The sequence below is a fragment of the Marixanthomonas ophiurae genome (assembly GCF_003413745.1).
In the GTDB taxonomy this organism is placed as follows: Bacteria; Bacteroidota; Bacteroidia; order Flavobacteriales; family Flavobacteriaceae; genus Marixanthomonas; species Marixanthomonas ophiurae.
On sequence record NZ_QVID01000002.1, the window covers coordinates 173,015 to 288,357 of the forward strand.

Genomic DNA, 115,343 nt, shown 5'->3' on the forward strand with positions numbered 1-115,343 from the left:
GTCCAGCAGCTAAATTTCTACGGTAAAAAGCATTGCTTTCTTCCGCAGTGGAAAAACCAGCATATTGGCGGATAGTCCAAGGTCTGCGAACGTACATAGTAGAGTAGGGACCTCGCAGATATGGTGAAATACCAGCTGCAAACTCTAAATGATTTAAATTCTTTAAATCTTCAGCCGAATACCGATTTTTCACGTCAATCTTTTCAGCAGTGGTATACGTTTTATTCGCTACGCTTGGTTTCGGAGTTTTACCTTCCGTTTTGTTTAAGCTAATATGTTGAATATCTTTTCTACTCATAACTATTAAAACTTCTAAATCCTAAATACACCGCAAATGCTACAAACATTATGGCGGCAACAATCATTATAACTCTATAATATTTCGACTTGCTTAACGTCTCCCTTTTTAAAAATAAAGCAAGACCTAAAATGGCAAATCCGATTCCTAAAATCATTTCTAAAGCCTCTCTACTCATTACTCTTTTTTTAAGCGTTCCTGTTCCGTTTGCTCTGACAATCTTCTTTCTATGATTGGTTCAATTATTGTTTTTCTTGGCTTTGTTTTTACAAAAGGATATAAATCTAAATCATCTTTCATACGGTCTTCAGGATTGGTATGATAATTTGTACCTAATAATTTTACGTTTCCATCGTTGTAAAGCTGTTGTTCTTTTTCGGCACTTTCTTTAATTTTTTGCTGAACTTTCCCTTCTTTCAACTGTTGGAGAAATCCGCCGCCTTTTTCAATGGTTTTAAATAACTCTAACGCTTTTTCGGCTAATTCATCGGTTAAACTTTCTATATAGTAAGTTCCATCGGCTGCGTTACTAACTGTATCGAAATAGCTTTCTTCTTTTAACACCAATAATTGATTACGACTTATGCGTTCACCAAATTCATTGCTTTTATGGAATAATGCATCGTACGGTAAATTACAAATAGTATTTGCCCCACCCAATACAGCACTCATGCACTCGGTAGTGGTTCGTAACATATTTACGTTATAATCATACAACGTTTTATTTCGTTTTGAAGGTGTAGCTATAATATGGCAGGTTTCAGAAATGTTATATTCTGAAGCTAATGCAGCGTATAATTTACGAAGCGCCCTGATCTTTGCGATTTCAAAAAAGTAGTTGGAACCCACGCCAACTTTAAAAGTAATTGGTGTTTTTAATTTTTCTGAAGAAAAATGATTCAAGTATTCATTAACGTGTGCAAGAGCATACGCTAATTGCTGTACGATGGTCGCTCCCGAATTTTGATAGCCAGTTGTATCAATACTTATAATTGCTTCGGAAGGGTTTTTATAAACAATTTTGTCTATAATTTTATGGTCCTCTTTTAAATTATGAAACCAATTTCCGGAGTGAGTAAGGTTCCCAATTAAATCAATATTATAGTAAACTGTGGCATTTTTTTCAGAAAAGAGCTGTTTCAATTTACCTAAAAATTCTTCTGAAAGAAATGTTAGGTAGAAATAGATAGGAGTTTCTTCAAAAGGAAAGTTATTGAATACTTTATAAATATCAAATTCACTTTCTGCTGAAAAAATAATCGCTTCCGCACCTCTTTTAATGGCATCGATTGCTAAATTATTGGCAATAGCTTCGTCATCGATAAAAATGTGCTGTGCAATATTCCAGGTAGTAGGTTGCCCAGGAATAGGAGTAAAGGCTTCTTCAAAATCATCAGGATGGTAAAAAGGTTTTACATGAATACCTTCACGACTTTGCCAAATGAGCGTTTCATTGTAATCGGCTCCTTTTAAATCGGCGTGTATTTTTTGTTTCCACTCTTTGGCGGAAACAGAATCAAAATCTTTAAATAAATCACTCATCGTCTTCCTTGTTTTTAAGGCTGTCTTCGTGTTCTATAATATAAATATCTTCGTTTTCTCTTTTAAGATAGTATTTTTCGCGCGCAAACTTCTCTACTTCGTCACTATCTTTCATTTTTTCGATAAAGGCTTTGTCATGTTCTATTTCAGATTGATAAAACTCGGCGTTTTCTTGTAAACCTTCTATATCTTCATCTAGTTCTTGATGAATAAACCATGAATTGGTATCAAAAAAAACCATCCATGCCAGAAATACCAACACAATGAGCATGTATTTGTTGCTCAATATTTTGAACCATTTTTTCTGTTTTATTTTTGAAAATTTCACGATTCGGTTTTTGCTAATTTTTGATTGATAATGTTGCGTATTAAATTAACAGCCACTGTGTTGTATCGATTAGTCGGTATAATAATATCAGCAAATTCTTTTGTTGGTTCAATAAACTGCTGATGCATGGGTTTCAAGGTGGTTTGATAGCGGTTTAATACTTCGTCCAAGTCTCTTCCACGTTCTGCAATATCTCGTTTTAATCTCCGTATCAAGCGTTCGTCACTATCAGCGTGAACAAATATTTTTATGTCGAACAATTCCCGAATATCGGGATGCGTCAAGATTAGAATCCCTTCAACAATAACTACTTTTCGAGGATGTGTAGTAAGCGTTTCACCAGTTCGGTTATGATCTACAAAACTATAGACTGGTTGTTCAAAACTCTTTCCTTTTTTCAGTTCTTTTAAGTGATTCACTAACAAGTCGAAATCGATGGCTTGTGGATGGTCAAAATTAATTTTCACCCGTTCATCTAACGATAAATGAGATGTATCTTTGTAATACGAATCTTGTGAGATGATGCAAACTTCATCTGCTGGTAATTCTTCAACAATTTGTTGCACAACAGTTGTTTTACCGCTTCCGGTACCGCCGGCAATGCCAATTATAAGCATGTTTTTTTAGTTTTTACAAAAGTAGGGATTAAAAAAGAATATAGGATATAGCAGATAGAATAAAGAAATGTCTTAATCTACTTTTCAATATTTGCCACTTCTTCTTCAGTTACGGGTTCTTCTTGTGTATTCCCCCAAGAGGTCATTACGTAGTTTAAAACATCGGCAACTTCTTTGTCGCTTAATCCCATAGGTACCATTACACCATCGTATTTTTTACCGTTAACTTCAATTTCTCCACGTTGTCCGAATTTTACGGCATGAATGCTTTCATCTCTTTTATCGCTTAACCAATTAGAGCCTGCCAACGGGGGGAATGTATTAGGAACACCTTTGCCATTTGCTAAATGACATTGCATACAGAAATCTGTGTAAATTAACGCTCCTCGTTCTTTGCTGGATTGCTGAGGGTTTTGTTTTTGCTGGGATGATTCGGCTGTGTAATCTCCAATTTTAATAGAATCTTTTTCTTTCTTTTTTGAATCGCTACAAGCTGTTAGTAATACAAGAGTGAATAAAATTACAGCAATTTTTTGCATAGTTTAAATTATAAAATATTGATTAATACTTGTTTTAATTGAAAAGAATTATTGCGGAACAACTTTGAATATTCCTTGACCTTCTACTGCGATGTAAATATAACCATCTGGACCCATTTTTACATTACGAACCCTGCCAATATCTTGGGCAATTTTTTCGCGACCTGTTACTTTATCACCATCTAATTTTACTAATTCAACATAATTAAATTTTAAGGAACCTACTAACAAATGTCCTTTCCAGGCGGGATATTTATCTCCGGTAACAAAGTCCATCCCGCAAGGTGCTATGGAAGGTACCCAATAATATTCGGGTTGTTTCATCCCGGGTTTTGAAGTACTATCGGTAAATTTTGTGCCGCTGTAATTTATACCATATGAAACTACTGGCCAGCCGTAATTAGCTCCTTTTTCTACAATATTAATTTCGTCTCCACCTTTAGGACCGTGTTCGTGAATCCAAATTTTTCCAGTTGTAGGGTTTTTTGCCATTCCTTGCGGATTTCTATTTCCGTAGGTGAAAATTGCTTTTTTTGCACCGGTTTCATATACAAAAGGGTTGTCGTCAGGAATACTACCATCGTCATTGAGGCGGTAAATTTTACCCCCATCTCGAGTAATGTCTTGCGGATTTATATCGCGATTTCCCCGTTCGCCAATTGAAAAATATAGATAACCGTCGTTATCAAACTCAATGCGCGAACCAAAGTGTTGCCCTCTTGTAGAATTAGGACCTGCTTTATACAGTTCTTCAATATTAATTAATGCACCATTTTCAAGTTTACATCGAATAAGCTTCGTGTTTCCACCATCACCTTCACCTTCGGTAGAAGCGTAGGTAATATAAATCCAGCCATTTTCAGCATACTTTGGGTGTAGTTCTATATCTAACAAACCGCCTTGTCCGCGATTATAAACTTCAGGAACATTCTTTATTTCTGTTTTGTTTCCATCTTTAAAGTGAATGAGCTGTCCAGCTTTTTCGGTAATTAGCATGCTACCATCGGGTAGCCACGTCATTCCCCAAGGGTTATCAAGGTTGTTTACTACTTTTTCTGTAGAATAATTTCGGGTGTTTTGTGTTTTTAAAGCGACATCATTTTCTTTTTTACGCTGTGCACAAGAAGTAATTACAGTAAATGAAAGCAGTAGGACTAGGAGTTTTTTCATAGTAGATTTCTTTCTGAAAAGATACTAAAATAGCGTGGAATGTAAAAGTCCCTCTAGTTAATTAACCAAAGGGACTCTGCGGGGGGCATTATTTTAAAAGTCTAACCATGCTAAATTGAAGGATCTCTGACTTCAATATATTTACGGAAAAAAAATAAAGTCGGTTTTATCTTACAGAATGTTTTTTAATCCTCCTCTAAGCTGGCTTCTAACTCATCGGTCATCTCCAAGTTATGAAACACATCTTGTACATCATCATCGTCTTCAAAAGCATCGATTAAATTAATAATCTGTTTGGCATCTTCTAACGGAAGTGTTTCTGTATTTAAGGGAATGCGCTGCAACTCGGCATTGTGGGTTTCTATTTTTAACGACTCTAACTTTTCTGACATCCTCCCGAAGTCTGTAAAATTGGTATAGATCACAAAGAAGTCTTCCTCATTTTCAAATTTAGTCGCACCAGCTTCAATGAGTTCTAATTGTAATTCTTCTAAATCCCAGTCTAGTCCTTCTTTTTTCAACGTAAAAACACCTTTTCGATCGAATAAAAATTCCAACGAACCATTGGTGCCTAAACTTCCATCGTGTTTAGTGAAAATAGAACGAACCGATGCTACGGTACGGTTGGTATTATCGGTGGTGCATTCTACATAAAAAGCAATTCCGTGAGGGCCGTAGCCTTCAAAAGTCATTTTTTCATAACTGTCGGCATCGGCACCCGAAGCTTTTTTAATGGCACGTTCAATGGTGTCTTTGGGCATATTCACACCTTTTGCATTTTGTATCGCGTTACGCAAAGCGGGATTGGTTTCCGGATCACCATTTTGATTGTTTTCCTTTATTGCGACGGTAATCTCTTTAATTACGCGTGTAAATTGCTTGGCGCGCTTTTTATCTTGTGCTCCTTTTCGATGCTTAATATTTGCCCATTTACTGTGTCCTGCCATATTATTTTGAAATTTTAACGCTAAAATCTACTATTTTTTATCAAAATAGTGAAAATATAGTTTCTTAAAGTTTTCTGAAAAGATGAATTTTTCAACATGCGTTTTTTACATTTTGTGGTAACCTTTTTTCAAAACCGTATCTTTGCGGAAAATTCTTTTCTATGAGTGCAACTTATAAAGCCGTGGTTAACGACTCGTTTGAGTTTTCGATGCCTAGCGATGCTATAAAAACGTTAGATAGCGTTTCTAAAACTACAAACAAAATACATTTACTTCAAAAAAATAAATCGGTCACTGCAGAAGTGATTTCCAAAGATCTTCTCAATAGAACGTATACGATTAAAGTAAACGGAAATCGATATACTGTAAAAATTGAAAACGAGCTCGATGCCCTTATTGCTGAAATGGGGCTTTCGCTGGGGAATGATTCCGTAGAAAATGAAATTCACGCTCCGATGCCGGGATTAATTTTAGAAGTAAACGTAAAAGAAGGCGATACGGTGATTGAAGGCGATTCCCTTTGTGTGCTGGAAGCGATGAAGATGGAAAACGCGCTAGGCGCACCTAGAGATGGTGTGGTAAAAGCCGTACACATTGCCACCGGAGAAACGGTAGATAAAAATGCATTGTTAATTGAATTAGAAGACTAAATGGATATTAAAAAAATATTGGTTGCCAACCGAGGGGAAATTGCCCTTCGTGTGATGAAAACCGCTCGAAATATGGGATTGAAAACGGTTGCTGTTTTTTCGGAAGCAGACCGAAATGCCCCACACGTTAAATTTGCAGATGAAGCCGTATGTATTGGTCCGCCACCTTCCTCAGAATCGTATTTAAAAGGTGATTTGATCATTAAAACAGCAAAAGAACTAAATGTTGACGCAATTCATCCTGGTTATGGATTTTTAAGTGAAAATGCAGGTTTTGCCGAAGCAGTAGAAAAAGCAGGTTTAATTTTCGTGGGTCCAAAATCGCATGCTATTAAAGTAATGGGGGACAAGTTGGCCGCTAAAGATGCTGTGAAGGATTACGATATCCCAATGGTTCCTGGAATCGATGAAGCGATTACCGATGTGAACAAAGCGACAAAAATTGCTAAGGATATTGGCTTTCCTATTTTAATTAAAGCAGCTGCAGGTGGTGGCGGAAAAGGGATGCGTGTAGTAGAAAAAGAAGAAGAGTTAGCCGAACAAATGAAACGAGCCATTAGTGAAGCTGAAAATGCCTTTGGTAATGGTGCGGTTTTTATAGAAAAGTACGTAGCCTCCCCAAGACACATAGAGATACAAATATTAGCCGACACACACGGCAATGTATTGCATTTGTTTGAACGCGAGTGCAGCGTACAACGAAGACACCAAAAAGTAGTGGAGGAAGCACCTTCAGCGGTTTTAACGCCTCAATTACGTGAAAAAATGGGCGAAGCAGCTATAAAAGTCGCTAAAGCGTGTGATTATGTGGGTGCCGGAACGGTTGAGTTTTTGCTCGATGAAAACCACAACTTCTATTTCTTGGAAATGAATACGCGTTTACAAGTTGAGCATCCGGTAACGGAGTTTATCACCGGAATTGATTTGGTTGAAGAACAGATTAAAATAGCCGACGGACAGGAATTGTCATTTGCACAAGATGATTTAAAAATTAAGGGTCATGCGCTTGAATTACGAGTGTATGCAGAAGATTCCCTCGATAATTTTATGCCGAGTGTGGGTAGGTTAGATGTGTATCAACCACCAAAAGGAGAACACATTAGAATGGATGATGGTTTTGAAGAAGGAATGGAAGTTCCTATTCAATATGACCCGATGTTGGCTAAGCTTATTACCTATGGAAAAACCCGTAACGAAGCTATTCAGCATATGATTGAGGCCATTGCAGCATACGAAGTAGAAGGTGTGAGTACTACACTTCCTTTCGGAAAATTTGTATGTGAGCATGAAGCCTTCAGAAGTGGAAATTTTGACACGCATTTTGTAAAGAAATTTTATTCTGAAGATTTACTGAAAGAAGAAATAAAGGAAGAAGCCGAAATAGCCGCTAAAATTGCTTTGAAAACCTACTTGAAAGAAGTGGAGCAATTACGAGTACCAAAACATTAATATCGAAAGAGTTTATGAGCGATACGAATAAAGAATTACAGAAAAAAATAGCTGAAGCAAAATTGGGCGGAGGCGAAAAAAGAATAGCAAAACAACACGAGAAAAAGAAACTCACCGCCCGCGAGCGTATTGATTACCTATTGGACGAAGGCTCTTTTGAAGAAATGGGTATTCTCGTTACGCACCGTACCACCGATTTTGACATGGATAAGCAAAAATACTATGGTGATGGTGTGGTAACTGGTTATGGAACTATCGATAACCGACTTATTTACGTGTTTGCACAAGATTTTACTGTTTTTGGCGGAGCGTTATCTGAAACTCACGCTGAGAAAATCTGTAAAATTATGGATCACGCCTTACGGGTAGGAGCACCGGTTATTGGCTTAAACGATTCAGGCGGGGCTCGAATTCAAGAAGGGGTTCGTTCACTGGGTGGATATGCCGATATTTTTTACCGAAACGTGCAGTCTTCCGGAGTAATTCCGCAGATTTCTGCTATTATGGGTCCTTGTGCCGGTGGAGCCGTTTATTCCCCAGCGATGACCGATTTTACAATGATGGTGCAAGACAGTAGTTATATGTTCGTAACGGGACCTAATGTGGTAAAAACCGTAACGAATGAAAATGTAACTTCAGAAGAATTAGGAGGCGCCCACACACACGCTACAAAAAGTGGTGTTACGCACTTTACAGCCAGTAACGATATAGTTTGTTTAGAGCAGATAAAACAATTGTTAAGTTATTTACCACAAAACAATCAAACGCCGCCAAAATCACTTCCTTATGAACTGGAAGATGAAGTGCGAGAAGAATTGGAAAGCATTGTACCAGATTCTTCTAACAAACCGTACGATATGCACACGGTTATCGGTGGTATAATCGATAAAGATTCCTTTTTTGAAGTACATAAAGACTACGCCGATAATATTATCGTCGGCTTTGCTCGATTAGGGGGGCGTAGCATTGGTATTGTAGCCAATCAGCCAATGAGCCTTGCCGGAGTTCTTGATGTGGATAGCAGTAAAAAAAGAGCACGTTTTACCCGTTTTTGCGATGCTTTTAATATTCCGTTATTAGTATTGGTTGATGTACCAGGATTTTTACCAGGAACCGATCAAGAATGGAACGGTATTATTTTAAACGGAGCTAAACTATTATATGCATTAAGCGAAGCAACTGTGCCAAGAGTTACCGTAATTACAAGAAAAGCTTACGGAGGCGCTTACGATGTGATGAACAGTAAACACATTGGTGCCGATATGAATTATGCTTGGCCTACGGCCGAAATCGCCGTAATGGGAGCAAAAGGAGCTAGTGAAATTATTTTCAGAAAAGAAATTGCTGCTGCCGATGATCCTGAGTTGAAGCTTTCAGAAAAAGAAGCTGAATATGCAGAAACATTCGCTAACCCATTTAAAGCTGCACAACGTGGATTTATAGATGAGGTAATTCAACCTAAAGAAACAAGAAGAAAGCTGTTGAAGGCCTTTTCAATGCTGGAAACCAAAACGGTAGAAAGACCAAAACGCAAGCACGGTAATATTCCATTATAAAATAGTTTAGTTTGTAGTTAATTTTATTAGTAAATAGCTAGTAATAGCGACTTGTTTTGTTAAATATTTTTTAAAAACAGATAGATAGACTATTCATTATTTTTAATTCGGAATATGTTTGGTTACCATTGTGCTTTATACATTAATTATAAATTAAAAAACGAAATAATGTCAAGATTTAAAGCAACAACATTAGTATTATTTGTAACTCTATTAGGCGGTTTGTCTTTCGCACAAGCTCAAGATACAATGCAGCCACAGCAGCAATCAAAAGTAACTGATGCTGAACTAGGGAAGTTTGCTAAAGCTTTTCAGGTAGTGCAGATGGAAAACCAAAAGGCGCAACAAAAAATGGCAACTGTAATTTCTGATAATGGAATGGAAGTAGAACGTTTTTCTACTATCCAGCAAGCGACAGCTAATCCAAATCAAAATGTAGATGCAACCGATGCAGAAATGAAGAAGCACGATGCAATTATGGCTGAAATTAAAAAAATGCAGCCTGCTATTGAAGCTAAAATGGAAAAAGCAGTAGCAGATTCTGGAATTTCTATTGAACGATACCAAGCTATTGGTACCGCGTTGCAACAAGATAAAAGTTTACAGCAGCGTTTTCAAAAGATGATGATGGCTAATACTACACAAAAGCAGTAGTTTTTACATAAAATATTTAGAAGGGATATGTAACAGTATCCCTTTTTTTATGCAATAAAGCCATTGTTTGATTTGCGCAGGTATAGGAATTACTTATTTTTGCACTTCATTTCGGGATGTAGCTTAGTCCGGTTAAAGTGCACGGCTGGGGGCCGTGAGATCGGAGGTTCGAATCCTCTCATCCCGACCAGAGAGATTGTCTAAAAAAGACAATCTCTTTTTTTATCGCCATACTTGAGGTGAAGAAAAAGCAGGGAACCTACTAAAAGTCTTTTGTGCTTTGCTTTTTTCCATTGAAAGGTTTGAATACTTTCCCCCGAAATAAAAGCTAACGATATGAGCTGCTTTTTAATTGTTTATTCTAAATAGAAAGCGCAGTAAGTTATATGGCAATGAATTAAGGAGATGATTTGATAAAAAATATAAAATACTAACTTTAAAGAACTGAACTAGTACTTTTCATAGGACACGGTGTTGTATAGAGTTTTTTATTTTTTGTTTAATGATTTAATCACATCTGAAATAAATTCTTCAGGTAAATAATGTCCTGATTCGTAGAATTTCAGTGTTTTGGCTTTAATCTCGATAGTATCATAAAAATCTTGTGCCTCCTTTTCGGTATACCAACTATCTTTTGTTCCCATAAGTAAAGTAATAGGCGCCTTTTGTAATGGCGCATATATTTCACTTGAAAAGCGTTCCTCCATCTTTTTAGCGTTCACCTCATTGAGTCCTAAACTCATACTAGCCTTTATAACACTGCCCAAAGGTGCAACACAAGCAACTATGCGATTCAATCTGTCATCAACTGAGTTTAAATAAATAGCCATTGATGCACCCATACTGTAGCCAACTACATCAAAAGTATGCTGTTTCTCATTTGGAAGTGATTGCATATAGTCCATAATGATTCTGACATCTTTAACCGAAGTTGAATAAAGGTTGACTATTTTTTGTAAATTTTGTGTTGCGAAAAATGAAACTGGAGATGCAAAGTCGGCTTCATAACTTCTTTCTCCGTGATATTTAGCATCAGGTATAATAACGTTATAGCCGATAGATACTAGTGAATCTTTTAATTTCACATATTTTGTAGAAAGGCTTGATGTTGGATTAATCCAATTTTCTTTACTTCCAGTTAGGCCGTGAAGTAGAAAAACGAACTTGTTTGTTTTATTAATTCCTGGTCTTATAACATAAAACGGAACTCTTGAATCAAATCCGTCGATAACAATTTTTTCAAAAGTAGTACCATCATTTGAAGTATCACTAGCAGCTATTTTAGCATTGTATTCTGTTTTAAGATCATAATCTAAATATGGAGTTGCATCCTGTGAAAATGAAGCGGTACTAATAAAAATTAGTCCAAAAAGTATTAGTAAAGATCTGATTTTTATCATAATATGTTTTTTCTTTAAACGGTTTTGTGTATGATTAGTGGCGTGTTTTAAGCACCTAATTTAGCAAATAAAAAACGAATAGAAAATCCGCTAGGATTTTCGTAAGCAAGCTTGAACCAGCCATTAATTATACACGTTGTTGCCATTTCGTTTTTATTTTCGTCCGAGTGAAATCCGATGTAATTAATTTTGTCGAGTAAAATAATTTTCGATTTTAGTTACATTCGTTTGCGGATTATCAATTATTTCCGTCCAAATCATTTTGTTGCTTTCAAATGTTACATTTTCAATATCAACTTCTTCTGGTTCGTTCGGATTTTTTGAAACAATTCTATATTTTCCGTCCTCGACTTTACTCCAATTAAAATACTTAAAATTTACAGTTTCAACTTCACATCCATTATTGTTGTCAGGAACTAAACTTATTAATTCGATAGTGTTATCTGGAAGAAAAGTATAACTCGATTGTAAATCACACGAAGTTGGTTCATTGGTGTTTTGAGTTCCGTCATCGTAAGTATAAATTACTTTTCCAAATTGCCATTTCGCAACAATTGGGTCGGTTTGGGTTTCTTCGGGTTCATTGTCATCAGACGAACTACAGGAAAAAGACAGAAATGCGATTAAAATCAGTAGTGAAAGTTTTTTCATATTTTGAAGTCGTTTATTGTTCATTGAACGTTTTAATTAATCCATTTATTTGGTCAATTATTCTGTCAATATCGTTGTCAATATTTTCAAATTTTGCAATAAATTTTTTGGTTAGGCTTGTGTTGTCTTTTATGAATTGTTCAAAGACCTTAATTGTTTCAAGTTGAGTTTCATTTGTTTTCATCAAAACTTGAACTGTATCTTCTAATTCTTTTATTCTTTCTTCCATAATTTTAATTAAATGTTCTAAATTTTCAATTTGTGCGGTTTTTCCAAAATTAACGGGTTTGTATATGGCTCGTAGCGTATAAATTAGCGATTATTTTTCGGTTAAGCACGAGCCGAATTTTTTAATTTTCTTATTATCTTTTCTTTTCAATAAGCCAAATTAAAAAATTTGGCGGACTTGCAAATATGCCTTAACTTCGGCTAATCAACTAATTAGCTATGAGCTATATACGTTGTTATGCTTTGTTAATTTCGCCGTTTTCTTATAGTTTTAGTATATTCTTCCAAAATAGTTAAGTCAGCAAGAAATTCATCAGAATCAGGCATTTCTTCAATTAATGTTCCTGCTGTATCGTGTCCAGTAAAATACGTAGAACATTTACTCATATTGGTATCAACAAGATTGTAGTCATCATCTGTCAAATCTATAATTTTTGATAAACGTTGAGTTTGTATTGCTCTACCAAACCTTTGTATTGCTCCATTTAAGAATACTTCTTCAATAAAGCGTTCCCAAGTTTCTCGAAGTTTGCCATATAAAATTTTAGCTCGTTCTTTATATACTTCTTCAGTTTCGGTTCTTTCGATTTTTTCTAATCTTTGATATGCGTTTTTTAGTAAACCAATTCGTTTGCCAACAGGTAAAGCATCCCAAGGTGGATAGCTTGCAATCAATCCTGTTTCTTTTTTCTTTCGTGTAAGGCTCTTTATGTCTAAATCACAATTTAATTTATCAGAATGTTCTTGAATCATTAGTAAAAAAGTAATATCGTGAGTAAAAACGATTACTTGTCTCTCTAAAGCTTCTTCTGTAATTCTTTTTGATATTTTATTTCTCCATTTGTGGTCGAGAGATGAAACTGGGTCGTCAAAAATTATAGCACTGTTATGCTCTGAAATGGATAATTCAGATAAGAATGTTGCTAAAGAAATACATCTGTGTTCTCCTTCGCTTAAAATATCTTTTAATGCTATTCCGTTTGCATTTTGTTCATCAAGTCTCAAATAATGATATTGCTTTCCTCTTTGACCTTTGGTTTCGGTCTCTATTTTAATGTTCTTAAATCCTAGTTTAGTCAGTTCGGTTTTGAAATTTTGTTTAAGGTTTTGACTTATGTAATTTGTAGCTAACTCGTTACTATGTGTTGTTATGGTTCGAGTATTACATTTACTAATACATTGATTTAGTAATTTTATTTTCTTTTGTCTATAAATTTCACGACCTAATTTTGGTTTAAAATCAAAAATCTTTTTTTCTCCCTTTAATTGATTCAGTTCTTTATTAAGCGGTTTTAAATCTTCCTCAATTGATTGGACTTTTAATTTCTCATTTGTTTCCTTCAAGTTTTTAATAAGTTCTTGAATTTGTGTTTTTGGTGTTTCCTCAATTTCAATTTTATTAAAATCTTCAATAGTTTTTTTAGCATTAAAAAGAGTTGTAAAATTCTCTTTCTGTTTAAAAAGTAATTTTAAATATTGTTCTTGATTTTGAGAATAATCATCAATCAATTCATTTAATTCTATTGTTGTTGGTTCCTGCTCCTCAAAAGAGAATTCCAGACTATTCAAATTTTCAATTGCTAAATCAAACTTATTAGATGCTTCATCAAAAGTTTTTTGAATATCATTTTTTATAAATTCCTCAAAAGAAGTAAATCTATTCTTTGCATCCTCATTTAAATCTTGAAGACAAAGAGGACAACTACTATCATAATTTATTTCTGGAAAGTTCTCTGTATCCGTACTTTCATTATAGAATTTACGTGCACTTTCCCAAAGTAATTTCCACGAACTATTACCAACTCCATCAATTGGTAAATCAGAAAATGCTTTTTCAGAAGACTCTTCCAAAGCTTTACTTGTTGTTACAAAGTTATTTAACGTTTGCTTTAAACCGTCTAAAATTTGACCTGTTAAATTATCTTCGAGCGTTTGAAATTTCTTTTGCAAAATTTCAAAACGTTTTATCTTTTCTTCATTTTCTTTTAAGTTTTTTTTTGGGTCTGTTGCATTTAATTTCTCTATTTCTTTAGTTAGCTGTTCAATTCTAGAACTTTTAGTTGAATTCCAAATAGATTCAGCTCTTAACTCATCTAGATTTGTTTCTGCACTTAACTTATCAAGAAAAGTTTTAGCCGTTGAACATTCGGAAACATCTAAAAGGGAATAGTCAAACTCTCTTAAAGCTGGATTTGATAATTCTAAATTTAGTTTGTTCTCAACTTTTTTTATGTCAATTGCCAATTTTTCTACAATTGACAACCCTTGAGGAATAAACGCAATTTCATCTTCTCCTTCGATATAATGATTTGCACTAGATGTGTCGAAAACATCTACACTTTTTAAAATAGAATTATTTACTTCTTCGTTAACAAGATTTACAGTATAAAAGTTTGTGCTATCAGTTGTATATTCAATGTCCGCTTTTTTATCGTTTCCAAAACAAGTTGGGTCGTATAAATTATCGTTTATTTTTGGCTTATGTCCTCTTGTGTTACAAGCGTGTTTTAAAATACTAACATAGCTTGATTTTCCAGCACCATTATCGCCATAAACAATTGTTAGTCCTTTTGGGGCGAATTCTAATTCACAAACTTTTGAGAGTGCATTTATATTATCAATATTGGAAATTTTAGAAAGTATAACATCATCATTACTAGTCGTGTTATTTGCAAAGTCTCTTAAATCGTCAAAATCCACATTATCAAATTCAAATTTCGATAATCCAAAATCTACTTTACAGATTTCCGTTAGTTCTGTTATGTCATTTTCGGTAAGTTCATTATTCCTAATTAAGCGGTCAACTGCTACTTGCCAGAAAGTTGGTTTGTTTTCAACCCAGTCAATTATATCATTAAGTATTGGCATTTTGTATCATTTATCGGGTTGTTTTTTAATAAAGCATAACGGTTTTGTATATGATACGTTGCGTGGTTTAGCACGTAATTTAGCAAATATAAACCGAATAGAAAATCCGCGAGGATTTTCGTAAGTAAACCTTCACTAGCAATGGATTATATACGTTGTTGTAAGCAGTTATTTATTGTTCAATTTTATATTCTTTCGGTTCGTAATCCACCCATTTAAAACTTGAGTTTAAAGGTCCAAATTCCGTAACGTGTTTAATTGGCGAAATAAGTGAATTTTCTCCGTTTTTAGTAATTCTAAACATAGCAGCTATTTCTAATTCCAAAAATTGTTCAACTGCTGCTGGTGTGAGAACAATATTATGTCCAACATAATCACTTTTTACGCTCGGATATTTTAATCCAGGTAATCCTTTCCAATTTATCACGAAATCAGCGAATGCTGCCGAAATCATATAGTCCGTATTTTTTTCAATTTCTTTTTTTGCGAATTGGTTTGAAAAAAACTCTAATATCAAACGGAATTGCTCTAAATTTTCTGGATGTTCTTTCGCTAAATTCTCTTGATGATATTTAAACGACTTTTCCACATCTTTTGAGTTTTTTATTGAGTCTTGGTTAAAGACCATTTCTGCAACTTCAATGTCTTCTTTTATTCTCCATTTCCCGACTGTCATAACAAAATCTGCTTTGTCAACTTTTATCTTATCCAAATTCCTAAATATTTGACTTGTTTCGAGCAAATTAATTAATCTTGGATGCTTGATAACATCTGATTCAATCGCACCATAAAATAGTGATTGATGTTTCATATTAGCTCGACCATAAGATTTTATATTTTCATAATCGTTTCTGTATGAAATATCAGTTTCCGAGTAAAATATTTCGTCGGGTTTATTTATTCTTGCTCGCTCAATATGGTATCCTTTGTTAAGTTTAGCTGTTAGTATTGGAATCCATTTAAGTTTTCTTAACTCCACAGATAATTTATTGAAAGAAACTTTTTCCAAATCAGCCGTTTCATATTCAGCTATTAGTTTTTTAATCTCTTCAATACTTGGTAATTCTGGAAATTTCGGTTGTTCGTTCATAATTGCTTACAACGGCTCCGTATATGAAAAGTAGCGCTGAAAATAAGCGATAACTTTTCGGTTTAAACACAAGCCGAATTTTTAAATTTTACTATTTATCTTTTTTACTTGAAAATCGTCAAATTTAAAAATTTGGCGACTTTCCAAAAATACCCAAACCTTAGTGTTAGTAAAGACTTGCGCTATTTTTTATATACATTGTTGCCATCTGGCTTTATCCACGCTTTGTATTCAGATATTTTTCAATTTTATTGTGTAAATTTTCCTTAATCCACGCATTCATTTCCACTCCATCTTTATTTCCAGACGCACTCCAAGGACTTACCTCATTCAATATTACTTCTTTAGTTTTAAGGTCATAAAGTGAATGATATAAATTTCCTCGTTCCATAACCAAATAATCATTTTTTATAAAAATCTGAATGTTTTCGTCGTTCTTATCTGCCTCATCATAATTCCAGAGTATTTTCTCAATATCATTATTATTTTCAAGTTCTTCACGGCTTAATCGTTCCTCAGCTTTCCAATTATCTTTATTCCATTTTATAATGTTCCATTCCATATCGTCAAATCCAGCCATTGAAAAGTAGAGTACATAAATGTCGTTATCATATTCTACTTTTTGTTGGTATAGATAATCTCTGAAATATGACATATAAATGTCCGCTTTCAATTCTGCATATTTTTGAAATCCTTCACTATTAATTTGGTTGGTTATAGTGTCCATATACTTTTTCGCAACCGTTACGCTATCAATTAGGATTTTGTTTTCCAATAACGCTTTCAATTCCAAATCAGCAACTTCCTCAAAATAATAATCGATTGTTCTATTTTCAATATCGGTTGTTTGAGATTTACAGCTGATAGAAAATGTAGTTAGAAATATTAATATGATAATTTTGAAATTCATTCGCGATGTTTTTTTTAGCTTGATGGCAACTTTTTTATATGAGCACTTTTTATGCTCTTATCTAACCAATTTGGCATACTATGAGCAGGTTTTGTGTTTTTACTACTTATTATCAATAATTTAAAAGGGGAGACCACTAAAGTACTATAACCCTTGGTAATACACAAATCTACTCTTTGGTTTTAAGTGGTTTCCACTTTATTTCAAGAAAAATAGACGGTACATTTTAAAATTTTTGCTCTGGTTTATATAAAGTTATGGATATCGCTATTTCATGAAAATGGGTTGACTTTTCTTAAAATACCCTTAAATTATCATGAGCTGGTTTGTTAAAGATTGGTTATTTAAGAAATGCCCTTGTTTTTTATGATAACTTTTATACTAAGCAGAGCCCTTTATTAATAAGGGGAAGGGCTGGAGCTATTTTTTTAAAAAGGGTTAAAAGTATACCGTTCCGGTATAAAAAAGCATATTAGCGGCTACAGGTGTTATAGTAGTCTGTAAAACAAATAAATAGAGGGTTTTTCACTTCGGTTGGCTCTTAAAGTATCGTTAAACTCATTTTTCCAGCATTGTAATTTACCCTACACTTGCCACGGTTCTTTTAAAAAGATATTGCTCGTATTGAAGCAATACTTATAAAAGAACATAATAAACCTAACAAATACTTAAAAATGAAAACTATGAAAACAAAAGCAATTTTTATTTCAACAATGACAGCCATAATGGCTTTTTTATACGTCTCATGTTCTGAAGATGATGATACATCAGTAGATGTAGATGCAGAAAACTACAATACGGAAGTTTATATTACCGATGCCCCAATCGATAATGCCGAAGTAGATGCCGTATTTATTACCGTAGCCGATGTGCAAATTGATGGGCAAAGCCTTTCTGGTTTCGAAAAGACTACGATAGAGCTTAGTGCCTTAACCGATGGCGAAACACAACTATTGGGAGATTTAGATTTAGAGGCCAAAGAATATGATGATATTGATTTAATTTTGGCGACCGATAGTGATGTAAACGGCGATAGCCCTGCTAACTATGTGGTAGTTGATGGTAGTACAAAAGTGGCTTTAGAAGCTCCTAACGCTACAATTAATATTGATAGTGATGTAGATGTTGCAGCACAGGACACGAACCAAATAGTGCTGGATGTCGATTTACGTAAAGCTATTGTTGCCGATGAGGCGAACGGTGGGTACAACTTTTCATCTGAAAGCCAGTTGAACAGTAGTGTACGTGTAGTAAACACAATTAGTACTGGAATGATCTCTGGAACAGTAACCAATGAAACCGAAACACAAGATGGTGTGATGGTTGCTTATGTATATGAATTAGAAGATTATACTGTAGCAGAATCTGAAGAAAACACAGACGGCGTACGGTTTGCTAATTCAGTAAGCAGTAGTGTTGTTGCCGAAGGAACTCAGGACTTTACCTTACACTTTTTAGAAGCTGACACGTACGAAGTACATTTTGCCAGCTATACAGATTCTAATAACGATGGCATGTTAGCGTTTGAGGGAATGGTAGATACCGAAGTTGATGGTTCTATTGCACTAGACAACATTGAAGTAAATGCAGGTGCTGAAGTAACATTGGATATTATCCTACAATCTATCTTGTTTTTATAAACAAAACATAGACTGTAAATAGAAAGAGCCTCCCTTATCGGGAGGTTTTTTTTGTTTGGGGCGCTTTAAAGCATGATGTTGTTTATCTTCTCATTCGCAGTTTTATTACTTTTATCAATTGCAGACAATAGGTTTTTGCTCCTTTATGCTATCATAATTAAAGCCTTATTCTTGAAATTAGAAAAACTGACATAAATTTTATAGCTTAAGAATCTAAAATGACGAAATTGTAAATCCTATTAAAAATGAAAGATTATGAAATTTGTCGGTAGCCAGTTAGCTTATTATTTGAAGGATAGGGAGTTTAAAAAAAATTCCAAAGTATTACTAAAATATTTGGCACTATTAGGAATTGTCATCGTAGTATACTCTATTCTTTTCCATTTTATAATGGAGCTCGAAGGACAAGACCATTCTTGGGTTACAGGTTTTTACTGGACTCTTACCGTAATGAGCACCCTTGGTTTCGGAGATATCACATTTGCGTCAGATATTGGTCGTGCTTTCAGTATAGTGGTATTGCTTTCCGGAATTCTCATGCTATTAATCGTTTTACCGTTTGCCTTTATTAGGCACTTTTATGTACCTCTTTTAGAATCAAAAAAGAAAAACAAAGTTCCTCGTCAAGTTCCTGCCGGAACAAAAGATCACGTATTGATATGCTCATATGATGTTATAGCGAGAGACCTTATGGAGCGATTGAAACAGGAAAACACCCCCTATTACGTCATTGAGAATAATCTAGAAAAAGCACTAGAGATTCACGATGACCACGTTCCTGAACTATATGGAGAGTTAGATGATGAGGATACATTTGCTCGTGCTAATGTTAAAGATGCGAAACTGGTTTTGGTAAATAGAGATGATATTATAAATACCAAGATTATTCTCACTATACGGAATATTGCCCCCACAGTCCCTATTGTTGCCATAGCCACAGATATTGAATCGGTAGATGTACAACAACTTAGTGGAGCAGACCACGTGCTGCCCATAAGAAAATGGCTTGGAGAACAATTAGCCAACAGGGTAAATGCACAACATGCAAAATCTCAACCCATAGGGCAGTATGAAGACTTATTAATTGCAGAACTGCCTGTACATAATACGCCTCTAGTATCTAAAACCATTAAGGAGGCAGGATTAAGGCAAAAATTTGGAGTTAGTGTTGTGGGTATTTGGGAACGGGGTAGATTACAAACAATAACTGGTGATGAAAATTTAGAAAACGATAGTGTTCTAGTTATAATTGGAAATAAAGAACAGCTACAAAGCGTTGATGAGATTTTCCTAGATTACAATGTAAACCCGAATCCAGTATTATTAATTGGTGGAGGTCGAGTAGGCTCGGCTGCTGCCGAATCTTTACATAAAAATGGTATTTTAGTAAATGTAGTAGACGTAGATCCAGAGATTTGCGAAAAAGTTCGTCCTTTTTGTAATCAAGTATTCGCTGGAAAGGCTTCAGATTACGAACTACTAAAAAAGGCTGGAATTCTGGAAGCCCCTTCGGTATTGCTTACTACCCATGACGACACCATGAATATTTTTCTCGCCTCTTACTGCCGTCAATTAAACAAAAAGGTAAGAATAGTGAGCCGAATATCTGAAGCTCGAAACATTGATGTAATTCATAGAGCAGGAGCTAATTTTGTGTTGAGCTATTCTACATTAGGCTCTGAAGCAGTTTTATCTATTTCTAAAGGGCAGGAACTAACCGTTCTTGGGGAAGGTATTAACTTGTTTATTATCCCGATACCAACATCATTAGAAGGAAAGTCTCTAGCGGAATCTGGTATAGGTGCTAAAACAGGACTTTCTGTTATTGCTATAAAAGAAAACTCCGAAGTTATTACGCTATTATCGGCTAATACCTTGCTTCCTCATGGCGCTGAAATAGTCTTGCTTGGAAACATTGAAATGAAAAATAAATTCAATGAAATATATGACACAGTCGTTTAATTAGATTTTATTATTCGTAAAACCCTACTCTCTAATACTCCATATTTCGTGGATGGGGTCTCCTTTACTAGACAAACCTGAGTGGTGCCAATCACCATCAATAAGTTCATAATTAAATTGCAAGCTAAGCCCCGCTTTTGAATCGTCTCTGGAAAAGAACTCAATATTCTCAGTATATTCACCATTTTTAGTAGTGTATGTTCCTCCACCCGTTCCCATAAACTGTTTAGTTTCTGTATTGTAAGCTATCCATTGAAATCGAGTTCCTGATAAAATTTTCATTGTTTTTCTTGGTCTACTTGTGTCACGTAACTGTGTTTCACCATCTCTAATTCTACCAGACATTAACCAAGCACCATTTAATTTACCTGGTGCACCTTTATCTATTATGCTTAATTTAATGTCTTTGTTAACAAGGTCAATTTCATCATCGGTAATTACTACTTTAAAACTTTCTTCAGTTCCTACACGTTCAGTGTTTTTAGTATCAAACTCTACTTTCTTTGTCATCACATCACCATTTAACTCCCAAGTGCCGCCTTTTGTTTGAATAAAGTCGCCAGTAGTAGCATTATATGTGGTTGATGTTTGATAACCATCTGCAAAAATAACAACGGTTTTTAATTGGTCTCCATTTTCAGAGGTAGTGAGTGTTTCCCAAGCGCCGATAATACTTTGTGCTTCAACTCCAAAGGATAGGAAAGTACAAATAAGTAGAATAATTATATTTTTCATGACTCTATATTTTTATTAATGGTTGCCTTTTTGAGGGGTAACGTGTTCCTATACGATTAGTTATATAACCTTGCTAAAAATCGATAGATTACTAATATAATATAATGCCTTAAGAAATACAAATGTACCTTAGTTTACGGTGCTTTTGGCCAATATTTACGGTCATACAAAATTATAATGGTTTAAATCAGCTCGCTTTTTAACGGTAATTAATTATTATCGTTTAAACATATTTTTCTTGTTTCTTAAACTCTGAAGGTTTTATATTTTCCAATTTCTTAAAGCTACTGCAAAAATATTCGTAAGAATTAAAGCCACTTTTAAAAGCGATTTCTTGTAAATTTAACCGTCCCTTTTGTATCATTATTTTTGCTTGCCTAATTCTTTCCTGTAGAATATATTCAATAGGAGTAGCGCCTGTTGACTCCTTAAAAAGCTTAAAAAAAGTTGTTTGTCCCATTCCTGCCATATTGGTCAAGGATTCAATAGTCAATTTTTGCCCTATATTATGTCTAATGTAAGATGTTACTTTACGGATATTGGCATCAGGAATACTTTTTTCAAAACTATTTTTAAGCAACTCTATACCTTGTGTATTAAACAGTCTGTATAGAATTTCTTTAATGATGAGATCTTCTACCAAGGGCTTGCAATCAGAATGGTCTTGAGATTGAATATCGTATAACCTCATAAAAGCTTGAATCAACAATTGATCGTTAGAAATAAAATAGTCCGTCGTTTCAGCACTAGAAGGTGACTTATGGAGTATTGTTTCGTTTGCTTCAGAATATAAAATTTCTTCATACGCCTTTTTTAAGAAGGAAGGGTTTAACTCTAACACCAAACATTTTGTTGGATTGTATATAGAAGCATTAGGAATAGAAACGTGATTAATTACTTCTTTCTCTGGAATAAAAAGCATTCCAGGAAAAAACTCAAGCTTTAAATTGTCACTAACAATCGTTTTGTGGCCCGATAGCATTACAGTCAATACATATTGATTGAAATGAAATTGAATATCCTTACAGGAACAATTTGTCTCATAAATAGAAAGCTTTCCATTTTTTAGAGGGTAATCAGTTCCTCTCTCTATGAACTTACCTTGCATAATATTAAATATTTTTCACTTTAATTAAGTATAATTCAAAAATAAGGGTTAAAAATGATATTTTACAATAAAACGAAGAAAATTTAAGCATAAATGAATTATAATGTAAAAATATTATTAGATCCTTCAATAAATTGCGGTAGAATAAATAATATAAAACTTGACTCATGAAGAATTACTCATTTACCATAAACGGCGAAGCAATTTCAACCGAAAACGTTTTTGATGTGAAGAATCCCGCTACAGGTACATTACTAGGATACGCATCTAACGCTACTAAAGATCATGTTGAAGCTGCAATTGATGCAGCAAAAGTTGCGCAACCAGCCTGGGCTGCTAAAAGTGATACAGAACGTAAAAATGTATTAATGCAAGTAGCACAAGTGTTAACAGACAATACCGATTATTTGGCAAAATGGATTACTCAAGAGCAAGGAAAGCCACTTGCAGGTCCTGGCTCTATGTTTGAGATGGAAGCTTGTGTAGGTTGGACACAAGTACCCGCATCGCTCGATTTACCGGTAGAAGTAGTTTTTGAGGATGATTCTCGGCGTGACGAAATGCATCGTAAACCCGTGGGAGTTGTTGGCGCCATAACCCCTTGGAACTGGCCATTAATGATTGCAATATGGCAGATTATTCCCGCACTAAGAGCAGGAAACACGGTAGTATTGAAGCCTTCAGAATACACTACAATTGGAACTCTGGAAATGATACGTTTGATGAATACTGTACTACCGGCAGGCGTTTTAAATACTATCTCTGGTGGTGGTGAAGTGGGGGCTATGTTGGTAGAACACAAAGATGTAGATAAAATAATGTTTACGGGGAGTGCTTCTACCGCACGTAAAATAATTGAAGCTTCTAGTGGTAATATGGCTCGTCTTACACTGGAATGTGGTGGAAACGATGCGGCGATAATTCTTCCAGGTACAGATATACAATCAAAAGTTGGTGACCTATTTTGGGGGGCCTTTATTAATATGGGGCAAACCTGTGCTTGTGCTAAGCGATTATATGTTCACGAAGATGATTATGATAATGTAGTTGAAGCGTTGGATGCTGTAGCTGCTCAAATGCCAATGGGTAATGGAATGGATGAGGGTATTCTACTAGGGCCTATTCAAAATAAGATGCAATACGATAAAGTAAATGATTTGGTGGAAGATGCTAAAGCCAATGGCGCAAGTGTTATTAGAGGTGGCAAGTCCATGGGTGGTCCGGGTTATTTCTACCCAATCACTCTCTTAGGAAATGTAGATAACGGAATTAGAATTGTAGACGAAGAGCAATTTGGTCCCGTATTACCAATTATTAAATATAAAACCGTAGACGAAGCCATTCAGAAAGCTAACGATACTAAAACAGGTTTGGGAGGTTCAGTTTGGGGAGACGATCTATCTCTTGCGGCAAAAATAGCTTCTCGAATTGAAGCCGGTACAGTATGGATTAATCAACACGGTGCTATTCATCCTATGGTTCCTTTTGGAGGCGTGAAGGACTCTGGTTACGGTGTGGAGTTTGGAGTTGAAGGCTTAAAAGCTGTTACGCAACCTCAAATTATTAGCATAAAAAAAACCACTTTGGCGGAAGCATAGAATTTTAAAACAATTTTTTCACTCTAAAAAACTTACATATGAATTTTGACTATATAATTATCGGAGCGGGGTCTGCAGGTTGTGTAATAGCAAATAGGTTATCTGCTAATCCCAATACTAACGTTTTATTGCTAGAAGCAGGTAGCCCAGATAATGATCCAAACATTCACGCACCAGCCAATTGGCCAGCTGTTTGGAATACAGAAAGAGATTGGGCATATATGACTGCCCCTCAAAAAAATGCAGGGAATACACCTAGATATTGGCCTAGGGGTAAAACTTTAGGAGGTAGTAGTAGTCTTAATGCGATGATTTATGTTCGTGGGCATCATTCAGATTATGATAATTGGGCATATCAAGGTTGCCAAGGGTGGGATTATGAAAGCGTTTTACCGTATTTTAAAAAATCAGAAAATTTTGAAAAAGGTGCAGATGAAGTTCACGGCGGTGATGGCCCTTTGTATGTTACTTCTATTAAAAATCCTAATCCAATTTCTAATGTAGCCATCGCTGCTTGTGAAGAAATGGGTATTCCAAAAACAAATGATTTTAGTAAAGATATTTGGGGAGCAGGAATGATAGACCTCACCGTAACTCCTGAAGGGGAGCGATGTTCTACAGCAAAGGCGTTTTTAGTTCCAATTTTAGATAGGCCAAATTTGACAATCGTTACGAATGCAAACGCCCAAAGATTAACTTTTGAAGAAAAGAGGTGTACCGGTGTTGTATATAAAAAAGATAATGAAATAATTACTGCAAAGGCTTCTTCTGAAGTTATTGTTTCTGCAGGCGCTATTGGTTCTCCTCAGTTGTTAATGCTTTCTGGTCTTGGAAATACAAAAGACTTAGCTGAGCATGGAATTGAAAGTATTGCTAATATTCCAGGTGTTGGGCAAAACTTACACGATCATCTTCTAGTAAGTGTCATTTTTGAAGCAAAACAACCTATTCCTGCCGCACAAGCCAATCATTTGGAAGCACAATTATTCTGGAAAAGTAGACCAGATATGTTTGTTCCAGACTTACAACCATTGTTCATGGGACTACCTTATTATAGTCCGGGGTATGAAGGGCCTGAAAATGCCTTTACATTTTGTGCAGGTTTAATTAGACCAGTTAGTAGAGGAGAAGTGAAGCTAAACTCGGCTAATCCTGATGATACTCCTTATTTAGATCCAAATTATTTGGGGGAGCAAGCCGATTATGATGCATTATATGAAGCCGTTAAATTATGTCAAAAGATGGGGTATACTAATGCAATGAAAGATTGGATGAAAAAAGAAGTGTATCCAGGTAAAAATGCTTCGGAAAAAGAAATAGAAGACTACATTAGAAAATCATGCGCAACATATCATCATATGGTAGGAACTTGTAAAATGGGGATTGATAGTATGGCGGTAGTAGATCCTGAACTGAAGGTCCATGGGATTGAAGGGCTTAGAGTAGCAGATGCTTCTATAATGCCGAGTATTACTTCAGGAAATACTAATGCACCATCGATTATGATAGGAGAAAAAGCAGCAGATATGATTTTAAATAATTAACTTAGAAAATTTGAAAGTTTGATAAACAAGGCAACTTGCCTTAATACATTCAATTAAACTTTGGTTTATTTTAAAAACGGCTTTACTTTAAAAGCAAATCACTTAATTCAGCTAAAATAATGTATGAAGTATTATAATTCAGAAATAGAAACTATGCCAATTGAAGAATTGCGAGCATTACAGAATACGCGTCTTTCTTCTTTGGTAAAACGAGTTTACAATAACGTTCCTTTTTATAAAAATCAATTTGATTCTATTGGGTTGAATCCTAATGATATTCAGTCTGTAGAAGATTTACATAAAATTCCGTTTACAAAAAAAACAGATTTAAGAGATAACTATCCTTATAAAATGTTCGCCACACCAATGGAAGATATTAGACGTATCCATGCTTCCAGTGGAACAACGGGTAAACCTACCGTAGTAGGCTATACTCAAAATGACCTCAATGTTTTTGATGAAGTGATAGCACGTTCTTTGGTTTGCGCTGGTGCTCAACCTGAAATGAAATTGCATAATGCCTACGGGTATGGTTTATTTACAGGCGGATTAGGTATTCATGGTGGAGCAACCAAATTGGGAATGGCAGTGATTCCTGTTTCAGGAGGCATGACCGAAAGACAGTTAACAATTTTAGAAGATTTTGCCCCAGAAGTTATTTGTTGTACGCCATCGTACGCCCAAACTCTTTCCGAAGCATTTGCAAAAAGAGGTTTTGATACTAAAAAATTATCGTTAAAATACGCCATTCTTGGAGCAGAACCATGGACAGATGCTATTCGGGAACAAGTAGAAACAGGGCTTAATGTTACGGCTACTAATATTTATGGATTAAGTGAAATTATTGGTCCGGGTGTTTCGCAAGAAGATTTTGAAGAGAAAGGAACCGGCTGTTATATTTGGGAAGATCATTTTTACCCTGAAGTAGTAGACAGAGAAACCGGAAAACCACTGCCATATGGTGAGGAAGGTGTGTTGGTACTTACTACATTAAAAAAAGAAGCCTTCCCAGTGTTGCGGTACTGGACCAATGATATTTGTTCGATTAATTATGATAAAAACGCAAAGCGAACTCACATAAAAATGTCACCAATTAAGGGCAGAGCGGATGATATGTTAATAATAAGGGGAGTTAATTTATTTCATACCCAGGTAGAAGAAGTTATTCACCAAATAGACTCATTAAGCCCCAATTATAGGCTTATTGTAGAGAAAAAAGGAGTGATGGATACGGTTACTGTTGAGGTAGAAACTATAAAGGGTATACTTCTAGAAAATCCAGACTTGATAAAAGATATAACCAAAAGAATAAAAAATAGTATTGGTTTATCAATGAAGGTCGATTTAAAAATGCCGAACTCTATGCCTATGAGCGAAGGGGGTAAATTTAAACGTATTATAGATAAGCGGAAATTATAAGCATACTTTCTATCCTTTAGTTTTTTTGTATTGAGGTATTTACAATTTTAATGCTTGCTCCGATTGTTTTAATTGGGTATTAAAGCTAGTTTCATCTACTTGGGTGTTCCAAGTAGGGACCATTTTCTGTAATAATTCTTTTCCTTTATTGGAATGGATTACTTCAGGAAAGGCTTTCTCCAATACATCGAGCATAATTTTTACAGCTGTGGAAGCACCAGCCGAAGCGCCTAATAAACATGTAATGCTACCGTCTTTACTGCTTACTACTTCGGTACCAAATTGTAAACGACCGCCTTCATATTCGTCTCGTTTAATTATCTGTACGCGTTGTCCAGCAATTACAACATGCCAGTCTTCATTTTTGGCGTCTTTTACAAACTTTCGAAGATCATCCATACGATCATCAAAAGACATGGTTACTTGTTCTATTAAATATTTGGTTAAAGGTAAATTATGCCAAAAACCACCTAGCATAGATGGGATGTTTTTAAAATTAATAGACTTAAACAAATCAAGATTAGAGCCTTCTTTTAAAAACTTAGGGCTAAAGCCTGCAAAAGGACCAAACAACAATTCGCGTTTGCCATCGATATAACGTGTGTCAAGATGAGGTACGGACATGGGCGGATCGCCTAACCCTGCTTTGCTGTACACTTTGGCATGGTGTTGATTAATAACATCTTCATTTTTACAAACCAGCCATTGTCCGCTTACAGGAAACCCGCCATAGCCGTCTTTTTCATCAATTTCTACTTTTTCTAATAAAAGTAGACTGCCACCGCCAGCACCGATAAAAACATGTTCGGCATCTAAGTGTTGTATATTTCCGGTCTGGGTGTTTTTAACTTTAACAGACCATTCTACACCTTTATCTGGATCTATGTCTAACACTTCTTCACTACATTGAACAGGGGTGTTGTAATCTTTCTCTAGAATATCAAAAAGCTTTTTGGTCAATACACCGTAATTTACTTCGGTACCTCGGTCTATTCGGGAGGCAGCCATTGGTTCATCATCCTTTCGATTGTGCATTATAAGCGGAAACCATTTCTTCATAATTTCTTGGTCTTTTGTAAACTCAATATGTTGAAACATATAATGGTCTTTCATTGCGTGGTATCGTTTCTCCAAATAATCTGCATTGGCTTTTCCTGTCACCCAACTATGGTGTGGAACGTTGTGAATAAACGACTTCGGATCCGTAATATGTCCCGTATTTACTAAATACGACCAAAATTGCTTTGATATTTCAAACTGATTACAAATAGAGATGGCTTTGCTTATATCGATGGAGCCGTCTTTGTTTTCAGGCGTATAATTAAGTTCACACAGTGCTGAGTGACCAGTGCCGGCATTGTTCCATGCAGCAGAACTTTCTTGGGCTACTTTACTTAATTTTTCAAGTATTAATACTTTTAATTCAGGCTTTAATATTTTAGCCATTAGTGCAAGAGTAGCACTCATAATGCCGCCACCTACACATATTAAATCGTAATCCTTGTTTATTTTTGCTGAATCCATAGCTCTTTTTCTATAAAAATACATAAGTATTGCTGAAAACGAAACCCAATACAAACTGTAATAAAAATTACAGTTATTTAATTTGAATATTAGTTAACCTATTGTGGGAATTGCTACATCAGTTTTAAATAAAACGGCATTGTCTTAACAAAAAGTTAAAGTTGTTTAAGTATGATGCTTTTCAAAGGAGCGTAAGCAGAAAAAATAAGGGAATCCGCTTATATTTACCAATTGATGCATTTTAAGGCTTTCAAGCTTTTATGTGTCATATGTAATACTAATAAAAACTCTCTTTTTAAATGAAAAAATTAATTATTTGCTTTCTCCTTGCCACATTTATAATGCCTTTACATGCTAATGAAGGTATGTGGTTTTTAATGCACATAGAACGATTAAACTATCGTGATATGCAAAAAATGGGCCTTCAATTAACGCCCGAAGAAATATATAGTATAAACAACTCTAGTCTTAAAGATGCAATTGTACAATTTAACCGCGGTTGTACTGCAGAGATTATTTCAGATAGCGGATTAGTACTTACTAATCACCACTGTGGGTATAGTAAAATAGCTGAACTTTCTACTTCTGAAAATGATTATCTAACTGACGGCTATTGGGCTAAGAATAATCAAGAAGAACTAAAGCCTAAAAGTCTATCGGTACGTTTCTTTGTAAGAATGGACGATGTTTCAAAAAGAATTTTGGGACAGGTAAATGATTCAATGACTGAAGCTGAACGCGAAGCTGCTATTAATCGCGAGATAGCTAAAATTGAAAAAGAAAATAACGAAGGTGGAAAATATACTGTCTCAGTTAAATCTTTTTACCAAGGAAATGAGTTTTACTATTTTGTTTATCAAGATTATAACGATGTACGTTTAGTAGGAACTCCACCAGCAAGCATTGGGAAATTTGGAGGTGATACAGACAACTGGGAATGGCCAAGACATACAGGAGATTTTTCTCTTTTTAGAGTGTATGCCGATAAAGACGGAAATCCTGCTGAATATTCAACGGACAATGTGCCTCTTAAGCCAAAGCATCACTTAACCACAAATATAAAAGGTTTTGAAGAAGATGACTTTGCTATGATTATGGGATACCCCGGTAGAACCAATCGTTGGATGCCTGCTGGAGGAATTGAACAGAATGTAGAATATGCATATCCAGCTTGGGTTGAGGCTTCAAAAACATCGATGGATGTTATGAAGGAATATATGGATAAGGATCAACAAGTGAACCTTGATTACGCTTCAAGTTATGCTTCTATCGCAAATTATTGGAAAAACCGCCAAGGAATGATTGATGCGCTAAAACAACACAAAACCGCAAAAACAAAACGAAAAGGTGAGAAGGCATTTAAAAGATGGGCTTCAAAAAAAGGCAATGAAAAGTATGCAGATGTAATTTCAGTAATCAACAATTATTACAAAAACACGAATGAAATAAGCCGTCATAACAACTATTTAAGTTTGTTACTTAGAACTAAAGTGGCGACACTTCCATATCGTTTGGGAAAAACAATAGATTTCTATTTACAACAAAATGAAGCCAAACAAGCAGAGTTAAAACCTGAATTGGATGCTCAAATAAATGATCTATACGAAGGGCTTCACCTTCCTTTAGAGAAAGATGTTCTAGCTGCACAATTAAAACTATACTCAACCAAGGCAGAAAATATTGCGCCAATGGTAGCTAAAGTTGCAAAAGCAAATAATAAAAGTGAAGCGGGGTGGAATGACTATGTAAATACTGCTTTTGAGAATAGTATTTTTGAAACTAAAGAAAAGTTAGAAGCATTTTTAGAAAATCCAGATGCTGAGGTTTTTAAAAACGATCCTTTATTTCAACTTTCCACAGATTTATTGAATCGTTACCGCGCCAAAACGGAAGAAGAAAAGCAATTAGATGATGATTTTGAGCGTGCTTATAGAATGATGGTTCAAGGAATGCGTTTGCAGAATCCTGACGAAAAATACTATCCAGACGCTAACAGTACATTGCGATTAACGTACGGAAAAGTGATAGCACTTCCTGCCGATGAGCGCAACGATGCCGATAAAAATTATTATACTACTTTAAAAGGAACTGTTGCCAAATATCAACCTGGTGATGATGAGTTTGATATGCCAAAGGAGCTTATTAAACTTTACGAAGAAAAAGATTTTGGTCAGTATGCTGATGAGGATGGTTACTTACCGGTAAACTTTTTAACTGATAATGACATAACAGGAGGAAACTCAGGTTCGCCTGTATTGAATGGAAAAGGAGAATTAATTGGTTTAGCTTTTGATGGAAATATAGAAGCTATGGCTGGTGATGTAATTTTTGATGACCAACTACAACGTACCATAAATGTAGATATAAGATATGTACTTTTCTTAATAGATAAATTTGCTGGAGCAACGCATATTATAGATGAGTTAACTTTATCAAAATAATGCAATAGTAGCATTACTATCTTTTTAATAACCACGAATCTTATATTAATAAGTTCGTGGTTTTTCTATTCATATTAGGAAACAAAAACAAAACAGGCTGCGAAAATAATTCGACAGCCTGTTTTTAACTAAATTAATAAATATGGAGTGTTACTTTTTCATAGCAATAGAATTCCTGAAAAATAGGAAGTCATTTTAATTTATTAATAAAAAAAGGGGGATGTTGTAGGTTTAATAAAGAATAAAAGTAATTTTTTTTTAAGGGTTAACCCCCCTAAATGTTGAGAATATTTTCCTACATACAAGAAATAAACTAATGTAATGGTTTTTTATAGACGTTTTATAAAGTATATCTATTCATAAAACCGATAACTTTTTTACTACTTTTAGCTTTTTAAGAAAAAAGGTTAAAAATAAATGTTTACACCCGCACGTCTCCTCGTAGTGCTTATTTTATTATTGTTTTCAATAAATTGTTTTGCACAAGTAGAAACATCTACACAGGCAGACGACCATATTGAAGAAGGTGTTGAGCTTATGTTTCAAAAAAAACATACACAATCGTTAGCGTTACTAGTAGAAACAGAGGCGATTGCACAAAAAAATAAATGGTATGAGCAAGCCTTTAGAGCTACATTAAACATAGGCTCTAACTATTATTTACTTTCCGATTATGGCGAAGCACTTCAGTATTACTTACAAGCGTATGAAATAGCTATAGAGCATTTAGATTCTCGACAAGAAATGACGGTGCTTAACAACATTGGTATTCTTTACTTTCAAGAAGAGGAGCGGTCTCAGGCAAAAAAATATTTCTTTAAAGCCTATCAAAAGGCAAAGCAAGTTAAAGATGAAGTTAAAGTAGGGTATTACGCAGTAAACCTAGCGTTGGTTTCTAATAAAATGAAGGAGGTAGATTCGGCTCAATTCTATATACAAGAAGCTCTTCCGTTATTAAAAGATACTCCTAATGTACTGATACAGGGAAAAATGGCACAGGCTGAAATGTTTCTTTTAAAAGAACAATATAGCAAGTCTGAACAAATTGCCTTAAGTCTATTGCCTGAACTTCAAGGCGTATCACAAATAGAAAATAAAGTATTCATCTTATTGGTATTGGCTCAAATTAACGAAGCACGAAATGAAGTAAACAAAGCACTAGACTACACCACAGAAGCACGTGACGCTCAAAGTGGGTTTGAAAACCGAACAGAAGTGTATGATTATCTATCTGAACTCTACGGCAAAACGGGTGATTTTGAAAAAGCAATAGCTTATAAAGATTCTGTAATTATCGCTACAGATTCTTTAAATACAATTAGAAACAGAAAGTTGTTTGAAAATGAAAAAGTGAAATTTCAACTTCAAAACTATCAACACGAGCTTTCTGAAAGTAAAGAAATATTAAAACAAGAACGTCGTTTCTTTTATAGTATAATTGGGATAGCTGTTCTATGCATGGGTTTTATAATATGGGTGTACAGGAGTAATTTAGTAAAACACAAACAACGTAAAAAAATTGTAGAGTTAGAGTTAGCGAAAGAAAAAAGCGACCACTTACTTATTGAAAAGCAATTACGGGAAAAAGAAGCGTTAGCATCGTTAGAGCAAGAACGCCTTAAAAATGAATTGGAAGTGAAAAACCGAAAACTTACTGCCAAAGCATTATACCTATCTAGCAAAAATGACCTTATAGAAGAAGTGGTTGAGTCGTTATCTCTTCATACCGAAATAGCCGACAATCCACAGTTGAAAAAACAAATTACCGAATTAAAAAAACACCTTAAAAAAGATACACAATGGGATAGCTTTTTTACCCATTTTGAAGAAATCAATCAAGGCTTTCTTGATAGGCTACGAAGTAAACACCCAAAACTTACCCCAAGCGACATTCGGTTTATCACGTATTTGTATATGAATTTAAGCAATAAAGAAATTGCATCGCTCTTAAACATCACTCCTCAGTCCTGTAGAAAAAGAAAGGAACGAATTTCAAAGAAAATAGATTTACCAAATAATACAACACTTCACGCTTATTTATCAAGGGTTTAAGTAATGTGTCACGCTATTACATTAAACATGTCACGAAATGTCACGCCCTAATTAGGCTGCAAGCCGCCTCTTGTATCTATATTTATCCCATAATCCAAAATAGATACCATGAAAAAACTAACTACCCTATTATTACTTTTTTTTTACATATTAATTGTACAAAAAATCACAGCTCAAGTTGAATTGGAAGGAGCAAAAGACTACGGACAATTATTTAATGTAACCTATAGTGAAACAGAAGAAGATGTTATCTACGCACGTACGGTTACAAACCACATTGTTACTTCAACAGATGGTGGTGATAACTGGAGTGTTTTATATGCAGAACCTTTAGATAAATATGCAACGCTGAAGGATCTTAAGCTTATAAATGATGGAACTAGCTTAAGTTTTATAGTTTCTGCAGAAGGAACGGACTACAACGCTATTGTTTTGTTTGATCTTGCAACCGAAACAATTACACGCACTTATTCACCGCCCAACTCTTTTGAAACTGATATTTTAATAGAGTCCTACGATATCCTTGAATCTAATAATGATATTGCATTAATGCATACCACGTACTCTTTAGGGGGAGCATACACTCATGAGGTTTTCTATACCGGCGATGGAGGTGCTAATTGGTTTCCGGTATATTACAGCCCAATAAATGATAATGTAGCTATTAATAATGTAGCTATTTCACCAGCAGAAGGTGAAACCTTATTTTTAATGCGAGGTGGATCTACTTCACGAGTTATAGGAGGTTTATTTGTATCTACCGATGCTGGCCAAACTTGGGAAGAGAAAATTCCAGGAAATATGTACGACCCTATTAGCTTTAATCCTAACAATGCAGATGATATTTTATTAGGGACAGGATATGGTTATGATACCCATGTAGAAAACCTATACCGCTCAACTAATGGTGGTGATACTTGGAATATAGTTCCTATTACTTGGACAACTATGTCTCAAGATAATATAAATGAAATAGCATTTAACCCTACCAATACAAACGAAATTATGGTATTGGAAGAAAATGAAATAGTAGTTTCTTCAGATAATGGAACTACTTGGCAAAATTATGTGTACAACGATATAGATCCAGAAACCTATTACTATGGTTTAACAGCTTCATATAACCCATTTGTATCTCGTGAAGTATTAATTAGTACAAATTATTATCCTTTTTTATCTGAAGATGGAGGGGCTACATTATCTAAGTTAGAAAATCCTTTCATTAACTCCTCAGGGACGGTAGCCTCTTTCACTTCAGAAGATGAAAATCACGTATATTATGGTTTACGCTCAGGATACATTCATAAAGACCTTCAAACAGAAACTGAAGAAGGTTATGGATTACAGTCTCTAGAACAAGGCTTTGGTTCTCCTTTAAAAGTTTATGCCGACCCAGTAGTTTCCGGACGTGTATTTACTAATAATAGAGTAGTGAATACCTCCTATTTAAGCGTAAGTGCTGAGCACGGAGCCGATTCAAAACTAATTGCTAGTTCTATGTTCTTTTTGATCCTTGAAGATGTTTCTACTTCCGTTACCAACCCGAACATAAGCTGGTTGTCAACCGGTATTGAAGCACACAAAGTAGATCTTACCGATATGGAGAACATTATAGATACTAATATTCCGGTACCCCAAACAGGAGAAGTAGTTACAGCCGTGCAGGTTGATCGTGAGGATGAAGCGACTATCTACATAACACAAGATGTTAGTTTTTATAAATCATCTAATGATGGTGCTATTTGGGAGCTGGCGGTTACTGGTTTGGAAGAATTAGTTTCTAGAGACGATTTAATTTTAGACATAGAGCAAAACCCATTAAACGCTAACCAGTTAATGTTAGCAACAACAAATGGTATCTATTTATCGGAAAACAAAGGGGATTCTTGGAGTCTTATTTCTTCGGAATTTACAAACGATGTTGCCTTTTCAACAGTAACGGAAGATGCTATTGTGGCCGTTACTCATTATTCTGATGGATTTAATATTCCATTACCCGAAGCAAAAGCAAAAATTATCTTCAGTAAAGATATGGGGGAAACGTGGGAAGAAATAACCCCTGAAATGCTAAACTATTCAGTTACTGAAACATCGGCCTTCACTTTTACAGAAGATGCTGTAGATGTCTATTTAGGCGTACAGGATTTAGGTTTGGTAAAGTATAACATAGATCTTACCACACTGTCAATAACTTCTGAAATTGTAGAAAATAAAATAATTGCATTGTATCCTAACCCAGCGAAAGACAGTTTCTCAATAAATAGTTATGATAGAATTGAAGCGGTAACTATTTACAATATGGCAGGACAAGAGGTAAAGAAAGTAAGTGAAACTAATCAAGAAATAAATATAAGTGATTTAGCTAACGGATTATATATTGTGAAAGTGAAAACCTCTGAAGGAACTCTATCTAAGCGTATCATAAAAGCAAACTAGATAGGGAATAATGAAAAAAACTACTAATTAAAATCAATATAGAATTATGAAAACAACAACGATAACAAAAACGTTTTTTACAGCTGCTTGTTTATTAGGTTCTGTTACAAGCTCACTAGCTCAATTTACACAAACAGGAAAAGTTGTAAGTCAAGACAGAGAAAGTCGAGCAGAATATGGAACTTCAGTAGATATTAAAGAGAATTACGCTATTGTTGGTGCCTCTAGAGAAACCATTGCGGCAGGAGCAGCTTATATTTATGAACAAAATAGAGATGGGGAGTGGCAAAATCTACAAAAATTAACAGCCTTCGATGCCCAAGATATGGCCGAATTTGGAGGTGCCTCTAAATTTGGAGAAGACTACTTAGTGGTAGCTTCCGGTAGAGGAGATGTAGATGGAATAATAAGGGCAGGAGCATTATATGTGTATAACCTTAATAGCAGTAATGGTACTTGGGATTTTGATGTAAAATTACATGCCGCAGATTATAGTGGAGATGCTAAATTAGGTATGAACCCTACTTCATTAGATGTAGATGGAAGTACCATTTTAGGTGGTGCTCCCGGAGAAAATGGATGGACCGGAGCTGCGTATGTATTTGAAAAGGAGTCAGGAAACTGGGTCGAAAAGCAGAAACTGGTAAGTCCTAACACACAAACTAATGAAACATTTGGTATTGGGGTTTCTATTTCAGGTGACGTTGTGGCCATAGGAGCTAATGAAACTGATAACCGTAAAGGTTCTGTATATATTTTTCAGAAGGATGCATCGGGAACTTGGGAATATTTTCAGCAGGTAATGGCATCAGATGCTGCTGCTGATGCTTTTTTTGGAAGTTCAGTAAGTTTACACGAAGATCAATTGGTCGTTGGAGCTTATGGAGCAAATGGAGAAGCAGGTGCCGCCTACATATTTGAAAAGGATAGCTCTGGAGATTGGCAAGAGATGCAAAAGCTAACAGGAGCAACTGCATCAGAGAGTGCACAGTTTGGTTGGAGTGCTGAAATAAAAGAAAAACATCTAGTAGTTAGTGCGCCTCACGCTTACGGTTTTGATTCGGGCGAACTTTACTTCTACAAAAAAGATGCTAATGGAGTATGGCAAGAAGAAGAAATTATACAGGGAGAAGACACGGTAGGTGAAGATTTCTATGGATGGAGTGTAGCTTTATATGGCGATCAAATAATCACTGGTGCTCCGTGGGAAGATCACGATGCTACTGGTGATAATGAAGTAGATCGTGCTGGTTCTGCCTATATTTTTAGAGATGAATTATTGTTAGGTAATGAACCTGGCAATGATCAATTAGAAAATAGAATAGGGGTATATCCTGTTCCAGCTGTAGATGAAATAACCATTCAAAGTAAGGAGAGTTCAATTAGCAATATAGTCTTGATAAATCAATTAGGGATGATGGTAAAAGAACAAAAGGTTTCTGAAAAAAAAGAAAGTACACTTACTATTTCAGATATTTCTGAAGGAGTCTACTTTCTAAATATTATTGATACAGAAGGAAAGATAACAACAAAAAAGATAGTGAAGAGTAAGTAAGATTAGATTTAAGTTAATAGTTAATATGTAGGAAGGCCACCGTGTAAGGGTGGTCTTTTTACTTTAAAAACAGTACATAACCTTCTTGCGAACACAAAAACAAACAAAGTAATAGGGAAGTGGCATTGATTATTTTATACTTTAGAATAATAATTTTTTTAAACGATTCTTTAAATATTAGAAAAATAAATTTGTAAAAATCTTTAAATTTATGTTATTTTTGGGTGATTTTATTATTAATACAACAATAACAAGGCTTTAATTTTGAAAAAAGAGGTATTATTCTTAATAATCCAGTTTGTGCTTTTTTCTTTCTATTTCATTGATATAGAAGTAATTTCTTATTCAATTCCATCTTGGCTAAATTATATTTTGCTCTCCTTAGTAGGTTGTGGTTTTGTAATTATCTTTTTAGGCATCCTGAACCTTAATGATGATTTAAGTGTAATACATGCCAAAAAAGAAAAACCCATGGTTTTTCATGGTATTTATCGGTATGTACGCCATCCAATTTATTCAGGAATTCTTTTAAGTATGATAGCCTATGCACTCTTTACAGCTTCAATTTTCAAATTTATTTTAACCTTAATTATGGGTGTGGTTTTTTATTATAAATCTGATAATGAAGAAAATTGGATGGTTGAAAAGTATGAACAGTACAGAATCTATAAAAAGAAAACCGGTCGTTTCCTTCCAAAACTTAGAAATAAGAATTACTAATTAAATAATAACGTTTCTTAATAACTTTCCTTGTAAGGTTCTTTATAAAGTTACTACTTTTACAGTGTAAAAATATTGAAGAAAACTATTATGGCAGATACTATTGAAAAAATCAAATGTTTGATTATTGGCTCTGGTCCAGCAGGATATACAGCAGCAATCTATGCATCACGTGCAGATTTAAAACCTGTAATGTACACTGGTATGGAACCTGGAGGACAACTAACAACAACTACCGAGGTTGATAACTTCCCCGGCTATCCTGATGGGGTAGATGGTCCTACCATGATGGTCCAGTTACAAAAACAAGCGGAACGTTTTGGAACAGAAGTACGTATAGGTATGGTTACTGCTGTAGATTTTAGCGATGAAGTAGGTGGTGTTCATAAAGTAACAGTTGACAATAAGAAGCAAATTGAAGCCGAAACAGTAATCATTTCAACTGGAGCAACGGCTAAATATTTAGGCTTGCCAAGTGAGCAAAAATTACGTGGTGGTGGTGTTTCTGCCTGTGCCGTGTGTGATGGTTTTTTCTACAAAGGTCAAGATGTAGCCATCGTAGGTGGAGGAGATACCGCTGCTGAAGAAGCAACGTATCTTGCTAATATTTGTAACAAGGTGACTATGTTGGTTCGTAAAGACTATATGAAAGCCTCAAAAGCCATGCAACATCGTGTTGAAAACACAAAAAATATAGACCTACGCTACAATACCGAAGTAGATGAGGTGTTGGGGGAGCAAGTAGTAGAAGGGCTACGAATGGTTAATAATGAAACAGGTGAAAAAGAAGAAATTGAAATTACCGGTTTATTTATAGCTATTGGTCATAAACCAAATACTGAAATATTTAAAGAACAATTGGATATGGATGATACTGGGTATGTAATCACCAAAGGAAAAAGCACCAAGACAAACAGACCTGGAGTATTTGCTAGCGGTGATGTTCAAGATAAAGAATACCGTCAAGCCGTTACAGCAGCCGGGACTGGATGTATGGCAGCTTTAGATGCAGAACGTTATTTACAGACCATTGAAACCGAAAAAACGGTAGAAGCATAAACAGCATTAATTAAAACAGTATTAAAACACCTAAGCAAACCGTTTAGGTGTTTTTTTATTATAGCGGGAACCATACAAGTCACTACTAAAAACCTATATTTGTAGGGTATAACCTATTTGTTTATGAAAGTATTTTCATACTTTTTTATTGTTCTTATTTTTAGTTCGGCTGGCATTTTTGGTCAGGAAATTGCCGGAGACGACTTTCTTTTTTTAAAAAACTTAAATACAGTATATAAAGATCCATCGCAAGCGAAACGAGTTGCCGATTATTTATTTAAAAATGCTAATACACAACTAGAAAAAGCTGAAGCCCTCTATTTACTTTCAGAAAGTAAAAAAAGACAAGGGGACTATATTGAAAGCATTGAAGACCTTTTTAAGGCAAAAGAATTGGTAAACCCTTCAAAAGATCACTTTTTGAACAGTTTACTATTAATCTCAATAGCAGAAAGATGTCAAACAACTGGCATTAATGATATTGCAGAAGAATACCTGCGGAAAGCTGCCCGTCAAATTAATAGGATACGTCAAAAGGAAGAGTTTAGTATAGCCAACGCTTTTTTGTTATATGAACAATCTAACAAAAGCCTAAGTAAAGATAGTATTACTGCCGCAAAACAAATTGCACAATCTTCAGAAGATAATTTAGAAGATCTTAAAGCAATGGTTCCTGCGCTATTGATTAAAAACTATGTACTACAGGGGAACATTCACTTATATAATAAAGAATTGGATTCTGCTGCTGGCTACTTTAATAAAAGCCAGAATCTTATCGTAACATCGAGGATGGCAGGTTCATCTCTTGAAGCAGAAACTTTAAAGGGAATAGGGGAGGTTCAATATGCTACATCCAATTTTGAACGTGCCAAGGCAAACTTTAAGAAAGCAATGAATATCCCTGTTATTGAAGCTCCGCTTCGGGTCACTATTTTACGTGACTTGTCAAACGTGTATAAAGCTCAGGATAGTATGGAGGCTTATCAAAGCTATTATAGGGAAAGTTCGACTCTTAACGCTTCTGTTTTAATTTCAGAACGAAAACTACGCAATACTATCATTTCCCATATTGAAGCAGAACAAGAAGGGGCTATCCAAAGTGATAAAAGAAGTTATTATATAATTGTAGGAATAATTGCAGCTGTGTTGCTCGTGTGTTTTATAGGCTATTATTTTTATAGTAAAAAGCTAGATACGGAATACAAACAATTTGAAAAAGTCATCAAACAACTTGAAAACAAAGAAAAATTAGAAGCTCCTAAAAAGGTTGTTCAGCAAGAAAATGAAGGAACTAAAGGCGTTACAATTCCTAAAGAAACCGAAAACGCCATCCTGCAACGGCTCGAAGATTTTGAAACAACGACCAAATACACCAATTCTAATATGTCATTGCCGTTATTGGCCAAGCAGTTAGAAACCAACACCAAATATATTTCAGAAATTATTCATACCCATAAAAACAAAAACTTCAATACCTATATTAACGAATTACGCATCAATCACATTATTCAGTTAATGAAAGAAGATAAAAAGTACCTAAATTATAAAGTAAGCTATTTGGCTGAAGAAAGCGGTTTTTCCTCACATAGTGCTTTTACCGTGGTCTTTAAATCTATTACTGGCATCACACCAAAACAGTTCATCACTTTTTTAAAGAAAGATGATAAAGTAGCGTCTTGATCTTTTTAGTATATTACCAAAAAAACTGTGTGCTTTCATAAAAAAATAGTAACATTCTTATTCCTTTTTGGTGTTCTTGTTTTTAAGCATGCTGTATATGCCCAAAACAAAGCATTAATAGACAGCCTGCGCCAAGAAGCCAATGTGTTGGCGTATAGTAACCCTGAATTAGCAGTTGAAAGGGGATTGGAGCTGTTTAGTCTTTCAAAAAACAAACCATCACAGCAAGTTTCGGCTTTATTGACAGTTGCCAATGCGTATGCCGTGCTTAAAGACCATGACAAAGTTTTGAAGTATGCTTTGAAAGCAGATTCTATTGCCGATAAAAACCGAAACTACACAGATCAAGTACGAGCACTTGGTTTTATAGGCGGTCAATACCAACGATTAAAGCTTAGTAATCGTGCATTAGAATATTTAGACCGTGCGTATACTATTTCGGTAAAACACCCATTGCCAGATTCCATACAGTATCTACAAGGTAACATACTTTTTGTAAAAGGCTTGATACAGCGGGATAACTTGGGCTGTGAATATGCATTACCTTACTTTACTGAAGCCGCCCAAGTGTTTAGAGAAAACTTGGATAAAAAGCTGATGAATAGCAGTATGGCAATAGCATTGAATAACATTGGTGATTGTAATTTTCAACTTGAAAAATACGATGTAGCTAAAAAAAATTATAATGAAGCTATAATCTTTGCTTCAAAAATCAATGCCTTAAAAAATAGTGCCTACTCAAAATTGGGGTTGGCCAAGATTCTTTCCGAAGAAGAGAAAAATCAATTAGCAATACAAACGTTGCAAGAAGCACTGCTTTCTGTTGAAAATATAAATGATGCAGGCTTGAAAACAGCACTATATAAAGCCCTTTCCGACAATTACGCAGCCATTGGTAATAATGAAAAATACAACGCATACACAAAGTTGTATTTTGAAGAAGAAGAAAAACTGCTGAATGAAGAAAAAAATTCAATCAATCAGGTAGCTAATAATCTTGCAGCTGAAAACCTTGATAAAAGAGAAAATCAAAAAAATACCTACACCTATATTTTTATAATCTGTGGGATACTTTTACTTGTAGTTTTGGAATATATTTTGCGTAAAATTCTTCAAAAAAGAAAAAAAATAGCTCAACAAAAGCAGGAAATTGAAAATACATCTAAAAACAACCATAATTAATATAATTACTTGTTTTTCAGTTATTTAATGTTTGATCTTCTCTTTTATATTTCGTGAAAATTCCATTAATTTAAAAATATAGTCCTTTATAATAAGGTAATAGTTGTTTAGGTTTACAATCAAGATTGAAAACTTAAAACAATTTATGATGAAACAACTACTTACACTAATTCTTGCTATTTGCTTGGCATCCGTTAGTTTGCATGCTCAATGCGACATATCGGAAAATTTTGATACCTATAATAATGGTGATGTTCCAACGGATTGGACCATGGTAGATAATACTGATGGAACCTCTGCATATGGAAGAGTAACATCAAACCCTTCTGCACCTAGTCCAGGTAAATACTTTAGAATGTATAGTGGAAATGCTACTACCGGAGATCTTATATTTATCTCTCCGATGGAAGCAACCACTTCAGACGGAAATCACCGTTTAAAGTTTTTTGCTCAAGGAACTACAGAATCAAGTTTAATTGTAGGGACAACAGATGCTGCTGATGGAAGCGGAACTTTTAGTGTCATTGAAACAATACCGTTATTAGGCGTTAATAATGAAGATTGGGAAGCTCATGAAATAATCATTCCTGCTGGGACTGATGGATACATTTTCTTTCAGCATAATCTTGGGTCAACTTTTGATCAAGTCAATATTGACAGTGTGTGTTTAGAACCAATCCCAACATGTTTGGAAGTTAGTGCTGTGGAAGTCTCAAACCCTACTCAAACAACTATCGATTTAGCTTGGACCGAAAGTGGTTCGGGTGAAGATAATTGGGAATATGTTGTACAAGAAGTAGGAGGCGGAGAGCCAACCTCTAATGGAACCGACTATACATCGACCAATGCTAATCCTTCGGTTACAGTTACTGATCTTAATCCTAATACAGTATATGAAGCGTATGTACGCGCAAATTGTGGTGGAGGCGATTATGGTGCTTGGATAAAATCTAATGACGTTATAAGAACAGATTGTGCTCCGTTAACTGATAATTTCTGCGAAAACTGGGATGGAATGCCTGAAGATGAAGTTCCCATTTGTTGGACTGCAATTGACGATCCAAATACATCTGGTCACGTTCAAATAGATTTTGAATTTAGTTATGATAAGAATATGCTCGAATTGACCGCTGTGAGTGTTACAGAGGGAGACCTTATTGCTATTTCACCAGATGTTTCAGCTTTTGCCACAGATGGAGCACACCGCTTACGTTTTACTGCTGGTTCGTCAACAAACGCACCTGAAGTTCTTGAAGTGGGAACGATTGATGAAAACGATAACTTTGTTGAAATTACAGCACTTACCCTTACCAGTGACAGAGACACGGAATACCTAGTTACATTGCCTGATAATGGTCATGAAAATTTCGCTTTTAAGCATAGCGGTCAGGTTAATAAAACGGTATGGATTAATACAGTTTGTGTTGAAGACTTGCCTTCTTGCTTAGAGGTTATAGATGTAACAGCAGCTAATGTAGATTTTGATTCTGCTGATATATCTTGGACTGCAAGTGAATCTAGCGAAACTACTTGGGAGTATATAGTACAAGAGGCTTCATTACCAACACCAGATGCTACTACTAACGGTACTGAAATAACTACAACTTCAGTAAATGTACCTTTAGAACAAAACACCGCATATATAGCCTATGTACGATCAAAATGTGCTACAGACGATTTCGGGTCTTGGATTGCTTCAGAAGAGTTCACTTCAGCGTGTAGCAGTTTTGTAGCTGAATATCAATTTGGTTTTGAAGGCCCCAATGTTGATGGGGAAGACCTGAAGCCATGTTGGTCTATTTTTGATACGACATTAGGTGATTTTAGAACATATGAAGAACAAGGAAATATTATGCCTTCAGATGGAAATTTAATGATGCGTATGTTCTTCGGCAGCTCATCAGATGCTGAAGGGTTAATCGTGAGTACACCAGAGTTTTCAGATCTAAACATAGATAAACAAATACGTTTTAAAATGAACAAAAGTGCTGCGAGTACGGCAGATTTAGACATCATTGTAGGAACCATGGCAGATCCTATGGATGCAAGTACTTTTGTAGTTCTTGACGATACCTCGTTAAACCAATCTACAATTATTGCCGAAACGTGGACGGAGTTTACGATTGACCTTTCAAGTTATGATACAAGTTTAGGGCACAATTACATTGCCTTTAAGCCTCAACATTCAGGTACAGGTGGTTCGCAGTTTATATATATGGACGAATTTAACTATGAATATGCTGAGCCACAAGGACTAAACGATGAACCTGAAACTGCAGCTATTTTAACAGTATCAGATGATTATAATTGTAACAATGCCATAACTGGAGATTTTCAAGGAGCTACAAGGTCTGAAGAATTCCCTTGTACAAACCCAGAGTTTAATAATTATAATGATTTATGGTATCGTTTTACACCAACCGAATCTGCTGAATATGCATTTGGTGTAGAATCAATAACAGGTGATCCTATAAGTATGTTTGTTTTTGGAGGTTCTTCAGTAAATTTAGAACCCATTTCCGTTGGGTGCTCAACACGATTTACTTCGGTAAATTTAACAGCGGGAGAAACTTATTTTGTTGCGGTTGCAAGTCCAGTTCCTGCTGCACAATATTTACTTTGTATAAGTCAATTTCCAGAGACACCAGCAAATGATGAACCAAACGGTGCTATTGAGTTAACAGAATCTACCGATAGCAATTGTAACAATGCAATACAAGGTTACACCGCCTCTGCTTCATATTCAACTGACTCTGCTTGTTCTCCCAACACAGAAGATGTTTGGTATTCTTTTATACCAAATACTACTGCAAATTATACGTTTAAAAGAACGATAATAAATGGTGGTGCTACAACAGCTGTATCTGTTTATTCTGGTACGCCAGGAGATATGACACAACTTACCGAAGGCTGTGACACCTACTTGCAAACAGTAGACTTAACTGCAGGAGAGACTTATTATGTGGCAGTTTCAAGTTCAGAAGGTTCGATTCCATTGTATTTTGAATTGTGTGCATATCCATCGCCACCGGTTCCAGCCAACGACGAGTGTGTCAATGGTTTTGAACTAACGGTAGGAGAAAATTTTGAAAACAGTTTTATAATAGGGGACAATACCTCTGCTACGCGTAACGAAGACGATCCATTGGTTACTTGTGATGGACTGGAGTTTGAAGAAAAAGGAAAAGATGTTTGGTACACGGTAACAGTGCCTAATTCCGGTAACCTTAAACTGGAAACCAGATACAATGATGACCCATACCAGACCGATACTGGTATGCAAGCTTATATAGGGAAGTGCGGAGCTTTGAACTCCTTATACTGTAGTGCTGATGAAGGTGAAGGGTTTTTCAATTATATTGAATTGACAAACTTTGAGCCCGGTATTGAAATTTTAGTACGGGTATGGGGTCGTGTAGGTGATTTTGGAAGCTATAAAATAGCAGCGTATGATGACTCTCCGGAATGTAATTTTCCAACAGAGCTTCAAGTGAGTGATATCACTGAAACCACAGCAATGATAAGTTGGACGGAACCTAGCCCAACACCCGTGGGTGAATATGAATACATTGTGCAGGATACAGGGCTTGGGTATCCTGGTGACGTCGATGGTACTTTTACAAATGACACAGAAGTATTATTAGAAAACTTAACGCCTTTAACTGAATATGATGTTTATGTAAAAGCAAATTGCAGTACAAGTGGAAGTGCTTGGGCAGGACCTATCACATTTACAACAGAAGAAGAATTGGGTATTTCAAACTTTAACAAGAATCAGTTTAAGTTGTACCCTAACCCAGTAAATGATGTTGTAAACGTTTCCTATAAAACTGAAATAGATACTGTTTCTATCTATTCTGTTACTGGGCAGTTGGTTTATGACAATGCTATCCACAATTCATCTGCGCAAATTAATGTATCACATCTATCAAGTGGGTTGTATATATTAGAAGCAAATGTTGAGGGGAATAAAGTACGATTTAAGATTATTGTTGAGTAATATTAGTTGTTAGTTAATACCAAAGCGTCCTGTTACACTGTGCAACAGGACGTTTTTTTATTAAGTCATTTCAACGACAGGAGAAATCTCATCCTACTAATTGCGTGTTTTTTTTCAGCAGTTGTATTTTAAAGAAAGTCTTTCTTCTTGGCTCTTGCAGCGAAGCGGTCTTGGTTCTACAGATAGCAAAATTCTTATACCCTTGATTTATTTTTAACCTTCACCGTCCACTCAAACTCAAAAACAGAGACCACATCGCCAGCTTTGTCCACGCCTTGCGATTTCATCCAGATGGTTTGACCTTCTCCGGTTGTAACAGCTTCTTTTATGGCTTCTTTTACTTTAATTCCATCCTCACAAGTAAACGTAATTCTTCCTTTCGCTTTTTTTGAAAAGGAAGCTTTGTTATTAGCAACCAACATCGAAATGTTTTGATTACTTTCTTTTATAGTGCTCATTACCAAGGCTCCGGTGCTTAACTCGGCAGCCATCCCTTGTACAGCCCAAAACATAGACTTAAAAGGGTTTTGATTGATCCATTTATGACGTACTGAAGTAACACAACTTGTCTCATTAATTGCTTTTACCCGAACCCCCGTAAACCAAGCAGCGGGTAGTTTAAAAAATAAAAAAGTATTGATTTTTGAAGGCGTAAGTTGCATGTCTATTGGTTTTAAGGCGAATATACTTCAAAAAAAGCAAGTATGCTAATTCTTAAAGTTATGTTAAAATTTAGTACTATGCGTAACATAATACCTTTTTTTGTACATATATTTGTATAAGAGATTACTGAATTATGAAAACAATCCTTTCAAATTTGTCTGAAAAAGAAGCTGAAAACCAAAAGAATATCGCAGCAGGTATTCATTTGAGTACCTTTTTAAAGTATTTTTTTCCGTTTGCAAACTTTATTGCTCCGCTTATATTATGGACCATCCATAAAGAAAAACCATTTGTTGATAGCCATGGAAAAAGAGCAATAAACTTTCAATTAAGTATTTTGTTATACTCAATTGGAGTAGGGGTATTATGCTTACCGTTCTTTGTAATTTTTGCAGTAGATTTTATTTCGCTTATGGAAGCGATGGAACATACTATTGGAAATCCTGGTTTTGCTGAAATTAGAAATCTTTCAGGATACATTCTTTTATTCGGAATAGCAGGTTTATTACTCTTTGGCTTATTTGTATTAGAACTTTATGCCGTTATCACCGCAACTATGTATGCCGCTAAAGGCAAAATCTATAAATATCCATTAAGCATACCTTTTTTAAAATCATCTTCTGAACTTGATTCAGAAATCAATCAATCAAAAAATGAGCACACTAGTTAACATCGTATTAGCAGCAGTTTTAAGTTTTTTAGGCGCCGAGGTGCAAAAAGAACGAAACGAGACAGCCATGAATACATCGATACAATGCCAGCAGACCGTAGAAAACACGCAAACAGTATTGTTCACAAAAAACGAAGCTATTAATTGTAAATAGGACCGATGAAAATTGAAAACACAAAAGCACAAATGCGCAAGGGAGTTTTGGAGTATTGTATCCTTTCCGTTTTAAAAGATGGCGAAGCATACACATCAGATATTCTGGACACCTTAAAAGATGCAAAAATGCTCGTGGTGGAAGGAACAATCTATCCACTGCTTACCCGATTAAAAAACGCAGGATTGCTTTCCTACCGATGGGAAGAATCTACTAGTGGACCACCACGTAAATATTATGAACTGACCGAAACCGGGCAGCTATTTGTAAATGAATTGAATACTACTTGGAACGAATTGCAACAGGCAGTAAACAGAGTAACCAGCGAAAACACTACGAAATGAAAAAGACAGTAAACATAAATTTAGCAGGCACCTTTTTTCATATAGATGAGGATGCCTTCGGGAAACTTTCACGATACCTCGATGCTATTAAAAAATCGCTTACCGATCCTAATGGAAGTGACGAAATTATGCGAGATATTGAAGCTCGTATTGCTGAACTTTTTTCAGAAAAAATCGAGACGAAAGCTCAGGTAATTTCTTTAAAAGAATTGGATGAGGTAATAGCCGTAATGGGACAACCGGAAGATTATCAGGTTGATGAAGAAATTTTTGAAGACGTACCACCTACACAAAAAAGTAGTCGTCGTAGAAGCTCTACAAGACAACAGTTGTTTAGAGATATAGACAACAAATTTATCTCTGGAGTTTCTTCAGGGTTGGGTCATTATCTGGGTATAGATGCAATTTGGATTCGTTTACTTTGGATCATATTGACCATTCTTTCACAAGGTGTATTTATTATCGTTTATATCATTTTCTGGATATTGGTTCCGGCAGCGGTAACCACTTCAGATAAATTGAGAATGACGGGGGAGCAGGTCAATATTTCAAATATAGAGCGAAAGTTTAAAGAAGGATATGATACTGTTGCAGACAAAGTAAAAAATGCAGATTACGATAAATACGGGCAACAAGTAAAAAAAGGAACTTCCGGTTTTTTTGATACAATAGGCAAGATAATTATGACCCTTTTCACCATTTTTGTGAAGTTTTTAGGGCTTTTATTTATCCTTATATCTATAAGTGCTCTAATTGGCCTTATTGTTAGCTTATTTACATTAGGCACCGTAGGATTCTGGGGTACGGGCGAAGTGATGGAGTACATCACTATGTTCGACACCACAGGAACCCCCATCTGGATCATTTCATTACTGACTCTTTTTGCAGTAGGAATTCCATTTTTTGTCCTCTTTATTTTAGGTCTTAAAATGTTAATCAACAACTTAAAGTCGATAGGGACAAAAGCGAAGATCACCTTATTGATCGTTTGGTTTATATCACTAATTGTTTTGGGGATTCTTGGTATAAAACAAGCTACCCAAAGAGCTTATGACGGAGAAGATATTGCTGAAACGGTACTTCCTGTTAAAAAAGGCGATACGCTACAATTGAAAATGCGTTCCGATAGCCAATATGAATATGAAACGCATCGTCATGGTGGATTAGAGCTGAAATACAACGATGCAGACGAACGTATCATTTATAGTAATGATATTCGATTAATCGTTCGATCTACTAAAGATTCCGTTGGAAAACTATTAATTGAGCGTAAAGCTGAAGGAAAGAGCTTTTTAGATGCTAAGAAACACGCTGAAGCCATTGAGTACAATTACGCTATAGATAACGGATTTTTGTTTTTAGACGGATTTTTAACTACCGGAACGGAAAACAAATTCCATGATCAAGAAGTACAAATAACAGTATACTTACCAGAAGGAAGTATTTTAATTGCCGATAAAAATACCTATTCGTACCACCGAAACGACTCCCGGTATGAAGATATTTTAGATAATGGCGATGAAGAGAAAACCTTATTAATACTTCGCGATGCCACAAAATGTATAGATTGTGAAGATGCTATAAATGATGAAGTGGAGTCTTCAGAAGAAGTTTCAGAAATGGAAGAAGAGGATCGAGAAGAAGAAGATTTTAATGACGAAACACCTTCTCCAAACTGGAAAAAAGAAGTTGAAAACAAATTTGATAAAAAGAAAACTGATTCAGTTTATCAACCAAATAACACAATAGTAACAGATACAATCAATAACCAATAAATCAACAAATCATGAAACCAATCCATGTAATTTTATTAGTCTTGATAGCAGGTTTAAGCACTGCTTGTCAATTTGATATTAACCTTGGCCAGACCAATGGTAACGGTAATGTAGTAACCGAAGAACGCCCCGTTTCAGAATCCTTCAATGCAGTACGCGGAAGCGCAGGTTTAGATGTTTTCTTAACTAAAGGCGACGAAGAAAAAATTGTTGTAGAAGCCGACGAAAATCTACTTGCTATTATCGAAACCGAAATTATCGACGGAAAACTAAAAATTGGAACTAAAGAAAACATTGGTCGTTCTAAAGCGAAAAAAGTATATGTAACCTATACTGAATTAAATACCATTGAAGCTAGCAGTGGCGCCGATGTGATTGGAAACTCAGTAGTAGAAAGTGAACGTTTAACATTAGATTGCAGTAGCGGTGCTGATCTTGAAGTGGAAGTATTCTCAAAACATGTAATTGCCGAAACTAGTAGTGGTGCCGATATAAATGTTTCTGGTAAAGCAACAAATCTAGATGCATCAGCTTCTAGCGGAAGTGATTTAAATGCCAAAGATTTATTAGTAATCAATTGCACAGCCGATGTTTCCAGTGGGGCAGATATTACCGTAAACGTACAAGAAAAGCTTGTTTCTGAAACCTCTAGCGGGGGTGATGTTCATTATTACGGCAATCCCGGAAATGTTTCAAAAAATGAAAGCAAGTCTGGTGGTGGAACTCATAAAATGTAAGTTATTTAATGGCCAACCAACCAAAAAGCAAAAACCGAAGACAATTCAGCTTCGGTTTTTGTTGTTTCAGTAGTTTTTATTTCAACCTTACGACCTATAATTACTATTTTAGTAGCGTAAAAAATAAGTAAGAGAACATGGAAGTATTGATTATAGAAGACGAAAAACCTTCAGCAAGAAGACTAAAACGAATGCTAGAAAAGCTAGGCGTTACGGTAAATCATACACTTCACAGTGTTGAGGAGTCTATCGAGTGGTTTTCTAACAATCCGCAACCGGAATTGATTTTCTTGGATATTCAGCTAAGTGACGGACTGTCCTTTGAAATTTTCGATGCAGTTTCCATAACGAGTTCAATTATTTTCACCACTGCCTATGATGAATATGCACTGCAAGCTTTTAAACTTAACAGTATCGATTACCTTTTAAAGCCTATTGACGAAGATGATTTGGCGAAAGCAGTTGAAAAGTATAAAACCTTTAAACCAGAGCAGCAAAACGTTCAATTAAACTTTGATGACATCAAAAAAATGCTTGTCAATCCGGTGGAACGACAGTATAAAAAACGATTTACAACCAAAATAGGGCAGCATCTTAAAATGATTTCGGTAGATGATATCGAGTGTTTTTATTCTGAAAATAAAGGGACCTACGCACACACTACTGAAGGTCGTGATTACTTGTTAGACACAACTTTAGAGCAACTGGAAAACGAGCTAGCACCTGAAACCTTTTTTAGGGTAAATCGAACTTTTTTTATCAATATTAATGCTATTAATGATATTATATCCTATACAAACTCACGGCTTCAGTTAAAGCTAAATAGTTATTCTGAGCAAGATATTATCGTGGCACGCGAACGGGTAAAAGATTTCAAAATTTGGTTAGAATAAGCTACTTTTCAGAAATAAAACTCTGCTATCCTTGCAAAAGTTAAGGCGTAACTGCATCTTTGCGAGCTATAAACCATATATATGTCAAAGGTTGTTTTAATTACGGGAGGATCTTCTGGAATAGGAAAAGCCATAGGTTCTTATCTACTTTCAAAAAACTATGTAGTGTATGGAACCAGCCGTAATCCTGAAAAATACAAAGATGCGAGTCCGTTCCCATTGTTAAAAATGGAAGTGACGAGCTTAGAAAGCGTTCAAGAATCCGTAAACCAGTTATTACAACAAGAAGGTAAGGTTGATGTGCTAATTAACAATGCGGGAGTAGGCATTACAGGACCTATTGAAGAAACACCCAATCCTGAAATTGAAAAAGCTTTTGCTACAAATCTCTACGGACCAATAAACGTTATAAAAGCAGTACTGCCAACGATGCGAGAGCAGGGTAGTGGTACTATTATCAACATTACCTCCATTGCTGGATATATGGGACTTCCATATAGAGGGATTTATTCGGCAACCAAAGCAGCTTTGGAAATTACCATTGAAGCATTACGCATGGAAGTGCGGCAATTTGGTGTTAAAATGACCAATATTGCACCAGGCGATTTTGCTACGAATATTGCTGCTAGTCGATATCATGCCCCACAATTAGAAAATTCGCCTTACAAAAAAGAATACGGAAACACCCTAAAACTAATGGATGAGCACGTAGATTCAGGGGAAGATCCTAATAAAATGGCAAAAGTGGTGCATCAAATAATCGAAACCAAAAATCCTAAAGTACATTATAAAGTAGGTTCTTTTATTCAAAAATTTTCAGTTGTTCTTAAAAAAATCCTTCCCGATAAAACGTATGAACGGATGTTGCTGAACCACTATAAGCTGAAATAAGCAATCTTTTTCTGTTTTCGGTTTAAAACAGCGGTAATCTTCGTTACTTTTGTATCATTCAAAAACTGAAAACTGTTTACTATGAAATTCTTTATCGATACCGCAAACTTAGATCAAATTCGCGAAGCACAAGACTTAGGTGTTTTAGATGGTGTAACTACCAATCCGTCGTTAATGGCCAAAGAGGGCATTACTGGGCGCAATAATATTTTAAAACATTATGTGGATATCTGCAATATTGTAGATGGTGATGTTTCAGCTGAAGTAATCGCAACCGATTTTGAAGGTATTGTAAAAGAAGGGGAGCAGTTGGCAGATCTGCACGAGCAGATTGTTGTAAAAGTGCCGATGATCAAAGAAGGAATAAAAGCAATAAAATATTTTACCGATAAAGGAATCCGTACCAATTGTACCTTGGTTTTCTCTGCAGGACAAGCCTTGTTGGCTGCAAAAGCTGGAGCTACGTATGTTTCACCGTTTATAGGTAGATTGGACGATATTTCAACAGACGGATTAAATCTAATTGCTGAAATACGCCTTATTTATGATAACTACGGTTTCGAAACTGAAATTTTAGCAGCTTCTATTCGCCATACGATGCACGTTCTGGAATGTGCTAAAATTGGTGCAGATGTTATGACTGGACCTCTTTCTTCAATTGAAGGTCTATTAAAACATCCACTTACCGATATTGGCCTTGAGAAGTTTTTAGCAGATTATAAGAAAGGGAATTAAAAAGAGATTTAATTCAGAAAATATAAAAGCCTTCTACAGAAATGTGGAGGGCTTTATTTATTAATATATCCTAAAAGTAACTCTTCAATTTCGGTACTGAGTAAATTGGTGTTGCCTTCTAAAATCATTCCGTCTTTATCAAGTATCAACGCTTTGTTCACTGATGTTAGAACCAATTTTTTTTCAGCTTCTTCGATGTTTTCAAATTGATATTCACTTGTAAGGTTGTAATTAAGCCTTTTTACAATGTTTAGCCACTTTTTAAAGTGGGTATCAGTATTAATTCCTACATAATCATATTCTGGGTATTTAGATTTCAACTCGGAAACTTTAAAATGGATGCTTTTATAATGCGGAACCGACTTCATCGACCAAAAGTAGAGTACCGTAGGCTTGTTAATTATACTTTGTAAATCTTTTACAGTATTCTTTGTTGTAACCAGTTCTAAATTGGGCACGATATGATTTGGAGTTAATTGTATAGTAGCTTCTGCCAATCTGTTCATCCTCTTTTTATGTTGTGTATTGGTACTTACTTCATTAAAAAGAGTAATTATTTTTTGCTCATTCTCAGAATCTTTAGCATTCAGTAAATATCGTCTTACATTATATTTTAAAAGATCATTTTTTAGGGAATCGTTTGTGATTACACTATCAATAACTTTCAGTTTAGCATAATTATGTAAAAACGAAAGTCTATCAAAATTTGCTTCGTCTTGTATTTGATTGTGGGCTAAGTTGTCTAGATAAAAATTTAAAAAGCGATAGTATGGATAAGTTGTACGTAGTAATTCATTCCCAAAATCTACATTTTCACGATAGTCGTAAAAATCTGCAGGGAAATTGTTTTTATTAACGGAAGTTTTATTTGCGTGAGTAGATGTATAAAGCTCTTTACGCATATTAAAAATATAATCAATATTGGATTGTGCTACCTCTTTAAAAGTTTTAGTGGGCTCATTTTTTGATAAAAAACTAGTATATATAGATTCCCACTCGTTTTTTAATGAGTCTAGTTTAGTTTCGAATTCTGCAGGGGGCAATTGATTGTAACGAGCAAGTAATGGAGCTTCTTTTTCATTTAAAAGGAAAAAATCCATTAAGAGATTATTTTTGTCGCCACCCTGCCCAGAAAAGGAAAGTGACTCGTCAAACTCAATAGTATTAACCCTTAGTAGTATACTGTCACCTGGTTCAATATAGACTGCTTGATATTCATTATGATTAAATGAATAAATACCTTCTTTAGGGTTTTTAAATTTATAAGTGAAAAAATTATTTTTATCTAATTTAACCGTATCTAACACCTTGTTATATTGAGTAATATAGATGTAATCACTTTTTGGATTTACAATTTCCCCGCTAAGCCAAGTATCGCCATTACTCGATTCCTCTGTATCATTACAAGAAACAATCAAAGCAATTAATAAAAAGAAAAGTAGCGTTTTTTTCACGAGAGCTGCTATTTGGTTTTAAACAAATGTAAAAGACCCTGTATGTGCAAACTGTTAACCACACGTTAAAAGGAATATAAAAACGTTAATGTTTCTTCAATCACAGGTTATTCGTTACTTTTGCGCAAAATTTAAAAGAGGAGAAAATGCTTTCAGTTTCAAATTTATCAGTTCAGTTTGGAAAACGTGTGTTATTCGATGAAGTAAGCACACAGTTTGTTCAAGGAAATTGCTACGGAATAATCGGTGCTAATGGTGCTGGTAAATCTACATTTTTAAAAATAATATCTGGAAAACAAGAGCCTACATCAGGTCACGTTCATTTAGAATCTGGAAAGCGCATGTCTGTTTTAGAGCAGAATCACAACGCTTATGATGAGCATACCGTTTTGGAAACTGTTCTTCAAGGTAACAAACCTTTGTTTGAAATAAAGACTCAAATAGATGCACTTTATGCAGATTATACAGATGAAAACGCTGATAAAATTGGGGAGCTTCAAGTAGTTTTTGAAGAAATGAATGGATGGAATGCCGATAGCGATGCGGCAGCAATGCTTTCAAACTTAGGTGTTGATGAGAGTTTGCACTATACTATGATGAGTGATATAGATGGTAAGCAAAAGGTGAGAGTGTTATTAGCACAAGCATTATTTGGCAGCCCTGACGTATTGATTATGGATGAGCCTACCAATGACCTAGATTATGAAACCATTACATGGCTTGAAAATTTCTTAGCTAACTATGACAACTGCGTGATAGTGGTATCTCACGACCGTCACTTTTTAGATGCAGTTTGTACACATATTAGTGATATTGACTTCGGAAAAATAACACACTACAGCGGTAACTATACTTTTTGGTATGAAAGTAGTCAATTAGCCATGCGTCAAAGAGCTCAACAGAACAAAAAAGCCGAAGAAAAGAAAAAAGAATTAGAAGATTTTATTCGTCGCTTTAGTGCCAACGTAGCTAAGTCGAAACAAGCAACTTCGAGAAAGAAAATGATCGAAAAGCTGAACGTCGATGCTATTAAACCTTCTAGTCGTCGTTATCCCGCCATTATTTTTGATCGTGAGCGTGAAGCGGGTGACCAAATACTTGAGGTGAATAAATTATCGGCTTCTTTAGATGGAGAGGTTTTGTTTAAAGATGCACATATCAATTTAGTAAAGGGAGATAAAGTAGTTATATACTCAAGAGATTCCCGTGCTACAACTGCTTTTTATGAAATTATAAGCGGAAACTTAGAAGCAGATGCTGGTGACTATAAATGGGGTATAACGACACTACAAAGTTATTTACCATTGGATAATGAAAAATTCTTTGAAAACGATATGTCATTAGTAGATTGGTTGCGTCAATACGCCAAAACCGAAGAAGAACGCGAAGAAGTTCACATTCGTGGCTTTTTAGGAAAAATGTTGTTCAGTGGAGAAGAAGCCTTGAAAAAATCGAATGTACTTTCTGGAGGTGAAAAAGTGCGGTGTATGTTAAGTAGAATGATGATGATGCGCGCTAATGTATTGATGCTGGATGAACCAACCAATCACTTAGATTTAGAATCTATTACAGCGTTCAACAATTCTTTAAAGAACTTTAAAGGGACGGTTATGTTAACCACACATGATCACGAATTTGCACAAACTGTTGGTAATCGTGTGATCGAATTGACACCAAATGGTGTGATAGATCGCTACGCTACTTTCGATGAGTATATGAATGATAAAAAACTAAAAGAACAGCGTGATAAAATGTATGCTGTAGAAGCTTAATAAAGAAAATCCCGCCAATTGGCGGGATTTTTTAATTTTATAAAATAGTTTGTTTATTCTTCTTCCACATCTTTCAAAAACAAATCTATTACTGACTGTGCTTTAGGCAATTCATCCTTGCGGATAAATAACCGTACCTGTCCAGGGACACCAGTGGCAAAACCACTAACAATGCCACTTTGGTGATCGTCTTTGGTTATAGGTTCAATGTTAATATCGTTCAGCCTTGATCTCAGCGCTTGTGCTAACATTGTTGGACCTGTATAAATTCGTATGGTTTCTTCAGGGTTTTCGCTCATAAGTTTTATGCGTTATAATATTTACTGTTCCAGATTGCGGTATTAAAGTTTTTTCCTTTAGCAAAACCGTAGAAAATAACCATTCCGCCTACCGATTTAAATATGAATAAAAATAGTAAAATATATTCTTGGGTCGTAGGGCCAGTTGAAAATAAATGAATAGGAGTAATAGAGGTTAGTAACAAACTGATAAAAAATATAGTTACTACCAAGTTTTCTAGTGTTTTATAGGGCCACATTAAAACTTTTCGAAAAGGATGCAAGTCATTTCCCCATTTGTGTATTAAATAAAAATAATCGTTCCCCATAGGTGCAAAAAGCAAGGGGTCGTCGGCATTTTCAAGTTTTAAAAGTTTTGCAGGAGCAATGATTTTAAAGTTTTTAAGTGAAGTGTCGTGCTCTCTTTCAAGTTGACGTATTTTAGTAACAGCTTCTTCAGGAATGGTTTCTTTAAAAAAACGGGAATCTAAAAATCGAAGACGGTAATCGACACATATTCTCTGAATATCTAAAATATGATAGATTCGGTTACTGTGTAGTTTGTCAAAATTAAATGAATTATCTTTTTCTGAAGTGCCTTTTGTTAATGTCTCTTTTATCAAAAGACGGTTTGTTTCATTTTCTGAAAAAATACTTGCTACTTCTTCTAAAATGTTTTCTTCAGAAATTCGCTTATCCCGAACCTGTTCCAATTTCAATTCGATATTGGTTTTTGTAAGCATACTAAATTCTTTTTATATAAAATTAAAGGATAAAGAAATGGAACGCAACATTTTAACACCTGCATTCTGTTCTTTGGGTAGTTTTTGTAGTGTTAAATAAAACCCAAAACAAGATATAGTTAAAACCGCGATAGAAAGGGCTACGTTTATATAAACACATAAACAAACACTAAAAATAACAATTATGAAAAAGTTTAAAACAGTAGTAGCGGTATTAACAATGGCTTTGATAGCCAGTACTAGCACATCATTTGCACAAGATAAAATGATGAAAGACAAAAAAATGAAAGAAAAAACAGTTATGGTTGGCGGTGCCGAAATGTACCCTAGCAAAAATATAGTAGAAAATGCTGTAAACTCTAAAGATCATACAACATTAGTAGCTGCTGTAAAAGCTGCAGATTTAGTTGAAACTTTACAAGGTGACGGACCTTTTACGGTTTTCGCCCCAACAAATAAAGCATTCGATAAATTACCAGAAGGAACAGTTGCTACTTTATTGAAACCAGAAAATAAAAAGAAATTACAAACCGTACTTACCTATCATGTGGTTGCAGGTGATATGAAAGCTGCAGATATTGTTGCTGCTATTAAAAAGGGTAATGGTAAAGCAACTTTCAAAACTGTAAGCGGTGGGAAATTGACTGCTATGATGAAGGGAAAAAAAGTAGTATTAAAAGATGAAAATGGTGGTATGGCAATGGTGACTACTGCAAACGTTAACCAATCGAACGGTGTGATTCACGTAATAGATTCAGTTGTATTGCCAAAGTAATTTTTTATTGATTAGAGGTTAAGTTAATATTCTTAAAAGCGGCTTTTAAAAGCCGCTTTTTTAGTTTTTATAAAAAAAATATAACGATGCTATAAAATAAACGACGTATATTTATTAAAAATATATACATTTAATTTAAAAATTGAATATATGTTTTAATTTTAATTAAAAAATAGTTAATAACAAACTTAACAAGCACAATTATGAAAACTTCAAAAATTATTACTACCGCACTATTTTGTATCGCATTATTGGCAGGAACAGCTACTTCATTTGCTCAAGACAAAACCGAAAAAGAGGATATGAAGAAAGAAGAAATGATGGACAAAAAGCAGGACAAAATGACAAAAGAAGAGAAGATGATGAATAAAAAGGAGATGAAAGAAGAGAAAATGATGAAAGAAAAGCAGATGAAGGAAGATAAGATGATTAAAGATGAAAAAATGAAGAAGGATGAAATAGAAGAATTGCAAGAATTGGACGACGACGGATTGATGAAAGATGATGATGGTAAATAATCAACAATGCATTTCATTATAAAAAAAACAGCGGTGTTAGTGCCGCTGTTTTTTTTATATAGTTGTCATGAAATTAACGCAAGGTAGCACCAAAGTCTTTTTCAAAACGTTGTTGTAGCTTTTTCATGATTTTGTCTATTTGCTTGTCGGTCAATGTTTTTTTATCGTCTTGTAAGGTAAAACTAACAGCATACGATTTTTTGCCTTCCGGAAGGTTTTCACCGGTATATACGTCAAAAAGGTTCATAGCTACCAATAACTTCTTTTCCGTTTGTTTGGCGGCCTCTTTTAGTTCTTTAAAAGTGATGTTCTCGTCTAACAATAACGCAAAATCTCGTTTTACTTGTGGATATTTTGGAATGGGTTTAACCTGAAATCCGTTTCGGGAAATAGCGCTCAATACTTCATCCCAATTAAAATCTGCGTAGAACACTTCAGCTTCTACATCAAATTTTTTGATAAGCTTTTTCTTTAAAATTCCGAATTCAACAAGTGTTTTTTTGTTTGCTGAAATGGAAATAGCTTCAGAAAAGATATCGTTCTTAGTATCTTTTTCACTTATGTTGTTAACACCAAGTCTTTCTAAAATAGAACTAACAATCCCTTTTCCGTAGAAAAAAGTAGTCTGTTTTGAAGGATTTGCCCAATTATCTTCGGTTTTCTCCCCAGAGATTAATATAGATAAATGTTTGTTTTCTATTCGTCCTTCAGAAAAATTATGGTAGGTTTTCCCAAACTCGAATAGTTTTACATTTGGCATGCGACGATTACTATTATAGGCTAGTGCTTCCAAATTGCCAAACAACATGGATTGCCGCAACACCGAAAGATCGTTACTCAATGGGTTTAACATGGTAACGTTATGCTCTTGTTTTAAAGCTTCAGAAAACTCAATAAAATCAGGGTTTGTAAGCGAATTGGCCATCATTTCATGAAAGCCTAAAGCAGTTAGTTGGTCGCCAACTTTATTTTGTACTTTATAGTCTTCAACGGGTTGTGTAATTGCGATTGAAGCGTTCAGCTTTTCGGTAAAATTAATGTTGTTATAGCCATAAACACGCAAAACCTCTTCAATTACATCTACTTCACGGGTAACATCGTTTCGATAGGCTGGGATTAGCATACCAATCCCGCTTTCGGTTACGCTGTTTATTTTCATATCGAGCGAGTTGAGAATGTCCTTAATAGTTTCTGGAGAAATTTCTTCACCAATTAACTTAGCGGCATTATCAAAATTGAGGTACACTTGGTGATCCTCAATTTTTTTAGGATATATATCCACAATCTCACTAGTAATTTCACCACCTGCAATTTCTTGAATTAAAAGTACAGCCCTTAACATGGCGTATTTGCAGGTATTTGGGTCAATTCCTCTTTCAAAACGGAAAGAAGCGTCTGTGTTTAAACCGTGTCTTTTAGCTGTTTTCCGAACACTTATCGGATCAAAATAAGCACTTTCTAGAAAGATGCTCGTAGTTGTTTCGCTAACACCGCTATTGATGCCGCCAAAAACTCCAGCAATACACATAGGGCCTTCAGCATCACAAATCATTAAATCATCCTCGTGTAACTCACGTTCTACTTCGTCTAAGGTAGTAAAAGTAGTTCCTCCAGGTAATGTTTTTACCGTTACTTCGCTACCTTTTATTTTTGCTGCATCGAATGCATGCAGAGGTTGACCAAGGTCATGACACACATAATTAGTAATATCTACAATATTATTAATAGGGGTAATCCCGATGGCTTGTAATCGGTTTTGTAGCCAAGTGGGGGATTGCTCAACTGTTAAGCCACTTATAGTAACTCCGCAATATCTTGGGGCCTTGTCCATATCTTCCACATCCACATCGATTTTTAAGGTACGGTTATCAACGTGAAAGCTACTGGTGGATGGTGTTATCAGTTCCAATGAAATATTTTCTTGCAACAAGCCTGCACGTAAATCGCGTGCTACGCCCCAATGGCTCATGGCATCGGCACGGTTGGGAGTTAGACCAATTTCGAAAACTACATCATTTTCTATATTAAATAATTCGTGGGCGGGTTTTCCTGGTACAAGGTCATTGTCTAAAACCATAATACCGTCATGACTTTGGCCTAAACCTAATTCATCTTCGGCACAGATCATTCCCATACTTACTTCGCCGCGAATTTTCCCTTTTTTTATTTGCCAAGGTTCCCCTTTAGCATCATATAGCGTGGTACCTACCGTTGCAACAGGAACTTTTTGCCCTGCAGCTACGTTAGGAGCGCCACATACAATTTGCACGGGTTCGCCATTTCCTAAGTCAACTTTTGTTAACTTTAATCGGTCAGCATTAGGATGCTCTACACATTCAGTAACGTGGCCTACTACAATTCCTTCCAAACCTCCGGGAACAGAAGTGAATTTTTCAATCCCTTCTACTTCGAGTCCTAAATTGGTAAGGAGTTCGCCTGTTTTTTCAGGACTCCAGTCCAGATTAATAAATTGTTTAAGCCAGTTGTACGATATCTTCATTACAAATAATTCTAAACGAATTGCAAAGATAGCATTTACCTCGTTTTTTGTAAGTAATTTTGATACTTTCGGTATAAAGATTTTAAATTTTTTCAGATGAAATATCTAGGGTATATTATAATCGTATTGTTTTTTGTTTCCTGTTCAGAGGATAAACAGCCTTTAAAAACTGGACCATGGCGTGCTGTAATGCAATTAGACAATGAAAAAGAAATCCCTTTTTTACTAGAGTTTAAAAAGGACAGCAGCTTTGTAATAATTAATGCTGAAGAACAAATAAATGTAGATGATGTAGTTTTTAAGGGGGATTCTATTTTTATCTCGCATCCTGTTTTTGAAGGGATGATAAAAGGAACTTATACAAAAGACAGCATTAAAGGAAATTTTATAAAACCCAGCTTAAATAGAACCGTTCCTATTGTAATGAGTAGTGGGAGGAAAGCTAGGTTTGATGTGAATGCAGCTCCAAATACAATCGTGACGGGAAATTGGGAAACCGTTTTTAGTCCCGACTCGCCCAAAGATCGTTATGTCGCCAAAGGGGTTTTTGATCAAAGAGGTAATCGACTTACCGGGACTTTTTTAACTACAACTGGCGATTATAGATATTTAGATGGGGTTGTGGAAAACGATTCGGTCAAACTTTCTACTTTTGATGGAGCCCATGCATTTATGTTTGAAGCTAAAGTAACCCAAAATGATAGCGTCATGGAAGGCATGTTTTATAGTGGTAATCATTGGAAAGAACCTTTTACTGCTAAAAGAAATGACAATTATAAGTTGCCTGAAGCCGATTCATTAACATTCTTAAAAAAAGGCTACGATTCTTTGAAATTCGCTTTTCCAACTATAAAAGGTGATACTATTTCTTTAAAAGATAAACGATTTCGAGATAAAGTGGTGGTGGTTCAATTAATGGGAACTTGGTGCCCCAATTGTCTAGATGAAACCAAATACCTTTCAGAATACTATAAAGATAAACCTGACAATGTAGAAATTGTTTCATTGGCTTTTGAATATGCACCTACCAAAGAAAAAGCCATACAGGCAATTACCAAATTTAAAAAAGCTGTTGATGTAAAATATCCAATTTTATTGGCTCAATACGGAAATAGTAGCAAACAACAAGCGAATGATAAGTTACCGATGCTAAATCACGTGCTTTCTTACCCAACAACTATTTTTATTGATAAAAAAGGAAAGGTTCGTAGAATACACACAGGATTTACAGGTCCTGCTTCGGGTGAAAAATATGAAGAATTTAAAAAAGAATTTGAACGTTTTACCGAAATGTTAGCAGATGAATAAAAAGGTTATGAACGTGATTTCATATTGTTTTTGCAATACGCAACAATTTCTTCAATGCGCTTATGCCTTGTTGCCTTTCTCTTAGCACTATGTAACCAACTTAAATAGCTTTTGCGGTAGCTAGGTGCAAAGTTTTGATAGTTTTCAAAAGCTTTTGGATTTTTATTAAAAGACTTCTGTAAATCCTCTGGAACAAGTAAGTTTTCAACATCGTCCATTTCAGTCCATTTACCATTTTCTTTAGCAGTTTCAATAGAATTCCATCCGCTTTGATGTATCAAACCTTCTTGTTCTAATTCTGAAATATACTTTTTATTAAGGGCACTCCACGTACTTTTTGGATTACGCGGGCAAAAATATTGGCGTCTTTTTCCATTCCCCAAGCTTTTCACCGTACTATCAATCCATCCGTAACACAACGCAACTTTTACCGCTTCTTCCCATCGCATAGAAGGGATGTCGGCATCAACCTTATGAAAAATTAAATAAACCCCTTGTGAATGGTTTTGGTGATTTTCTTTCAACCATTCACGCCATTCAATATCTTTAGGGAAATATAGTTCAGGTTTTTTAGACATTAATTCATTTTTTCGCTTTCTACATAAAAGTCTTTTTTAATAGCTGCAGATTCAATTGGTTCAGTAAACTGTTTTTTATGCCATCTATTTGTGGGATAGATCCACTTTTCTTTTCCGTTGATAATTGCAATAACGGGCATATCGAATCCGTTTACAATATTGGTGTAACGGAAAGAAAGCTCACTGCCATTAATTTTATATTCTACTTTTGGAATTTTTGTAGTACGTAAGTATTGTTCCCAAAACTCAGATAGATCGATACCTGTTTTTTCGCTAATATAAGTTTCAACTTGCTTTGAAGTAACAGTCTGGTGATAAAAATCTTTATTTAAACCACGTAAAATGGTCCGCCATCTTTCATCGTTTTCAATCAATTGCCGAAGAGTATGTAAAATATTCCCACCTTTGTTGTACATATCGCTGCTTCCTTCCTTCTGTACATTGTAGGTGCCAATAATTGGACGGTCGTTTTTAATGCTTTTACGAAGTCCTATTACATATTCTGAAGCTGCTTTTTTACCAAAGTAATAATCAACATATAAACTTTCCGAATAATTGGTAAACCCTTCGTGAACCCACATATCGGCAACATCTTTGTTGGTAATATTATTGGCAAACCACTCATGGCCTGCTTCGTGGATAATGATAAAATCGAACTTTAACCCCCAGCCAGAGCCACTTAAATCACGCCCTAAATAACCATTTTCATAATTGTTTCCGTAGGTAACGCTACTTTGGTGTTCCATTCCCAAATAAGGGGTTTCAACTAGTTTAAAGCTATCTTCATAAAAAGGATAAGGACCAAACCAATGTTCAAAAGCTTTCATCATTTTAGGTGCTTGCTTAAACTGCTCTTTGGCTTTTTCTAGATTGTAACTCAGTACCCAATAATCCATATCGAGCGTGCCTTTTTCACCTTTATACTCTTCTGAAAAGTTTACATAATCACCAATATTGATGTTTACCCCGTAATTATTTATAGGGTTTACCACTTTCCAATGCCAAGTTTTGGTACTATCATTCTCTTTTGTTTTTTTTAAACGTCCGTTGCCAACGGCTACTAAATTTGAAGGAACAATAATAGCTAAATCGACCCCAGTGTCGGGTTCATCATATGGATGGTCCTTGTTAGGCCACCAAATACTGGCTCCAATCCCTTGGTTTGAAGTAGCGATAAACGGATTGCCATTTTCATCTTCTGTCCAAGAAAAACCGCCATCCCAAGGTGCATTTTTAGCTTCTACAGGTTTTCCAGAAAAGTAAAGAGTTACTTCATAGTCTTTTCCTTTTTTCTGGTTTTTTTGAAGATGAATGTAATGCGCATTTCCGTCCGAAGTTATTTTTAACTCTTTCCTGCTTTGTACCGCTTTGTCCAACTTCATTGGTAGCTGCAAATCAATTTGCATCACACTTTTATTTTCTAAAACTGTATAGGTAATCGTGTTGGTGCCTTTTATATTCTTCTCTGAAGGAAAAACTTCTACATCGAGATCGTAATGTTGTAAATCCCACCACATGCGTTCCGGGGTTATGCTACCACGAAGAGTGTCTTGACGGGTGAATTCTTGAGCTGAAGAGGTAATTCCAATAAAAAGGAAAGCAAAAGGGAGAATATTTTTTAACATATATACTATTTATTATCTAAAAACTGAATTAGGGAAAACAACGACACTTTCAAAACCATCTTCATCTACAGCAGCTACACCAAAAAAGTAATTATCTATTACAATACCATCCAACGTAAATTTTGAAACATCACCCACAAATCGGCTATGGTCCCAGGTTGGTGAGGTTGTGTCTCGCCAATAAATTTTATAACCAACGGCACCATTTACCTTATCCCATTTTAATTTAGCTGATGGTTCTACAATACCACCAATACCTACATTTTTTGGTGTTGGCGGTGCCCAAGCTAAACTAGCTATATTTATAGCGTTTACAGCAGTCAGTTTAGCAGCATAGTCAAAATTAACAAACTTTAATTTATCACCGTATTCAATTCCGTTTTCAGTTCTAATATCTTGGTGTTGCTGTGTGTAATTTTCGTGTGCTTCCATGATACGTATCCCAGCAAAGCCTACATCGTTAAATGGTCGATGATGTCCACCTCTCCCAAAACGATCTAATCTATAAATCATCATCGGGTTCATTTCTGGCATATAAGTTTTTGTGGTTTTATACACATAACGAGCCAATTGACGGGAGATACCATCTACTTCGCCTCCGTAAAACCGTCTAGCACGTCGTTCTTTGTCTGTTTCATTGGGAGGAACGGGTTCAGAGAATATTCTGAAATCCCGATTACTAATGACGCCGTTTACGCCTTTAATGTTCCCAATCATATCGTTATTAAAAACACCTATAATTTCCCAGCCTTGTTTCTTGGCGTATTCAGCAAATCCTTTTCCGCCGTACAATCCTTGCTCTTCACCACTTAGACCCAAGTATATAATGCTGTTTTCAAATTTGTATTTTGAAAGTACTCGCGCAGCTTCCATAGCTCCAGCCATTCCACTAGCGTTATCATTCGCACCGGGAGAGTCGTCAGTATAATTATTTGAGTCACTAATGCGACTATCAATATCACCACTCATAATAATATAGCGATTGGGATATTTTGTTCCCTTTTGTATGGCTGCTACATTATTTATCCAAACATCTTTTACAATACGCTCGTTATCGCCTTTTTCAATAAAATTTTTCTGATAAAAAACTTCTAGGCAATTTTCACAGTCTTTTGAAATTTCTTCAAAACTAGATTTTATCCATCGCCGTGCTGCTCCAATGCCTCGGGTATCTAAAATGGTGTCGCTCAACGTATGTCGGGTTCCAAAACTTGCGAGCGCAGTGATATCTGCTTCAATTCGCTCAGCCGAAACGGATTTTATAATATCGTAAATACGGGAATCGGTCTGTGAAAAAGAACTGTAGGTTATGAGTAAACTAAAAAAGAGGAGTGTATTTTTCATAAAGGGAAAATTTCTTTAAAAATACAGAAAACTTAAGCGTGCAACAAGAAGGAAAGTCTATTTAAGAAACTATTTTGGAACTGCAACCAATGCCAATTTTTTACCATTAGGGCTTAGAGCCAATCGTGTAATATTGGTAATGTTATATTCTGAAAGGTTTGCTACTTCTTGCCATTCTCCATTTCCGAAGAGATCGTACAGAAACAATTTATTTCCGCTCCCAATCAATAGTTTGGATTCACTAAGCCAAATATGATCTTGAATTCCAATTGGAAGTTCTGCAACAAAAAAGCTTTCTAAAGTTTCTATATTCAATTGATAGATGTCATAATTACCATCTTCATTTAAAAAAGTATAGCTCATCGTCCTTTTTGTATTGGGCACTTTATGAATGGAACGACCTGCATTATATTTTAATGTATCTACTTTTTGAGTTTGTAAATTGGTAAGCACAAGATCCAATCCATCAACAGCTAATACAGAAGCTAGAAGTGTGTTTTGGTCTTTAAAAGCGTAATAAGCAACTTGAAGGTTGGGAATGGCTTCTGTGCTTTTTCCATCTTCGTTGTAATTATACAAACGTTGTTTTCCATCTGGATCTAAGCGAACAGCTGTTATTTCATTTGAATTTGGAATTTGTACGGGAGAGTACTCTCCGCCTTTCGTAGGTGGGTTGAAAAAACTTTTTTCTTCTGAAGAAATGTTATAGACTGAAATATCGGTCTGGTCATTATTGTTGCAGGCAAACACAACCGTATTATTATCTATAAATGACGGTTGACTATCATATCCTGAATTGTCTGAGATATTCTGCAGATTAAAAACTTCTAGCCCAGAATATGCAGGATTAACATCCATAACGTATACTTCAGTGTTTTCCTGAGCGATAATAGCACCACCGATTAAAGATAGGAGTAGGGCAAAATATTTTTTCATTTAATTATAATTTTCTTTAAAAATAGCAAACTTTAAGCCAGAATGTAAAAAGCTGTGAATAGAATAAAAAAAAATACGTTTTGACTATGTAATGTGAGCTAGTTGCTTTTTAGTATAAAAATTTTTAAAAACATCGGTTTTATTCAACTTCTAAAAAATCAGTTTTATAGATAGGAATTCCAGTATCGGTAATTCCTTGAATTTCTATTTGAAACGTTCCCCTTTCATCACTTGTGTAAAAAGAAACTTCAGCGTTTCGATAACCATTGGTAACTATATTTGGTTTCCAATAAAGCGTTGTACGCCTATCTTCTCTACTTCTGTTTCTATCTACTAAAGAATAATCAGGTGCGTAAAATTCCCGAGCATTGTAAAAACCAGAAGTTTTAAAATTAACTGAGCCCGGTTTTCTGTCAGAAATATCCACTTTATTTCTTTTACCTCTTTTAGAATAAATTGCTATGATGCCTTGTGCTTCTAGGGCATATCCACCAGATGCTTGACCAGTATTGTGTACATCTATAAAATCTATATCTGTTTGGGGAACAGAACGGGCAGTTAGTAAATCTACTTTGACATCATCTAAATAAAAAGCCGGTTTTAACCCTCTAATATTTACTTCAAAATCTTGTGATGTTTGATTTTCGTAGCCCTGTTTTCTACCAATTCGAACTCCTGGAATATTTGCTATCAATTCCATAAAATCATTGGCTCCATGTGTACCCAATTCACCAACTATTACTCGATGCGATGGTGCAAAGAATCGTGTTCTTTTATTTCTTTCAATCTCCTTGATTTCTTCTTCAGTCGTTACTTTTCCTTCAAGCTTTACTTCGTCCAATAACTCTCTGTCGCCATCATATTTAAAATTCCTGAAAATATTATTTTGTGACTTTTTCTTATACGTTTCAACATCGATATCTTCTTGGTTAAACGGATTGATAACTCTGTTGGGTATGATACTAGGCTTTTGCTTAGGGGGATTCAGAATAATATTAGTATCATCAAAATTTGGTTTTTTTGAAGATATAGCTTCCCCGGCATTAAAATACACATCGAGAGTATCATTAAAAACAAAAGGACCATAGGAAAAGTGTCCGCTTTTATCTGTTTTCTGTGTTTCTTGATAAAACCCATTTTTTCTAAAAGTCAACTTAGTTTCACTAACTTTATTCTGAAAAGGAGATTTTGAATCAATAGTCTTACCGGTTATATAAATTCCTTCTTCCGGTTCAAATTCTTGAAATGGGCTTTTCTCTAAAAACTCTTGCCACGTAAAACGTCGCCAGCCGTGGGTCAACATTGTTAAATCGAGTAGTTGATTTTTTTTAATGGTATCTCCAGCGGTAAAAAAGTAGTTTGGAGATTTTATGTTACCTCTTAAATCAGAGTTTAATAGTAACCACGTTTTAATATTTTCAGAAGTGTTATTTGGTTTAATCAGTTCAGCGTCTGTAACTGAAACAGAATAGGTGCCAGGAACCAATCTTCCTTTTGAATTTTTAAGTTCAATTTCTAAATTTACCTTGTCCCTTGTGGTTGTCGATGTTCCATTGGTTTTTTCAACTGAAATAGAAATATTGTCTTCTTTTTTTATATATGCCAACCGTTCTGCTATTGGTTTTTTAGAGCCATTAAACAGGACAATGTCTAAAACACCTTCTTTTAAATCATCTTTCGGGATTTTTAATAACATAGATTTTTTGTCTTGATACTGAGTATAATCAAAAACAGCTAATCCTCTTTGTTGACCAATAACCAAGGTGTTTTTTAGTCCTTCTTCTTGATTTGTCGAAATATTGATTAATACTTCTTTTTCATCTATTGAAGTGTTCATCACATACCCTTCTTCAAGTGAAGTGGGCAACGGATATACAATATCTTCATTACCTGAACTAACAACCGCACGATATTCTTTGCCCGGTTCTGGGTTTATATAAAAGGAACCGAGACCAAACTCGTAGGTCTTGAAATCCGTAATTTTATTTCCTTGGCCGTCTTCAATTATCCCAACAACAGGATTGGCCGATAAATTGGCACCTTTCATTTTTACCGCCACTTTATTACTCATTCCAGTAATTAAATAGCCTCCTTCAGGATAAAAGCCTATCTCGGGCAAAATCGAAGTTTCTGTTTTTCCAAACTCGTCATTTTTATTTGGACCTTTATTATTTGCATTTAGAGCAAAAACCGGAATTTCTTTTTTAAAAAAGAAATCTTTTGGTTGATTCCTCATGTAGTTGGTATAAGCACGTATAAGATAGGTACCTTCTTTTAAGTCAATAGGCAATTTAAAGTCCCCTTCGGCACTTATTGATTCAGTAAAAAGCTTTCGCTCACTAATTACGTTGTCTTGATCATCTATAAGTTCTACATAAATAACGTTACTTTTTTCACTCATTGTATGGGTAACTCCATTAACAAGATAAGCATTATACCAAATATCTTCTCCTGCCGTGTAATATGGTTTGTCTGTTTGGATGTAAATTTTTTCAGGATATTTTTCAGTGACATATTCGTTTAGTCTATTTAAAATTAGAAATTTTAATCCAGATAAATCAGTTACTGAAAATGCAAGACATAAAAAGCATATTATAAGCATTATATCCTTTTTCATGATAATAGTGTATTGATCTTTCTTAAATATAATAAAATTTTGTGTTTAATTAGGTTATAAACTGATTGTTAATTTAAAGTAGAATAATTACTATTACACTTAAGCTTAAAAAAAGACCTGCAAGATTGGAAAATCTTACAGGTCAAATAGTAATTAGTTTGATATAACTTTATTAAAACGGATAGGTATTTTCTTCCGTTACCTTTTCTGCAATCTTGTTACGTAATTGAACTATATTTGGGAAGTTATCATACTTCGTCCAACGCTTAAGTCCCATTAGCATCGCTTTTTGTTCATCACCTTCAGCAAAGGAGATGATTCCCTCTTTTGCTTTTTGATTAACAATATCTACTGCGTGATATAAATACAGTTGCGCCATGGCTACTTGGTATTCAGCATCTGAATTATCACGCTTATGGTTCTTTTCCGCACGTAGAATAGCACTTTCTGCCATATAGATTTCAATTAAAATATCAGCTGAAGCCAATAATAATTGTTGGTGCTCTTCTAGTTCGGGGCCGTATTTTTTAACGGCACTACCAGCAACCATTAATAATACCTTCTTTAATTTGGCAACCATTGCTTTTTCTTCTGAAAGCACTTTAGAATAATCAGGTGTATCAAACGATGGAATTCCCATCAATTCCTCTCCAACAGCTTGTGCTGGACCTAATAAATCTACGTGACCTTTCATTGCTTTTTTTACAAGCATTCCGACGGCTAACATACGGTTTATCTCGTTTGTACCTTCGTAAATACGAGCAATACGAGCATCTCGCCAAGCAGATTCCATAGGTGTGTCGGCACTAAAGCCCATTCCACCAAATATTTGGATTCCTTCATCAGCACAATTTTGTATGTCTTCAGAAACTGCTACTTTTAAAATAGAGCATTCTATTGCGTATTCTTCCACGCTTTTCAGTTCGGCTTCTTGATGGCTGTTTCCAGCTTCCATACGAAGTGCGATACGCTCTTCGATGTTTTTACCAGCACGGTAGCTAGCACTCTCACCAGCAAAGGCAGAAGTTGCCATTTCGGCTAATTTAGATTTAATAGCACCAAACTTAGCAATTGGAGTTTTAAACTGAACTCGATCGTTTGCATATTTCGTTGCTTGGTCTATTACACGACGTTGTGCATCTAAACTAGCTGCAGCCAATTTAATTCGACCCACGTTTAATGCGTTCATTGCGATTTTAAATCCGTTTCCTCTTTCAGAAAGCATATTTTCAACCGGTACTTTAGTATCGTTAAAAAATACTTGTCGGGTAGAGGAGGAGTGGATTCCTAATTTTTTCTCTTCATCGCCAAACGTGATTCCGTTTTCAGAATCGTTTTCTACTATAAAACCGGTGATGTATTTGTCGTCTTCAATACGAGCAAAAACGATGAAAACATTAGCAAATCCCGCATTTGAAATCCACATTTTTTGTCCGTTGATAATGTAGTTTTTACCATCTTCAGAAAGAACAGCTTTTGTTTTTCCACTGTTGGCATCACTTCCCGCTCCTGGTTCGGTAAGGCAATAGGCACCAAACCATTCGCCAGTCGCTAATTTAGGAACGTACTTTTTCTTTTGTTCTTCAGTACCATAAAGGGTAATTGGCATGGTTCCAATTCCGGTATGTGCGCCAAAAGCAGTCGCCACAGAACCGGTAGCTCCTGAAATATAATCGCAAACCAACATTGTGGTTACAAAGCCCATTCCCAGTCCGTCATATTCTTCAGGAACGGCAACGCCCAATAAGCCCATTTCACCGGCTTTACGCATAACTTCTTCTGTCAATGCGTAGTTTTTCTTTTCAAACTCTTCTTTTTTTGGCCAGATTTCGCGATCAACGAATTCCTTAACAGAATCACGCATCATTTTTTGTTCTTCGGAAAAATCTTCCGGGGTAAAAATATCGTTAGCAGCTGTTTCTTTTACTAGAAACTGTCCGCCGCGAAGTAAATCTTTATTTTCAGCAGTTGTACTCATTTTTTTAGATTTTAGTAGTTAGTATTAAGCATTGAGAATTCTTTCTCGTTACTTCATACTCATATTTCAATACTTAATTAATTTAAAAACTCATAAATTCCGGCGGCACCTTGACCTGTACCTACGCACATAGTGACCATACCGTATTTACCTTGCATATTGCGTTTGCGCATTTCATCGAAAAGTTGAACAGATAATTTACTACCCGTACAGCCCAATGGGTGACCTAATGCAATGGCTCCACCATTTACATTCACAATATCTTTATTAAGGCCTAACTTTCTAATCACAGCAAGAGATTGAGAAGCGAATGCTTCATTTAATTCTACCAAACCAATTTGATCTAATTTCATACCTGCTTGGTCTAATGCTTTCGGTATTGCTTTAATAGGACCAATTCCCATGATGCGAGGTTCAACTCCTACAGCGGCATAGTTTACCATACGAGCGATAGGTTCAATATTTAATTCTTTTACCATTTCTTCGCTCATTACCATTGTAAAAGCAGCACCATCACTCATTTGTGATGAGTTTCCGGCTGTAACGCTTCCACCTTCAGCAAAAACGGGACGAAGTTTTGCCAACACTTCTTTGCTGGTTCCTTTTCTAGGTCCTTCGTCTTTATTTACGGTATAGGTTTTTGTTTCTTTTTTACCAGCGTCGTTTACAAATGTTTCTTCAACATCTATAGGAACAATCTGCTCTTGAAAACGGTTTTCTTCTTGCGCTTTCAACGCTTTCATATGACTGTTATACGCAAACTCATCTTGATCCTCACGAGAAACGTTGTATTCGTTTGCAACAGCTTCTGCTGTTAAACCCATTCCCCAATAATAATCTTCGTGACCTTGTTTGGCCAACTTATAATCTGGTACTGGTTTGTAACCTCCCATTGGAATGTAGCTCATGCTTTCGGCACCTCCAGCGATAATACAATCGGCCATGCCACTTTGAATTTTAGCAGTAGCCATGGCAATCGTTTCTACACCTGAAGCACAGTATCTGTTTACTGTAACACCAGGGATATCTTCAATTTTAAGTCCCATTAAGGAAATTAAACGCCCCATGTTAAGTCCTTGTTCGGCTTCTGGCATCGCATTACCGACAATTACATCGTCTATGCGCTTTTTATCAAGTTGTGGCAACCCATTCATCATATATTGAATGGTTTCTGCTGCCAATTCATCTGGTCTTTTAAAACGGAACAAGCCTCTAGGTGCTTTCCCTACTGCTGTTCTGTATGCTTTTACTATATATGCTGTTTTCATGTCTTTAGTATTGAGATTTTAGTATTGAGATTTTAGAGATTTTTGAAATGAATAATTCATTTTCTGAATCTCAGTTAAAATGTTCAATATTGGTTTTATTTTATCTTCTGAAATTAAATTTAATTCTATAAGCAATATAAGTTGTGTTTCTAATTCATATGATGACCCATTCGCAATTGATAGAAAATGAACAAACTCTTTGGTTGAATTTCTACCTGCTCCTTCGGCTATATTGGAAGGTATTGAAATAGCGCTTCTTTTAATTTGTGAAATAAGCCCAAACTTTTCATTTGAAGGTAATTCAGCACAAATTGTATAAACTGATTTCGTCAGTTCAATAGCTTTATTCCAAATTTTAAGATCATCAACTTTATGCATTGTAACATTACTAATTACTCACTACTCATATCTCACTACTAGTTACGTAGTGGCTTATTCTTCTGAATCATATGCTGTAACCTTTCCAAAGTTTTTCGTTCACCACAAAGGCTTAAGAATGCTTCTCTTTCAAGATCTAACAAGTATTGCTCGCTAACTTGTTGTGGTTCGCTTAAATCGCCACCGGCCATTACCCAAGCTAATTTGTTTGCAATTTTCTTATCGTGTTCACTAATGTATTTTCCGGCTTGCATTTGGTCAGTTCCTACAAGGAATGCTCCTAATGCTTGTTTACCTAATACTTTAATGTCGTTTCGTTCAATAGGTTTTGTGTACCCTTGATCTGCCATCATTCGTGCTACTTCTTTTGCAGCAGCAATACGACGGTTTTTATTTACGACTATAATATCTTTTCCTTTCTTCAGAATATTGGTGTCGAAAGCTTCGTAAGCGGAAGTTGATACTTTTGCCATCCCGATGGTTAAGAAATGTTCTCTTAATGTATTAAGCTCCACATCTCCTTTTTGAAATAAATCTTGAGCGCGAACGGTCATTTCTTTAGATCCGCCGCCGCCAGGAATTACTCCAACGCCAAACTCAACTAAACCAATATAACTCTCTGCGGATGCTACCACGCGATCAGCGTGTAAGGTCATTTCGCAACCACCACCCAGCGTCATCCCGTGAGGGGCAACTACGGTTGGTATTGAAGAATACCGAAGACGCATACACGTATCTTGGAAATATTTAACAGCAGCATTTAACTCGTCATATTCTTGCTCGACAGCCATCATAAAAATCATTCCTACATTGGCGCCCACTGAGAAATTCTTTCCGTTGTTGGCAATTACCAGTCCATCGTAGCTTTTTTCAGCAATATCGATAGCTTTGTTAATTCCGGCCAATACATCGCCGCCAACGCTGTTCATTTTACTTCTAAACTCTACATTTAAAATACCATCGCCAAGATCTTCAACCACAACTCCGCTGTTTTTGAAAACTTCTTTGCTTTCACGGATGTTATCTAAAATAATGTATGAATCTTGCCCAGGAATTTTAACGTGTGTTTTTTCAGGAATACCGTAATAGTAAGTGTTTCCTTCTCGAACGTCGTAGAAATTATCTACTCCGGTTTCAAGCATTTGATTTACCCAAGCTGCGGGTTCTTTTCCTAGTTCTTTTATTAATTCAATTCCTTTTTTAACACCAACGGCATCCCAAATTTCGAATGGTCCGTGTTCCCAGCCAAATCCGGCTTTCATGGCATCGTCAATTTTGTAAAGCTCGTCGGTAATTTCAGGAATACGTTTAGAAACGTAGGCAAATAGCGCACCGAAGTTTTTCTTATAAAACTCACCAGCTTTGTCATCGCCGTTTACAAGGACTTTAAATCTATCAGTTACGTTATCAATAGATTTTGTTTTTTCAAGCGTACCAAAAGAAGCGCGTTTTTTATCGCGATACTCCATAGATTCTAAATCTAATGTCAAGATTTCGCTACTACCGTCTTCTTTTTTAATCTTTTTATAGAAACCTTGTCCGCTTTTACTTCCTAACCATTCTTTTTCCATCATGGTGTCGATGAAATTAGGCAGTTCAAAAATATCGTGCTCTTCATCATCTGGCACATTTTTATGAATACCATTTGCTACGTGTACTAGCGTGTCAAGACCTACAACATCAACCGTACGGAAGGTAGCCGATTTTGGACGACCGATTACTGGGCCAGTTAATTTATCAACCTCTTCAACGGTTAAGCCCATTTCTTTTACTTGATGGAATAAGCTTTGAATTCCGAAGATTCCAATTCTATTACCAATAAAAGCAGGTGTGTCTTTCGCTACAATTGAAGTTTTTCCAAGGAACTTTTCACCGTATTCATTTAAGAAATCAAGCACATCTTGATCGGTTTTTGGTCCAGGGATGATTTCAAAAAGTTCTAAATAACGAGGTGGGTTAAAGAAGTGTGTTCCGCAGAAATGTTTCTGAAAATCTTCACTGCGACCTTCACTCATCATATGAATAGGAATTCCCGATGTGTTTGAGGTAATTAGCGTTCCTTCTTTTCTATGTTTTTCAAGGTTTTCGAATACTTGTTGTTTAATGTCTAGTCGCTCAACAACAACCTCAATAATCCAATCTACTTCAGAAACTTTTGCAATATCATCTTCCATATTTCCAGTAGAAATACGATCTGCAAAATCTTTAAGGTAGAGTGGAGCAGGTTTCGATTTTATAGAATCCTGTAATGATTGATTTACCAAGCGGTTTCGTACTTGTTTGTCTTCAAGGGTAAGCCCTTGTTTCTTTTCTTTATCTGTAAGTTCCCGCGGAACAATGTCTAGCAGTAATACCTCCACGCCAATATTGGCAAAGTGACAGGCAATCCCGCTTCCCATAATTCCGGAACCTATTACGGCTACTTTATTTATTCTTCTTTTAGACATATTATGCTATTTTTTCGGTATATATTTTTTTTGAATTAATCAGTTCTAAAATGGTATTGGCCACTTTGGTAAATGTTTTTAATTCTTCTTCTGAAATATTTTCTTTTACTGCTTCGTCAAACCGAAGCACCACATTTTTTGAAAACTCCCGCATTTCTTTCCCAAAAGGGGTTAAGTGTATTAAAACTCCACGACCATCTTCGGGGTTTGGTTTTCGTTCAATTAAACCTTTTCCTTCCATATTTTTGAGAGTACGTGAGAGACTAGTGGCTTCCATTCCCATTTTAGGACCTAAGGCTGTAGAGGGGGTTCCTTCTTCAGGATCTATACTTATTAAGGCAAATCCTGTCGCCATTGTACTATCTTTTTTACTGGCTTCTTCGTTATACATTTTTTGTACGTTCATCCAAGTAGAGCGCAGTATGTAATCTATTGTTTTTTCTTTCAAAAAGTATTGGTTTAGTTTTTCGGAATACCAAAGATAGAAAATTTTATTATGCGTGCATAGTAAATAAATGTAAAATTTTTCTGATGAATGTTAAATAAACGTTTAGAATAGAAAAGGATTGCGGTATTTACTCTTATTTAAGAAAACGAAAGTATTTTAATCACTCTCGAGGTTTAAGTAATTAGTAATTATATAGAAAAAAATTAATTTTTAATCAATTGCCGAACGGTTGTTTGATTGCCCGATTCAATTTGAACAAAATAAATCCCTTCGGAAAGGTCTTTCGCCGAATAAAAGCTATCCCCCATATTATAATCTCTTACTATCCTACCTTGGCTGTCTAGTATCTTTATTGTTCCTACTTTTACGTTTGAAATAGTAAAAGAACCATTGGTTGGGTTGGGGTATATTTTTACTCTTGAAAGTGGGTTTTCTTCAGTGCTGAGTTCGCATGCTGCTTCAACTTCTTGGCGTGTGTAGCAACCCGAAGAATTTAAAACAATATTACTGTCTTCAGGATTTATAGATAAATAATTGCATACGCTTTGTACAGCACAATTGGAAAGCATTGAATTTGTCTGGATATATAAATACGTAATTGTTGTTGGGTCAATATTGCGTATACCATCAATATTTGTTAATTGATTGTTTGACGATATACTTAGCTCTCCATTAATACTGTTTACTAAATCAAGTCCGGTAAGTGATGGAGCTTTTGTGTTTGTTACTCTAAGATCACCTTCCACTGAGGTTAAGCTAGCTAAGCTATTAATATTTGATAAGTTATAATTTCCTGTAATAATTAAATTTCCTTGTATTTCGGTTAGAGATTCAAGACCTGATAATGATGTTAAAGAATAGTTCTGAGCTAAAATTAATTCGCCAACACTATTTAGGTTATTTATCCCAGTAAGGTTTTCGAGTGTTTCATTATCATAAATATATAATCTTTCTCCGATATTGTTCAGATTTTGAAGGCCATTTAAATTTGTAAGTAAAGGGCAGTTTTCTATATTAAAACCTCCTGAAACTGTAGTAAGGTTACTTAAACCATTAAGAGATGTTAATTGTCCGTTTTCATTTATAATAGCAATGCCGGGGATAGTAGTTATTTGACTTAAAGCGGAAATATTGCTAAGGTTGTTATTTCTCCCAATTAATAAAGAACCGCCTATCTGTGATAAGTTTTCTAAACCGTTTAAATTATTTAGTCCGCCATTAGTTCCAACTGTTAAGTTGCCACCTATGTATTGTAAACTATCCAATCCGGAAAGGGAACTTAAATTTGTAGAATTTGCAATCGTTAAATACCCCTGAATAGTTTCAATATTAGAGAGGCCGTCTAGGTTGGTTAGACCAGGGGAACCTGATGATATATCTAAAAAACCATCAATATTGGTGCAATTGGGATAGTTTGAAGCAAAATCATCTACATCTTGCTGAAAATTAATTATAACAGGACCAGGAGGGCATTGTGCATTCGCTTCAAGATTAGAAAAAAGAAACGTTGTAGTAAATATCAATAAGAATATAATTTTTTTCATTTGGATTTAGCTATTAATTTTTAATCAATTGTCGAACGGTTGTTTGATTCCCCGATTGAATTTGAACAAAGTAAATCCCTTCGGAAAGGTCTTTCGCCGAATAAAAGCTATCCCCCATATTATAATCTCTTACTATCCTACCTTGGCTGTCTAGTATCTTTATTGTTCCTACTTTTACGTTTGAAATAGTAAAAGAACCATTGGTTGGGTTGGGGTATATTTTTACTCTTGAAAGTGGGTTTTCTTGAATACTGAGTTCGCAGGATGCTTCAACTTCTTGCACTGAGTTACATCCAATAGCATTTGTATCAATAACGGCGTTAGCAGGATCTAAATTCAAAAATTCACACACACTTTGAACTGCACATTCAGGTAAGTTTTCATTTTGAAAAATTTGAAGTTGTGTTATAGTAGTGGCATCAATATTTTTTATATCTTCTATATTTGATAACGAGTTATTAACCGAAATATTTAAAGTTCCCCCAATACTTATTAAATTTTCCAAACCATCTAGGCTGGGAAGATTTGTTTGATTTTGAATCAGTAAATTACCGCCAATTGAGGTTAGATTTGCCAAATTACTCAATGTTATCATTTGTGGATTTCTGCTTAGGGTAAAATTTATTCCAATTTCAGATAAATTATCCAAACCTTGCAATGTAATTAAAGAGCTATTTTCAGAAATACCAAAAGACCCTCCGATTTGGCTTAAACTTTCCAAGCCATTGAGATTATGAAGTTGGGAGTTTAAATAAATAGTACAGTTATTTCCAATATTAACTAAATTCTGTAGTCCCATTAGACTTTCCAATGCCTGATTCTGATGAATGTTAAGTTCTAAAGGAATATTTGTAATCCCTTCCAATCCGGATAATGATAGAAGACTTTCATTTACTATTAATAGAATTCTACTCACCGAGGTTATGTTTGCCAAGGCTTGAATATTTTGTAGATTGTTATTGTACTCTATTAATAAAGATTCAATGGTTTGAAGGTTTTCCAATCCGTCTAAATTTTCAAGAGTCGTGTTATTAATTTTCAAAAATCCCCCGATATTTCTAATTTGAGACAATCCATCAAGGTTGCTTAAATTTCCTGCAATAAACACATCTCCTACTATTTCTGTGCAACCTGGATAATTTGATGGAAAGTCATCAATTTGTGTTTGGGAAGTAAATGTTATTCCATTGGGTAAACATTGTCCCGTAAGAATGAATAAATTTCCAAATAAAAGAATTAGAAAAAGGATTCTGAAATTAATATTTTTCATTTTGAATAAATTATTTTTATATAGAAAATCTCACTTTAAGAAACTTCATATAAATTAGACCGCATCGCAAACCCTACAAGTTCGCCCACAGTATTTAAGTCTAACTTCTTTTTAATGTTTTTTTTGTGCTTTTCTACAGTGTGGGAAGATATATTGAGATATTCGCCGGTTTCTTTACTGGTTTTACCAGAAGCAATCACTACCAAAATTTCCTTTTCCCGTTTGGTGAGTTCTTCAAGCTGCTCAGTATAATCTGAGTTCTCAATAATGCTATCGTTTTCCTTTTGGTAATTTAAGTAAGCGAGGTCTATTGTTACCTTTAACTGAACTTCATTGAAGGGTTTTAACAAATAGGCAAAGGGCATGGTTTGTTTAGCTCGTTTCAAAATATCGTGCGAGTCGTATGCTGTTAGATAAACAACGGGCACAGTTTTAAGTTGTTTAAACTCGGTCATGATATCGATGCCATCTTTTTCTTCATTTAAATTAATATCACAAATTATAACGTCAATATTGTTTGCTTTAAAATGAATATATGCTTCTTCATAATTTCGAGCGGTTTTAACGTGTATGGAAGTGTCTTTTTCTAACAACAACTTAATGTCTTTAGCGATAATAAATTCGTCTTCAATTAGTAAAATTTGTCTCATACTATTGTGATGGTTTTATGAAATACAAGGAATTTTTATAGTGTTTATAGTACCATTAGAGCTTTCTGTATGGATAGTGCCATTTAATTGATACACCATTTCGGTTACCATGTCTAACCCTAATGAATCTTGTTTTATATCTGTTTTTTTATAACCTACACCGTTATCTTCAATTTTTAATGTAATGGTGTTCATTTCTTCTTTACAGGATATTTTTAATAGATTTTCATTGTTATAGGTTTTGAACGCATATTTAAAGGTGTTGGTGATTAATTCGTTTAATATCAATCCAACTAATGTTATATTCATTTTGCAGATTATGTTTTTATCTAAGTCAAATTGTATTTCAAATTTCGCAGAATTTTCATCGGTTAAGGTTTCCATTATTTTTACGGTAAAGTTATTTATAAACTCACCTATGTTAACTTCATCTGTCTTTGAACTTAATTCCGCTTGAACGTAAGAAATAGCTAAAATCCTGTTTTTGGCAATGGTTAATATTTCTTTTGAATGGTTATCTTTAATAGAGTTGGTTTGAATATTTAATAAACTGGATACTATCTGTAGGTTGTTTTTAACGCGATGACTCAATTCTTTCATTAAAAATTCGATATTATCTCGTTGTTTTAAAATTACCTCATTATAGGCTTTAAGATCTTCGTTTTTATTAATTAAGTCTTCTGTGCGCTCATGAACGATACCTTCCAATTTCTGTTTATCACGTTTTAGCTTTCTGGTTTTATATAGATAGAAAGCCACGCCCAAAAGTAGTATGAATAGGATAGCCGATATTCTAAAAAGTGATGTTTGGTACCAAGGTGGTATAATAATTAAGCTTACTGTTTTAATAGTATCACTCCACACTCCAGCATCGTTTGATGCTTTTATTTTTAGGGTATACTTTCCAGGGTTTAAGTTGGTATAGGTAACACTCCGTTTACCACTTGGCGGACTCCAAGCCTTGTCAAAATTATCCAGCTTATATTGATAAGATACTTTCTGTGGGTTTAAATAATTTAAAGCTGCAAAATTGAATGTTAGAACATTTTCTTCGCTTTTAAATCGTAACGTGTCTTTATAAAGTTCATTTTGTTCAATGGGTTTGTTAAATAACTCAACTGACTCTATATAAACTTTCGGTAAGAAGGGGTTATCAACAATATCTTCTGGTTTAAACATATTAAAACCATTAATTCCACCAAAATAAAATGTTCCATCAGAGTCTTTAAAACCTGCTTTTCCGTTAAACTCATTGTCTTGAAGACCGTCTTCTTCTGTATAGTTTTTAAAAGTATTTGTAGTTGTATTTAAAACGGAAAGACCATGGTTAGTGCTCATCCAAACTTGGTCCTTTTTGTCAATTAAAATATTGTAAACAAAATCGTTTGTAAAGCCTTTTTGTTTGTAAAAAAGAGTTGTTTCATTGGTGCTTGGGTTTAATTTAGTTAATCCAGAACTGGTACCAATCCAAATAATTCCTTTTTTATCTTCTTTAAGTGCAAAAATCCTATCGTTTGTGAGTTGATTGCTTTCAGAAGTATTTTGGGTGTAGGTTTTAACCCATTTTCCTTCTGAAAGTTTATATAGCCCTTGATCAGTACCTAACCATAAATTATTTTTTGAATCTTTAAGGTAGACCCGAACCCTATTTAACTGTTTACCATTTACTAAGATTGAACTAAAAGTTTCAGTTTGTGTGTTAAACTCACTAATTCCGCCTGCCCAAGTGCACAACCATAGTTTGTTATTCGGCATTGGAATAATGGTAAGCACCTCGCTATCTGATAGGCTGTTTATAGTCGTATCGGAAAGCCACTGAGTAAAAGTGTCCGTATCTGGATTATACTTCATTAGACCATCATAAATACCGCCTGCCCAAAGGGTGCCGTTATTATCTTCGGCAAAACAATAGGTTACTCCTTTTTTTCCGGTCTCGTATTGTTTAAATGTTTTGTTATTGAAATTATACTTGAGTGTCCCATTTGTGGTCCCAATCCATAAAATAGAATCATTTCTTTTAAAAAAAGGAAAAACGCTAATGCGTTGATCATCTTTTTTAGATTGTAATTTAACCTGAACCGATGTAAACTTTTTTTGATACTTATTAGTATAAAAGACTCCTTCACCGGCTGTGCCCATCCATAGGTTGCCTTTGTCATCTTTTACAAACTGTTCTATTAATATATTTTCGTATACTTTAGACTGTTTATCTTTAAAAGTGATTTTTGTTGCTTTATCACTAATAGTATTGTAGAAAAAAGTACCTTGATTGGTCGCTATGTATATTTGATCAGTATCTTTTTTAAATAAATACTTAATTGAATTATTAAGAGCCGTTTTAGAAAAACTATTATTAGTTAAATTGTGTGTAAACAATCCTTTATTGGTACCAATGTATATGGTGTTTTTATTTTCAAAGAAGCTCGTTACCGAACTTTGATCAAACTCTTGTAAGGAATTTATTTCTTTTGTTGAAATATTAAAGGTAAGGATGCCAGAGGCCGTTGTTGCAAGCCAATACGTGTTTTCTGAAACTTTTATAACGTCACTTATAAAATTTTCTTTTTTGATTTTAGGGAGCGTAAAAGTTTGTGTATCCTTCTTTTTTCGATCATAGATTATAAAATGGTTTTTGGTAGAAAAAAGGAGAAATTTTTTATTGACCTTTAAAATTTTGTAGGCAATATTTAAATCTCTGTTTTCATTTTCTTCAAACAAATTAAAAAACCTGTTTTCTGAAAGCTTAAACCCAGAAATTCCTTTGGAGTTGGTGGCAATCCATAAGGTGTCATTAATAGCTAATAAACCACGAATATGATCATCTGTAATGGAGGAGCTATCTTTGGCGTGTGCTACATATGGTTTAAACTTATAACCGTTAAACCTATGTAAACCATCTTCGGTTCCAACCCATAAGTAGCCAAGATGATCTTGGGTTAAAGTCTGTGCGTTTAATTGAAGTAGTCCAGCTTCTTGCCCCAGTTGATTTATTTGAATTATCTGCGTTTCTTGAGAAAAAACTTTAAAAAAAGTCAACAAAAAGACAATCAAAAATATTTGGGGAATATTTTTTAGCGTACTTTTTGAGGAGAAGTAGGGTGTAATAATGTTTTATGTGAATTTAAGGGTTATTGATTTCGTTCATAAATCTTATCATATAAATCTTGATATTTATTTTGAATCACTTTACGTTTCATTTTCATGGTAGGGGTTAGGTGTCCTTCTTCTATACTCCATACATCTGGAGTAAGTTCAAACCTTTTAACTCGCTCCCATTTTCCGTAGCGCTCGTTATAAAAATCAACTTCTTTTTGAATACGTTTAATAACCTTTTCGTTTTTAATAATTTCTTTAGGGTCTGAGGAAAGTTCACGACCTTTTTTGGCTCCCCAGTCTTTTAAAAACTCAAAGTCTGGTTGTATTAAAGCTGCTGGCATTTTTTCACCTTCACCCACTACTAATATTTGTTCTATGAAACGGGACTGTTTCATGTCATTTTCTATTAGTTGTGGTGCTACATACTTACCACCACTGGTTTTAAACATAGACTTTTTACGATCTGTAATTTTTAAGAAACCTTCCTTATCAACTTCACCAATATCACCTGTATGGAAGTATCCATCTATTAATACTTCGTCTGTTTTTTCTTGATCTTTATAATATCCACACATTACCTGTGGGCCTTTTATTAAAATTTCTCCGTCATCGGCAATTTTAACTTCGGTTTCTCTTAATGGCTTTCCAACAGTGCCAATTTTAAAGCCTTTGTCTCGCATATCATTAACAGCGACAACGGGGGAGGTTTCAGTAAGTCCATACCCTTCCATTACAGGTATTTCAGCAGCATTAAAAATCCTTGCCAAGCGTGGTTGTAAGGCTGCACTACCACTGGCAATGGCCATTAACTTACCGCCTAAAGCCTCTTGCCATTTACTGAATATTAATTTACGAGCTATACTTAACTTAGATTCGTACCACCAGCCATTTTCTCCATACGGTTCATACTCTAAACCTAGTTCTATGGCCCAGTAAAATAGCTTTTTCTTTATACCTGATAGCTCGGCTCCTTTGGCATAAATTTTATCGTATACTTTCTCTAATAACCTTGGTACGGCACTCATTACGTGAGGCTGTACTTCTTTTAAGTTATCACTTATAGTATCAAGTGATTCAGCAAAGTGAATTTCAACACCTGTATATTGGTACATGTAAAGAAGCATGCGTTCGTAAATATGACAAACAGGTAAAAAGCTTAACGCCTTAGATTTACCTATAACAATGGGTAAGCGTTCTGAACTATAAATGGCATTACTGGCTATGTTTTTATGTGATAACATAACCCCTTTTGGTCGGCCGGTTGTTCCAGAAGTATATATTAAAGTTGCTAGGTCGTCTTCTTTAATTGCGTCTTTTCGTTTTTCAACTTCATCTTGATTGCTATCATCTTTTCCTTTTTCAAGAACTTCTTCCCAATTAGTACAACCATCAATTTTATCAAAGCAGTACACCTCTTTTAATGAAGGTACATTATCCTTTATTTTATTGATTTTTTCGAGTACTTCTTCACACGAAACAAAAACATACTTACATTCACTATGATTTAATACGTATTCGTATTCATCTTCAGAAATAGTAGGGTAGATAGGTACATCTTGCGCACCCGTCTGCATAATACCAATATCACATATGTTCCATTCAGTGCGGTTGCTCATTGATATGATAGCAATTTTATCATTTGGTTCAACTCCCATTCTAAGTAAAGCTCGGCTTAATGCATTTGCCTTATCTATATATTCTTTTATAGAAGTAGCTTTCCATTCACCATCATATTTTGTTACCAAGGCTTTTTGTTGCGGATGGGTTTCAAGTTGATAGTATGGAAAGTCAAAAAGTCTTTTAGGGTCTGTCATGATCAGTATTTAATGTATAGGTGCAAAATAGTAATTTTTTTCAGAATGCAACAGAAAAAAAATGGAGCAACTAAATTTAGTTGCTCCATTAAAATTAAGGATAATTTTTTAGAATACTATTGTTTCACAATTTTAAAAGTTTGTGAAACTTCATTTGAAGTAAGTTTTAATAAATAAATTCCTGATGCATACTTACTATAATCTATAGTTTGCGGTCCAGTATTTATTTCTGAAACAAAAACCCGCTGCCCTTGAATGGTAAAAAGTTCAGCAGTATAACTACTAAGAGCAGTATCTATGTTTAAAAGGTCATCGACAGGATTTGGGTAGATATTAAATTGATTTTCAGAAATATTTGAAACTGATAATCCAGAATCATCAACTATATTAATGGTTAAATCGTCAAAATAGAATCCATCACCTCTAACGCCACCATCCGACTCAAACTGAAACCGAACCAAAATACTTTCACCTAAATAGTCGCTTAAATCAATTTCTTCAAGTATCCAATCGCTTTGCTCACCATCATATAAGGGTTCACCTGTCGGTTGCCCGCTATTCGAGCTACCATTATTTGTGTATTTACCACATTGAGGCGTCCAAGTAACACCATTATCAGTAGAAACTTCAAACTGCGTGTAATCCCAATTATTTTCAATTTCCCACTTTGCATTAAAGGTAACATTAGCGCCAATAGCATTGGTTAAGTCAATTGCATTTTTTAGAGTAATTGTTTTATTTGCATTATCTTGATAATTGCCATTGGGCGAATCAGTTATAGAACTTGGTGCCGATACAAATGTTGATGTACTAATTCCCCATCCATTGTTGTTAAAATTCGTAGTAACGCTTTCACCCGGATCTTCAAAAACGGCTTCTAAGGCACCAAATTTTTTGGTGATTAGGGTAGTGGTATCATAGCTTCCATTGTTTACAACTAACTCGTAAGCTATTTCGTCTCCGGGTTCTACATCTGTGGAAAGAGAATATTGAATACTTCCGGTATCTTCATCTAATAGACTTAGTCCGTTAAAAGATAATGGACTCCCAACTGAGATAATGTTAGCTGAAACTGGATTCAGATTAACTGTAAAATCACCGTTGCCATTAATTCCTAATCGTTTAATGCTAAAAGTAGCATTGTTTGAAGTAGAGTTTCCTGTAAAAGCAGGGGCAGTGTTTGTTACTTCAGCAAAGTTATTTACCATTTTAGCCGAAGTTATATTGAGATACATCATTGTTTTAACCAAAGGTTCAATTTGATTAGAAGGAGGCCAAAACTCTGGACCAATCTCGGGCGTCATAGCATAGACTTTATCGTGTGTTCCTACCGTACCGTACATAAAATCGTCACTATCACCCGCGGCAGGGTATAATTCTGAAGATAAAATGTTATTGAAACCATTTCGGGAAACTAATTCTTCCGAAATACCTACAAATAGATCATTTTCGGGAGTAGGGGCATTGTCAGTATATCCATAAGGATACAAAAGTAGATCTCCTGATGTGTGGTTGTTAAAAGCCATGACAAAATTATGGTTTTCAACAAACCACTTTATAGCTTGTGTTTCTACTTCTGAAAAAGGAGCAGGACCGTGATAGGTTGGATCACTGGTATTTGCAGAAGCTCCTTCACCACCCCAAATACCATTGTTAGGGTCACCATTAATATAGTACTCGTAGTTACGGTTTAAATCTGTACCATAACTGTTTTTTCTGTTTTTACGCCAAAAGCCACCTCCGTTCGGGTCTGTTTTCTCGTTGTATAAATAGCCGTCAGGATTTATTACGGGTACGAAGTATAACTCAGTATTATTCACAATACTTTGTACTTCTGGGTCTGAATCATAATTTTCCAATAAATACCACATATAGAAAACTAGTTGAGAAAGCGATAGCGGTTCTCTTGCGTGATGTATAGCGGTATATAAAATTTGTGGTTCATCTTCTGAAGTATTTTCAGGGTTGTCACTAATTTTTACCCATTTAATACCATTTCCACCAATAGATGGAGTGGTTGAGTTATCTGGTGTTCCTTCGGTTAAAAAGTTACTGATGTTCTCTTTTGAAGTAATTAAATCTGGATATTGAGCACGCATCGCATCCAACTCATCTAAAAGCTCTTGATACGTTAAATAGCCACCCATAGAGCCTAAATTGAAATTAGCCGGAGTTTCATAGTCTTCTGAAGCAGTATCACAACTTGGGTTTACAACAGGTTCTTGCAATCTATTACGCTGAAGAAAATATTCTTTACTGTCTTCTATTAAAATATCGACATTGAAACCTGCATTACGTGCTGTTTCAATTTCAGAAACAGAATAATCTGATATAATAAAATGACCTTTTTTTCGGGTTCCATGCTCAACAGGAACACCTAGGGAAGCTAAACGAGAAAGGTCGTCGGAGGAATTATAATGTATTTTTGCACGTTGGTATTTTTCCTGAACTTCTTGAGAAAAAAGAAATGATGAGGTCAATAATAAAATTAGAAGTATTGTTTTTTTCATAATTGGGTTTTGGATTACTGTAGTATAAAAACGAGCTGAAAATTAACAAATTGCATTTACACTAATGAATATTTTAACTAAAAATCATCGATAAGATTGTTATATCTATAAATTAGATATTGATTTTGTTTGAAAAAAGGCAAGATTCATTAACATTAATTGATTTTTCAATAAGATCCTTAGATTCCATTTTCTACTTTTTCTCCAACCACTTTTTCGCATTTACAAAAGCTTCTAGCCAAGGAGAAACTTCATCGGTGCGATCTTTTGGGTAGTGTGCCCAATTCCAAGGAAATGTAGAACGTTCTAAGTGCGGCATCATCACCAAATGTCTTCCGGTTTCATCGGTCATCATGGCTGTATTAAAGTCACTTCCGTTCGGGTTTGCTGGGAACGTTTCATACCCATATTTTCCAACAATTTTATAGTTGTCTTCGCTAAGCGGGAAACTAAACTTTCCTTCTCCATGAGCTGCCCAAATACCTAACGTACTCCCAGCCAGTGAAGATAACATCACCGAATTGTTTTCTTGAATAGTAACCGAAGTAAAATTACATTCAAACTTGCCAGTTTCATTATGCAACATTTTCGGTTTTTCATCGTGGTTTGGGGTCATCAAGCCAAGTTCAATAAATAACTGGCAACCATTACAAACTCCTAATGAAAGGGTGTCGTCTTTTGCAAAGAAATCTTTTAAAGCTTTATTGGCTTTTTCGTTGTATAAAAAGGCTCCGGCCCACCCTTTAGCGCTTCCTAACACATCGCTGTTTGAGAATCCTCCTACGGCTGCAATAAGCTTAATGTCTTCTAGTGTTTCCCGACCTTCAATTAAATCGGTCATATGTACATCTTTCACATCAAACCCAGCTAAGTATAGTGCGTTTGCCATTTCACGTTCACTGTTACTTCCTTTTTCACGAAGAATGGCAGCTTTTATTCTTGGCTTTTCAGAAGAAATTTGTGGTAATTTCCCGTCAAATTGCTTCGGAAATGTAAACTGAAGCGGTTGTTTTTTATAATTATGAAAACGCTCTTGGGCTTTAATTTTTCCGCTTTGCTTTTCGTCTAATAAGTGAGAAGTTTTATACCAAACATCACGCATTTCAGGAATGTTGAAGTTTAAAGCTTTCTCATTAAATTGAATTTCTAACGTTTCAGTAGTGGAAACAGTTCCAACTTTGATGTAATCAACGTTTGCTGAATCGAATGTTTTTTCAAGAACTTTATCTTCTATAGCTTGAATAACCAAACCACAGTTTTCAGAAAACAGTACTTTTACTATATCATCTCCTAATTCTGAAAGATTAAGGTTAGCTCCCAAATTAGTATCGGCAAAGCACATTTCCAACAAGGTAGTAATCAACCCTCCTGAAGCCACATCGTGTCCGGCAGCTATTTTATCTTCAGAAATTAAGCTTTGAAGTGTATTGAACACCGTTTTTACATATTCGGCACTTTTTACGGTAGGTACTTCGCTTCCTACTGTATTCAATATTTGTGCGAATGACGAACCACCTAGTTTAAAGTCGTCTTGAGAAATGTTAATATAATAAATGCTGCCAGCGTTTTTCTGAAGAACCGGTTCTACTGTTTTTTTAATATCGCTACAATGTCCCGCAGCTGAAATAATAACCGTTCCGGGAGAAATTACTTCCTCATTTTTATATTTCTGTTTCATAGAAAGGGAGTCCTTTCCGGTAGGAACGTTTATTCCTAAGTCGATTGCAAATTCTGAAATGCCTTGAACCGCTTTATATAAACGAGCATCTTCGCCTTCGTTGTTACAGGGCCACATCCAGTTTGCAGATAGCGATACGCTTTTTAAGCCTTCTTCTAACGGCGCCCAAACAATGTTAGTGAGTGCTTCGGTAATAGAATTACGAGAACCGGCAACAGGATCAACCAGTCCAGAAATAGGAGAGTGCCCAATCGAAGTAGCAACTCCTTCTTTTCCGTTGTAATCTAGCGCCATCACACCGCAATTGTTAAGTGGTAACTGAAGCGGACCAGCACATTGTTGTTTGGCTACTTTTCCGCCCACGCAACGGTCTGCTTTATTGGTAAGCCAATCTTTACAACCTACCGCTTCCAATTGTAAAAGCTGTTCTAAGTATTTTTGGATGTCAGCAGCATTGTATTTTGGGTTTTTGTAGTCCCTTTTTACTGTTTTGTCCTTTAATATTGTTTTTGGCGAACTGCCAAACATATCAGCCAGTTCAAAATCCATTGGTTTTTCGCCAGTTGTCTTGCTTTCAAACGTAAAACGATAATCGCCTGTAACATCGCCAACTTCGTACATGGGTGACCGCTCACGGTCTGCTACGCGTTTTAGCTTATCAACATCGTGATCGCCAATTACAAGCCCCATACGTTCTTGCGATTCGTTACCAATAATTTCTTTAGCAGAAAGAGTAGGGTCACCAACAGGTAATTTGTCTAAATCAATGTTACCACCGGTTTCTTCAACCAATTCACTAAGACAGTTGAGATGACCACCAGCACCGTGATCGTGGATGGAAACAATAGGGTTTGTCTCACTTTCCACCATTCCGCGAACAGCATTCGCCGCTCTTTTTTGCATTTCAGGATTGCTACGTTGAATCGCATTCAATTCAATTCCGCTTTCAAATGCTCCTGTATCTGCTGAAGAAACAGCAGCGCCACCCATACCAATCCGGTAGTTTTCACCACCTAATATTACTATTTTATCACCCTTTTTTGGAATGTCTTTTATCGCTTGATTAGCTTTTCCGTAACCAACACCACCGGCGAGCATAATTACTTTATCGTAACCTAACTTACGAGCTTCCTCTTCATGTTCAAAAGTCAAAACTGAACCGGCAATTAAAGGTTGTCCAAATTTGTTTCCAAAATCTGATGCACCATTACTTGCTTTTATAAGTATGTCTAAAGGTGTTTGGTATAGCCAATCACGTTCTTGCATGCTTTTTTCCCAAGAGCGAGAATCGTTTAATCGGGAATAAGAAGTCATATACACCGCAGTTCCCGCTAAAGGTAAAGATCCTTTACCGCCGGCTAAGCGGTCTCTTATTTCGCCACCACTTCCTGTTGCAGCACCATTAAAAGGCTCGACCGTTGTAGGAAAGTTATGTGTTTCAGCTTTTATAGAAATAACACTATTAAATTCAGAATTCTGATAAAAATCGGGTTTATCAGGAGATTTTGGAGCAAACTGTATGGCTTTAGGGCCTTTTACAAAAGCAACATTATCTTTGTAAGCCGAAACAATTGTATTCGGATTTTTTTCAGATGTTTTTTTAATAAGCTTAAAAAGAGAAGAAGGCATTTCTTTTCCGTCAATTTCAAAGGTTCCATTAAAGATTTTATGACGGCAATGTTCACTATTTACTTGACTGAATCCGAAAACCTCACTATCAGTCAATTTTCTATTTAACTTAGTAGATAAATTCTCTAAATAAACAACTTCTTCTTTGTTAAGTGCTAACCCTTCCGCTTCATTAAAAGCAGCAATATCATCAATTTCTTTTATTGCTTCCGGTTCAATATCAATTGTGAATATATCTTGATCTAGATCATTATATTTTTGAGATAACATTGGGTCGAAATCTGAAAAACCATCGGCAACCTTAGTAAACTCTTCAATACGGACAATCCCCTCAACTCCCATGTTTTGTGTAATCTCAACTGCATTTGTACTCCAAGGAGTAATCATAGCTGCTCTTGGTCCAATAAATGTTCCTGAGAGTTTTTGATTTGGTTTTGCTGCAGAAGAATTGGGTATTGCGAAAAGCCATTTTAACTTTTCAATAACTGTTTCCGAAAGGTTATTCGTGGTTTGTACTGCGTAAACAGTTTGGCTTAGAGACGAAAAATAATGAATCATGGTGGTTATGTTGTTCCGTTTTTTAAAAGCACAAATTTACGGTAATTCTTGCGAAAGGCTACTACAATTTTAATGTGTTATACACATGGTTTTCAACTAACTTTTTTAGAAATTCATTTATTATATTATTGTTATCTTGTGAATAGACCGTTTTTTGCAAGACAGTAAATAGTATTTTTGACAAAATATTTAACTCACATGAAGAATTTTCACCCCTTTTTTATTTTTATATTCTTTATAGTTTCTTCAAATGCTCAAGTTGTTATAAACGAGTTTGACACCGATACCGAAGGACAAGATTTTGAAGAGTTTGTTGAACTGAAATCAGACACCCCTAATGCAAGTTTAGATGATTATGTTTTGGTTTTTTTCAATGGTTCAGAAAGCGGGGCAGACAGTAGTTATTTGGCTTTTGATTTAGATGGATTTTCAACCGATGTTAATGGTATACTTGTTATAGGAAGTAGCACTGTTTCGCCAGTTCCAGAGTTTTTAATTCCACCAGCTATTATTCAAAATGGTCCTGATGCTGTTGCTATTTATCAAGGAAGTGTAACCGATTTTCCAGAAGGTACTTTGGCGACCACCACTAATCTAATAGATGCTTTAGCGTATGATACTAATGATACGGATGATACAGTTTTATTAGGATTATTGGGTTTAACTGAACAAATAAATGAAGGGGAAAATGGAAATCAAACTACTGAATCTATTCAAAGAAATAATAATGGCAGCTACACTGTAACTACGCCAACTCCAGGTGCATTAAATGATGGAAGTGGGATTGATTTAAACGGGATTTCTTTTACCACAGATTTACAAGAATATAGTGAAGGGAATACCATGACAATTACCTTTACTACGGAAGAAGCTGTATCGAGTGATTTAAATTTCAATTTTACATTAGAAAACGAAACGTTTACAACTATAGATTACACAGGAAATACATCTGTTTTTATTGCTACAGGAACAAGTGAGGTAAGTGTTCAAATTCAATTTGTAGAAGATGGAGTAAATGATGGAGATGAGTTTGCTGAAATAGATATACAAGCATTGCCACAGGAATATAATCGTCTTACCGATAATGTAAAAATACTGGTCATAGATTTAGATTTTACAATGGCTCAATGGGGACCGCCAATAAACCCAACGTATGGTTTTGTTGAAACAATAGAGCCAGAGGATTATTACAATTCTATTGGTGGATTGGCAGATAATGAATTGCGACAGGCTATTCAAGATATTATTGCCAACCCTCAAACTGTACGTACACAAACCTATGCCGATGCCATAGATATTTTAAAAAGCGCCGATCAAAGCCCTGAGAACAGCAACGAAGTTTGGTTGCTGTATACTGAACAATCCCGACCAAAAATTGACTTTCAAAGTTTAGGAGGAAGCAATGTTGGTAAATGGAATCGAGAACATACATATCCACGCTCTCGAGGTGGCTTTTATGAATTAGAAGAAGATGAGGTTGCCGATGGAATGAATATTTTTATTGAAACGAATGCAGATTCACTTCGTCACGGAATTTCTGATGCTCATGCGTTGCGTGCAGCCGATGGTCCTGAAAATAGCTCAAGAGGAAATCAAGATTATGGTGAATATAATGGTCCCACCGGAAACTTAGGAAGCTTTAAAGGTGATGTAGCTCGCGCTGTGCTTTTTATGGCTGTTCGTTATAATGATTTGGAAGTGGTAAATGGTGATCCTGAAAATACGACAGTAGGGGAGTTAGGTGATTTACAGACTCTACTAGAATGGCACAGAAACGATCCTCCAGACGATTTTGAAATGAATCGTAATAATATTGTTTATACATGGCAAAAAAATCGAAACCCTTTTATTGATAGACCTATTTTAGTTGAACATCTATGGGGAAGTATGCAGGGCGAAATATATTACCCTCCACTTTCAATTGAAGAAAACAATGTTTCTGAAATAGTACTGTACCCAAATCCAGTTTCCAACGTGTTAAATATTCAAGGGATTTCAGGTAAAACGGAAATCAATATATTTTCCATAATTGGGAAAGAGATGTTGAATGAAACAATTTCTCAAGATACATCCATACCGTTGATATTTCAATCTGGAACATACATTCTGGTTCTGGTAACAAATAAGCACACAAGGGTAAAACATATAATTGTTGAATAGAAAATAGATTTCTTTATACACCTTCATAAAATAAAAAACCCAGCGGAATTTGTTTTATTCTATTTTCTTGATTATATTATGATTAGCAATATAAAATCCAAGTTAAATTAACTATTCCTACTAATTTAATGGGTTTTTAAATCATTTTTTTTATAGTATATTGCGCAGACTATTAAGATTTAACGTTTTTAATTAAAAAAGTATGAAAAAAAATTATCTACTATTAATGCTTAGCTTTTTATGCTTAGCAACCGTATTTGGGCAGGAAAAATTTCCCCCAGAAGAAGTAATAACAGGAACTTTTCTTGGTAAAACAATCCCATTAAGAGATTTCCCAACAATTCAGCCTGGTGATGTAAGAAGCGAAGCTATCGAGGTGATGGTGCCTAACGACTCTAGAACACCTATGGAACATGTTGAGACAACTACAGTAATAAACAATCTACAAACCGAAAAAGGAAAAATTCAAACAAGAGAAATTGAGCAAAACTTTATAGGTGTTTCACAATCTGAATCTGGGTTTTTACCTCCTGATCCTACTGGTGCAGTAGGGCCAGATCATTACGTTCACTCAGTAAACTCATTAGTGAAAATTTTTGACAAATCAGGAAACCTTGAAGTTGGACCTGTAAGTTTAAGTGCTTTTTTAGGTATTAATTCTAATGCTGGTGATCCTATAATTATGTACGATCAATTAGCAGATCGATGGGTAGTAAGTGAATTTGGTTCATTGAACAACTCATTAGCCATTGGTGTTTCTGAAACAAGTGACCCTACAGGTGCTTACAATGTATACCAATACATATTTAGTGGTTTTCCAGATTATCCAAAATATGGAATGTGGCATGATGGATATTATGGTACAGTTAACTTAAATGGACAAACTACTCAAGGATTTGTGATGGAGCGCGACGAAATGCTAGTAGGTGGACCAGATCCTCAGATTTTGATTTTTAATTTACCACAAATTGTAGTAAACCCTAATCAAGTAAAAAGTCCAGGAGCTGTAAGTTTGCTAGGTACAGATGTAGATCCTTCAACACCAGGCTATATAACCTATCTTCAAGATGATGGTTGGACTAGTCAGATAAGTTTCGATCACTTAAAGGTTTGGGAAATTGATGTAGACTGGAACAACATAGGGAATTCTACAATTTCACAACCATTGGAAATTCCAACCGATCCTTTTGATGCAGGCGAACTTTTTGGTAACGGAAACGGAGCTATTCGTCAACCAGGTACTAGTCAACGGTTAGCTGGACACGGTGGGATTATCTCATTCCCAACTCATTACCGATCTTTTGGTAGTTATAATTCATGGTTAATCACATTTAATACCTTTATTGATGCTAACGAAACAGGAGGTATCCGTTGGATTGAATTAAGAAATGATGGTTCTAGCGATTGGTCAATTTTTCAAGAAGGAACATACTCTATCGCAGACGGTCATAGCCGTTTGATGAGTAGTGCTGCAATGGACGCCGCTGGTAACATTGGTATGGCATATACAACTGCTAGTGAAAACTTACCAGTTTCTCTACGTTACACCGGTAGGTTTAATGGAGATCCTTTAGGAGAAATGACGGTAGAAGAAACGACTATCATTGATGGTCCTGGTGTTCGTAACAATACGAATAGGTATGGTGATTATTCGCACATGTCTTTAGACCCAAATGACTTTACATTTTGGTTTACCTCAGATTATTTTTCTTCTACAAACCAATGGAGAACACAAATAGCATCATTTGGTTTAAGTGGAGGTTTTGCTGCAGATTTAGGAGCAATCTCTATTGATGAACCTGAAGATGGGGTTTTAACTGCCAATGAGTCAGTAGAAGTTACCATTAGAAATTTTGGATCTAACCCTCAAAGTGGTTTTCCATTAGAACTTTACTTAGATGGAAACTTAGTTGCGACCGAAGTTTTTTCAGGAACAATAAACCCTAATGATACAGATACATATACTTTTAACGAGACATTGGATCTTTCAAACCAGTCGCAGACCTATACTATAGAAGTTGCTACTGATTTGTCTGGAGATGAATTTGAAGGTAATGATAGAATTTCTAAAGATGTAACCAGTTTATTTGCTGAAGATGTTGGAGCATTAGCTATTACGTCTCCAGAAACTGGAAATGGTTTGGGAATGCAAACTGTTACTATAGAAATTCAAAATTTTGGTGCTAACCAACAATCTAATTTTGATGTTCAATACAGTGTGGATGGTGAAGCACCGGTAGTAGAAACTTTTACTGGAACAATTGATTCTGGAGAAACTGCTAGCTTTGATTTTACAGAACAGGTAAACTTTACAGAATTGAAGGAATATGAAATAACTGCTACTACCAATTTATCTGGAGATGAGCAGGCTTCAAACGACTCCGTTACTGTTATTATTGAAAACTTGATTTGCCAGCCAGAATTATTCTGTATTCTTGGAGACGGGTTCCAATTAGTTTCAATTGCAGAAATAAACAACGTTTCAGGTTGCGAGGGCTATGGTGATTTTAGAAGCCAGATAGCAAATCTTGACCCAGGAAGTACCAATGATATTACTCTTACAACTGGTTATGGAAGCCAAAATGTAAAGGTTTGGATAGATTTTAATGATGACTTTAACTTTGCAGGAAACGAAGTGGTAGTTCCTAATTTCGAAATTGCTCCTGGTGAAACTGCAGGTTCTTATACCGAAACATTAGACTTGATTATTCCTTCTGATGCTCCCCTTGGAGAACATATTATGAGGGTTAGAAGTAGCAGAGACTCTGCTGTTCCAAATGGATGTATTGATGACGGTGTTGGTGAAGTAGAAGATTACACAGTGAATATTGGAAGCCTTGGCGTAAACGATTTTAAAATTTCAGATTCTGAATTGATTGTTACTACTTTAGGAAACAATAAATATGATGTTACATTGTCTACCACTTTTGATGGTGGTGTGTATTTATCAATTTTCAATACACTTGGACAGGAAGTAGCGATGAATAAATCAGTGTCTAAAGAAGGAAACACATACAAAGCTTCTCTAGATATGTCCAAAGTTTCAAGTGGTGTTTATATCTTGAAGATGGGTGGAATTTCTACTACAAGTTATAAAACAGCAAGGATTATTGTTGAGTAAGAATAGCTTTTTTAAAACTTAATATCTTTAATAAAAAACCTGTGAATTTTTTCACAGGTTTTTTTGTTTAAAAACACAATTTTAAAACTATAACAACTTATACCAGCTTTTAAACCTTAACTTCTTTGATTTTTTAATAGTATATTGTGAAAAATTAAGAACATTAAAATAATCGTATGAAAATTAAAAATTTACTACTCTTATTTACTTTTTTTTGCACTTATGCTACTTTTGCTCAGGACGTCCATGAGCCAGACGTAATTGCTACTGGTAAATTTGTTAAAAAAACTATTCCTTTACGTGATATGCCCGTAAGGACAACTATTGAAAAAGAAGAAACCAGCAACCTTAAAATCATTCAAAATAGATTGCGTGCAAATAGAAAGACGAATGAAAATGCTCTTCCTTTGGACGGTGATGGCTTAGCACAAAAAAAGTTTGGTGGTGTTACCACTAAGGCAATCGAACAAAATTTTGATGGTGCCGATGCCTCAGAAGGTCAAGCAACACCCCCAGACCCTACAGGGGCAGTAGGACCAAATCACTATGTTCATGCTGTAAATTTAGTGGTAAAAATATTTGATAAGTCCGGGAGCCTTTTGGCGGGGCCTACTTTTTTAGGAGACTTTTTAGGATCAGGTAATAACAGTGGAGATCCAATTGTATTGTACGATCAATTGGCAGATCGCTTTTTTGTAAGCCAGTTTGATACAGGTAATGATAGCCTTATTATAGGAGTTTCTGAAACCTCTGATCCAACAGGTTCATACAATGTATATGAGTTTCCATTAGATGCTTTTCCAGATTATCCACATTACTCTGTTTGGCCGGATGCTTATTACCTAACTGCTAATAAGTTTTCAGGAAATACTACCTACGCTTTAGAACGTGATGCATTACTAGCTGGAGATCCGGAACCTAAAATTATAGGATTTAATCTCCCTGGTGTAACCAATAATCCAGATACAGTATTTAGTCCAGAACCTGCTAATTTAACCGGTACTTCCTTTCCTGCAGATGTGCCTGGATATATAGTGTACTTACAAGATGATGGTTGGTCTGGAGTAACTTTCGATCACTTAAAAGTTTGGGAGATTGAATTGGATTGGAGTACTACTTCAAACTCAACCATATCATCACCGCTTGAAATACCAACAACCCCTTTTGAAGCTACTTTTGCACCCTTTGGAACAGGAGATGTAGGACAGCCTGGAACAAATCAAAAAATCGATATGATTGGAGGGGTAATCTCCTATGCCGCTAATTATCGTAGTTTTGGCAGCCATAATTCTTGGGTAATTACTTTTAATGTAGATGTAGATGGCAATGATACCTCGGGTATTCGTTGGATAGAGCTCCGTAATGATGCCTCTAACGATTGGTCCATTTTTCAAGAAGGCACGTATGCACCAGCAGACGGCAATAGCCGTTTTATGGGAAGTGCTGCAATGGATGCAGCTGGGAACATAGGTATAGGCTTTAACATAGCTAGCCCTACTTTACCAGCGGGAATTCGATATACTGGTCGCTTTAATGGAGATCCATTGGGCGAAATGACTGTAGCCGAAACTACCATAATAGATGGTGTTGGAGTACAATCAAATACAAATCGATTTGGAGATTATTCACACTTAACAATGGATCCAGATAACTTTACATTCTGGCATACTGCGGAATATTTTGCATCTAATAACTTTTGGACTACGCGTGTAGCTTCTTTTAGCCTATCTGGAGGTTTTGCTAATGATGTAGGGGTGAATAATATTACAGCACCAGAAAGCGGGATATTGACTAATGCCGAAACTGTAGAAGTTGTTATTCGTAACTTTGGTGCAGATGCACAATCTAATATTCCTTTAGAATTACGTGTTAATGGAACCCTTGAAGCTTCCGAAACTTTTACAGGTACGATAAACCCAAATGAAACAGGAACGTATAGTTTTAGTCAAACCGTAGATCTTTCAAACGAAGGGGATACATACACGATTGAGGCCAAAACCGTTTTAAGCGGCGATGAATTTACAGACAACGACGGTTTTACTAAAGATGCTACTCATTATTTAGGAGATGATGTAGGAATAACAGCCGTTCCTGCACCAGAATCCGGAGAAGGGTTGGGTATAGAAACCGTGACTGTAACCATTACAAATTTTGGCGATAATCCACAATCTAATTTCGATGTGCAATATTCCCTAGATGGCGATACGCCAGTTGTCGAAACCTTCACAGGTACTATAGACTCTCAAGAAGAAGTTGATTTTAGTTTTTCTGAAACAGCAGACCTTTCCATATTAGGTACTTATGAAATTGACGCACAGACAAATCTAAGTTCAGATCAAAATACCGATAACGATGCTTTTCAGGTAACTGTTGAAAACCTGCAATGTCTTCCAACAGCAGATTGTAGTGATGGAGATGGTATTGAATATTTTGTAATTGGTACAATTGACAACACCACCTCGTGCTCCCCAAATGGATATGGAGACTACACAGATTTAAACACAGAACTTGATATTGATTCAACTGTAGAAGTTACAATTGCCTCAGGTTTTATTAGTCAAATCTTTTCTTTGTGGATTGATTATAATGATAACTCTGTTTTTGATAGTGACGAACTGCTTATTGAAGATGTAGCTATACCTAACGCAGGAGAAGAAGTAACAGTATCTATAGCTATTCCCGATGATCAAGCTTTATTAGGAACACACTTATTACGTGTTCGAGCTGGATACTCAGAAACTGAGGACACTACGGCAGATCCTTGTATTGATTTTACTTGGGGTGAAACCGAAGATTATACAGTGACCATTACTGATCCTAATTTGGCTGTGGGACAACAGGAATTTAACAATACCGATGTATTAATATATCGTGTATCTAATAAAATCTATGAGGTTTCATTCAATACCACAACCGATTTTGGTACAATTAATTATGAGGTGTTCAATACCTTGGGTCAAAAAATAACTGCTGGTAATATGGATAATAGCAATGATGGCTACAAAACTACTGTAAATCTTGCAAGCGTAGCTTCTGGTATGTACTTGGTTAAACTGTACAATAATGAATTTAGTACTGTTAAACGTTTGATTGTTCAGTAAAATAATCCTTTTATAAACTACAAAAGCGTCCCTAAATCCAGGGACGCTTTTTAATTTTCAATTAACTGTATGTAACAGTTACTCTACAATAATTTTTTTAGTGATTCTTTTTTCTGAAGAAGTAACTTGCAATAAATACATACCGCTTTTAAAAGCTGAAACATTAATGAAATTTTCTTGCGTAGCTGTTTGCTCAAGCACTTTTCTACCCGTTAAATCAAAAAGCACATAGCTTTTTGCTTGAAAAGCTGTTGTTGATTGAACCCAAATTTTTTCTGAAGCAGGGTTAGGATATAGGTTTAGAGCATTAGCTGAAAAATCTTGAAAAGACAATAGTCCCCATCGGTCTTCTGCTTGTGGGCCACCCCAGATAATTGTTGCCAATACAGGATTGTCTATAAAAGGGTTTCTATTGCCATATTCATCTTCTAAATATGGGTTTCGTTGATCTTCCAACTCACTTACAGGGTCATCAACGTTCCACTGTAAAAATAGTTCAAGCATATCAGTTGATCCTTGAGTGGCTCCATTTCCAACTAAAGAGGGTAAACAACGGTCGCCATATCGTGTGTACATATACATCATAATACGGGCTACATCTCCTTTCCATTCATCGCCAGGGTACCAAGAACTGCTTACCGAACCAGCATTTCCACTTCCGGTGATAAATTTCTTATTGCCACGATTTCCATTGGCTTGCACATCAGATGGGCGCAGGTTTTGCGGATCAGCGCCGATACCGACAGTATTATTGCCATTATTGGGCATAGGTGGATTGGCCAAAGACCGCGGAAAAGTGTGCTCTCTATTATATTCACAATTTCCTCCTCCAAAATCGTCTTTATCTCGGCTCCTGTCCGTAGTGCAATTGCCATCACTGTCATCATATCCGTAAATAAGCAACACATTGGAGTTGGTTAAAGGATCTTCGTCCGTAATTTTTACTACGTCCCTTATATCACCATAAGTAAAGGTGGTGTTATTAATGTCAATTTTGTTTTGAAGCTCAAAATACAAATCCTGACCCGTTAGGGTGAGATCCACATCGTTATAATACGATTGTTGAGCAAACGTAATTTGAACAATAAATAGAATTGGGATAAGTAAAAATTTGTTCATCCTGTAATTTATTTATGTTGAAGTAAAGCAATGTAAAATCCATCAAACCCAGATTTGCTGGCATATATTTTTTCTTCTTGTACTAATGAAAAGTTAGTTCCAGCTTCACTACTTAAAAAAGTGGAAACTTGTTCGCTGTTTTCAGAAGGTAAAATAGAACACGTAGCATAAACTAATTGTCCTCCTTGTTTTACCATCGTTGAATACGATGTTAACAATTCTTGTTGTGTATTTTTTATTTTTTCTAGAAACTCAGGTTGTAATTTCCATTTAGCATCTGGATTACGTTTTAAAACACCTAAACCAGAACAAGGAGCATCTATTAAAACCTTATCAGCAGACCCTTTTAATTTTTTAATCACCTTTGTAGTGTCGATTACCCGCGTTTCAATGTTATGGGCTCCATTTCTGCGTGCGCGACGCTTCAGTTCTTTCAGTTTATTGCCATAAATATCAAGCGCAATCACCTGTCCTTTGTTATCCATCAACGAAGCAATATGAAGACTTTTTCCACCAGCGCCGGCACAAGCATCGATTACACGCATTCCAGGTTCTGGTTTTAAAACTTCTGCAACTTTTTGAGACGAGGCGTCTTGGACTTCAAACCAGCCATTTTTAAATGCATCGGTAATAAACACGTTAGCACGTTCTTTCAATTTTAATGCATACGGATAGCCATTAATGGTTTCGGTTTCTATTTCAGCATCGAATAGCTCGTTTTGGACCTGTTTTACAGTAGCTTTCAATGGGTTTACCCGTAACACTACATCGGCCAATTGATTTAAAGCACTAATTTCAGCAGTCCATTTCTTACCTAATTCAGCTTCACCTAATTTGTCCATCCAATCTGGAATGGATTCTCGGTATTTTCTAATTTTTGATAATTCATCAAACTTACCTTTAATGCGGCGGGTAGGTGTATTTTCAAACTGTGGCCATTCCGGTATTTTAATTCCGTTAAGCGTTGCCCAAACAGTAAAAAGACGGAATAGGTTTGCACGGTCAAAAGGTTCTTTAACTTCTGCTATTTCAGCATATAAACGTTTCCAACGTACAATATCGTAGGTGGTTTCTGCAATAAAACTTCGATCGCGAGACCCCCAACGTTTATCACGTTTTAGAGTCTCTCTTAAAACTTTGTCAGCTTGCTTATTTTCATTGAAAATTAAGTGCAAGGAATCGATTGTTGCAAATACTAAATTTCGGTGTAACCTCATGGCTTTAATTTGGATTGCAAAGGTATTATAATCCCGTTGTTTTCTTTATTTTTGGCGAAAAATTTTATATATGCGCTTTTCCCCTTTTCTATTTATATTTATAGGCTTAGCCTCCTGTACATCAAATCATTCAAAAAATTTTACATCTGTTGCCATAGAACCTGTGTTTGTGGACAGTTTGAGTATTAGAGCTATTGAACCTTTGGATGAAAATAGGATATGGTTTGCTGCAGATAAAGGGATTGTCGGGCTCATTGATAATAAGCAACCTAAGCTAGCAACCATTAAATATGAAGATTCTCTATTGCATTTCCGTTCCATTGCGGCTACCGATTCTGCTGCTTTTGTATTGAGTATAGCAAATCCGGCCGTATTGTATAGAATTGGTTTTAATGGAACCGAAGCAACTAATATTCAAGAAGTATATACCGAAAATGCAGAAACCGTTTTTTATGACTCTATGAAATTCTGGAATAATAAAGAAGGAATTGCAATGGGTGACCCAATTGATGGCTGTCTGTCTATACTTATTACTCAAGATGGTGGAAACACGTGGCAAAAACTCCCTTGCGACAATCTTCCAAAGGTTGAAACAGGAGAAGCTGCTTTTGCGGCCAGTAACAGTAATATAGCGCTTTATAAAAATAATGTTTGGATTGCAACAGGAGGGAAGCAAGCACGTATATTTCGTTCAAAAAATAAAGGAAAGGATTGGGAAGTTTTTGATACGCCTATTGTACAAGGAAAAGCCATGACCGGAATTTATAGTGTTGATTTTTTTGATGCTAAAACAGGGGTGATATTTGGGGGCGACTGGGACAAGAAGGACTTCAATGAAGGCAATAAAGCAATTACAACTGATGGTGGAAAAACGTGGAGCTTATTAAGTAATGGTGAAGGACCCGGCTATCGATCGTCGGTTAAATTTGTGCCTGACACAAATGGGAATGATTTTGTTGCTGTAGGTTCGCCTGGGTTATCATACAGCAATGACCAAGGAGAAACGTGGCAGGAGCTATCAAAAGAAGGGTTTTATGCGATTGAATTTGTAAACGATTCCATTGCTTTTGCTAGTGGTAAAAATAAAATATCCAAGCTCATTTTTAAATAAATAGTAAAAGGGAACATATTTTACAATACATTCCCTTTTAGCTAAACAAAAACCAACCAATTATTATTTTTTTCTATTTTTTCGTTGTCTATAGCGTTTTAAGAGTTCTTTTTTAAAGTCATCTTCCGTTTTTTTCAGTATAATTATTTTACCGGGAGAAATTATTTTTTTAAGCTCAGCTATCAATTCTTTTCGGTATTGTAGCTCTTTTTGCTCTAATTGTAGTTCTTTATCAATTAATGTATTTGCTTCTGCGTCATTCATAGACTCTACACCGTTTTTTAATTTTGCATAGATTTCTCTTTTCTTTGTTTTATGCAAATCGTGCATTTTTTCTTCATATATATTATAAACGGGCCAAAATTTTTCTGCTTCATCAGAAGAAAATTGTAACGCTTCAGTTATATGAGCGGTTTTTAAGGCATTTATCTTTTTATGCCACTCTTCTCTATCCTTTTTTTGAGCAAAGGTAACTGAGGTGATTAAAACAAACAGAATGAGTATATTTTTCATATTATTCATCTAATAAAATGGATTCATCAATAGTTTCTAAAAGGTAACTTTCCATATCTTCTTCGGAAATAGTTTCAGTTTCATAGTATAATGAACTGTTATCGTTTTCTGAAAGCATGCTAGAAACATCATACACATCAAAATCGAGCTCCCCTTCGTTTATATAATTTTCAATAGCTAAGTAATCGACCGAGTTTATATCTAAAGCGACTGTTTTGTTCTGATTAAACAATACTACCACTAACACAATAGAGGCGGCAATTGCAACTGCGTATTTTAAATTCTTGTTTGCGAACAGCGAACGTACTTTTGTCTTTTTTCCAGAAATGTCAGGGTGCTGCATTATGGTTTCCTCTAACGAATCAAAATAACCTTTTGGAGCAGCAAAACCCGTTTCCTTAGGTACTTTATCTGAAGCTATTGTTTTGAAGAGGTTTTCTTCAAAAGCTTCAAAATATCCCTTCGGAACTTTAAAACCGGATGTATGTTTTTGCTTGTCCATTTATCTTTTGACTATAGAAACACGAAAAGGTTTCATTTTGTAATAGTTTTTGTTTTAAATAGTTGTAAAACCACTCTCATGTGTTTTTAAATATTCAGTTATTTTTTTTACCGCAATGTGATAACTACTTTTTAACCCGCCTACTGAAGTTTCTAAAATTTCTGAAAGCTCATCGTAGGTGTGTTCATCAAAATATTTCATATTGAACACCAATTGCTGTTTGGGCGGTAACGTGGCTATTGCCTTTTGTAGTTGTATTTGAATGGTCTTTCCTTCAAAATAAACATCACTTGTTAAGTTTTCAATAGCACGCTCTTTTACTTCTTCTGAAGTAATTTGCTTCCGTTTAGCCCTTTTATTTATAAATGTAATGGACTCGTTGGTAGCAATACGATACATCCATGTGTATATTTTGCTATCACCCTTAAATGAATGAATATTTTTATAAATTTTGATGAATGTGTTTTGCAATACATCATCGGTATCATCATGATTCAATACTATTTTACGAATATGCCAATACAGCTGTTCTTTATATTGAGACACGAGTTCCCTAAAAGCAGCTTCTTTTTGCTTATCGTTTTGTAAAGCAGTGACTAAATCGTTTTCTGTTACCAAAAAAATAGTTATTTATTAATTTTGACACTTTTAAGTGTAAAAGGTTTAATTGTAAGGCTACCTTTTTCAAATTACTATTATTAATTATAAAAATCGATTAAAAACAAATATTAACGATAAAAAGCGTAAATAGTTTTTTTGTAGGAAAATAATTACTAATTTTGAGGAACACTACTTATGTGTGTGTTTTTGTTATAAGCCTCAAGTATAGCAAAAATGAGTTAAAAACGGGTCTAAGCGGGGGCTGGCCCGTTTTTTTATTTTTTTGAAACGTCGAAGTTCGTACTATTTTTATTGTAGGAAAATAAATAATTATCAAAACGAAATAATCGATAAAGTGTAAATAATCAAGATTAAATACATATTTTCTTGGTGGAATTAAAAAAAGAATATATATTTGAATCAAATAACTTACTTATGTAATCACCATGTGCCCCAAATATGGTGATTAAAACTAAAAAAGAGCGGTTCCCCAACCGCTCTTTTTTGTGTTTCTATATGTGTTTAGCTTAATTAGGCTAAAGATTGCATTTCAACTAAACTGTGGTAGACACCTTTTTTTGCTAATAGTTCAGTATGCTTTCCTTGTTCTACAATCTTTCCTTTGGAGAGAACAACAATTTTATCGGCATTTTGAATGGTTGATAACCGATGCGCTATAACAACAGACGTACGGTTTTTCATCATTTTCTCTAATGCGTCCTGTACCAGACGTTCACTCTCGGTATCTAAAGCCGAAGTAGCTTCATCCAGAATCATTATAGGTGGGTTTTTAAGTACGGCTCTTGCGATGCTCAACCGTTGTTTTTGGCCACCACTTAATTTATTACCGCTATCACCAATATTGGTGTCAATTCCTTTAGGTAAATCTTTAACAAACTCCCAGGCGTTGGCTATTTTTAAGGCGTCTTCAATTTCTTCGGTAGTAGCGTGTTCCTTGGCGACCAATAAGTTTTCCTTAATAGTATCATTAAACAAGATAGAGTCTTGAGTTACTAGTCCTAATAAGCTGCGCAACGATTTCTGTGAGATGGTTTTAATGTCATACCCATCTACGGTTATAGATCCTTCGTTTACATCGTAAAAACGCGTAAGTAAATTAGCGATGGTGCTTTTTCCACTTCCACTTTGTCCTACTAGCGCTACAGTATGGCCCTTAGGAACGGTTAACGAAAAATCATGGAGTACATAGTCATCTTCATATTTAAATGAAATGTTATCTATTTCAATTTTATTGTTAAAACCTTCTTTCTCCATAGCATTGGGAATATCTTGAATGGTAGATTCCGTTTCTAAAATTTCCAGAACACGTTCGGCAGCGGCATTTCCCTTTTTAACCCCATAACTTGCTTTGCTAATTGCCTTTGCAGGAGTAAGAATGTTATATGCAAGACCCATAAAAACAATAAATTGTTCGGGTTCTAGGGTTCCTTCTACTAACACCATAGAACCTCCGTACCACAATAAAATGGCAATGACCACAATCCCCAAAAATTCGCTGGTAGGCGAAGCAAGATTCTGTCTATTGATTAAAGAGTTTGAAAACTTATAAAACCGTGAGGTAGAATCGTTAAACTTTCGGTTAAAAATACGTTCGGCGTTAAAACCTTTGATAATTTTAAGTCCGCCAAGGGTTTCTTCCAAAATACTCAAAAACATTCCTTGTTCCTTTTGCACGTTGTCCGATTTTCGTTTCAGGCTTTTACCAATACGTGAAATAATCAACCCGGAAACCGGTATAAAGATAAAAACAAACAACGTTAACTGTGGACTTATAACCAACATCGCGATAATGGTAAAAAGGATCATTAAGGGTTCGCGTACAATTAACTCTAAAATAGATAGAAATGAATGCTGTATTTCCAATACATCACTCGTTATACGGGCAATGGTGTCTCCTTTTCGTTTTTCTGAATAAAAAGAAACTGGTAGGTCTATTGTTTTTTTGTATAATGCATTCCGAAGGTCTTTTAGCACACCGTTACGCAAATAAGTAATAAAATACATCGCCAAATAACCGAATAGGTTTTTTAATAAAAAAGTACCGATTACTAGCGAAATCATAATCATGAGAGCGTTTAACTCTCCTGTAGCTTCAATTTTTTGGTTGATGTAATAATTAGAGTAACTTTCTAAATAGCCTCCAATTTCAGTAATCCCTGTATATTCCGGTATTTTAGAAACTTTTTCTGAATTTCCGAACAATACTTTCAGCATCGGCATAAGCGAAACAAATGCCAAGGTGCCAAACAACGCATAAAAAACGTTTGAAATTATATTCATCCATGCATACCCTTTATAAGGTCGTGCAAAACGGAGTATTTTTTTAAAGTATTTCACTACTAGCTTATGTTTAAGTGTGTACTAATGGTATCAATTTTATGTTGTAATTGTGTAACAGCATCATCTCCTGTGGACTTTGTGCTCACACTCATGTAGAACTTAATCTTGGGCTCTGTCCCACTGGGACGCATCGCAATTTTACTACCGTCTTCGGTGTAATAAATTAACACATTCGATTTCGGAATGTCTAATTTGGCTTTCCTTTTAGAAGGAAATGTTACAGCTTCTTGTTTCTGAAGATCTTCAAAGCGAATTACGTTGCTTCCGGCTATTTCAGTAAACGGTTTTTCACGAAGGGTTTTCATCATTTCTGAAATTTCTTCAGCTCCTTTTTTCCCTTTTTTAACCAAGGAAACCAAATGCTCGTGATAGGTGCCGTATTCTTTATAAATAGATTGAAGGTATTCAAACATACTACTGCTGGCTTCTTTTTTCTGGGCTGCAATTTCACAGGCGAGTAGAGTAGCGGTCACCGCATCTTTATCGCGTACAAAATCACCAACCATAAAACCGAAGCTCTCTTCACCACCGCCAATAAATTCAAGTTCCGGGAAGTCTTTTACCATTTTTGCAATCCACTTAAAGCCGGTAAGGCCTTCTTTGTAGATTACTTGATAGTTCTCAGCTAATTTCTGCATCATTGGAGTAGAAACCACCGTAGAGGCTATAAACTGTGTGCCATTTAATTTCCCTGCTTGTTTGTATTGTTCCAACAAAAAGTGAGTTTTTAGTACCATGGCTTGATTGCCGTTCAGTAAAGTCATTTTTCCTTTGTTGTTCCGCACGGCAATACCCAAACGGTCACAATCGGGGTCGGTTCCTATTACAATGTCTGCTCCTTGTTTTTCTGCTAATTCCAAAGCTATTTTTAATGCGGCTGGTTCTTCTGGATTAGGTGATTGTACGGTTGGGAAATCGCCATCAGGTTTGGCTTGTTCTTCTACAACAGTTACATTTTTATATCCAGCTTCTTCCAAAACCCTTGGAATCATAGTAATGGAAGTTCCGTGAAGTGATGTGAAAACAATTTTTAAATTGTCTTTAGCTTTTTCTGAAGTATTAAAACTACCATTTTTAATGGACGCAGCAGCAAAAGTATCATCTACTTCAGCATCTATTAGTTTGATGTTTTCTGAAATGGCTTCAAAATTAATATCTGAATATTCCAACGAATTTATTTTAGCGATAATTTCGCCATCCTGTGGTGGCACCAATTGCCCACCATCTTCCCAATATACTTTATAGCCATTATATTCTGGTGGGTTATGAGAAGCGGTTAATACAATCCCACATTGGCAATTGAGATGCTTTACTGCAAAAGAAAGCTCCGGCGTAGGCCGTAAATCTGAAAAAAGAAATACTTTAATGCCATTAGCCGAAAACACATTCGCAACCACTTGCGCCAACTCTTTACTATTATGACGACAATCGTACGCAATCGCAACTTTTATCGTCTGGTCTGGGAACTGTTCTTTTAAATAATTGGAAAGTCCTTGGGTATTTTTCCCTAGGGTGTATTTATTAATTCGGTTATCACCCGCCCCCATAATGCCGCGCATGCCACCAGTACCAAAAGCCAAGTTTTTATAAAAACTATCTTCCAGCCCTTCTGGGTCGTGGGCAATCATTTCTTTAATGGATTTTTGTGTTTTAGCATCAAAAAAAGGAGTAAGCCATTTGTTGACGCGCTCTAATATAGTAGGGTCTACGTAAATCATTCGGTACAATTAAAAGTGCAAAAATAAGGAAACCAATTCGTTATTCTTTAACGTTTCGGTGTTCTTTAATAGTGTAGTTTTTTGAATTCTTCTTGCTGCGCAAAATTAATTCACCTAAAAATCCTGCTAGGAAAAGTTGGGTTCCCAAAACCATAGCGGTTAAAGCAATAAAAAACTCCGGACGTTGAGCCAAAAGGCGTGCTTGTTTATGAATAAATAATTTGTCTATTCCTAAGTATAAGGCAAAGCAAAAGCCTACAAACAACATAAAGGCTCCCCAAGCTCCAAAAAGGTGCATAGGTCGTTTACCAAAACGTGATAAAAAGGAAATGGTAATTAAATCAAGAAAACCACGAACAAAGCGTTCGGCTCCAAACTTGGTCGTGCCATATTTTCGAGCTTGGTGCTTCACTACTTTTTCACTTATCTTGTTAAAACCAGAGTTTTTGGCCAATACTGGGATATACCTATGCATTTCGCCAGTAACTTCAATGGTTTTAATTACGTCATTTTTGTAAGCTTTTAAACCGCAGTTAAAATCGTGTAATTTGACACCCGAAGTTTTTCGAGCTGCAAAATTAAACAGCTTAGAAGGCATGTTTTTAAAAACAACCGAGTCATATCGCTTCTTTTTCCAACCAGAAACCAAGTCTAAACCATCCTCAGTAATCATTTTATAAAGTTCTGGTATTTCTTCTGGGTTATCTTGTAAATCGGCATCCATTGTGATTACTACATCGCCAATAGCAAGAGCAAAACCAGCATGCAAGGCTTGCGATTTTCCGAAGTTTTTTAAAAACCGAATGGCTTTTACTTCTTTGTGTTCGCGTGCCAATTCGTCAATTTTCTTCCAAGAACTGTCTGTACTACCATCGTCTATAAATATGAGTTCGTATAAAAAACCATTGGATTGCATAACCTTTGCAATCCAATGATAGAGTTCTTTTATGGATTCCTCTTCGTTAAGAAGTGGAATGACGATAGATAAGTTCATGTATTGTTTTTATTCGTAGGTTGGGCGGTTTTGTTTCATTATTAAACCTGAAATTAATGAAATGATAAATCCGAAGAAAAGTGAAGCAATCATTCCCATTGCGAACATAATCCACGGACTCATAAACTTTTCTGTCATTCCCATGGCCATGTCCATTTGTTCTTGAGTCATATTAGGATTTTGCTCAATCATTTTTTCTTGGGTAGCATCGAGCATTTGAGGAATAAAATCAGGTTCGATAACAGTTATAAATAAATAGGTGAAAATAGAGCCTATAACTCCTGCAATAAGTGAAATTAAAAGACCTGTTTTAAGAGCATCACCAAGAGACATAAATCCGCCACTTCCACTCTTAAAAGCTTTTAAACCATATACAATGCATACTGTCATAAATATAAAGTTCAATACAGATTGCCACCAAGGCTGTTCTAAATGCATCCCCAGTACATAAACAATAACAGAGACACCTATAGTTAATAGGGCAAGAATAAGACCATAATTAAGGCCAATTTTTTTAACTGATGCGGTTTGATTTTCCATTTTCAAGAAGTTTGAGCCTCCAATTATTGGTAGGCAGGTTTGATTAGTTAGTTAACAAAAGTAGTAAATTGTTACGGTTTATTTTTCTGAAATATACAATCTATGTAATTTTGGATGAAAGATTGATTTTCTTTTCAAAAAAAATCTAATTAGTATTGTCTGTTTATTAAAAATAATTAAATTTGCATTCTCAAAATTGAGACCCTATTAAAAAGATAACAAGATGAAAAAAGGTATCCATCCTGAAAATTATAGAGTAGTTGCTTTTAAAGATATGTCAAACGACGATGTTTTTTTAACTAAATCTACTGCAGAGACAAAAGAGACGATAGAGGTTGACGGTGCAGAATACCCATTGGTAAAACTGGAAATATCTAGAACTTCTCATCCTTACTACACAGGTAAAGCTAAATTACTTGATACTGCTGGACGTATTGATAAGTTTAAAAACAAATACGCAAAATTCAAAAAATCACCTAAAAAAGAGGAAGCTAAAGATAGCGAGTAATCTTTTTTTGATACGATATATAAGATATAAGGAGCCTTCGATTTTTCGAGGGCTTTTTTTTATTTGTTTACTTTTAAATCGGTAGTTTCAATACAATTTTTCAAGTTTGCTACTGCAAAATTGAAAAATCACTCAACCACCTTACTTTTGATTTGTATATTTACTTTGCAATAAAAACATTGTCAATAACCGACAACTCAAAATCCACAACCGAACATGAACTACATCCTTTTTGACGGCACGGTACGCAATCAATTACTTCCATTTACTTTTACCCGTCCGGTGGCAGACATACGCATCGGCATATTGACCATTCGTGAAAAATGGGAAAAACTCTTGGGCTTTACTACAACTACGGTAACGGAAGATTATCTATCAGAAAAGTATCCTATGGTTGAAATGGAGCAGAATATTTTCATCAATGCTTCTTTCATTCCTTCAGAAAATTTAGTGAAAACGGTGAAAGGTCTTTCTGAAAATCAGGCAATTTTTTATAATGATGAACCAGTTGCATTTTTTACTTTAGAAGGACAAGAAGTAGACTTTGAATCGTATGATATTGTTCAGTATAGTGCCGATGATATATTTCGGATAGAGCATACGTGGGATATCTTTTCGAAAAACCATGAAGCTATAAAACACGATTTCAAACTTATTACCAAAGACAGAGAGTCGCAGCCCATCCCGGAAATGACAGTTACTTTTAATAAAGAGCAAATTTTTATTGAAGAAGGGGCCAAACTTCCTTTATGTTCTTTAAATGCTACCGAAGGTCCTATTTATATTGGTAAAGATGCTGAAATTATGGAAGGTTCTATGATTCGTGGACCTTTTGCACTTTGCGATCATGCTACAGTGAAAATGAATGCTAAAATTTACACAGGTTGTACCATTGGTCCACATAGTAAAGTAGGCGGGGAGCTTAATAATTCCGTTATTATGGGGTATTCTAATAAAGGTCACGATGGCTTTTTAGGAAATGCCGTAATCGGAGAGTGGTGTAATCTAGGTGCTGATACAAACAACAGCAATTTAAAAAATAATTATGCTGAAGTCCGTTTATGGGATTACGAAACTGAAGGTTTTGCTAAAACGGGTCTACAGTTTTGTGGTTTAATGATGGGAGACCACAGCAAATGTGGTATTAATACTATGTTTAATACAGGAACAGTGGTTGGGGTGAGTGCTAATATCTTCGGAAGCGGATTTCCACGTAATTTTGTTCCAAGTTTTAGTTGGGGTGGAAGCGGCGGCATGACTACCTACAAAACCAATAAAGCGTTTGAAGTGGCCAAAGTGGTGATGGCAAGAAGAAAGGTTGAGTTTCTTGAAGCAGATGCCAAAATTTTAGAGCATGTTTTTGAAGAAACTGCTAAGTGGCGACGTAGCTAAAATTTAATAGGTTTTGCAGGAGCCATTTCATAGAAGAATAAAAAGTAAATTATTACTACAAGAATAAGTAGCATAACAGCGCTAAAAACCAATAATAATCTGCGTCTGTTTTTTGCGTTATCTTCTTTTAGTTGTTTTTGAAAGGCAGCAAATTGTTCCGGACTCATTTTTTTATGGTCTACAAATTTTCCGTAAGTACTATAAGAAGCTTTGTTTTTATCAAAATACCTTTTACGCTTTGCAAGTTGCTTTGCATTGTTTTTAAGCGTTTGCATCATTGTTAGAGCCGAACCCCCAAAACCCATAATAAAAATTATTTTAATTTCTTAACTCGCTTCAAAACTAAAAAATTCTGTGGGTTGATGCCTAAACCGGATACCTTTTTACTTACAAACCGTATGGCTACATCATAAAATAAAGGGACTACAGGTGCTTCTGTAACCACGATGGAGTCCATTTTTATGTAAAGTTGTTTTCTTTTTTCAATATCTGAGATGGTCAATGATTTTTCATACAAACTATCAAAAACAATGCTTTTAAAGTGTGTATAATTGGGGCCGTTGGGAGTGAAATTTTCACTATAAAATAATGAAAGATAGTTTTCAGCATCGGGGTAATCTGCAATCCAGCTAGCTCTAAAAACATCTAGCTCACCGCTACTTTTCATTTGGCGTAAGGTAGATGGCGGCATCACATCGATCTCCACTGCTATTCCTATTTTTTCAAGTTCCCGTTGTATATACTCGCAAATATCTAAATATTGACTATTGGTGCCAATAGTTATTTCGGGCTGGGTGTCTCCAGTATTAATCTTGTATTGTTCTATAAGCTCTCGCGCTTTTTCAGGATTGTAATCATATCCTTTTATGGATGCAAAACCCGGTAATCCTTTAGGGATAAATCCATGTGTAGCAGGCGTGCCCATTCCGTTTCGTAGATACGTCACCATTTTTTGACGATCAAAACCATAATTTACTGCTTGGCGCAATATTTTTGAGTTAATTTCAGGAGTTTCAGTTTCCATAAAAAAACCTAAATATTCTGTGTTCAGGTAAGGAGTTGTAATTAGGTTTACATGTTCCTCATATTTTTTCTGAAGCTTCCCTTGGGTAGTAATTATTTCGTCTTTATACGAATTATCCAATCCTGAAATAAAGTCCAGCTTTCCCTGAGCAAACTCTAAAAATTCACTTTGTTTATCGGGCAAGAAAGTAATGGCGACCGCTTCCAAATAGGGAAGTTGATCTCCTTTTGCATCGGTTTCAAAATAAAATGGATTTTTCCGAAGCACCAATTTTACATTTTCTTCCCATATTTTAAATTGAAATGGTCCAGTACCCACGGGGTGACTTCTAAATTCACTTCCATATAAATTAACGGCTTCTTCTGGAACTACCGAGCAGTACCGCATCGATAGCAACCCTAAAAAAGCGGGAAAGGGTTGTTTTAATTGAATGACTAACGTGGTGTCATTTTTAGCTTTATAGCTTTCAACCGTGCTCATTACCCAACTTCCGGGAGAAGCAACATCTTCATCAGTTAAACGGTCAAAACTAAATACAAAATCGTCTGCGGTAACCGTTCTCGTCGAGTCGCTACCAAAACATTTGTTTTTATGAAAATAAACATCGTCTCGTAAATGAAATGTATAGGTATTTGTACTGTCGTTTACTTCCCAATGTTTCGCAATGTCAGGTTTAATGTTTAGCGAATCGTCCAATTGAATCAAACCGTTGAATAGTTGATTTGTAGGCCAAATATTTTGGGGATTTCTAGCAAAAGCAGGGTCTAGTGAACTAATGTTGCTGTGCTCGTTATATCTAAAAACTAAATGATCTTTTTCATTATTCGTGTCACTTGAACATGAAGAAAACAATACTATCATGCAAATTATTGATAGTCTGTGTATTACTGAATTTGATAGTTGTTGCATAGATTTTCACGAAACGATAATAGTTTGTATTTTTGCGCCCACGTTTGCCAAAAATACAAGAATGAACGCTACAAAAAAAGTCGCATTTTATACATTAGGTTGTAAGCTTAATTTTAGTGAAACCTCTACCATAGCTAGAAACTTTAAAGACGAAGGGTTTAGCCGGGTAGATTTTTCTGAAAAAGCTGATATCTATGTCATTAACACGTGTAGTGTGACCGAAAATGCAGATAAGCGTTTTAAAACCATTGTAAAAAAGGCACAAAAAGTAAACCCTGATGCTTTTGTGGCCGCCGTAGGTTGTTATGCGCAACTGAAACCTGAAGAATTAGCCGATGTTCACGGAGTTGATTTAGTGTTAGGAGCTACCGAAAAATTTAAAATTACCGATTATTTAAATGACCTTTCTAAAAATGACTTTGGAGAAGTGCATTCTTGTGAAATAGACGAAGCAGATTTCTATGTTGGTTCGTATTCTATTGGTGATCGTACCCGTGCTTTTTTAAAAGTACAAGATGGTTGCGATTATAAATGTACGTATTGTACCATTCCGTTAGCAAGAGGAATTTCTAGAAGTGATACCTTGGGTAATGTACTTAAAAATGCTGCTGAAATTTCAGAAAAAGGAATTAAGGAAATCGTTTTAACCGGTGTAAACATTGGCGACTACGGAAAAGGGGAGTTTGGTAATAAAAAGCACGAACATACTTTTTTTGAATTATGCGAAGCCTTGGATGAAGTCTCTGGAATTGAACGCTTGCGTATTTCTTCCATAGAACCTAATCTCTTGAAAAATGAAACGATAGATTTTGTTGCTGATTCAAACACTTTTGTACCCCATTTTCACATACCATTGCAAAGTGGAAGCAATGATTTATTGAAGCTAATGCGCCGCCGTTATATGAGTGAACTCTATGTAGATAGGGTAAAACGCATTAAAAAAGTGATGCCACATTCGTGTATAGGAGTAGATGTAATTGTAGGTTTTCCTGGTGAAACAGAAGAACGTTTTCTAGAAACTTATCAATTTTTAAATGAATTGGATATTTCCTATTTACACGTTTTTACCTATTCAGAACGAGACAATACCCCAGCCGCTGAAATGGACGGTGTTGTGCCTACGAAAATACGTAAAAAGCGAAGTAAAATGCTACGTGGTCTTTCAGCTAAAAAAAGGAGAGCTTTTTATGAAAGTCAATTAGATAGCACACGAACGGTTCTATTTGAAGGCGAAAATAAAAAAGGCTACATACACGGGTTCACTGAAAATTATGTGAAAGTAAAAACTCCTTGGAATCCAGAGTTAGTTAATACGTTGCATACCATTCAACTTACCGAAATTGGCGAAGATGGGTTAGTGCGTTTTGAGTTTGTAAATGAAAAAGCGATTGCAAGCTAGATACTAATACCTACAGGTAATAAATCTCTATACTTTCTTCTGTTTTTACGCATAAAACCCGCTATTTCAGGGCTAGTAGGAACCAAGCTGATACCGCGGTCCTTTACTTCATCAAAAACAGCTTTAATAAAAATATCACGAAAACCTTGGTCTTCTAAGTCTTCGGGCATATCATATTTAGTTAGGAAAATTTTACGGTCTTGAAGTGCATATTCTATTCGGGCCATATTATCTCCAATTTCCAATTCGAATTGTCTTAAAAATTCGTTGTCGGTAATCTCTACATCTTCAATCATGGGAGTTATTTTTTTAAATTTAGTTCATTGGTGTTTCAATAAGTAACACGCGACTGTTTCCATTCGCAGTTATACTAATCGTGTCTGTATCCCATATTCCTATGGCATCACGTTTGTTAAGTGTTTCATTATCAACAAGAATGGTGCCGTCTATTACAAAAACGTACACACAGTGGGATTTGTTATATAATGAGTAGGAAGTTTCAGTTTTTTCTGAAAATGTACCAATACTAAAAAAGGCTTGTTGGTGTATCCATAGCTCGTTTTCTTGAGCTTCAGACTTAGGTTTAACAATGGTGCTAAATGAATTATCCTTCAGTAAAGGAGCGATTTTTTTCTGATCATAACGTGGGGAAACGTCTTCTTTATCGGGTATAACCCAAATTTGAAACAAGGTAACAGGTTCAGTAGTGCTGGCATTAACTTCGCTATGCTCAACTCCAGTCCCTGCACTCATTACTTGAATATCGCCAGATTTGACAATACCGCTATTTCCCATCGAATCTTGATGCTTTAAAGCACCCGATTGCGGAATGGTTACAATTTCCATATTCTTATGGGGATGTTTACCAAAACCCATAGCAGACTCAACTTGGTCATCGTTTAAAACACGAAGTTTACCAAATTG

At 35.4% G+C, this 115,343-nt stretch carries 89 protein-coding genes and 1 tRNA gene (2 of these 90 running past the window's edge); 38 read left to right on the forward strand and 52 right to left on the reverse strand.

Annotated elements, in window-relative coordinates; translation table 11 throughout:
- The 8 genes from scpA to DZ858_RS11095 form a co-directional block, all read right to left on the reverse strand.
- On the reverse strand, positions 1 to 298 hold the 5' end (the start) of the coding sequence (gene scpA, locus DZ858_RS11060) for a methylmalonyl-CoA mutase (RefSeq protein ID WP_117159729.1). Its footprint begins 1,847 nt before the window's first position; the window shows 298 of its 2,145 coding nt (coding positions 1-298); its start codon is at positions 296 to 298; the stop codon falls past the left edge of the window.
- Complete coding sequence (locus DZ858_RS11065; RefSeq protein ID WP_117159730.1) at positions 291 to 476, reverse strand: hypothetical protein; 186 nt, start codon at positions 474 to 476, stop codon at positions 291 to 293. Before DZ858_RS11065 ends, scpA begins: the two co-directional genes overlap by 8 nt.
- Positions 476 to 1,840 (reverse strand): methylmalonyl-CoA mutase subunit beta, encoded by a 1,365-nt coding sequence (locus DZ858_RS11070; RefSeq protein WP_117159731.1) that lies wholly within the window; start codon positions 1,838 to 1,840, stop codon positions 476 to 478. The genes DZ858_RS11065 and DZ858_RS11070 overlap by 1 nt, the downstream gene beginning before the upstream one ends.
- Positions 1,833 to 2,168 carry an FtsB family cell division protein gene (locus tag DZ858_RS11075; protein ID WP_117159732.1) on the reverse strand — a complete coding sequence of 112 codons (336 nt, stop codon included), beginning with the start codon at positions 2,166 to 2,168 and terminating at the stop codon, positions 1,833 to 1,835. The genes DZ858_RS11070 and DZ858_RS11075 overlap by 8 nt, the downstream gene beginning before the upstream one ends.
- Positions 2,165 to 2,785, reverse strand: coding sequence for a uridine kinase (gene udk / locus DZ858_RS11080; protein WP_117159733.1), 621 nt, complete (start codon positions 2,783 to 2,785; stop codon positions 2,165 to 2,167). The genes DZ858_RS11075 and udk overlap by 4 nt, the downstream gene beginning before the upstream one ends.
- Before the next feature lie 77 nt (positions 2,786 to 2,862).
- Positions 2,863 to 3,324 (reverse strand): c-type cytochrome, encoded by a 462-nt coding sequence (locus tag DZ858_RS11085; RefSeq protein ID WP_117159734.1) that lies wholly within the window; start codon positions 3,322 to 3,324, stop codon positions 2,863 to 2,865.
- A 48-nt stretch (positions 3,325 to 3,372) separates the two neighbouring features.
- A complete protein-coding gene (locus DZ858_RS11090; RefSeq protein WP_117159735.1) occupies positions 3,373 to 4,494 on the reverse strand; it encodes a PQQ-dependent sugar dehydrogenase in 1,122 nt (373 codons plus the stop codon).
- A 185-nt stretch (positions 4,495 to 4,679) separates the two neighbouring features.
- Positions 4,680 to 5,441 carry a YebC/PmpR family DNA-binding transcriptional regulator gene (locus DZ858_RS11095; protein WP_117159736.1) on the reverse strand — a complete coding sequence of 254 codons (762 nt, stop codon included), beginning with the start codon at positions 5,439 to 5,441 and terminating at the stop codon, positions 4,680 to 4,682.
- 161 nt (positions 5,442 to 5,602) lie between these two features.
- On the opposite strand from DZ858_RS11095, the gene DZ858_RS11100 reads away from it, so the two are divergent.
- The 5 genes from DZ858_RS11100 (at position 5,603) to DZ858_RS11120 (ending at position 9,940) form a co-directional block, all read left to right on the forward strand.
- Positions 5,603 to 6,091 carry a biotin/lipoyl-containing protein gene (locus tag DZ858_RS11100; RefSeq protein WP_117159737.1) on the forward strand — a complete coding sequence of 163 codons (489 nt, stop codon included), beginning with the start codon at positions 5,603 to 5,605 and terminating at the stop codon, positions 6,089 to 6,091.
- 6 nt (positions 6,092 to 6,097) lie between these two features.
- Positions 6,098 to 7,540 carry an acetyl-CoA carboxylase biotin carboxylase subunit gene (gene accC, locus DZ858_RS11105; RefSeq protein WP_117160423.1) on the forward strand — a complete coding sequence of 481 codons (1,443 nt, stop codon included), beginning with the start codon at positions 6,098 to 6,100 and terminating at the stop codon, positions 7,538 to 7,540.
- A 14-nt stretch (positions 7,541 to 7,554) separates the two neighbouring features.
- A complete protein-coding gene (locus DZ858_RS11110; RefSeq protein ID WP_117159738.1) occupies positions 7,555 to 9,096 on the forward strand; it encodes an acyl-CoA carboxylase subunit beta in 1,542 nt (513 codons plus the stop codon).
- 168 nt (positions 9,097 to 9,264) lie between these two features.
- On the forward strand, positions 9,265 to 9,750 hold the full coding sequence (locus DZ858_RS11115; RefSeq protein WP_117160424.1) for a DUF4168 domain-containing protein: 486 nt from the start codon (positions 9,265 to 9,267) through the stop codon (positions 9,748 to 9,750).
- Positions 9,751 to 9,862: 112 nt separating this feature from the next.
- Positions 9,863 to 9,940, forward strand: a tRNA-Pro gene (locus DZ858_RS11120).
- A 298-nt stretch (positions 9,941 to 10,238) separates the two neighbouring features.
- Here the strand turns inward: DZ858_RS11120 and DZ858_RS11125 are convergent.
- The 6 genes from DZ858_RS11125 to DZ858_RS11150 all read right to left on the reverse strand — a co-directional run bounded on the left by DZ858_RS11125 (position 10,239) and on the right by DZ858_RS11150 (position 16,897).
- Positions 10,239 to 11,150: an alpha/beta fold hydrolase gene (locus DZ858_RS11125; RefSeq protein WP_117159739.1), complete on the reverse strand. Its 912-nt coding sequence runs from the start codon at positions 11,148 to 11,150 to the stop codon at positions 10,239 to 10,241.
- Positions 11,151 to 11,333: 183 nt separating this feature from the next.
- Complete coding sequence (locus DZ858_RS11130) at positions 11,334 to 11,801, reverse strand: hypothetical protein (protein ID WP_147309594.1); 468 nt, start codon at positions 11,799 to 11,801, stop codon at positions 11,334 to 11,336.
- Between the two features lie 13 nt (positions 11,802 to 11,814).
- Positions 11,815 to 12,030 carry a hypothetical protein gene (locus tag DZ858_RS11135; RefSeq protein ID WP_117159741.1) on the reverse strand — a complete coding sequence of 72 codons (216 nt, stop codon included), beginning with the start codon at positions 12,028 to 12,030 and terminating at the stop codon, positions 11,815 to 11,817.
- Positions 12,031 to 12,275: 245 nt separating this feature from the next.
- Positions 12,276 to 14,897, reverse strand: coding sequence for an AAA family ATPase (locus DZ858_RS11140; RefSeq protein ID WP_117159742.1), 2,622 nt, complete (start codon positions 14,895 to 14,897; stop codon positions 12,276 to 12,278).
- Positions 14,898 to 15,069: 172 nt separating this feature from the next.
- Positions 15,070 to 15,987, reverse strand: a complete 918-nt coding sequence (locus DZ858_RS11145; protein ID WP_117159743.1) for an RES family NAD+ phosphorylase — start codon at positions 15,985 to 15,987, stop codon at positions 15,070 to 15,072.
- A 214-nt stretch (positions 15,988 to 16,201) separates the two neighbouring features.
- Complete coding sequence (locus DZ858_RS11150) at positions 16,202 to 16,897, reverse strand: hypothetical protein (protein ID WP_117159744.1); 696 nt, start codon at positions 16,895 to 16,897, stop codon at positions 16,202 to 16,204.
- Positions 16,898 to 17,580: 683 nt separating this feature from the next.
- Between DZ858_RS11150 and DZ858_RS11155 the strand changes: the two genes are divergently transcribed.
- Positions 17,581 to 18,537 carry a DUF4382 domain-containing protein gene (locus DZ858_RS11155; protein ID WP_158548366.1) on the forward strand — a complete coding sequence of 319 codons (957 nt, stop codon included), beginning with the start codon at positions 17,581 to 17,583 and terminating at the stop codon, positions 18,535 to 18,537.
- A 255-nt stretch (positions 18,538 to 18,792) separates the two neighbouring features.
- On the forward strand, positions 18,793 to 20,499 hold the full coding sequence (locus DZ858_RS11160) for a potassium channel family protein (RefSeq protein ID WP_117159746.1): 1,707 nt from the start codon (positions 18,793 to 18,795) through the stop codon (positions 20,497 to 20,499).
- Between the two features lie 24 nt (positions 20,500 to 20,523).
- Here DZ858_RS11160 and DZ858_RS11165 read toward each other — a convergent pair whose 3' ends face one another.
- Entirely contained in the window at positions 20,524 to 21,234 is a 711-nt protein-coding gene (locus DZ858_RS11165) for a membrane or secreted protein (protein WP_117159747.1), read from the reverse strand.
- A 223-nt stretch (positions 21,235 to 21,457) separates the two neighbouring features.
- The gene (locus tag DZ858_RS11170) at positions 21,458 to 22,342 is read right to left on the reverse strand and encodes a helix-turn-helix domain-containing protein (RefSeq protein WP_117159748.1); all 885 of its coding nucleotides are present in this window, start codon (positions 22,340 to 22,342) and stop codon (positions 21,458 to 21,460) included.
- A gap of 167 nt (positions 22,343 to 22,509) precedes the next feature.
- Between DZ858_RS11170 and DZ858_RS11175 the strand changes: the two genes are divergently transcribed.
- The 3 genes from DZ858_RS11175 (at position 22,510) to DZ858_RS11185 (ending at position 26,903) form a co-directional block, all read left to right on the forward strand.
- Complete coding sequence (locus DZ858_RS11175; RefSeq protein ID WP_117159749.1) at positions 22,510 to 23,940, forward strand: aldehyde dehydrogenase family protein; 1,431 nt, start codon at positions 22,510 to 22,512, stop codon at positions 23,938 to 23,940.
- A gap of 38 nt (positions 23,941 to 23,978) precedes the next feature.
- A complete protein-coding gene (locus DZ858_RS11180) occupies positions 23,979 to 25,484 on the forward strand; it encodes a GMC family oxidoreductase (RefSeq protein WP_117159750.1) in 1,506 nt (501 codons plus the stop codon).
- Between the two features lie 123 nt (positions 25,485 to 25,607).
- Positions 25,608 to 26,903 carry a phenylacetate--CoA ligase family protein gene (locus DZ858_RS11185; protein WP_117159751.1) on the forward strand — a complete coding sequence of 432 codons (1,296 nt, stop codon included), beginning with the start codon at positions 25,608 to 25,610 and terminating at the stop codon, positions 26,901 to 26,903.
- A 39-nt stretch (positions 26,904 to 26,942) separates the two neighbouring features.
- Here DZ858_RS11185 and mqo read toward each other — a convergent pair whose 3' ends face one another.
- Positions 26,943 to 28,427 carry a malate dehydrogenase (quinone) gene (gene mqo / locus DZ858_RS11190; protein ID WP_117160425.1) on the reverse strand — a complete coding sequence of 495 codons (1,485 nt, stop codon included), beginning with the start codon at positions 28,425 to 28,427 and terminating at the stop codon, positions 26,943 to 26,945.
- Between the two features lie 299 nt (positions 28,428 to 28,726).
- On the opposite strand from mqo, the gene DZ858_RS11195 reads away from it, so the two are divergent.
- The 9 genes from DZ858_RS11195 to DZ858_RS11235 all read left to right on the forward strand — a co-directional run bounded on the left by DZ858_RS11195 (position 28,727) and on the right by DZ858_RS11235 (position 45,552).
- Positions 28,727 to 30,868, forward strand: coding sequence for a S46 family peptidase (locus DZ858_RS11195; protein WP_117159752.1), 2,142 nt, complete (start codon positions 28,727 to 28,729; stop codon positions 30,866 to 30,868).
- A 417-nt stretch (positions 30,869 to 31,285) separates the two neighbouring features.
- The gene (locus tag DZ858_RS11200; RefSeq protein ID WP_117159753.1) at positions 31,286 to 32,920 is read left to right on the forward strand and encodes a tetratricopeptide repeat protein; all 1,635 of its coding nucleotides are present in this window, start codon (positions 31,286 to 31,288) and stop codon (positions 32,918 to 32,920) included.
- A gap of 108 nt (positions 32,921 to 33,028) precedes the next feature.
- Complete coding sequence (locus DZ858_RS11205) at positions 33,029 to 35,356, forward strand: T9SS type A sorting domain-containing protein (protein WP_117159754.1); 2,328 nt, start codon at positions 33,029 to 33,031, stop codon at positions 35,354 to 35,356.
- Between the two features lie 46 nt (positions 35,357 to 35,402).
- On the forward strand, positions 35,403 to 36,911 hold the full coding sequence (locus DZ858_RS11210) for a T9SS type A sorting domain-containing protein (RefSeq protein WP_117159755.1): 1,509 nt from the start codon (positions 35,403 to 35,405) through the stop codon (positions 36,909 to 36,911).
- A 264-nt stretch (positions 36,912 to 37,175) separates the two neighbouring features.
- A complete protein-coding gene (locus tag DZ858_RS11215) occupies positions 37,176 to 37,631 on the forward strand; it encodes a methyltransferase family protein (protein ID WP_158548367.1) in 456 nt (151 codons plus the stop codon).
- Positions 37,632 to 37,721: 90 nt separating this feature from the next.
- Positions 37,722 to 38,690 (forward strand): thioredoxin-disulfide reductase, encoded by a 969-nt coding sequence (gene trxB, locus DZ858_RS11220; RefSeq protein WP_117159757.1) that lies wholly within the window; start codon positions 37,722 to 37,724, stop codon positions 38,688 to 38,690.
- A 123-nt stretch (positions 38,691 to 38,813) separates the two neighbouring features.
- On the forward strand, positions 38,814 to 40,370 hold the full coding sequence (locus tag DZ858_RS11225; RefSeq protein WP_117159758.1) for a helix-turn-helix domain-containing protein: 1,557 nt from the start codon (positions 38,814 to 38,816) through the stop codon (positions 40,368 to 40,370).
- 27 nt (positions 40,371 to 40,397) lie between these two features.
- On the forward strand, positions 40,398 to 41,552 hold the full coding sequence (locus DZ858_RS11230) for a tetratricopeptide repeat protein (RefSeq protein WP_117159759.1): 1,155 nt from the start codon (positions 40,398 to 40,400) through the stop codon (positions 41,550 to 41,552).
- Positions 41,553 to 41,697: 145 nt separating this feature from the next.
- Entirely contained in the window at positions 41,698 to 45,552 is a 3,855-nt protein-coding gene (locus tag DZ858_RS11235) for a fibronectin type III domain-containing protein (RefSeq protein ID WP_117159760.1), read from the forward strand.
- A gap of 194 nt (positions 45,553 to 45,746) precedes the next feature.
- On the opposite strand, the gene DZ858_RS11240 is transcribed toward DZ858_RS11235, so the two are convergent.
- The gene (locus DZ858_RS11240) at positions 45,747 to 46,214 is read right to left on the reverse strand and encodes a DUF4442 domain-containing protein (RefSeq protein WP_117159761.1); all 468 of its coding nucleotides are present in this window, start codon (positions 46,212 to 46,214) and stop codon (positions 45,747 to 45,749) included.
- Between the two features lie 134 nt (positions 46,215 to 46,348).
- Here DZ858_RS11240 and DZ858_RS11245 point away from each other — a divergent pair, with 134 nt between their 5' ends.
- The 8 genes from DZ858_RS11245 to fsa all read left to right on the forward strand — a co-directional run bounded on the left by DZ858_RS11245 (position 46,349) and on the right by fsa (position 52,414).
- Positions 46,349 to 46,885, forward strand: coding sequence for a DUF4870 domain-containing protein (locus tag DZ858_RS11245; protein WP_117159762.1), 537 nt, complete (start codon positions 46,349 to 46,351; stop codon positions 46,883 to 46,885).
- Positions 46,869 to 47,039, forward strand: a complete 171-nt coding sequence (locus DZ858_RS15185; RefSeq protein WP_158548368.1) for a hypothetical protein — start codon at positions 46,869 to 46,871, stop codon at positions 47,037 to 47,039. The genes DZ858_RS11245 and DZ858_RS15185 overlap by 17 nt, the downstream gene beginning before the upstream one ends.
- 5 nt (positions 47,040 to 47,044) lie before the next feature.
- Positions 47,045 to 47,383: a PadR family transcriptional regulator gene (locus DZ858_RS11250; protein WP_117159763.1), complete on the forward strand. Its 339-nt coding sequence runs from the start codon at positions 47,045 to 47,047 to the stop codon at positions 47,381 to 47,383.
- Positions 47,380 to 49,158 carry a PspC domain-containing protein gene (locus tag DZ858_RS11255; protein ID WP_117159764.1) on the forward strand — a complete coding sequence of 593 codons (1,779 nt, stop codon included), beginning with the start codon at positions 47,380 to 47,382 and terminating at the stop codon, positions 49,156 to 49,158. Before DZ858_RS11250 ends, DZ858_RS11255 begins: the two co-directional genes overlap by 4 nt.
- An 11-nt stretch (positions 49,159 to 49,169) precedes the next feature.
- The gene (locus DZ858_RS11260) at positions 49,170 to 49,895 is read left to right on the forward strand and encodes a head GIN domain-containing protein (protein ID WP_117159765.1); all 726 of its coding nucleotides are present in this window, start codon (positions 49,170 to 49,172) and stop codon (positions 49,893 to 49,895) included.
- A 137-nt stretch (positions 49,896 to 50,032) separates the two neighbouring features.
- Entirely contained in the window at positions 50,033 to 50,788 is a 756-nt protein-coding gene (locus DZ858_RS11265; RefSeq protein WP_117159766.1) for a LytR/AlgR family response regulator transcription factor, read from the forward strand.
- An 81-nt stretch (positions 50,789 to 50,869) separates the two neighbouring features.
- Positions 50,870 to 51,679 (forward strand): SDR family oxidoreductase, encoded by an 810-nt coding sequence (locus DZ858_RS11270; protein WP_117159767.1) that lies wholly within the window; start codon positions 50,870 to 50,872, stop codon positions 51,677 to 51,679.
- Between the two features lie 81 nt (positions 51,680 to 51,760).
- On the forward strand, positions 51,761 to 52,414 hold the full coding sequence (gene fsa, locus DZ858_RS11275; protein WP_117159768.1) for a fructose-6-phosphate aldolase: 654 nt from the start codon (positions 51,761 to 51,763) through the stop codon (positions 52,412 to 52,414).
- A gap of 53 nt (positions 52,415 to 52,467) precedes the next feature.
- Here fsa and DZ858_RS11280 read toward each other — a convergent pair whose 3' ends face one another.
- Positions 52,468 to 53,868 carry a TlpA family protein disulfide reductase gene (locus tag DZ858_RS11280; RefSeq protein WP_117159769.1) on the reverse strand — a complete coding sequence of 467 codons (1,401 nt, stop codon included), beginning with the start codon at positions 53,866 to 53,868 and terminating at the stop codon, positions 52,468 to 52,470.
- A gap of 146 nt (positions 53,869 to 54,014) precedes the next feature.
- On the opposite strand from DZ858_RS11280, the gene DZ858_RS11285 reads away from it, so the two are divergent.
- A complete protein-coding gene (locus tag DZ858_RS11285; RefSeq protein WP_117159770.1) occupies positions 54,015 to 55,640 on the forward strand; it encodes an ABC-F family ATP-binding cassette domain-containing protein in 1,626 nt (541 codons plus the stop codon).
- A gap of 53 nt (positions 55,641 to 55,693) precedes the next feature.
- On the opposite strand, the gene DZ858_RS11290 is transcribed toward DZ858_RS11285, so the two are convergent.
- On the reverse strand, positions 55,694 to 55,939 hold the full coding sequence (locus tag DZ858_RS11290) for a putative signal transducing protein (RefSeq protein WP_117159771.1): 246 nt from the start codon (positions 55,937 to 55,939) through the stop codon (positions 55,694 to 55,696).
- A 5-nt stretch (positions 55,940 to 55,944) separates the two neighbouring features.
- Positions 55,945 to 56,661, reverse strand: a complete 717-nt coding sequence (locus DZ858_RS11295) for a hypothetical protein (protein WP_117159772.1) — start codon at positions 56,659 to 56,661, stop codon at positions 55,945 to 55,947.
- A 184-nt stretch (positions 56,662 to 56,845) separates the two neighbouring features.
- Between DZ858_RS11295 and DZ858_RS11300 the strand changes: the two genes are divergently transcribed.
- Both DZ858_RS11300 and DZ858_RS15190 read left to right on the forward strand, forming a co-directional pair.
- Positions 56,846 to 57,436 carry a fasciclin domain-containing protein gene (locus tag DZ858_RS11300; protein WP_117159773.1) on the forward strand — a complete coding sequence of 197 codons (591 nt, stop codon included), beginning with the start codon at positions 56,846 to 56,848 and terminating at the stop codon, positions 57,434 to 57,436.
- A 203-nt stretch (positions 57,437 to 57,639) separates the two neighbouring features.
- Positions 57,640 to 57,954 (forward strand): hypothetical protein, encoded by a 315-nt coding sequence (locus DZ858_RS15190; RefSeq protein WP_158548369.1) that lies wholly within the window; start codon positions 57,640 to 57,642, stop codon positions 57,952 to 57,954.
- Between the two features lie 73 nt (positions 57,955 to 58,027).
- On the opposite strand, the gene pheT is transcribed toward DZ858_RS15190, so the two are convergent.
- Entirely contained in the window at positions 58,028 to 60,454 is a 2,427-nt protein-coding gene (gene pheT / locus DZ858_RS11310; RefSeq protein ID WP_117159775.1) for a phenylalanine--tRNA ligase subunit beta, read from the reverse strand.
- 96 nt (positions 60,455 to 60,550) lie between these two features.
- On the opposite strand from pheT, the gene DZ858_RS11315 reads away from it, so the two are divergent.
- Positions 60,551 to 61,762 (forward strand): TlpA disulfide reductase family protein, encoded by a 1,212-nt coding sequence (locus tag DZ858_RS11315; RefSeq protein ID WP_117159776.1) that lies wholly within the window; start codon positions 60,551 to 60,553, stop codon positions 61,760 to 61,762.
- A 5-nt stretch (positions 61,763 to 61,767) separates the two neighbouring features.
- On the opposite strand, the gene DZ858_RS11320 is transcribed toward DZ858_RS11315, so the two are convergent.
- The 17 genes from DZ858_RS11320 to purL form a co-directional block, all read right to left on the reverse strand.
- Positions 61,768 to 62,340: a YdeI/OmpD-associated family protein gene (locus DZ858_RS11320; RefSeq protein WP_117159777.1), complete on the reverse strand. Its 573-nt coding sequence runs from the start codon at positions 62,338 to 62,340 to the stop codon at positions 61,768 to 61,770.
- Positions 62,340 to 63,965, reverse strand: a complete 1,626-nt coding sequence (locus DZ858_RS11325) for a M1 family metallopeptidase (RefSeq protein ID WP_117159778.1) — start codon at positions 63,963 to 63,965, stop codon at positions 62,340 to 62,342. The genes DZ858_RS11320 and DZ858_RS11325 overlap by 1 nt, the downstream gene beginning before the upstream one ends.
- Positions 63,966 to 63,977: 12 nt before the next feature.
- A complete protein-coding gene (locus DZ858_RS11330; protein WP_117159779.1) occupies positions 63,978 to 65,309 on the reverse strand; it encodes a M28 family peptidase in 1,332 nt (443 codons plus the stop codon).
- Between the two features lie 69 nt (positions 65,310 to 65,378).
- The gene (locus DZ858_RS11335) at positions 65,379 to 66,245 is read right to left on the reverse strand and encodes a TolB family protein (RefSeq protein WP_117159780.1); all 867 of its coding nucleotides are present in this window, start codon (positions 66,243 to 66,245) and stop codon (positions 65,379 to 65,381) included.
- A gap of 139 nt (positions 66,246 to 66,384) precedes the next feature.
- Positions 66,385 to 68,862: an MG2 domain-containing protein gene (locus tag DZ858_RS11340; RefSeq protein WP_117159781.1), complete on the reverse strand. Its 2,478-nt coding sequence runs from the start codon at positions 68,860 to 68,862 to the stop codon at positions 66,385 to 66,387.
- Positions 68,863 to 69,034: 172 nt separating this feature from the next.
- Complete coding sequence (locus DZ858_RS11345) at positions 69,035 to 70,840, reverse strand: acyl-CoA dehydrogenase family protein (protein WP_117159782.1); 1,806 nt, start codon at positions 70,838 to 70,840, stop codon at positions 69,035 to 69,037.
- Between the two features lie 77 nt (positions 70,841 to 70,917).
- Positions 70,918 to 72,108, reverse strand: coding sequence for an acetyl-CoA C-acyltransferase (locus DZ858_RS11350; RefSeq protein ID WP_117159783.1), 1,191 nt, complete (start codon positions 72,106 to 72,108; stop codon positions 70,918 to 70,920).
- An 18-nt stretch (positions 72,109 to 72,126) separates the two neighbouring features.
- Positions 72,127 to 72,486, reverse strand: a complete 360-nt coding sequence (locus DZ858_RS11355) for a four helix bundle protein (protein WP_117159784.1) — start codon at positions 72,484 to 72,486, stop codon at positions 72,127 to 72,129.
- 38 nt (positions 72,487 to 72,524) lie between these two features.
- On the reverse strand, positions 72,525 to 74,933 hold the full coding sequence (locus tag DZ858_RS11360; RefSeq protein WP_117159785.1) for a 3-hydroxyacyl-CoA dehydrogenase/enoyl-CoA hydratase family protein: 2,409 nt from the start codon (positions 74,931 to 74,933) through the stop codon (positions 72,525 to 72,527).
- 1 nt (position 74,934) lies between these two features.
- The gene (locus DZ858_RS11365; RefSeq protein ID WP_117159786.1) at positions 74,935 to 75,381 is read right to left on the reverse strand and encodes a MarR family winged helix-turn-helix transcriptional regulator; all 447 of its coding nucleotides are present in this window, start codon (positions 75,379 to 75,381) and stop codon (positions 74,935 to 74,937) included.
- 203 nt (positions 75,382 to 75,584) lie between these two features.
- Positions 75,585 to 76,925, reverse strand: a complete 1,341-nt coding sequence (locus DZ858_RS11370; protein ID WP_117159787.1) for a T9SS type A sorting domain-containing protein — start codon at positions 76,923 to 76,925, stop codon at positions 75,585 to 75,587.
- A 13-nt stretch (positions 76,926 to 76,938) separates the two neighbouring features.
- Positions 76,939 to 78,195: a T9SS type A sorting domain-containing protein gene (locus tag DZ858_RS11375; protein ID WP_117159788.1), complete on the reverse strand. Its 1,257-nt coding sequence runs from the start codon at positions 78,193 to 78,195 to the stop codon at positions 76,939 to 76,941.
- Between the two features lie 35 nt (positions 78,196 to 78,230).
- A complete protein-coding gene (locus tag DZ858_RS11380; protein WP_117159789.1) occupies positions 78,231 to 78,845 on the reverse strand; it encodes a response regulator transcription factor in 615 nt (204 codons plus the stop codon).
- A 15-nt stretch (positions 78,846 to 78,860) separates the two neighbouring features.
- Positions 78,861 to 81,896, reverse strand: coding sequence for a ligand-binding sensor domain-containing protein (locus DZ858_RS11385; RefSeq protein ID WP_158548370.1), 3,036 nt, complete (start codon positions 81,894 to 81,896; stop codon positions 78,861 to 78,863).
- A gap of 77 nt (positions 81,897 to 81,973) precedes the next feature.
- Positions 81,974 to 83,755, reverse strand: coding sequence for an AMP-dependent synthetase/ligase (locus tag DZ858_RS11390; protein WP_117159791.1), 1,782 nt, complete (start codon positions 83,753 to 83,755; stop codon positions 81,974 to 81,976).
- A gap of 116 nt (positions 83,756 to 83,871) precedes the next feature.
- Positions 83,872 to 86,265, reverse strand: coding sequence for a M14 family zinc carboxypeptidase (locus DZ858_RS11395; protein WP_117159792.1), 2,394 nt, complete (start codon positions 86,263 to 86,265; stop codon positions 83,872 to 83,874).
- Positions 86,266 to 86,458: 193 nt separating this feature from the next.
- Positions 86,459 to 90,130 carry a phosphoribosylformylglycinamidine synthase gene (gene purL / locus DZ858_RS11400; protein ID WP_117159793.1) on the reverse strand — a complete coding sequence of 1,224 codons (3,672 nt, stop codon included), beginning with the start codon at positions 90,128 to 90,130 and terminating at the stop codon, positions 86,459 to 86,461.
- 198 nt (positions 90,131 to 90,328) lie between these two features.
- On the opposite strand from purL, the gene DZ858_RS11405 reads away from it, so the two are divergent.
- The 3 genes from DZ858_RS11405 (at position 90,329) to DZ858_RS11415 (ending at position 98,512) form a co-directional block, all read left to right on the forward strand.
- Positions 90,329 to 92,290: an endonuclease gene (locus tag DZ858_RS11405; RefSeq protein ID WP_117159794.1), complete on the forward strand. Its 1,962-nt coding sequence runs from the start codon at positions 90,329 to 90,331 to the stop codon at positions 92,288 to 92,290.
- 202 nt (positions 92,291 to 92,492) lie between these two features.
- On the forward strand, positions 92,493 to 95,411 hold the full coding sequence (locus tag DZ858_RS11410) for a GEVED domain-containing protein (RefSeq protein WP_117159795.1): 2,919 nt from the start codon (positions 92,493 to 92,495) through the stop codon (positions 95,409 to 95,411).
- Positions 95,412 to 95,587: 176 nt separating this feature from the next.
- Complete coding sequence (locus DZ858_RS11415) at positions 95,588 to 98,512, forward strand: GEVED domain-containing protein (RefSeq protein ID WP_117159796.1); 2,925 nt, start codon at positions 95,588 to 95,590, stop codon at positions 98,510 to 98,512.
- A gap of 78 nt (positions 98,513 to 98,590) precedes the next feature.
- On the opposite strand, the gene DZ858_RS11420 is transcribed toward DZ858_RS11415, so the two are convergent.
- A complete protein-coding gene (locus DZ858_RS11420; RefSeq protein ID WP_117159797.1) occupies positions 98,591 to 99,631 on the reverse strand; it encodes an endonuclease in 1,041 nt (346 codons plus the stop codon).
- 8 nt (positions 99,632 to 99,639) lie between these two features.
- Complete coding sequence (locus DZ858_RS11425; RefSeq protein ID WP_117159798.1) at positions 99,640 to 100,848, reverse strand: RsmB/NOP family class I SAM-dependent RNA methyltransferase; 1,209 nt, start codon at positions 100,846 to 100,848, stop codon at positions 99,640 to 99,642.
- Positions 100,849 to 100,918: 70 nt separating this feature from the next.
- Between DZ858_RS11425 and DZ858_RS11430 the strand changes: the two genes are divergently transcribed.
- Positions 100,919 to 101,959, forward strand: coding sequence for a WD40/YVTN/BNR-like repeat-containing protein (locus DZ858_RS11430; protein WP_117159799.1), 1,041 nt, complete (start codon positions 100,919 to 100,921; stop codon positions 101,957 to 101,959).
- Between the two features lie 63 nt (positions 101,960 to 102,022).
- Here the strand turns inward: DZ858_RS11430 and DZ858_RS11435 are convergent, their stop codons facing one another.
- The 7 genes from DZ858_RS11435 to DZ858_RS11465 all read right to left on the reverse strand — a co-directional run bounded on the left by DZ858_RS11435 (position 102,023) and on the right by DZ858_RS11465 (position 109,187).
- Complete coding sequence (locus tag DZ858_RS11435; RefSeq protein ID WP_117159800.1) at positions 102,023 to 102,481, reverse strand: hypothetical protein; 459 nt, start codon at positions 102,479 to 102,481, stop codon at positions 102,023 to 102,025.
- The gene (locus DZ858_RS11440; RefSeq protein WP_117159801.1) at positions 102,474 to 102,974 is read right to left on the reverse strand and encodes a hypothetical protein; all 501 of its coding nucleotides are present in this window, start codon (positions 102,972 to 102,974) and stop codon (positions 102,474 to 102,476) included. The genes DZ858_RS11435 and DZ858_RS11440 overlap by 8 nt, the downstream gene beginning before the upstream one ends.
- Before the next feature lie 54 nt (positions 102,975 to 103,028).
- Positions 103,029 to 103,592, reverse strand: a complete 564-nt coding sequence (locus DZ858_RS11445; RefSeq protein WP_117159802.1) for an RNA polymerase sigma factor — start codon at positions 103,590 to 103,592, stop codon at positions 103,029 to 103,031.
- 513 nt (positions 103,593 to 104,105) lie between these two features.
- Positions 104,106 to 105,932, reverse strand: coding sequence for an ABC transporter ATP-binding protein (locus DZ858_RS11450; protein ID WP_117159803.1), 1,827 nt, complete (start codon positions 105,930 to 105,932; stop codon positions 104,106 to 104,108).
- Positions 105,933 to 105,934: 2 nt separating this feature from the next.
- On the reverse strand, positions 105,935 to 107,653 hold the full coding sequence (locus DZ858_RS11455) for a phospho-sugar mutase (RefSeq protein WP_117159804.1): 1,719 nt from the start codon (positions 107,651 to 107,653) through the stop codon (positions 105,935 to 105,937).
- A gap of 40 nt (positions 107,654 to 107,693) precedes the next feature.
- On the reverse strand, positions 107,694 to 108,647 hold the full coding sequence (locus DZ858_RS11460) for a glycosyltransferase family 2 protein (protein WP_117159805.1): 954 nt from the start codon (positions 108,645 to 108,647) through the stop codon (positions 107,694 to 107,696).
- A gap of 9 nt (positions 108,648 to 108,656) precedes the next feature.
- A complete protein-coding gene (locus tag DZ858_RS11465; protein ID WP_117159806.1) occupies positions 108,657 to 109,187 on the reverse strand; it encodes a DUF4199 domain-containing protein in 531 nt (176 codons plus the stop codon).
- Positions 109,188 to 109,410: 223 nt separating this feature from the next.
- Between DZ858_RS11465 and DZ858_RS11470 the strand changes: the two genes are divergently transcribed.
- Positions 109,411 to 109,695 (forward strand): type B 50S ribosomal protein L31, encoded by a 285-nt coding sequence (locus DZ858_RS11470; RefSeq protein WP_117159807.1) that lies wholly within the window; start codon positions 109,411 to 109,413, stop codon positions 109,693 to 109,695.
- Between the two features lie 216 nt (positions 109,696 to 109,911).
- Positions 109,912 to 111,087, forward strand: coding sequence for a GlmU family protein (locus tag DZ858_RS11475; protein WP_117159808.1), 1,176 nt, complete (start codon positions 109,912 to 109,914; stop codon positions 111,085 to 111,087).
- On the opposite strand, the gene DZ858_RS11480 is transcribed toward DZ858_RS11475, so the two are convergent.
- Positions 111,084 to 111,365 (reverse strand): hypothetical protein, encoded by a 282-nt coding sequence (locus DZ858_RS11480; protein ID WP_147309595.1) that lies wholly within the window; start codon positions 111,363 to 111,365, stop codon positions 111,084 to 111,086. The two genes, DZ858_RS11475 and DZ858_RS11480, sit on opposite strands and share 4 nt — an antisense overlap.
- A gap of 35 nt (positions 111,366 to 111,400) precedes the next feature.
- On the reverse strand, positions 111,401 to 112,972 hold the full coding sequence (locus DZ858_RS11485) for an ABC transporter substrate-binding protein (protein WP_239990776.1): 1,572 nt from the start codon (positions 112,970 to 112,972) through the stop codon (positions 111,401 to 111,403).
- A 109-nt stretch (positions 112,973 to 113,081) separates the two neighbouring features.
- On the opposite strand from DZ858_RS11485, the gene mtaB reads away from it, so the two are divergent.
- Positions 113,082 to 114,419, forward strand: coding sequence for a tRNA (N(6)-L-threonylcarbamoyladenosine(37)-C(2))-methylthiotransferase MtaB (gene mtaB, locus DZ858_RS11490; RefSeq protein ID WP_117159811.1), 1,338 nt, complete (start codon positions 113,082 to 113,084; stop codon positions 114,417 to 114,419).
- On the opposite strand, the gene DZ858_RS11495 is transcribed toward mtaB, so the two are convergent.
- Together DZ858_RS11495 and DZ858_RS11500 are read right to left on the reverse strand one after the other, a co-directional pair.
- A complete protein-coding gene (locus DZ858_RS11495; protein ID WP_117159812.1) occupies positions 114,416 to 114,715 on the reverse strand; it encodes a GNAT family N-acetyltransferase in 300 nt (99 codons plus the stop codon). The two genes, mtaB and DZ858_RS11495, sit on opposite strands and share 4 nt — an antisense overlap.
- Positions 114,716 to 114,734: 19 nt before the next feature.
- Positions 114,735 to 115,343, reverse strand: partial view of a pirin family protein gene (locus DZ858_RS11500; RefSeq protein WP_117160426.1) — the 3' portion only. 108 nt of this gene lie beyond the right edge of the window; only the last 609 of its 717 coding nucleotides appear in the window; its start codon lies beyond the right edge, outside the window — the gene reads right to left on this strand; the stop codon is at positions 114,735 to 114,737.

Bases quoted from the DNA above. Each gene is read 5' to 3' on its own strand.
- DZ858_RS11145 (WP_117159743.1), bottom strand. From the start codon at position 15,987: ATGAACGAACAACCGAAATTTCCAGAATTACCAAGTATTGAAGAGATT.
- DZ858_RS11155 (WP_158548366.1), top strand. From the start codon at position 17,581: ATGAAAACAAAAGCAATTTTTATTTCAACAATGACAGCCATAATGGCT.
- purL (WP_117159793.1), bottom strand. From the start codon at position 90,130: ATGATTCATTATTTTTCGTCTCTAAGCCAAACTGTTTACGCAGTACAA.
- DZ858_RS11370 (WP_117159787.1), bottom strand. From the start codon at position 76,925: ATGAAAAAAATTATATTCTTATTGATATTTACTACAACGTTTCTTTTT.
- DZ858_RS11175 (WP_117159749.1), top strand. From the start codon at position 22,510: ATGAAGAATTACTCATTTACCATAAACGGCGAAGCAATTTCAACCGAA.
- mtaB (WP_117159811.1), top strand. From the start codon at position 113,082: ATGAACGCTACAAAAAAAGTCGCATTTTATACATTAGGTTGTAAGCTT.
- DZ858_RS11250 (WP_117159763.1), top strand. From the start codon at position 47,045: ATGAAAATTGAAAACACAAAAGCACAAATGCGCAAGGGAGTTTTGGAG.
- DZ858_RS11270 (WP_117159767.1), top strand. From the start codon at position 50,870: ATGTCAAAGGTTGTTTTAATTACGGGAGGATCTTCTGGAATAGGAAAA.
- fsa (WP_117159768.1), top strand. From the start codon at position 51,761: ATGAAATTCTTTATCGATACCGCAAACTTAGATCAAATTCGCGAAGCA.
- DZ858_RS11345 (WP_117159782.1), bottom strand. From the start codon at position 70,840: ATGAGTACAACTGCTGAAAATAAAGATTTACTTCGCGGCGGACAGTTT.
- DZ858_RS11150 (WP_117159744.1), bottom strand. From the start codon at position 16,897: ATGAATTTCAAAATTATCATATTAATATTTCTAACTACATTTTCTATC.
- DZ858_RS11245 (WP_117159762.1), top strand. From the start codon at position 46,349: ATGAAAACAATCCTTTCAAATTTGTCTGAAAAAGAAGCTGAAAACCAA.
- DZ858_RS11205 (WP_117159754.1), top strand. From the start codon at position 33,029: ATGAAAAAACTAACTACCCTATTATTACTTTTTTTTTACATATTAATT.
- DZ858_RS15185 (WP_158548368.1), top strand. From the start codon at position 46,869: ATGAGCACACTAGTTAACATCGTATTAGCAGCAGTTTTAAGTTTTTTA.
- DZ858_RS11360 (WP_117159785.1), bottom strand. From the start codon at position 74,933: ATGTCTAAAAGAAGAATAAATAAAGTAGCCGTAATAGGTTCCGGAATT.
- DZ858_RS11455 (WP_117159804.1), bottom strand. From the start codon at position 107,653: ATGATTTACGTAGACCCTACTATATTAGAGCGCGTCAACAAATGGCTT.
- DZ858_RS11225 (WP_117159758.1), top strand. From the start codon at position 38,814: ATGAAAGTATTTTCATACTTTTTTATTGTTCTTATTTTTAGTTCGGCT.
- DZ858_RS11135 (WP_117159741.1), bottom strand. From the start codon at position 12,030: ATGGAAGAAAGAATAAAAGAATTAGAAGATACAGTTCAAGTTTTGATG.
- pheT (WP_117159775.1), bottom strand. From the start codon at position 60,454: ATGAAGATATCGTACAACTGGCTTAAACAATTTATTAATCTGGACTGG.
- DZ858_RS11485 (WP_239990776.1), bottom strand. From the start codon at position 112,972: ATGATAGTATTGTTTTCTTCATGTTCAAGTGACACGAATAATGAAAAA.
- DZ858_RS11420 (WP_117159797.1), bottom strand. From the start codon at position 99,631: ATGAACAAATTTTTACTTATCCCAATTCTATTTATTGTTCAAATTACG.
- DZ858_RS11200 (WP_117159753.1), top strand. From the start codon at position 31,286: ATGTTTACACCCGCACGTCTCCTCGTAGTGCTTATTTTATTATTGTTT.
- DZ858_RS11340 (WP_117159781.1), bottom strand. From the start codon at position 68,862: ATGAAAAAGGATATAATGCTTATAATATGCTTTTTATGTCTTGCATTT.
- DZ858_RS11085 (WP_117159734.1), bottom strand. From the start codon at position 3,324: ATGCAAAAAATTGCTGTAATTTTATTCACTCTTGTATTACTAACAGCT.
- DZ858_RS11470 (WP_117159807.1), top strand. From the start codon at position 109,411: ATGAAAAAAGGTATCCATCCTGAAAATTATAGAGTAGTTGCTTTTAAA.
- DZ858_RS11180 (WP_117159750.1), top strand. From the start codon at position 23,979: ATGAATTTTGACTATATAATTATCGGAGCGGGGTCTGCAGGTTGTGTA.
- DZ858_RS11350 (WP_117159783.1), bottom strand. From the start codon at position 72,108: ATGAAAACAGCATATATAGTAAAAGCATACAGAACAGCAGTAGGGAAA.
- DZ858_RS11100 (WP_117159737.1), top strand. From the start codon at position 5,603: ATGAGTGCAACTTATAAAGCCGTGGTTAACGACTCGTTTGAGTTTTCG.
- DZ858_RS11395 (WP_117159792.1), bottom strand. From the start codon at position 86,265: ATGAAAAAAACAATACTTCTAATTTTATTATTGACCTCATCATTTCTT.
- DZ858_RS11110 (WP_117159738.1), top strand. From the start codon at position 7,555: ATGAGCGATACGAATAAAGAATTACAGAAAAAAATAGCTGAAGCAAAA.
- DZ858_RS11440 (WP_117159801.1), bottom strand. From the start codon at position 102,974: ATGGACAAGCAAAAACATACATCCGGTTTTAAAGTTCCGAAGGGATAT.
- DZ858_RS11480 (WP_147309595.1), bottom strand. From the start codon at position 111,365: ATGATGCAAACGCTTAAAAACAATGCAAAGCAACTTGCAAAGCGTAAA.
- DZ858_RS11300 (WP_117159773.1), top strand. From the start codon at position 56,846: ATGAAAAAGTTTAAAACAGTAGTAGCGGTATTAACAATGGCTTTGATA.
- DZ858_RS11415 (WP_117159796.1), top strand. From the start codon at position 95,588: ATGAAAATTAAAAATTTACTACTCTTATTTACTTTTTTTTGCACTTAT.
- DZ858_RS11380 (WP_117159789.1), bottom strand. From the start codon at position 78,845: ATGAGACAAATTTTACTAATTGAAGACGAATTTATTATCGCTAAAGAC.
- DZ858_RS11240 (WP_117159761.1), bottom strand. From the start codon at position 46,214: ATGCAACTTACGCCTTCAAAAATCAATACTTTTTTATTTTTTAAACTA.
- DZ858_RS11210 (WP_117159755.1), top strand. From the start codon at position 35,403: ATGAAAACAACAACGATAACAAAAACGTTTTTTACAGCTGCTTGTTTA.
- DZ858_RS11290 (WP_117159771.1), bottom strand. From the start codon at position 55,939: ATGAGCGAAAACCCTGAAGAAACCATACGAATTTATACAGGTCCAACA.
- DZ858_RS11235 (WP_117159760.1), top strand. From the start codon at position 41,698: ATGATGAAACAACTACTTACACTAATTCTTGCTATTTGCTTGGCATCC.
- DZ858_RS11425 (WP_117159798.1), bottom strand. From the start codon at position 100,848: ATGAGGTTACACCGAAATTTAGTATTTGCAACAATCGATTCCTTGCAC.
- DZ858_RS11140 (WP_117159742.1), bottom strand. From the start codon at position 14,897: ATGCCAATACTTAATGATATAATTGACTGGGTTGAAAACAAACCAACT.
- DZ858_RS11410 (WP_117159795.1), top strand. From the start codon at position 92,493: ATGAAAAAAAATTATCTACTATTAATGCTTAGCTTTTTATGCTTAGCA.
- DZ858_RS11405 (WP_117159794.1), top strand. From the start codon at position 90,329: ATGAAGAATTTTCACCCCTTTTTTATTTTTATATTCTTTATAGTTTCT.
- DZ858_RS11195 (WP_117159752.1), top strand. From the start codon at position 28,727: ATGAAAAAATTAATTATTTGCTTTCTCCTTGCCACATTTATAATGCCT.
- DZ858_RS11465 (WP_117159806.1), bottom strand. From the start codon at position 109,187: ATGGAAAATCAAACCGCATCAGTTAAAAAAATTGGCCTTAATTATGGT.
- DZ858_RS11160 (WP_117159746.1), top strand. From the start codon at position 18,793: ATGAAATTTGTCGGTAGCCAGTTAGCTTATTATTTGAAGGATAGGGAG.
- DZ858_RS11325 (WP_117159778.1), bottom strand. From the start codon at position 63,965: ATGTTAAAAAATATTCTCCCTTTTGCTTTCCTTTTTATTGGAATTACC.
- DZ858_RS11335 (WP_117159780.1), bottom strand. From the start codon at position 66,245: ATGAAAAAATATTTTGCCCTACTCCTATCTTTAATCGGTGGTGCTATT.
- DZ858_RS11390 (WP_117159791.1), bottom strand. From the start codon at position 83,755: ATGACAGACCCTAAAAGACTTTTTGACTTTCCATACTATCAACTTGAA.
- DZ858_RS11320 (WP_117159777.1), bottom strand. From the start codon at position 62,340: ATGTCTAAAAAACCTGAACTATATTTCCCTAAAGATATTGAATGGCGT.
- DZ858_RS11495 (WP_117159812.1), bottom strand. From the start codon at position 114,715: ATGATTGAAGATGTAGAGATTACCGACAACGAATTTTTAAGACAATTC.
- DZ858_RS11265 (WP_117159766.1), top strand. From the start codon at position 50,033: ATGGAAGTATTGATTATAGAAGACGAAAAACCTTCAGCAAGAAGACTA.
- DZ858_RS11355 (WP_117159784.1), bottom strand. From the start codon at position 72,486: ATGCATAAAGTTGATGATCTTAAAATTTGGAATAAAGCTATTGAACTG.
- trxB (WP_117159757.1), top strand. From the start codon at position 37,722: ATGGCAGATACTATTGAAAAAATCAAATGTTTGATTATTGGCTCTGGT.
- udk (WP_117159733.1), bottom strand. From the start codon at position 2,785: ATGCTTATAATTGGCATTGCCGGCGGTACCGGAAGCGGTAAAACAACT.
- DZ858_RS11375 (WP_117159788.1), bottom strand. From the start codon at position 78,195: ATGAAAAATATTAATTTCAGAATCCTTTTTCTAATTCTTTTATTTGGA.
- DZ858_RS11435 (WP_117159800.1), bottom strand. From the start codon at position 102,481: ATGAATAATATGAAAAATATACTCATTCTGTTTGTTTTAATCACCTCA.
- DZ858_RS11285 (WP_117159770.1), top strand. From the start codon at position 54,015: ATGCTTTCAGTTTCAAATTTATCAGTTCAGTTTGGAAAACGTGTGTTA.
- DZ858_RS11260 (WP_117159765.1), top strand. From the start codon at position 49,170: ATGAAACCAATCCATGTAATTTTATTAGTCTTGATAGCAGGTTTAAGC.
- DZ858_RS11460 (WP_117159805.1), bottom strand. From the start codon at position 108,647: ATGAACTTATCTATCGTCATTCCACTTCTTAACGAAGAGGAATCCATA.
- DZ858_RS11125 (WP_117159739.1), bottom strand. From the start codon at position 11,150: ATGATAAAAATCAGATCTTTACTAATACTTTTTGGACTAATTTTTATT.
- DZ858_RS11475 (WP_117159808.1), top strand. From the start codon at position 109,912: ATGAACTACATCCTTTTTGACGGCACGGTACGCAATCAATTACTTCCA.
- DZ858_RS11295 (WP_117159772.1), bottom strand. From the start codon at position 56,661: ATGCTTACAAAAACCAATATCGAATTGAAATTGGAACAGGTTCGGGAT.
- DZ858_RS11330 (WP_117159779.1), bottom strand. From the start codon at position 65,309: ATGAAAAATACACTCCTCTTTTTTAGTTTACTCATAACCTACAGTTCT.
- DZ858_RS11095 (WP_117159736.1), bottom strand. From the start codon at position 5,441: ATGGCAGGACACAGTAAATGGGCAAATATTAAGCATCGAAAAGGAGCA.
- DZ858_RS11065 (WP_117159730.1), bottom strand. From the start codon at position 476: ATGAGTAGAGAGGCTTTAGAAATGATTTTAGGAATCGGATTTGCCATT.
- DZ858_RS11170 (WP_117159748.1), bottom strand. From the start codon at position 22,342: ATGCAAGGTAAGTTCATAGAGAGAGGAACTGATTACCCTCTAAAAAAT.
- DZ858_RS11090 (WP_117159735.1), bottom strand. From the start codon at position 4,494: ATGAAAAAACTCCTAGTCCTACTGCTTTCATTTACTGTAATTACTTCT.
- DZ858_RS11315 (WP_117159776.1), top strand. From the start codon at position 60,551: ATGAAATATCTAGGGTATATTATAATCGTATTGTTTTTTGTTTCCTGT.
- DZ858_RS11165 (WP_117159747.1), bottom strand. From the start codon at position 21,234: ATGAAAAATATAATTATTCTACTTATTTGTACTTTCCTATCCTTTGGA.
- DZ858_RS11115 (WP_117160424.1), top strand. From the start codon at position 9,265: ATGTCAAGATTTAAAGCAACAACATTAGTATTATTTGTAACTCTATTA.
- DZ858_RS11185 (WP_117159751.1), top strand. From the start codon at position 25,608: ATGAAGTATTATAATTCAGAAATAGAAACTATGCCAATTGAAGAATTG.
- DZ858_RS15190 (WP_158548369.1), top strand. From the start codon at position 57,640: ATGAAAACTTCAAAAATTATTACTACCGCACTATTTTGTATCGCATTA.
- DZ858_RS11430 (WP_117159799.1), top strand. From the start codon at position 100,919: ATGCGCTTTTCCCCTTTTCTATTTATATTTATAGGCTTAGCCTCCTGT.
- DZ858_RS11070 (WP_117159731.1), bottom strand. From the start codon at position 1,840: ATGAGTGATTTATTTAAAGATTTTGATTCTGTTTCCGCCAAAGAGTGG.
- DZ858_RS11255 (WP_117159764.1), top strand. From the start codon at position 47,380: ATGAAAAAGACAGTAAACATAAATTTAGCAGGCACCTTTTTTCATATA.
- DZ858_RS11130 (WP_147309594.1), bottom strand. From the start codon at position 11,801: ATGAAAAAACTTTCACTACTGATTTTAATCGCATTTCTGTCTTTTTCC.
- mqo (WP_117160425.1), bottom strand. From the start codon at position 28,427: ATGGATTCAGCAAAAATAAACAAGGATTACGATTTAATATGTGTAGGT.